Origin of the sequence: Pseudomaricurvus alkylphenolicus, from assembly GCF_011683955.1 — a bacterium.
GTDB lineage: Bacteria > Pseudomonadota > Gammaproteobacteria > Pseudomonadales > Cellvibrionaceae > Pseudomaricurvus > Pseudomaricurvus alkylphenolicus.
On the sequence record NZ_JAAQPI010000014.1, the window covers coordinates 1 to 115,343 of the forward strand.

Genomic DNA, 115,343 nt, shown 5'->3' on the forward strand with positions numbered 1-115,343 from the left:
CGACGAAAAAGTTGAACTGGAAGCTACTACAGAGGGAGTAGAGATTACTCTTTCTTTTCCGAACGACGGGGAGACCATTATTTTTATTTGAAGGCTAGTTCCTCGGTGCCACTGTAACCACGTTGTCGGCTCCAACTTGAAGGTTGAAATGTGTGCCTACTCGAAAGATAGACTGGCGATCTATCGTTATCCGCCCCCGTCACTACAACCACAATGTGGTGTAGTGACGGGGGCTGCAAGTCCAGAAATTCCGCGGCTTCCAGAGCAGATTTTGGGATGGATTTGGGATTCGGTCTAACTATACTGGACTCAGATACAACGAAAACGGTTCCAAACGCGGCCACAGCGATAATGTGGATGAGGGATTTCGCCCTTGCCATCGTAACTGGCAAAAAACGGAAACCGCGTCGCTTGACCCAGAGATTCAATAGCGCAAGCAACCTTCGGGTTGTGGGTCATTTCAACAACGCGGCAGCCACTAATGACTCGGAGTCCGTGTCATCTGATTCCAAGTAAAGCGGTGGCTTGCCATCTAAATTTACGTGGTCAATACGCCGCGTATTCCAAAAACGCTATGCGAGTTTTCGCTTGGTCAACCGTGGTCTCGCGAGCACGCCTTTCGATGGTACCGGTAATCCGGTGTCGTTCGTTCAACTCAATCGTCGTCCGACGGTTCCATAATTCTGGCGCGTATCCCCGTGGTGAAGCGTCAAGGAGGTTCATAACCACTTGATTCGGATTTTCTCGAATCATGGACAGAACAGCATCCAAAACTCTCCGATGCTGATCGTCCAGTGTCATGTCTATCAACTCGACAACCCTGCGGTTGTCCTTAAAACGCCATACGGAGCAATGGTGCCGTATTCGGGAGCTACTCACTCCACCATTACAGTTCGGGAAACAACTCGAACAACAGACAGTAAACCGTCTGTAAAACCGCGGCTCGGAACTTTCCGTGGCGTATACATCCACTCAGTCGTCTTCGGATGGCTCTAAAACTCAATGCGGACTGACTGTGTCAGACCAACGGTTCCGCATGTTTGAAGGAGGTGAACTATTCACCCGTTGGTGGGGCTCTACGAGCCTTGAGAAACTATCGCAGTGAATTCCTGAACAGAGGAGAAACTGTGTGCCTGAGACCAGGCGTGTCAGGTCGAGGGGAGTGGTGTCCCCAGGCATTTCCGCGTCAGCGGTACCATCTCGGATCCGATCCGGGAGGTAGCCACAAACACTAACCGAAGAGACTACACTATGCGCGATCTGGAATACCAACTCAAACAACTGTGCCTTCGTAATCGCGATGGCAGTCACAGCACTCAAGCCAACCGGGCAAAGATTCTAAGACTGGTGGCCGATCAGCTCCATGAGATGGGGTATCGGCGCATGGGTGTAAGATCATTGAAACCGAAACACGTAGACGCGTTGACAACGCGTTGGTTGTCAGAAGAACTGTCGCCGGGGACCATCAAGAATCGTATGAACTGTCTGCGATGGTGGGCCGACAAGGTAAATCGAGGCAATGTTATTGCGCGCTCGAACGATTACTACGGTATTCCCGACCGGCAACTAGTGAGCCAAAATTCAAAGGCTCAGCTGTTGACCGACGACGTATTACAACAGATTGCCGATCCCTATGTGCGGATTAGCCTGGAGCTGCAACAGGCATTTGGGCTGCGACGGGAAGAGGCCATCAAGTTCATCCCCGGCTATGCCGATAAAGGCGATCACATTCACCTAAAGGCCAGTTGGACTAAGGGTGGTAAGGAGAGACAAGTACCCATCCTGCACTCATCGCAGCGTGAAGTGCTGGATCGAGCGCACCGATTGGCCGGTAATCGATCCCTGATACCTGAAGAAAAAACCTACATACAGCAACTGCGGCTGTATGAACGGCAGACCGCCAAAGCAGGTTTGTCCAGACTTCACGGACTTCGCCACTTTTATATCCAACGACGCTACCAAGCACTCACAGGGTGGGTTCCGCCAGCGATGGGAGGTCCAACTCGCAATCAGTTGACCACGGAGCAAAGGCGTAGAGATTACGAAGTTCGGCTAATCCTCAGTGTCGAACTCGGTCACAACCGAGTAGAAATCCTCGGTGTGTATCTCGATCTGTAACGAGCACTCAAACAATTACTGTTCCCAACAGTAATCCATAATGCACTGCCACCTTTGATCCACATTAGCCACAGACAGATCCCTCAAGCCTGTAGTATAAACAACAATCCTCTCCGTCATCCACCGCTCAGTCACAACACCGGATTGCAAGCAGACAGGCCATTCATGGACCACAATTGAGGAATGCGATACTTAAAGTGAACTCACAAGGCTCAAGGCCTTCTCACTTGGGTTGACTGGCAATTTTCAATGAATATCAATCCGCCAATATGACGTTGATAAAACCACTTGTCTTGACGCTGTATTCTTTTCTTCATGACGCGCCGATCTCCCTCAAATTGGGTATCCTCTAGAGTTGCAATATCGCCCTTACGTTCGGATGCATACATCAAAATGCTGTTATGCACATTATTACAGGTTTCTATGGAACGTCTGGTTAACTGCCAGCGAATTTCAGTGCGCGTTCTCTGAGGGAGTTGGTTATACTCGAATGCATGACAGAGATAACACTGAACCAGCCTGTAAAGAGTGAACGGGGTACTGCCTCAAATCGATACATTAGTCAGTACTATCAATTGGCTGAGGAGAAAGGCCTGGATGCAGACGCCCTGTTGCATCAAGCAGGCCTGTCTCCAGATATTATTGATAAACCTGAAGAAAGGGTGGCGGCGGAAAAACTGGCGACTGTTCTGGTCAACATATGGGATGCCCTGCAGGACGAAACCGCAGCTTGCTCACCGGTACCCATTCCCCGTGGCAGTTTCTATATGATGGGTAAGCTGACGATTCACGAGCAGAATCTGGGTAAGTCGCTGGAGCAAGCCAGGCGCTTCTACACCATGGTGACAAGCGCATTTACCATGGATATCCGCGTGGACGCCGAGCAAGTGCTGTTCAGCTGCCAGATGCACTATCCGGATGAAGATCCAGACCATCTGTTTGCGGAAATCAACCTGATGAGTTGGCACCGTTACAGTTCCTGGTTGATAGCCGAAAACATCCCGTTAAGTGAAGTCTTTTTCTCCTACCCCGAACCCGCAGAGGTGAGCGAATACAGCTATCTGTTTCCCGGTAAACATGTTTTTAACGCCCCCTATATGGGGTTTGCCTTTCACAGGAAATACCTGGATCGTGAAACGGTTCAAAACGCGGCATCGTTGAAAACCTTTATGCGGGCATGTCCGGTTTTACTGTTTCTTCAACCCAAAACCGATTTCAGCCTGTCGGGCGAATTGCAGCAAATTCTCAAGAAAGGGGTACCCGATGGATTCCCGACCATTGAGGAAGCGGCGGACCAGCTGCATATGACCAAGCGCACGTTGACTAGAAAACTCAAGGACGAGGGTACATCGTTCCAGAAAATCAAGGATCTGATTCGCCGCGACAGGGCCATTTACTACCTTACCCGGCAGCCCCTGAGCGTGGGCAAGGTGGCTGAAAAGGTCGGATTCTCAGACCCGGCGGTTTTTGCCCGTGCCTTCAGGGTATGGACCGGTCTGTCTCCCCGCGATTACCGGGCAAAACACGCCCACAGCGAGCAATCTTAGGCTGTAGATGCCGGGCACGAGTCTGGTCGCCTGCTGCGGGCTGCTACGGGGAATATAGGCACTTAACCTCAACGCTATTCCGCTAAAGTCTATCAACACCCACTTTTATGCATAAAATACCTCGTGGCACTTTATGCATGATTTTTAGTCCCTTTTCGCAATTCTGCTCTTTGTCCACCTGACCTATCCTGAACTCAATCCTCGGGGTCATTGCAATATCACCACCGGGGAGGCCCCAAACAGGGCCTGTTCAAGACAAATAACGACAAATTGGAGAGGAACCCGCAACATGAAGGCTCAGATATTTGCCAGAAATACGATAGCATCCGCGCTGATGACGGTGGTCGGCGGCACAATGACCCCAGCTGTGTCTCAAGCGGCACAAATTGAAGAGGTGATAGTAACCGCGCAGAAGCGCCAGGAGAGCAGCCAGGATATCGGCCTGGCCATCACGGCCCTGGACAGCGATCGCCTGATCAACTCAGATGTGAACAACATCCAGGACCTACAGAACATGGCCCCCAGTGTGCAAATCGGGGAGTCGTTCGGTTTTGCCCAGGTGATGGTGCGCGGAATTGGTACCGACAATCCGTTTGCCGGCGGCGATCCTTCCGTGGGCATGCACTTTGACGGGGTGGTTACCGGGCAGTCGTCGGCGCAGTTCGGTTCACTGTTTGACATTGACCGCGTCGAGGTATTGCGCGGGCCCCAGGGGACCCTGTACGGTCGCAACACCACCGGCGGTTCCGTCAACGTTATTACCAACAAACCCACCGAGGAGCTGTCCGGCTACGCCCGTGCCTCTCTGGGTAATTATGACTTGGTAAAGTTTGAAGGAGCCATTGCCGGCCCGCTGTCTGACAATGTACAGGCTCGTCTGGCAATTCGTTCCGTCGATCGCGGTGGTTACGGCGAAAATATTGCCGACGGTGGCGATATCGATGACGCCGACCAGCAGTCCATCCGCGGGCAGTTGCACTGGGGTATCTCCGATACCATGGATCTGCGCCTGGCCATCGAAACTCATGAAGAGGACGATGCCAACTATATCCCCAAGTTTCGGGCTGCCTCCTACGACCCGGCACCGCTGCCGGCGCTGGAGCCGCAGCCAGCGTCCGGTGTGCGGGCATCTGACCCCCGCGACATCAATTCCAACGTCAATCTGCAGAACAGACGCGAGCAGAGTTCCTACACGCTGGAATACAACTGGGAAATCAACGAGTCTCTGTCGCTGGTATCGATCACCAACTACCAGGATTTCGACAAGGTTCCGCAGGCGGATTTCGACATGACCGCCGAGGACTTTTATATCTGGTCCGAGAGCTTTGAGACCGAGCAGATCAGCGAGGAACTGCGACTCAACTTCGAGGGTGACAAGGTACGCGGCCTGGCGGGTCTGTACTACTACAAAGAAGAGATCTCCTCGGATAACCGTCTCGACCTGGATCTGGTGCCCCAGTTTGTGATTGATGCCGATCCCGGTCTGAGCGGTTGCGGTTTTGATGACAATGTTTCCAACCAGATTGTGGGGGCGGCGGTTGAGGATCTATGCTTCCTGTTCCGCGGCACCAGTGACACCGAAGCCTACGCGGCCTTTGCTAACGTTGCCTACGACCTGGCCGAAGACTGGACGCTGAATCTGGGTGCCCGTTACAGCTACGAAAAGAAAGAGGGTAATACCGACCATTGGACAGCCCCCGGCGCCCCCGTTCTGTCGTTTGCGGATGAAAAGAGTTTTAACGAGTTTTCGCCCAGTGTCAGACTGGAATGGCACGCGGCTGAAGATGTCATGCTCTACGCCAGCTTTTCCGAGGGTTTCAAAAGCGGCATCTTTTTGTCCGGTCAGCGTTCACCGGTGTTGGAGCCGGAAATCGTTGACGCCTTCGAAATCGGCCTCAAGGGCGTGTTCCTGGAGCGACAGCTGCAGTTTAACGCCGCAGCCTTCTACTACGACTTTACCGATCTGCAGCAGGGGCGCAGCGTGCCGGCGGGTTCTTCCGGCTTTACCCTGGTCTATGAAAACGCTGCCTCCGCGGAAATCGAAGGTGTCGAAGCAGAGTTTACCTGGTTGCCCAACGATAACCTCACCATATTCGGCTCTGCCACCATACTGGACGCTGTTTTTGATGACTATGTCAGTACCGATCCCTTTGACACGGTCTATCAGCAATTGGGTCTGATCGATGCAAGTGTGGATCTGTCGCAGCAGTTGTCGGGTAACCGCATGGTGCAGTCTCCGGAATTGTCCTGGACCCTCGGAGCCACTCTGGACTTTATGGTGCCCGGTACCGAGTGGGCCGCTTCCGCCACCGTCTCCGCGTCCTTCAAAGACGACATCTACTTCTCACAATTTAATCACGAGGAGCTGGGTCAGGAAGACGTGACCACGGTCAATGCCAACTTTCTGCTGACCTCCCCGAATGAAAAATGGACATTGAATGCCTGGGGCAAAAACCTGACGGACGAAACCCTCTATATGGGTACCTTTATCCTCAACAGCTCCCGCACCAATGCAGGATTTATGGCACCGCCAAAAACCTACGGTGTAACCCTGGGGTACAGGTTCTGATGAAAGCGTTCCAGGCTCCACTCGACGATATGTTCTTTTGCCTGAAGGCGGTGGCTGACGTTGATCAGCTGCCCGACTGGGACCAAGACCTGGCAGTGGAAGTAGCGTGTGCCTATGCCAGGTTCGCGGAGCAGGAGCTGGCACCATTGAACTCGGTGGGTGATCGCGAGGGTTGCCGGCTGGAAGACGGTCAGGTGATCATGCCAGCCGGCTTCCGTACTGCTTATCTGCGCTATTGTCAGGATGGCTGGCAGGGCATGAGTCTGCCGGAAGCATTTGGCGGTATGGAGCTGTGCAGTGTTATCCAGGCGCTCTGTTTTGAAGTGTTCAGTGGTGCCAACCACAGTTTGGAAATGCTGCTGGCGTTAACGCCAGGTGCCGCTCGCTTGTTGCTTAAGTACGGCACCACCAAGCAGCAACGGGCCTGGATTGCGCCGCTGGCGAGCGGTGAAATTCTTGCCACCATGTGTCTGACCGAACCCGGCGCGGGTTCAGACCTGTCGCGCATTCGCTGTAAGGCGGTGCAGGCTGAAGCCGGTTGGCTTCTCGAAGGCGAGAAGATTTTTATCTCCGGTGGTGGACAGGATTTGAGCGAAGGCATTCTGCATCTGGTGCTGGCGCGTACCGGCGACGATGGCTTGCGCGGGCTGTCGCTGTTTGGCTGCCAGTCTTGGCTCACTGACGGCAGCCCCAATCGTATCAGCGTCGAGCGTCTGGAAGAGAAAATGGGGCTGCACGCCTCGCCAACCTGCCAGCTGCATTTTGATGGTGCGCAAGCCGAACTGATTGGCGAGGTCGGGCAAGGGCTGCAGGCCATGTTCTCGATGATGAATCATGCCCGCATCGATGTGGCTTTACAGGGCGTGGCACACGCGGCCCGGGCTCACGACATTGCCTCGTCTTACGCCGCCGAGCGCCAACAGGGGCGCGATGATTGCGGCAGTCTGATCCGTATCGACCAACACGCGGATGTTCAGCTAATGCTGGATGAAATGGCAGCACTGACGATGGGTGCCCGTGCCATGGCTTATAAGGTGCTGGTGTTGACTGAGTCGGGTGCACAGCCATCGCTGGTCAACTTCCTGACACCGGTGGTCAAGGTGTTTGGCTCCGAGGCGGGTATCCGTGCCGCCTTTCTGGGACAGCAGGTTCTGGGGGGGTATGGTTATCTGACGGAGTATCAGCTCGATCAGATCTACAGAGATGTCCGAATCACAGCGATCTACGAGGGCACCAATGGCATTCAGGCAAAAACGCTGATCGGTCGAGAGCTTGGCCGTGAAGGCGCAACGCAGTTTGAAGAACTGATTGCGCAACTCGCGGAAGAAACCAAAGACAATGCAGTTGCCACCTCACTTGAACAATGGAGACAGGCGAAAGCACTGCTGCTCAGCAAAGAATCGCCTCTCGTTGTTGCCACAGACATGATGGAAATGACGTCCAAGCTTTTGTATATGGCGTTGTGGTCGAAGTTGTTGCAACAGGTTGAGCACTCACCAAACCCTGAGCGGTACTCGCGGGCAGGCCAATCCGTGCTTAGGCGAGAACTCATCGCAGTGGAATCAATTGGCAAGAAGTTAGTCCGTGAGCTGGCTGTTTATACTGAATGTTAGTACAAACTCTTGGAACCAAATATTCGTAAAAAGTACGGATATCCTTGTATTGGCATAATCACTTTTCAATAACAATACGCAGATAACGATATGAACGCTGTAGCAGACCCCAAACAGATTCTTGACCACTCACCCATGAACAGCTTCCAGATTTGTGCGGTGGTGATTTGTATCCTGCTCAATGCGCTGGATGGTTTTGATGTACTGGCGATCAGCTTCGCGTCTCCGGGCATCGCCAGCGAGTGGGGCATCAACCGGGCGGCATTGGGTGTCGTCCTTGCCGCCGAACTGGTCGGCATGGCGATTGGCTCTATCACCCTCGGCAATATCGCCGACAGCATCGGACGCCGGCCAACCATCTTGTGGTGCCTGGTGTTGATGACGGCGGGAATGTATACCTCGTCTCTGGTCAATAGCGTTAACGTTTTGGTGATGACCCGTCTTGTTACCGGCGTGGGTATCGGCGGTATGCTCGCTTCCACCAATGCCATGACCGCCGAATTTTCCAATGCAAAGTATCGCAGTTTGGCGGTGATGGTGATGGCGACCGGATTTCCGCTTGGGGCGATTATAGGCGGTTCTATTTCCACGCAGTTGCTGGCGACATTTGACTGGCGCGCCATTTTTGAATTCGGCGCTTTGTGCACGGGCTTTTTTATTCTGGTTGTCTGGATCGGTCTGCCTGAGTCTGTGGAGTACCTTGCCACCAGGAGACCGCCACATGCCCTGCAGCGTATTAACAAAACCCTGGAGCGCATGGGGCACGAAGCTCTGGCGGCTTTGCCTGAGCCTGTTACGGTTGAGAAAAGGGCCAGCTACTCGGTGCTGTTTTCTCCCAAGTACCGCAGCCTGACCTTGCTTTTGATGGTCGCGTATTTCATGCACATCATGACGTTCTACTACATTCTGAAATGGATTCCCAAGATCGTCGTGGACATGGGTTATCAGGCCTCTCTGGCAGGTTCGGTGTTGGTGTGGGCCAACGTGGGGGGTGCCCTGGGTGCCTTGGTGATGGGTATCGTTTCCACCCGCGTACGCCTCAGAAAACTTTTAACGGTGATGCTCGTGATCTCTTTCTTTATGGTATCGGTGTTTGGCCTTGGCCATGAGGATCTTGCGGAACTGTCGTTGATTGCCGCCGTCACCGGATTTTTTACCAACGCCAGTGTGGTGGGTTTTTACGCGCTGATGGCGGCATCTTTCCCGGCCGATGTCAGGGCCAGTGGTACCGGTGTGGTGATTGGTGTCGGCAGGGGCGGGGCCGCCATGGGGCCGGTTATTGCCGGACTGTTGTTCGTCACCGGCATGGATTTACTGGTGGTATCCATCGTGATGGGGGCGGGTGCCGCCATTGCCGCCGGAGCAATTTTTTCGCTGCGTCCGGTGCTGAAGCGACACGATATCGCAGCGACTATCTAAATAACGAGGTTAATTGAAGATGGCCAATTTTGAACGAAAAAACCCACTGACGGGTGAAGTCGCCAGCAGTGCTGTGGCTATGCAGACTGCAGACATTGCCGGGATTTGTGAGAAAGCCCAGGCGGGTTTTGAGGCCTGGTCCAAGTTGGGACCCAACGCAAGACGCGCCGTTCTGATGGCGGCTGCGGAAGCTTTGGAATCAAGGCAGGCGGATTTTATCGAGGCGATGGCCAATGAAATCGGCGCGACCCAGGGTTGGGCGGGTTTCAACGTTATGCTGGCGACGTCAATGTTACGAGAAGCGGCCAGTATCACCACGCAAATTGGCGGTGAAGTAATTCCTTCGGACAAGCCCGGTTGTCTGGCTATGGCAGTGCGTGAGCCCGTGGGTGCCATTCTCGGCATTGCTCCCTGGAATGCGCCGGTGATTTTGGGTGTGCGTGCTGTGGCAACGGCACTGGCCTGTGGAAACTCTGTGATTCTGAAAGCCTCGGAACTCTGCCCGCGAACTCACGAAATCATCATTGAGGCGCTGGCGGATGCCGGTTTCCCCGAAGGGACAGTTAATGTTGTGACCAATGCCCCCGAAGATGCCGGCGAGGTCGTGGGTGCCCTGATTGATCATCCGGCCGTCAAGCGTATCAACTTTACCGGATCCACCGAAGTGGGACGGATTATTGCCAAACGCGCCGCTGAACACCTTAAGCCCTGTCTGCTTGAACTGGGTGGCAAGGCACCTTTGCTGGTCCTGGAAGACGCCGACCTGGACGAGGCGGTCAAGGCCGCATCCTTTGGTGCCTATATGAACCAGGGCCAGATCTGCATGTCCACCGAGCGTCTGGTGGTGGTTGATGCGGTAGCCGACGCCTTCGCCGCCAAGCTGGCGGAAAAAGTAATGTCTATGCCCTGTGGTGATCCCCGTGAAGGCAATACGCCGCTGGGTGCCGTTGTCGACATCAAAACCGTTAACAAGGTCAATATGCTGATCGATGACGCGGTGTCCAAAGGTGCCAGCTTGCTGGCGGGCGAGAAGTCGGACACGGTATTGATGCCGGCCACGCTGATCGACGCTGTAACCCCGGAGATGAATATTTACCGGGAAGAAAGCTTCGGGCCTGTGGTATCCATCATTCGTGCAAAAGACGAAGCTGATGCGATTCGCATTGCCAATGACAGTGAATATGGGCTCAGCGCCGCGGTCTTTACTGGCGACTGCGCTCGCGGCCTGAAGGTGGCAAAACAAATACATTCCGGTATCTGCCACGTTAACGGGCCCACCGTGCATGACGAAGCGCAGATGCCATTTGGTGGTGTGGGTGCGTCCGGCTACGGCCGCTTTGGCGGCAAGGCCGGCATCGACAGCTTTACGGAGTTGCGCTGGATCACCATCGAAACCGAGCCCGGTCACTTTCCAATATAGACTCAGGCCAATGAACTATTGGCCCCCTTTAAAAGACTTAAGTGTAAGAACAGTAGACGTGAGGAAAAAGATAATGTCCATACCAGAAGATGAACTGAATACCGTTGCTTTTGAAGTGATTGATGGAATCGCGTGGGTGAAATACAACCGCCCGGAAAAACGCAACTGCCAGAGCCCCAAGCTCAACCGCCAGATGCTGCGTGTACTCGATGAGCTGGAATTCAACGATGATGTCGACGTACTGGTGTTAACCGGAGAAGGTGATGCCTTCTGCGCGGGAATGGATTTAAAAGAATATTTCCGTGAAACCGAAGTGCTCGGAATGGGGGGGGTGCGCAAGTCCCAGCGCGAAGCCTATGGCTGGTGGGAGCGTCTGCGCTGGTACCAGAAGCCCACCATTGCTATGGTCAATGGCTGGTGTTTTGGCGGCGCCTATGGTCCCTTGTTCTCCTGCGACCTGGCTTTCGCAGCGGACGAGGCTCAGTTTGGCCTGAGCGAAATCAACTGGGGCATTTTGCCTGGCGGCGGCGCCACCAAGGTGGCCACCAATCTAATGAACTTCCGCAACGCCATGTACCACGCCCTGATGGGCGAAAACCTGTCCGGCAAGGAAGCAGCGGAACAAGGCCTGGTGAACGAGTCAGTGCCACTGGCGCAGTTGAAGGAACGGGTTATTGAAGTGGCCAAGAACCTGCAAAAGAAAAACCCTGTCGCACTCAAGGCCACCAAAGACGTGGTCCGCCGCGTCAGCGAAATGACCTTTGATAACGCCATGGACTACCTGATTCGCGCCCAGGAGGCGGCCAATTCTTTCGATCCGGTCGGACGCAAGGAAGGCATCAAGCAGTTTATTGATGACAAGACCTACAAACCCGGCCTGGGTGCGTACGACAAATCCAAACAAGCGAGCTGAGCAAAGCCATGGATTACATAGGTTTTCACGCCGGCCTGCACGCCGACCGCTTGGCGGTGACGGACCTGACCCATGGCCGACAGCTAAGCTACAAGGCGCTGGATCGTCTGGTGGCCGGCAGCGTCGGTATTTTGCTGGAGCAGGGCGTTACCGAAGGGGATCGGGTCGCCTGCCTGGCGAAAAACCGAGTGGAATTCATACTGCTGAACTTTGCCTGCGCACGCCTCGGGGCCATCTTTGTTCCTCTCAACTGGCGCCTGTCTCCAGCGGAGCTGAAGGTGGTGATCGACGACTGTGAACCCTCTGTGATCTATGCCGACGAACTGGCGCAATCGCTTGAGGTTGAGGCCCAGGATATTGGATCGCTTTACAACAGGGCGTTAAGCATCGATCCAGTGCGGCCGCAACCCAAGTGCGTCGACCTGACGTCGCTGATGCTCTACACGTCGGGAACCACAGGTAAACCCAAGGGTGTGATGCTCAGTGAACGTAACCTGACGGAAACGGGCATTAATTTTTCGCTGCTGGGCGAGGTGGATGCGGACAGTCATTTTCTCTGTGAGTCGCCCATGTTTCACATCATTGGCATGGTGACCTCCATCAGGCCGGCGTTCCTATTGGGCGCCCATGTGTCTATCTCTGACCGGTTTATTCCCGAGCGTACGTTTTCTCGATTGACCGATCCGGAGATGAGATTTACTCACTACTTCTGCGTTCCCCAGATGGCGCTCGCCCTGCGCGATGCAGACGGTTTTGATGCGTCGAAGTTGTCGCACATGAAGGCAATCTTTACCGGAGGCGCGCCGCACCCCGAGGCGCAGATCAGGGACTGGCTCAACGATGGCATCGCCATTGTCGACGGCTATGGCATGAGTGAAATGGGGACCGTCTTTGGTATGCCGATCGACAGGAATCTGATCGATAAAAAGGCCGGCTGCGTCGGCTTCGGTACCCCGCGTATTCAGGCAAGAATCGTAGACGACAACAATCAACCGGTCCCGCCAGGGGTGCCGGGTGAGCTGCATCTGAAAGGGGACAATGTCACCCGTGGATACTGGCGTCGGGAAGAGGACTATAAAGCGTCATTTACCGACGACGGCTGGTTCAAGACCGGAGACGTTCTTACCTGTGACGAAGACGGCTATTACGCTGTCACCGACCGCAAAAAGGATATGTTTATCTCCGGTGGTGAAAACGTCTACCCGGTGGAGGTGGAAGCCCAACTGGTGAAGTTCCCGGGTATTGTGGAGCTGGCGGTGATTGGTGTTCCCGACGATAAGTGGGGAGAAGTCGGTTGCCTGTTCTATGTGCCGGAAGACGATGACATCAGTCTGGAAGAGGTTGAGGCTTACCTGACGTCGCGTTTGGCGAAATACAAAATTCCCAAGCAGGTGCGCAGGCTGGCGAGTCTTCCCCGTAATGGTGTCGGCAAACTGATGCGGCACGAGTTGCGGAAACTTTACTCCGAATAATTTTGGGAGCATCGAGATGATCAATCCGGATACCGTCAAGGCCATAGACGTTCACGTTCACGCGGAGGTTTCCTGCACGGATCCGGAAGATCCGGTGATGGGGAAATTCTTTGATGCCTCCACCAGCTACTTCAAGACACCTCGTGAGCGGCCAACGATTCCGGAAACTATCGATTATTACCGCCAACAGAATATGGCATTTTGCCTGTTCACGGTCGACTGCGAAGCCGGCCTGGGCGCCAAGCGCATTCGCAATGAGGAAATCGCGGAACTGGCCAACGCCAATTCCGACGTGGTGATCCCCTTTGCCTCCATCGATCCCCACAAAGGTAAGTTCGGTGCCCGTGAGGCCAGGGATCTGGTCGAGAACTGGGGCGTCAAGGGCTTTAAGTTTCATCCACCCATGCAGGATTACGATCCGGCCGATCGCATCGCCTATCCCATTTACGAAGTCATCGCGGAATACAAACTGCCGGCCATCTTTCACACCGGTCACTCGGGCATGGGGACTGGATTGAAGGGCGGTGGTGGCATAAAACTGAAATACGGCCAGCCCATGCTGGTGGACGAAGTCGCGGCTGACTTTCCCGATATGAATTTTATTCTCGCGCATCCCAGTTGGCCATGGACTGACGAAAGCCTGTCCATGGCGCTGCACAAGGCCAATGTCTATATCGACTTGAGTGGCTGGTCCCCCAAGTATTTTCCCGAGCAGATTATTCGCTACGCCAATACCCAGCTCAGCCACAAGATGCTGTTTGGCTCTGATTTTCCGTTGATTCGGCCCGATGCCTGGATTGAGGTGGCAAGAAAAGTCGGCTTTAAGGAAGAGGTACTGAAGAAGATCACCAAGGACAACGCGGTAAAGCTGCTGGGATTGGACAACACATCACAATAATTTCAAGGTATAACATGTATCTGAAAAACTGCTGGTACGTAGCCTGTACCCCGGACGAATTCGCCGAAAAACCTCTGGGTCGCAAGATCTGCGGCGAGAACATTGTTTTTTACAGGGGCAAGGGCGGCGAAGTCGCCGCCGTTGAAGACTATTGCCCCCATCGTGGGGCACCATTTTCCCTGGGGTATATTGAAGACGGTCTGTTAGTGTGTGGCTATCACGGTCTCAAGATGGACAGCGATGGCAAGCCCGCTGCCATGCCCGGGCAGCGAACGGATCGATTCCCCTGTATTCGCAGTTACCCGGTGGTTGAGCGTTACGGTTTTGTTTGGGTCTGGACCGGCAAGGCCGATCAGGCCGACGCATCAAGCATACCAGTCCTGAAATGGGCGGACAGTCCGGACTGGGGCTATGGCGGAGGGCTCTATCATATTCAATGTGATTATCGTTTGATGATCGATAACCTGATGGACCTGACCCATGAGACTTACGTCCATTCCACCAGCATCGGCCAGAAGGAAATTGACGAAGCGCCGGTGTCCACCGTGGTTGACGGCGAAACGGTTATTACCAGCCGCCATATGGACAACGTCACTGCGCCGCCGTTCTGGCAAATGGCGCTGCGTGCCAACGATCTGGCCGATGATGTCGCCGTGGACCGATGGCAGATCTGCCGCTTTACGCCTCCCAGCCATGTTCTGATTGAGGTGGGTGTTGCCCATGCCGGCAGGGGCGGCATGAATGCCGCTCCGCAATATCGGGCCAACAGCATTGTGGTGGATTTTATTACCCCCGAGACCGAGACCTCCATGTGGTACTTCTGGGGCATGGCGCGGCAGTTCAAGCCCGCAGACGTTGAGCTGACGGACTCTATCCGAGAAGGACAGGGCAGGATTTTTGCGGAAGACCTGGACATGCTGGAATGCCAGCAGCGCAATCTCCTGCAGTACCCGGAACGCCGACTGATGAAGCTGAACATCGATGCCGGTGGTGTCCAGTCGCGGCGGATTCTGGATAGACTGATCAAAGCGGAAAACACCATCACCTGAATCAACGCTCAACCAAACTCGCTTATTGTTGCGCATCATCAACACGCAGCCTGTTATGACTGAAGGTACTTAGAAACCCGCGCTGTCGAGACATGACTTGACAGTGTGGCTCACTTGGGAGATTTTGGTCCTATGTGTTTCCGGAGGAGTCCCGAACGCCGGGGTTAACTATGTCGGTCGAGTTTCTGGGGCGGTTTCTGCCTGTCTTTTACAATACCGCTGCACAGCCGGATGCCTGGCAACATGCGCTTGATCAGATCTGCGAAGAAATGCAAGTTGGCAGTGCCGTGGTGCAAATGCTGGGGCGGGAGGGTGACCACCTGGTGCCGCACTGGAATGCCAGGGATTCAATCTCTACCGCCCGATCCAGCGCCCACGACAGCCTGGTCAATAACCAGGACAATCCCCGCCTCATCATCCAGGATCCCAACGCGGAGATTCCGGACAGCGGCGTGTATCGAGATGAGGAGAGCCTGGCGCCATCGGCATTGCGCTCGCTGCGCGAGAGGCTGCAAGCCATCGGCCTGGGGCGGGCCATCACCCTGGGGCTGCGCTATGATGAAGATCGCAGCCTGTGCCTGATTTTGCACCGACGCTGCGATGATGGCCGTGATTTCAATGCCGAGCAGGTGCAACTCCTGCAATTGCTGACGCCCCACCTGAAGCAGACTGTGTCCATGTCTGAGCAGCTGGGCAATACTCAGCGTAGCGTCGATCATTTGAGCCAGTGTGTGGATCAGCTCGGTACGGGGGTGATGCTGCTAGACGACAAGGGCCACATGCGCTGGGGCAATGCCATGGCGCGGCGAATGCTTGAGCGATCGTCAAACATCTCCGTTATCAATGGCCGGATTCGTTGTCAATCTACCGAGAATCAACAAAAACTCACCGATCTGCTGAGTCGGGCCAGCGCGTTCGACCGGGCCGGGCAGCAAGCGGTCACGGTGCTGGGGCAGCCCTGGGACGATCCACTGCACCTGCTGCTGCGGCGCCTTCCCGGCAGCCCTGCGGCTGGCGGCACCTTGGCGCTGTACCTGTCGGACTCGGTCAGCCAAACTCCGATAGCAGCGGACGATCTGATGCACCTGTTCAGCCTGACGCCCGCCGAGGCTCATCTGGCTGCCGCCTTGTGCCAGGGCAAGTCCATCAACGACTATGCCGAGGATAAAGGCGTATCCACCGGCACGGTGCGTATCCACCTCAAAAACCTGTTTGCCAAACTGGGCACCAATCGCCAGCCGGATCTGGTACGCCTGTTGAGCGCTTCCGTTGTGGCCAAAATGCACCCGACCCCTCTCTGATCGGACTTTTTTCACTCCCCCTATCCCATTTGGGATAGGACGCCTTCGCGCTTAGTCACTAGCATTAAGTTTCAGATTGATGACGGTGTTTACGGAGTGGTAACGAATGACAAAGCTGTTGATAACCAAGCTGCTTGCATCCAGGCGCATGAGCCTGGCCGGCGGTCTCACCCTGAGCGCTGTATCGGCGCTGGCCTCGGCGCAAATGCAGCTTAATCCGACGGTGGCCAAAGTGGGGGTCTCCTCCAGTGTGCCGGTGGCGGTACAGAATTTGCGTTGGCGAATGAACGACGCGGAGGTCAATGCGTTGACCTTCCGCAGCATGAACACGCTGTTTACCACCCGCAGGGTCAGCCGATCCGGGCCGGTTTCCTCCCTGCCGAGGGAAGATCGTGCGCTCGACTTCAGCTATCGCTTTGAAGGCCGTCGCTATACACCGGAACAGTTTCTGGACCGCACCTACACCAACGCTCTGCTGGTGATGAAAAATGGCCGTATTGTCTACGAAAACTATCGCAACAACAGCGGCCCCGATACCCAATTCATGGGCTGGTCCATGACCAAATCCCTGACCGGGCTGCTGGTGGGCATTGCCTTGTCAGAGGGACGCATTGGCTCCCTGGACGACGACATCACCGATTATCTTCCCGAACTCAAGCCCGGCGCTTACCGGGGTGTCAGCATCCGCCAGGTATTGCAAATGCGTTCCGGTGTTGACTATGAGGAAAGCTACGAATTCAGCAAGCCCGGAATCGCCGCGCGCAACCACATCACCTCATTGGTAAAGAATGTCACCCGTTTTGTTGACGCCGCCAGCAACATCAAGCGGGCACACCCGCCGGGCAAAGTGTTCCAATACAAAACCATTGACACGGCGGTGCTTGGACTGCTGATTGAACGCATCAGCGAAGGCGGCACCCTGGCATCGTACATGACAACCCGGTTGTGGGAGCCCCTGGGGGCCGAGGCCGATGGATTCTTCATCATGGATGGCGAACCCGGCGTTGGGCGCGAGTTCAGCGGTGCCGGCTTTAATGCGGTGCTGCGTGACTTCGCCAGGGTGGGGCAAATGATGCTGCAGCAAGGGCAGTTCAACGGTCGGCAAATTGTTCCCAGTGACTGGGTGAGCGCGTCCGTGCGTCCGGCTGGAGAGGAAAAGCAACCAATGGACTACGGCTACCAGTGGTGGACGTTGTCAAACACACCGGCCTACAGCGCGATTGGTTTGCAAGGACAGTTTATCTTCGTCGACCCGGATACCGATACCGTGGTTGTCAAACTCAGTCACTTCCCGCCGCAGGATAAAGAAGAGGCGGCATCTCGGGAATCGATTGCGTTCTTTCAGGCCGCGTCCAAATGGCGGGCACAATAAAATAAATCGCTGAACAGGCGGGAGGGTTTTGTGAAAACATCAATGATTATTCTGGGTGGGGTGTTCGGTTGCTGCAGCGCCGCGGCCCTGGGGCAAATAGCCGGATCTGCGGTGCTGGGCGGTACTGCTGCGGACACCGAACTGGGCGGTTTGCTAGAGGAAATTGTAGTTACGGCACAGCGGCGCGAAGAGAACCTTCTGGACCTGCCCATGTCGGCCACCGCCTTCAACAGCGAAATGCTGAAGAATCAGGGCGTGGCGAAAATCATGGATCTGCAAACCGCCACGCCTTCACTGTCGATTACTGATACAGGGCCAACCCTGAGCGTGAATATTCGTGGCATAGGAATCGCCACCAATACGCCCAACATCACCGCCGGTGTGGCTACCTACGTAGACGGTCTGTTCCAGCCACCGATAGTGCAATCGAGCAGCTTTTATGATATCGAGACTGTTGAGGTGCTGCGTGGTCCCCAGGGCACCTTTGTCGGCAATAATTCCACCGGTGGAGCAATCTTTATCAACACCCGCAATCCAAATCTGGATGGCTTCGGCGGCCACGCGGAAATGTCCGTTGGCAATTACAGCAATCTGGGTTTCGACGGTGCGGTGAATATACCCGTAAGCGATGATCTGGCGTTTCGCCTGGCCGGTTTCAGCCGCGATCGTGAAAGCTTCTACGACGATGTTGGTCCCTTCGACAACGAGGTTGGCAAGCTCGAAGAATACAGTGGACGGCTCGGTATTCTCTGGAGTCCCGGCGACGTCGAACTGCTGTTCAAGGCTCAGACCAATCACCGCGATACCGGCGGTTATCCGACCCGCCCGGTCCCCGGCACCGCGTACAGCGACTATCGCATCGACAAGGATTTTACCCTCGCCTTCGATGAAAAAGTGGCCTATGAAGACGAAGGCGATATGTACAGCCTTGAAGTCAACTACGAACTTGGCAACGGAGTGATACTGCGCTCCCTCAGCGGCTACCAGGATAAGGAAATCATCAACCTGTCGGACGTGGATGCCACCATGGCGCCGCTGATGGCCAACGGCGACATTGACGAAGACTACTTTGCCAATGAAACGCAATTGAGTCAGGAGATCAACATCATTTCGCCCACCGACGGCAAGTTTGATTGGGTGTTGGGCGGGTACTACCAGAAAACCGATATCGACATCGAGATCACCGATACCCAGGGCGGTTTTCCAACGGACATCATCGGCGGTAACCAACGCGAGGTCACCGGACTGTTTGCCCAGGGCAACTATGAATTCATGCCCTCCTGGGAGGTGCAACTGGGGGTGCGTCATTCCACCTATGAGGTTGAGGGTGAGGGGGGCATTTTGGTGGGGCGGGGTATTCCCGGGTTTCCCCCCGGTGGTTTGCAGGTGGCGGATCTCGCCGGGCAATACGACGATAAGCGCACCACCGGTAAACTGGCCTTAAACTGGCATGTTGATGGCGGCTTGGTGTACGCACAAGTCTCTACCGGCTACAAGCCCGGTGGCTTTAACTCCACCACCTCACAGTTCGACGCCGAAGATGTGACCAGCTATGAACTCGGCTGGAAATTCAGCGCGCTGGATGACCGTGTGCGCACCCAGTTAACGGCGTTCTACAACGATTATCGCGATTTCCAGTTCGCCGTGCTGGAGCCTTCAACCGGGGTCGAGGGCTCGGAGAATATCGCCGATATGACCATCAAGGGGCTGGAGGCCCAACTGCAGGCTCGGTTCGGTAACTGGTCTCTGAGTGCCAATGTCGGGTATACCCAGTCAGACCTGCCGTCGCAGACCTTTGTCAATGTGCGCCGCCTGCCCGGCACCACACTGGGGCCACAGTGTCCGGCGGGCGTACCTTCCATGCCGCCACTGTGCTTTGATTATGGTGATTTTGTGCAGAGTACATCCGGTGGCGATGCCCTGTTTGCGCCTGAATGGACCTACAACCTCTCGATCGGCTACGACCACGACCTCGGCAATGGTCTGCTGCTGACGCCGCGGTTTAACTACGCGCACGTCGATGAGCAATACACCTATCTGGCGTACTCCTCTGAATCGGACACCCTGCAGAGCCGCGACCTGATCAGCGCATCACTGACCCTGACCGATGAACGCTGGCGGCTGGAGCTCTACGGTACCAATCTGAGCAACGAGAAATACGTTTCCGGCCAGTTTTTGACCACCGAGTTTCAGGGCGCTCCCCGGGAATACGGAGTTCGTCTGGGCGTCAATTTCTAGAGCCTTCTGTTTCTATCCGCTTTCTCTCCTTTGCCGGTTCATGCAAGGTGCACCGGCTTTTTTTTCTGCGTTGAGATTTGGAGTCAGGTAATCACATGAGTTTATTTCCCTCCCGCGCCCTGTTGGTCGCAATAGGGTTGATGTTGTCGTTGACGGGCTGCATGGTCCCGGAGCGTAACTTTAACGCCGCTACCGTTTTTGTGGGCGGCAGGATCTATACCGCGGATGCCGAGGCCCGCGAAGCGCAAGCGGTGGCCGTGCGCGATGGCACCATCGTCTATGTGGGTTATGAGCAGGGAATAGCACCCTGGTTGCCACAGGCCAAAGAAATTGTGCCGTTGCAAGGGGCAACACTGCTGCCGGGTTTGATTGACGGTCATACCCATCCGGGCATTCTCTCATTGTTTGCCTCCACCGATTTAATCGCCGCGCCGGATCCGCAACCCGACAAGTTGCTGGCGTGGCTAAAGGACTATGCCGAGCACAACCCGGCCGTTCCCTTTATTATTGCCGGCTTCTGGCGCACCGGCGATTTTGGCATCGGCGGTCCCCACAAAGACATGATCGATCAGTATATATCCGACCGACCGGTAGCCCTGATGGACGACTCCGGCCACAGTATGTGGCTGAACAGCAAGGCGCTGGAGTTGATCGGCGTCGATGAGAGCACGCCCGACCCGGCGCCGGGACTGGCCTTCTTCGCCCGGGATGAGCACAATAATCCCACGGGCTGGGTCAAGGAGTTCGCCAGCGCGCCGGTTCAGGAGCACATTCTCAAACCCAGGAACCCGGCCTTGTTTGAACGCAATCTGGAGAAGTTTCTCGGTTATCTCTCCAGCCAGGGAGTAACCGCGCTCTACGATGGCGGCAATCTTTGGTTGCACGACAGTGTGTACCCTGTGTTGGCCAAGCTGGATCAGGAGGGCCGCCTGCCCCTGCACTACGAAGGTACGGTGCACGTTCATCTGCCCGAACAAATTGAGCTCGCCATCGAGGAACTCAAGCGCTTGCGGCGTTTGTACGGCAGCGAACGGTTGCGTTTCAATACCATCAAGATTCACTTTGACGGTGTGCATGAGATACGCACTTCGGCCGTACTGGAGGCGTTCGCGGGAGACCCGCACAACCGCGGTGGCACCCTGGTCAGTCAAGAGCGCCTGGCCCGCTTCATGCAAGAGCTTGAGCGAGAAAAAATGGACCTGCATCTCCACGTTGTCGGTGACCGGGCCACCCGTGTCGCTCTGGATGCCTACGAGTCCGTGCGTCAGCCCGACTGGCAATATCCGCGACTGACGCTGTGCCACCTGGAGCTGGTCAACGATGACGACATAGCCCGTTTTAAGGAGCTGGGGGTGGTTGCCAATTTCACGCCCCATTGGTTTGGCGACTTGTTTCAGGGCGGCGACGAGACGCTGGGGGTGCGTAATAATGAAAAAATGCGGGCAAAATCCTTTTTTGAGGCCGGTGCTCTGGTGAGTTTTTCCAGTGACGTCGTGGCGCCTACAGAAATGACGCGCGCCAATCCCTTTCTGGGCATGCAAGTCGGCATCAATCGGCAAGAACCCGAAGGCGGGCCCGACGCACGCATCATGTCGCCGGTGCAAGAGCGCCTGACCCTGGAGCAACTACTCCAGGGCTATACCGCAAACGCTGCCCACCAGCTGCGACTTGGCGACCGGATGGGTTCTATAGCGGTGGGTAAACAGGCAGATCTGGTCATTGTGGAGGGCGATCTGATAACCCGCGATGCCTATGACATCGCCAATACCCGGGTACTTAAAACCATGTCAAACGGTGTCTGGGTTTACCAAGACAATTCGGCAATCAACCAATAAAGGTGATGAGAATGAACACAAAGCTGTCAAGAAGAACCGCCCTGATGGGCATGGCCGGCGCGCTGGGAAGTGCAGGCTTGGCCAGAGCAACGCCCTCATCGTCAAACACGGGCAAGGGCAATTCGCATCGCATTGAGGCAGAGCAAGTATTGCAAATTCACGTGCAGCTGGGGGAGACGGAGGATATGGGCAGCGGCGCCGATGGCCACCGCATTAATTACCCGATTATCGGCGGGCACTTCCAGGGCCAGGGGCTGAAGGGCGTTGTTGTTCCCGGTGGCGCGGATATGTCCGTCGAGCGCAACGATGGCGTCACGCTGATTGAAGCCTTGTACCGGCTGAGGACCGACGACAATCAAGTCATCATCATTCACAACCCCGGTGTGTGGCGTCCCAACCAATCCGGCCTGCAGAAATTGAAGAACGGGCAAGCGTTGCTGGAAGAGGACTACTACTGCCTGACCACACCAAGCTTCAAAACACCGCCCGGGAAATACAACTGGCTCACCCAGAGTATTTTCGTGGGCACCATCGATGACATCAATGACTATGGTGTACTGATTGGTTGTTATCGTATGTCCATTCAGGGCTGAGCTTGTTCAGTCTGTCGTTGTGATGAAAGCCTTGCTCCCGGCCACTGAGTCACCGCCTGATCAAGCGCCGGGAGTTCACCCAGTCGGCGGTAATAGCGTTGCAGCCCTTCATCGTCATCGTTCTGCCACAGCGCACTCATATTCAGATCGTCAAGCCGCATAAGCTCCAATCCCCAGAAGTAGTCGGCCAGCGTGGGGCTGTCTGCAAACAGGAACTGATGGCGGGAACTGGACAATCGAGCATTCAATCCTGTCAATATCGCCGCTATTTTTTCCATGGTCTGCCCCATTGAGGCATCGTCGAACAACTCGTAGGCCGCCGATTTCTCTTTGTCGCGTTTGGCTCGATAGGCCGCCGACAAGAGTGGCTCATCGGCGTACTCCTGCATCAGGGTTTCGCAACGTTCGACTTTTTTCATGGAAAACACATTGTAACTGCTATCGCCTGCGCCCGAATCCCTGTCGATCTTGTGCGCAAGAATCGGGTAATTGGGAAAATCGTCGATGACATCCAACTCCAGGCTGATGGCCTCGGTGTGATCCGATGGCAAGAGTCTTTCCGCGTAAATCGGGGCCCGCTCGATCAATGCCATGCAAATGCGTCTGGAATCGATCAGCACCCTCTCCGAAGAGGCGTCCAATAGCGTCGGTACCACACAGGCATCACAGCCAGTGTTGAGCACGGAGGTTGATCCGGTATGTTGATCCGCAAGTCGATAACCAAGGGATTGGCATGCGTGGGCCCGCAAACGCACGTAGTGCGGATGGTAGGTGTCGCCGGCAAAGATATTCATCTGGTGTGAAATATAGGGTTGCTGCAGGGCGCAAAGCACGGTTCGTACCTTCTGCGAACAGATCGAGTTGGCCGCATGAAACAGGTGCAAGGGCGAGGGCTGATTCGTGGCAGCGGCCGAGCCTGTTCCCCTGGTCTTGCCAGGCAGGGACGTTCCGGGAAAGGCATGCGATAGCGCCGCCAGCATTTCTGTGAAGTTAACCGCAGTTGTCGTTTCCAAGTGAATACCTCGAGTTGGGGGCTGTTTCGGCTCGTCGCCCAGCGCGGCGGCGAGCAGCCAATATACTGGCATTGAACCCTCAGTGCCGATGTCAAAAATCCGGTTTTGATAGCAAACCGTTATCGCGGTGATTGACGGCACCACTGATGATCAACTGTTGATATCAACAGGTGCTTTGCAACATCTCCCCTTCAATAGCGCCGCTGGCATACTAAGACACATCAACACTTTCCCATCAATCCGGAGAACACATTATGTCAGCGATACCAAAATTCTCTCATGTGGTTTTTCAAACGCCTCAGGGCGAAGCAATGAGAAACTGGTACAGCACGGTGCTCGATGGCCGGGTGGTATTTTCCGATGACGTACTCAGCTTTGTCACCTATGACGAGGAGCATCATCGCATTGCGCTGATACACCCCCCCGTCGCCATGGACAGAAAAACAGAGACCACCGCCGCCGCCCACCACACGGCATTTACCTTTGCCAATATTGATGAACTCATCGAACGTTACGAGCTGCTGCGAGACAAGGACATTCTGCCCGCCGTTTGTATCTGCCATGGTATTACGACTTCCATGTACTACAAGGATCCGGACGGCAATTTTGTCGAGATGCAGATCGATACCTTCGAAAATCCAGACGACGCCACTGCCTATATGCAAGGGCCTTACTACGAAGAAGATTCGGTGGGCCCTGCGTTTGATCCCGAGGAGCTGGTCAAGCGCCGTCGCGAGGGTGCCTCGGAGAAGGAACTCGGCGACAGAGAAACCTGGAGACACTCGGGCCTTGGCAATCCTCTGGAAATCCTTATGGGCCCCCGATAACCCGAACCACCAGCACAGAAGGGAGAATTGAAGTTGCAACACTCAAGCATTCATGCGCCGGCACCTGAGCCTGTGAAGTTCGCGTGTCAGGCGTTGTCAATCGCCTTCGTCAATGCCGTCGATCAGCGTGACTACAAGAGAGCGCTCAGTGTATTCACTGAAGATGCGGTATTCGAGCGCTGGGATTCGGTCTTCCAGGGCAAGACGGAGATCGGAGCCATGCTCAACGCCCGGGATGTCAATGCCCAGACGCGCCACCTGTGTACCAACTTTGAGATCACGCAGTCACCCCAGGCAACAACGTCGGCCAGTGGTCTGAGCCTGTTCCTGTTTTACAAGCAATCCGGAAGCGTCAGCGAGCAGCCCTTGTCCACCGGGGGCGCGGCAATGGTCGGGGAGTTTCACGATCACTATCAACTGACGGACGGCGGCTGGCGCATTGTCCGGCGTAAGGTCGTGCCCGTTTTCACGGCTGATTAAGTCATCGGACTCATCTGCAGTCGGGGCAGTCCGCCCCTGCCACTGTTGACAACCTGTTACTCGAGCACAGAGGTCGAATAATGATCCAAATGAAAAGAACACTGCTGAAGGGCATCTTATACGGCACGACACTGGCCATCCGACAGGGGTTGAAGTCCAATCCGCCCGCTATCAAGCAAGCGGGTAATACGGATTGTATCGCCCAGATCATGCTTAAAGACACCAGCATTGGCCGTTACTATGTGTTCAAAGACGGGCGCATGGTCGAAACCAAATCCGGCCTCTACGCTGGTCAGCCTCAAGTCAGTCTCGTGTTCCAGGATGTTGATACCGCGCTTGGATTCCTGTCATTGAATGCCGACTATCATTCGATAGTTCACGACGCAAAGAACTTCAAGGCGGCTGTACTTGGTGACAGTAAACTGAGTGTGTGGTTTATGCAGTTGATGAACCTGATTGTCGCCGGTAACCCGCAAATGGGCACCCCTATGCCCGATGGCAGTACGCGTTTTACCACCAATACCAATGGTGGCCCGATGTTCGTCTACGTCAAGGATGACAAGATTCTGAGGATGACGCCGATTGACTTCGACGACGAAGACGCGCAGAGCTGGACAATCGAGGCCCGTGGTAAGAAATTCACACCTCTGAGACAGGGGGTTATCAATCCACATGCCCAGGGACTGAAGTCAACGGTCTACTCCGACAAGCGCATCCTTTACCCCATGAAGCGCGTTGATTTTGATCCCAACGGTGAGCGCAATCCTCAAAATCGTGGCAAGTCGGGCTACGAGCGTATCAGCTGGGAAGAGGCCACCGACATCGTCGCCAACGAAATAAAACGACAGAAGAAAGTGCATGGCCCGGGCGCCATCGCCATGGCGTTTGGATCGCATCACCAGTGGGGAAACGTGGGCTACTATCTGTCGGCGTTGCTACGGTTTGGCAATATGATTGGTTTTACCCGTGTAGTGCCCAACCCGGACAGCTGGGAAGGCTGGTACTGGGGGGCGACCCATCATTTCGGCAACAGCATGCGAGTAGGCATTCCCGGTCACTATGGTTTGGTGGAGGATTGCCTTAAAGAAGCGGAAATGATTGTGTTCTGGTCCAGTGACCCGGAATCCACCAACGGCTATGCCAGCGGACTCGAGGGAACACAGCGACGCTTCTGGGCCAAAGAGTTGGGCATCGATTTTGTACACATTGATCCCAACCTCAATGCAACCGCTCAACTCTACGGAGGGCGCTGGATTCCCGTCAAGCCTGGTACCGACCCTGCGCTGGCGATTGCGATTATGAATGTTTGGGTCAACGAGGGCCTCTACGACAAAGACTACGTCGACGGTCGTACGACCGGATTTGAGCAATGGAAGGCCTACTTGCTGGGCGAAGATGATGGCGTACCCAAAACACCGGAATGGCAAGAGCCCGAAACCGGCGTCAAAGCGCATGTGGTACGAGCGCTGGCACGGGCCTGGGGCAACAAAAAGACCTATCTGGCGGCCGGCGGGCTGGGTACCGGTTTTGGCGGAGCCTGCCGTAATGCCACGGGCAGTCAATGGGCCCGCAACATGATCTTGATGATGGCGATGCAGGGCTGGGGCAAGCCCGGTGTCAACTTCGGTAATCTGCAGGCCGGAACACCATTGGATCACTATTTCTACTTCCCCGGATACGCCGAAGGCGGCATCTCCGGAGAGCTGAATTTTACCGCGTGTGCCGTGAATAACTACCAGCGCATGCCCCACGTCCTGAGCATGAACCCGGTTAAGCAAATGATCCCGCGCCAGCGCCTTGCCGACGCCATTGTCGACGGCAAGGCGACCGGCTATCTCTGGGACGGTTCGTCGGCGGAGGCGCAGTTTGCGCCATTCCAATACCCGATGCCGGGCTACTCGCCGGTGCACATGATCTACCGCTATGGTTCCTCCAGTTTTGGCACGGTCGCCAACTCGGATCGATGGGTGGACATGTATCGTCACGATTCCCTTGAGTGTGTTGTCAACCAGTCCATCTGGATGGAAGGCGAAGCCCACTTTGCCGATATCATTCTGCCGGCCTGTACCTCGTTCGAACGCCATGATATCAGTGACTGGGGCAACTCCGGCGGTTACATTCATCACAATACCGATCAGCTTAACCATCGCACGGTGGTATTTCAGCACAAGTGCATCGAACCACTGGGGGAGTCCAAGTCCGACTACCAGATTTTTACGGAAATCCTCAACAAACTCGGTCTCGGGGCTATGTTTACCGAGGGATGTTCCGAGCTCGATTGGTGCAAGCGCGTATTCGAATCCTCGGATCTGCCAAAATACACCAGCTGGAAGAAGTTTCTCAAAAAAGGCTACCACGTGATTGCACCGCCGCCGGAAAACCTGCGCACACCGGCCTACTTCCGCTGGTTTGCGGAAGATCGTCATAAAGATGTTCCCGAGCCTTTGCCGCTGCCGTCGCAATGGGCCGACGAGGCCGGCAAGGGGCTGCAGACCCCGTCCGGAAAAATTGAGTTTGTCGCCACCACGATACAAAGGGGAGATCCCGACAATCCGGAGCGACCGGCCCTGAACCGCTATGTACCCTCTTGGGAGGGGATGCGCACGCAGGAACTGGTGGACAAATATCCGCTGCAGCTGATCACCTCACATTCACGCTATACCTTTCACACCTATGGTGACGCCAAGGACAGTACCATCAATGACATCGCTGACCACAGGGTATGCATAGACGGCTACTACTACTGGATTTTGCGTATCAACCCTGCTGATGCCAAGGCTCGTGGCTTGCGGCACCACGACCTGGTGCGGGTTCACAATGACCGGGGCAGCGTTATCTGTGCCATTGATGTATCGCCGCTGATGGCGCCAGGCACACTCAAAAGCTGGGAATCCTGCGCGGAAGTGGATCTCTTTGAAGATCCGCGATTTGGCAGAGTGGATCGCGGAGGATCGCTGAATCTTCTGACGCCGCAACGCCCGCAGGTGAAAAATACCGAGGGTATGGGTAGCAACTCTTGTCTGGTTGAGGTCGAAAAGTGGACCTACGCCAACGAAGAATTGATAAGAGCATAGGTGGCCAACATGCAAAAGTGGAATCTGATCATCGATGTGGCGAAGTGCGAGAATTGCCACAACTGTACCTTGTCAAGCAAGGACGAACACGAAGGCAATGACTTTCCCGGCTACGCCGCCGCGCAGCCGCGCCACGGCGCTGAGTGGATAAAAATCAAGCGCAGGGTTCGAGGTGAGGGCACCATGGTTGAGGCCAACTACCAACCCACCATGTGTAATCACTGCGACGACGCACCCTGCCTGGCCGCAGGTGTTGACGGCGCGGTGAGAAAGCGCGACGACGGCATTGTGATCATAGATCCGGACAAGGCCAAAGGCCGTAAGGATCTGGTGGAGACTTGCCCCTACAACGCCATTCACTGGAATGAAGAATTGCAACTGCCTCAAGTCTGGATCTTTGATGCTCACCTGCTGGATCAGGGTTGGAAGGCGCCTCGTTGCCAACAGTCCTGCCCGACCAAGGCGATAGAAGCCGTGAAGATCACCGATGGGCAAATGAATGCCCGGGTGGCAAGGGAAAAACTGCGAGTCTTGCGGCCGGAGTTCGAGGCAAAACCAAGAGTCTACTACAAAAATCTGCACCTGATGGACACGGAATTTCTGGGGGGCAGTGTGCAGTGCCGGATCAATGATCAGATCGAATGTATTGAGGGCGCTGAAGTCAAATTACTGCGTGATAATTGCGAACTGGCAAAGGTGATGACTGATGTATTCGGCGATTTCAAATTTGATGGACTGGAACCCGGCAGTAAAGATTACACTCTGAAAGTCAGTCATCCGAGCTATGGTTCGGCGTCGGTAACAGCAGATCTTCCCAACAGCCGTTACATTGACAACATCCTGCTCGAGCCCTGAGGAAAACAACATGTCAGTACAGTTTCTCAAACACGTGGCATTGACAATACCACATGAAGACAGTGATCGCGCGATCGACTTTTACGGCGCCTTCGGATTGCAGGTGCGACGCGGATCTGAACGGATTTCGTTTACCTGCAGCGGGCGTCGTTACGAATCCCTGCTGTTGCTTCCCGGTGACGGTGGCAAGAAACTCCATCATATTGCCATGGGAACCAATTCAGAAGGTCTGGCAGACATTCGGCGAAATATGGAGAACTTTGGCCTGTGCAACGAAACCGCGCCGCCGGGTTTCAGTTCGCAGGTTGACGATGTCTGGTGCCGGAGCCCACAAGGGTTCCTGTTTCACATCAGCGTTTGTGAGCGGGAGCGAGAAGTAACACCGGAGCAACCATTCCTGATCAATTCTCCCGGTCACTACAATCGCATCAATGGTGGAGCGCTGCCACCAAAATCCGAACTGCCGACAGTACGCCCACGAAAACTGGGGCACAGTTTGTTGTTTACACCAGACCTGAACAAGAGCATCGAATTTCTTATACAGGTGCTGGGCATGCGCCTGTCAGATCGCTCTCAGGACGTTGTGGCATTTCTGCACTGTCAGGGAGGAAGCGATCACCACGTCATCGCCTTGGCGCAGTCAACCGCCATTGGTTTTCATCACGCCAGTTTTATGGTGGCAACGCCGGATGAAGTGGGTCGCGGTGGGCAACAGATGGCGCAACAGGGTTATGAAAAAGGCTGGGGCTTTGGAAGACACGCCATCGGTTCGAATTTCTTTCACTATGTCCAGGACCCTTGGGGCAGTTTTATCGAGTATTATGCCGACATCGACTACATCGACAACAGTGACACCTGGGAAGCCAAAAACTGGCCGCTGGAAGATTCACTGTTTACCTGGGGACCAAACCCGCCAGAAGATTTTGTTCACAACTACGAGGCGTAGCGGATGCCTGCACAGGGTAACCGCAAAAGCCGAATGCAATCGCCAGGAGACTTATTATGAAATTGGTTCGATTTATCGCTGACAACGGCCCGCGTACGGGAGTGGTTGTAGCAGCCGGAGAAAATGCGAACGGCGGCATTGTCGATTTGCTTCAGGCAAAGGCCGAATACACCGATATTATGGAGATCATCAACGCCGGACAACCAGCGCTGGAATCCTTGAACAGCGCGGCTGCTGATTGCCCACCGCACTATCGTCTTGAAGACGTCACGTTGTTGGCGCCCATCGTCAAGCCCGGCAAGTTTCTTGCGATTGGCATGAACTATAAGAAGCATCAACAAGAGGCGGCCAGGCTGGGTGTGCAGGAGCAGACCAAACAAGTGTGGTTCAACAAGCAGACCAGCTGCATTACTGGCCCTTACGCCGACATCGATCCGGGGGTGACCGAAAAGCTGGACTATGAGGTGGAGCTCGGCGTGGTGATTGGCAAGCCAGCGAAGGGCGTCAGCAAGGAACATGCCCGCGAGCATATCTTCGGGTATTTTGTTGTCAATGATGTGTCTGCGCGCGATTGGCAGTTCCATACGCCGACCTTTACCATGGGCAAATCGTTTGATACCCATGGCCCCATGGGCCCCTGGATTGTCACGGCTGACGAAATCGATGATCCGCAAAACCTGGGTTTGCGCTGTATCGTCAACGGTGAGGTTCGCCAGTCCAACAACACCTCACAAATGGTGCATGACATTGATTCGCAGATAGAGTACCTGTCAACGGCTTTCACATTGGAGTCAGGCGACCTGATTGCTACCGGCACGCCTGAAGGCGTCGGTGTGGCAATGGAGCCGGCTGTCTTCCTTCAGCCGGGTGATGTCGTGCGCTGCGAAATCGACGCGATAGGTGCTATTGAAAACAAAGTTAAGATCTAAATCCACTAAGGATTCAGTCGAACATCTAAGGGCGTAGCCGCACGCCGAAGGGGTCTCATTGAATGAGGCCCCTTTTGCTTATGCTTATCAATAGGGCCACATCAAACCAATAGCAGGCCATGCTTCGAAAGCGGGAAGTCCCGATAACGTTTGCCGGTTGCTCGATATAACGCATTAAGTACGGCGGGTGCCGCGACGGCAATGGTCGGCTCTCCTACGCCTCCCCAGGTATCAGCACGGCTCTCCATGATAATGGTTTCGACCTCGGGCGTCTGGGCCATGCGCATGGACGGGTAGGTGTCAAAGTTGTGCTGTTCAATACGGCCGCCTTTGACGGTACATGCCTGCATGAACAAGGCTGACAGACCAAAGACGAATGAACCGGATACCTGACGTCGAATCTGCGCGGGATTGACAGCATAGCCACAGTCCGTGGCCGCAACGATGCGATGTATCTTGACCCGATTACCCTCGGACACTGAGAGTTCGCAGGCGGCCGCGACGTAACTGCCATAAGCATGTGCCTGGGCCAGGCCACGGTATCTGTCTTCTGGCGCCGATTGATCCCAGCCAATGCGATCAGCGACCGCATCCAGTACGGCTCGATGGTTGGGGTGCTCATGCATGTGCTCGCGACGAAAACGGTAAGGGTCCTTGCCGGCGGCCTCAGCCAGTTCATCCATAAAACACTCCAGAAACAGGGCATTTTGATTGATGTTGACACCTCGCCAGAAGCCGGGCGGCACATGGGAGTTGCGCATTACATAGTCGATCAGCAGCGAGGGAATGCCGTAGCCAATGCTGGCATCACCACCGCGGTTCAAGCCCTGAAAGACGAAGGGGTCTTTATGGTTGAAGCGGGCATAGAGCTGGGGTCTGGCACCGGCCAGAATCGACTGGCCGCACAGCCGCATTCGCAGCCCCTGCAATTGACCCTGGTTGCTTATAGCCGCTTGCAACTTGCAATGCATTACCGGGTGGTAGCGGCTGTGAGTCATGTCTTCTTCGCGTGACCAGAGCAGCTTGACGGGCCGACCGGGAACTTGTCTGGCAATCTGAACGGCCTGGCTGAGAAAGTCATCGTCATAATGCCCCCTGCGGCCGAACCCGCCACCGATAATCAGTTTATGGACTTCGCATTGAGCGGGCGGCAGTTCCGAGGCTCTGACGACCTCCTGAAATGCTTTCTCGCCATCTTGTGTGGGTACCCATGCCTCACAACGGTGACCATCGTAAAAGACGGTGGCGTTCATGGGTTCCATCGGCGCTTGCGTCTGGTGGGGATAGGCGTAAACCGCCTCCAGCATCTGCTCAGTATTGTCGAACATACGCTCGGGATCACCGTTGCGGTTGCCGACAACGGCGTCTTCCGACGACAACCCCTCCCTCAGCATAGCGTCGACGGCATCGCTGGTTTGCGTGGCATTGGGGCCTTCGTCCCATTGGATATCAAGGTTGTCGAGTGCCTTGTTGGCCCGCCACCAAGTGTCGGCTACCACGGCAATCGCATCATCACCAATCGTCACCACCTTTTCGATGCCACGTTGCTGTAATACATTTGCTGAACGGTAGCTCTTTAGCCGACCCCCAAAAACCGGACATCTCCGCACGGAGGCATTTAACATATCCGGCAACCGTACATCAGCTCCATAGACTTGTTTGCCATTGACTTTGTCGCCTGTGTCGAGTCGTTTCAGAGGCTTGCCAATAATCTTCCAGTCTGCTGGTGACTTGAGCACCAAGCTGTCAAAATTGAACTCCTTCGGTTGGATGTCTTGCGCAAGTCTTGCCGCTTCTTCCGCAACTTCACCGTAGCGAAACCGGCGTCCAGAGGGCGCGTGAATAATGACGCCGTTATTCGCGCGACAGTCTCCCCTGTGAACCCTTAATCGTTTTGCAGCGGCCAGTACAAGCAACTCACGAGCGATGGCTCCGCCTTTACGTACGTATTCGTGGGAGTCACGAATCCCGTGGCTTCCAAAGGTACCAAAAGCGCCCCAGGGGCGACCGCGTTTCGCACTTTCTCCTGGGGTGGGGAATTCGGTTACGATCTTCGACCAATCGCACTCAAGCTCTTCCGCCACCAGTTGCGCCAGTCCTGTGAGTGTGCCCTGGCCCATCTCCGAGCGAGCAATACGTATTAACACCGTGTCATCGGATCGAACCACCACCCAGGCATTGACTTCATCGCTCCGAATATTGCCGGTTTCCGTGGCGTTGGCTGCAGTGGGAATGGCAACGCCGATTGCCAACCCGCTGCAGGCGAGAGCCGATCGGGCAAGAAACACGCGTCGGCTGATTTTGACTTCCGCTTTCATGGTTGGCTCCTTAGTCTTGATCGGCGGCGGCAAGATGTATGGCTTGGCGAACTTCTTGAAAAGTACCACAGCGACAAATATTGGTAATCTGATCGTCAATGTCTGCGTCGGACGGAGAAGGGGTTGTCTCCAGCAACGCCACAGTGGCCATAATCATTCCTGACTGACAATAGCCGCATTGAGGGGCGTCGGCTTCGATCCATGCCCGTTGTATTTTGTGTAACTTGCCGCTCCTTTCCAGGCCTTCGATGGTGGTTATTTTTTTACCGGAGGCTGCGGCAATCGGGAAAACGCAGGATCGCAATGCAATTCCGTCCACCTGTACCGTACAGGCTCCGCATTGTGCTTTACCACAACCATACTTTGTGCCTGTCAGGCTAAGTTGTTCCCGTAATACCCACAGCAGTGGCGTGTCGGGTTCAACATCAAGGGAGTACTCTTTGTCGTTGACGGTCAGACGGATCATGGTTTCTCCTTGTGAAGGTGGGGAAAAAACAGCCGGAAATTCAGGGCGAGGATACTGGAAATTTGCTGCCGGAGGAAAGCAATTTCTGCGATAGAATTTTGGCATCAAAACGCCATGATCAATATCTTGTTTGCCTGCAGGCATTGGAGATAAAGTGTGGCACACACGGAAAAGAAAACCGTAAAAAAACGCTGCTTTAACTGCCTACAATTATAAGTACTGGTGTTGTTATATCGCGGCTATTCAATAACAAAACTTTCGGACGGAGAGAATGATGAAAACAAGCCGACGCTACCCAACGAAGCATTTTCCCTTATCGATGTTAACCCTGTCGCTAATGCTCGCCAATCACAGTCATGTCGTCGCCGAGGATGAGCTCTTTTCGCTTGAGGAAATAGTGGTTACCGCACAACGCAAGGAAGAAGGTCTGCAAGACGCCGCCATTGCCATCGATGTGGCAACGGGAGAAGACTTGGTGGAGGCAGGCATCACGGACATGGCTCGGCTCGAGGAATTATCTCCGGGACTGACTATCCAGCCGACCAGCAACGGTAATCTGATCTTTATCCGGGGCGTGGGCAATTTCACTGTGACAGCCAACAGCGATCCTGCTTCGGCCTTTAACTACGATGGCGTCTATGTTGCGCGACCCACTTCCTCCACTGGGGTCTTCTACGATCTTGACCGGGTGGAAATTCTGAAGGGCCCCCAGGGTACTCTTTACGGGAGGAATGCCACGGGTGGCGCGATTAACGTGATACCTACTCGCCCGCAACTGGGAGAGACCGGTGGCTATCTGACAGCCAGCGTGGGTACACTCGATGGCGTGGACGCTGATGCAGTAACCGTCGAGGGTGCGGTCAATGTCTCCCTCAATGACGCCAATGCGGTGCGATTGTCAGGCAGTTATGTTGACCAGGACCCGACCTTTGAGGACGGTACCAACGACAATGAGACACAAGCTCTGCGCATGCAGTGGTTGTCCGAAGTGTCCCCGGACTTGACGGTAAGGGTATCCGGTGACTATGCACGTAAAGATGATGTGGGTACCAGCGTGACTTACTTGGGGCGATACGCCTTTAACCCCTATCTTGATCAATATGCTTATATTCCCTCTGGTTTATCAGAGTCTGAAGGGCTTTATTCGGACCAGGCGCAAGCGTTCCGTCAGCAGCAACTCGCGGGACCTTCAGGGCGTTTGGGAGACACCCTTGATCACTTTCCTTTTCAGGACAATCAGTATTACGGTTTGCATGCTGAAATTGAATACGAAACCGATCTGGGTACAGTAACGCTGCAGCCCGCCTGGCGAAAGTCTGAGCTGGATTATCTGTCTTCGGCGGCGGCGTTCCTTTATCGCCAGAAACAAAGCGATGAACAATTCAGCTTCGAAGCCCGAATTGCCGGTACTCGCGGCATTGTAGATTATATTGTCGGTGCTTATTACTACGAAGACTCCACGGAACTGGATACTTCCTTGACGCTGTCAGCGGTAACTTCCTTTTTGGATACCGACTACAGCACAGAATCCTATGCGACTTTCGCGCGCCTGACGGCCAATATCACGGAGGACTTCCGCCTGGTAGCCGCCGTTCGATATACGGAAGACAACAAAGAAACCGACGACAATGTGGTAGGCGGATCAATCATCTGTACCACATTAACGCTTGGTATTCCGTGTTTCGATGCACCGTTGTTCCCGCTGGTGGACTCGCCTGATGATATACCCTTTCCGTTTCCGGCAACCGGCATGCCGCCGGTGCCAGTTGGTGAGAGAGCCATCGCCATACGCAATGAAACCCACATCGACGATGACCTCAGTAACGATAAGGTAACCTATCGCCTCGGTGTTGAATACAATCTGGCCGAACAGTCACTGTTGTACGCCAGTGTTGAAACCGGTTATCGCTCGGGTGGATTTAACAGCGGTGCCATCGGGTTTGAATCATTTGATCCGGAATACATCACGGCTTTTACCCTGGGCTCCAAGAACCGCTTGTACGATGATCGTCTGCAGTTGAATCTGGAGGCGTTCTACTGGGAATACGAGGACCAGCAGGTTTCCCACGTTGGTCTTGATGCCGCCGGTCGCACCACTAACATTACCGAGAATATTGGCAAGTCGGAGATTCGCGGGATAGAGATTGAAACCAAGTTTCTGCTCACGCCAGATACCCTGCTCAGCGCAGATGTTCACTACCTGGACGCGGAGAACACCGCCTTCGAATATCAGAACCCGGACGTCGGGCTGCCACCCAACGTAGGGTGTGATATGTCACTGGCAGAGGGCGGAGGCTTTTGGGACATCGACTGTACAGGAAAACCGGCTTTCAACTCACCCAAGTGGACGGTTAACCTGGGCGTTGAGCAAAGCTTTACCGTATTCAAGGATTTTGAACTCACAGCCAGCCTTGATTCTCAATACAAGAGCGGCAGCTATTCGGGCTTCAACTACTTGAAAGAGCAGTATCGGGAGTCATTCTGGTTAACCAATGCCAGTCTGAAACTGACCAACGCTGATGAAAGCTGGTCAGTCTCCGCCTATGTCCGCAATATTGAAGGGGACAGAACGCCTAACTACATCTCTGCCACTCCTGTGCTAAATTACTTGGTTAGTGGTGTGAGTTTACCCAGGAACTACGGCCTCAGATTTTTCTACCAGTTCTAGCCGAGGCGGAAAGCAGCCACACGGACGATGGCGGCGCTTGGCGCCGCCATCGTGGTTAAACCCGAAAAAGCGAGTGTTATGAAAAGCAGCCAAATTAAAGCCAATCTCTTTTCCTGTCTGTCGGGGCGCTGGGCAGTGGCGCAGGACCATGCCATCCCTGGCGCGCCTTTGATCGTCGCCATCCATGGCGGCTCCTATACATCGGAGTATTTTGATGTGCGGGGCTATTCCCTTTTTGATCGCGCCAGCGCACTGGGGTTGCCAATCATTGGTCCCGACCGCCCGGGCTACGGCATGAGCATCAAACTCGAAGACGCCAGGTCTGACATTCAAGGGCAGGCCGCCTATTTGCTCAAGGCGCTGGAGCAAGCCTGGCAGCTATACGGCAATGATTGCCCCGGCATGGTGATCATCGCGCATTCCATCGGCGCGGCGATAGCGCTCACCATTGCCGCCGACAACCGGACCCTGCCCCTGTTGGGCGTGGCCGTATCGGGTGTGGGGCTGAGAACACCGGCACACTTTGTTGAGGCCTGGGAAAATCTGCCCGGCACCTCGGTGGTGGAAATGTCGGCGGAACTCAAGGACGACGTGATGTTTGGTCCCTGCGGCAGCTTTACCAGTGATATGCCAATGGCCAGCCATCGTGCCGATTCGACCGCGCTGCGAGCGGAATTGCTGGACATCGTCGGCGGATGGTCAGGCAGGGCCAGAGAGGTGCTCGGCAAAATATCAGTGCCGGTGCACTATCGACAGGCGGACGCTGATAAGCTCTGGATCGTTGATCAGAATGAGGTAACGCAATTTGCCCAGGCACTGACCAGCGCCCCCCGGGTCGATGCGCAACTGGTCGACAATACCGGTCATTGCATGGACTTTCACCGTGTCGGTGCCGCGCTGCAGGTTCAGCAATTGGGCTTTGCGCTTCAGTGTGCCATTGCCTAAGCGCATCTGATTCTTCTCTTTAATCATTTTTCGGTTCCCCGTAGAGACTCGTGGAGTAGATAGCTATGTCTGGAATAAAGCGACGTGACTTCGTCGGCGGTGCCGCTGCCGCAGCATTGCTGGCAACGGGGTACGGCACGCGAGCAAATCAGGCAGCCGTAAAGGTACGCACCATTGCTACAGAAGAAGCCTATGCTCCCCAGGCCTATTTTGAAGAATTCCTGAAGAAGGCCAAACGCGACGACACTATGGTCACGCGCTATCTGAAGATGTATTACGAGAAGCCACAAGTCGTCAAGCAGCTCAGCAATATTGAGGTTCGCTTGGCCGATATGGATCAACACGGTATCGATATGCAACTGTTGGGCATGACGGCACCTGGCGTCCAGGTATTTGATGCTGATCTTGGCACAGATCTGGCCGCGCAGACCAACGACGAAATCTCCGCAATCATGCGTCGCTATCCGGGCCGGTTTGCCGGTCTGGCGGCCGTGGCACCGCAGTCTCCGCAAAGGGCGGCGCTGGAAATTGAACGGGCGATGGGTCAGCTTGGGTTCAGCGGGATTATTATCAATTCGCACACCAACGGAGAGTTTCTCGACCACCCCAAATTCGAGCCGATACTGCAGGCGGCCACCCAACACCAAGCGCCTGTCTATTTACATCCGACCTTCCCCCCCGACTCCATGATAAACGCTTACAGTGATTACGGAATGATGGGAGCACTGTGGGGCTTTCAGGCAGAGTGTTCCTTGCACGTCACTCGAATGATTCTCTCAGGTGTGTTTGACCGCTACCCGGGGCTTACCATGGTGTTGGGTCATATGGGAGAGGGATTGCCCTATTGGCTGGGTCGAATGGACAATCGTTACCAGAATATTCTGCGTCGCGGGGGGTTGGCACCGCTGGGAATGACCCGTCTGAAACGTTTGCCGAGTGACTATTTCCGCAGCAATTTTTACGTGACAACCAGTGGCATGAACTGGCTTCCGCCGCTGCAATACTGCCTCGACTTGCTTGGGCCGGATCGGGTGATGTTTGCTATTGATTACCCTTTTGAACGCACAGCTGATGCGACTGGCTTCTTGAAGGCCGCTCAAGAAAATATCTCAGCACAGGCGTTTGCCAAGATAGCCCACCGCAATGCCGAGTCGCTATTCAAGCTCGGTTAGAGCGGTGATTGCTGTAGAGGATTTCCGGATCACCTGTCGTATCAATACCAGAGTCAGAGTTTGTTATGTCCGTGATGAAAGCTGCAATTGTCAGTGAGTTTTGCCGTCCCCCTGCCCTGGGGGAGTTCGAGATTCCCGAGGCGCGGGAAGATGAAGTCATCGTCTCGGTGGAGGCCGCCGCGCTCAGCCAGTTGGTGCGTCTGCAAGCCTCTGGCAAGCATTACTCCAGCGGTCAGCCTCCTTTTGTACCGGGTGCCGATGGTGTCGGGCGACTGCAAAACGGGCAGCGGGTTTACTTCGCTTTTCCCCGGGCGCCAGTGGGTGCCATGGCAGAGCAGGTGGCTGTCAAACGGACGCACATTGTCGAACTGCCGCACAAACTCGACGGCGTGACCGCTGCCGCCATAGCCAATCCGGGTATGTCATCCTGGGCAGCGCTGGTCTCGCAGTGTCGATTTCGCGCCGATGAGACTGTGCTGATTAATGGCGCCACCGGAGCATCGGGCAAGCTGGCCATAAGTATTGCCCGCCACCTCGGAGCCGCACGAGTCATCGCTACCGGTCGTAATCCGGATCACCGGGAGGCCATGCTGGCATTGGGGGCCGATGATTATCTGCTAACCACCGACGGTGCACGCTTTGAACAGCAGCTGAAGGGAGAATTTGAACGCGGCGTGGACGTGGTGTTGGACTACTTGTGGGGAGCGCCGGCCGAAGCCATTCTGCAAGCGGCTACAGGCAAAGGGCCCGGCAATCCAGAACGTCGTATCCGCTTTGTCAATATCGGTGCCCTGGGCGGTTTGAATATTACTCTACCGGCGGCGGTGGTGCGCAGCAGTCGCCTGGAGATTATCGGCAGTGGTCTGGGCAGTGTACACATGGCAGATCTGATCCAGGCCATTGCCGGTGTAATGCAGGCTGTCGATAACGCAGGGCTGAGTATAGATACCCACGCGGTGAACATTGATCACGTGGAAGAGGCGTGGAGCACGTCGTTCCCTGGCCGGACGGTGTTTACCATTTGAGATCCGACAATCGCCAGCGCAACAATGGTGTTCCCTTTCAGTAAATTTCCGGAGAAAATCTGTGGCGAGCACATGCTCGTTCCTCCAGCACTGCACCATAGCTGTCAAAGTAGCAAAGCTGGCTGTATGTGCTGATAATACTCGCGATAGCGCCTTCGCTTTTCAACTGTAGTAAATGGCTGTTGAATTCCTCCGCCATGGCACTGGTTTTTGCCCCGAGGGAAACCCGGGAAAACACGGGCAGAATGGTAAACGCGGGCAGGCTCTTCAAAATACTGATGTGATGCGCCACAAAAAGCTCTGCTGCAGCCGGCAAGAGCATATCCGGATGGCCTGCGACAACGTCAATGCGGCGGCTCATTAGAGCCTTGATGGCGTACAGCATTTTATTGTATTGGTAAAGGCGGCTGAAATTGCGAAACAAGGGTGAAGTACGGACAGTGGGAGAGTGTCGCAGGATACCGATACGCTTGCTGTTGGGATGTTCGATTTCGGCCAGGGCCGTGGGCTCACTGCGCAGTGTTATCAGTATGTCGTTGCTGCGGTAGAAAGGGGTTTCGCCAATCAGTAAGTAAGCGGTATCCGACCGCTGCGGTTTGTCGACGGTTGACAGGTAAACCGACGCGTCGATCCGCCCTGCGGTGATGCCGTCATTGAGACGCTTTAACGGCATTGGTCGAAAGGAATAGCGGTGCCCCATGCGCTGCAACACCGCTTTGAAAATGTCCACATGAATGCCCCGATACTTCCCCCTTTCAAGGTAGGCCCAGGGGCGGCTTTCGTACACGCCAACAACCAGTGGCGTTTGAGCCGGGCTGGCGAAGGAGCCCTGGCAGGACAGTAGCAGCAATCCCGCCATAGCTCGCCGCATTCCCGATCGCAGTCTCATGGTTCGGGCCGGGCTGCCAGCGCCTAGTCCAGATTGTTGATCCAGTGGCGACATTGGGCATGTAATTGTGCTTCCTCCTCACTGTATGCGGTGATCAGTTGGGGATCGCACGTCACCCCTCTGACGGCGAACCACCAGTAGAGGTATTTCGCCTGCGGGGGAAAGTCTTTAACGACCTCGTCGTTCCAGGGCAGAGTCGCGCCAGGCGCAGGAGTGTTGGGGTTTATCACGTCTTTGTCATAAACAGCGGTTCTGTTGACGATTCTCCAGACATTATTGCGTTTTTCCACACGGTCGAAGAATCTGAAGTGCCCTTCAAAATCAAACCACACCCCTTCAAAATGGTCTCGAATCAGCAACACGGCGTTGCAACGGCTGAATCCCCGTGCGCCATTGGTTTCGATCCAGTTGTTGCAGATCAGGTGCTTCATGTGCATGCCCAGAGGACGATTTTCCGCCATTTCCTTCGAGCGTGATAAGAAAGTTTCGGCGGGAGCCTGAATCCAGGATATACGAATGTCGGCGCCGTCGTGGAAGCACTCTGACAGCGCCTCCCAGTCATCGCTGTCGCGGGCCAGCGCCCAGCGGAACACCAGCTCCTCGATAAGGCGCCTGTCTTGCAGTTGTTGGTCCGGGTAATCCATAGTGAGACTCCATTGATGGTCTGATAGTGAAATGATAGGAATCCGCGGCGTTGTTCAGCAGATGACAAAATGCCGTCATTGATAGTGGTTTGTTATCTGCGCAGTGGTGATCAATATTGGTTATCTCGGAGAACGTTTTCGGATCTATTGGAATCGATGGCTGTCGCATAGGATCTACAGGGTCACCTATTAAGATTTAGACAGAAACATTGAAGGGGAGTGCTGAAACACCAATGGTTACCGCTACTGCTGATATGAGGGTACAAAACGAGCTACAAACCCACTCCGTGCCGCTGTTTGCCACGTTTGTAGGTCTGCTTTTTTCGGTGGGAACCCTGGTGGTGTACTCATTCGGTGTCTTTTTTCAGCCTCTGCAGTCGGAATTCGGTTGGGCCAGAAGTGAAATTGCGGGTGCTCTGTCAATCTCCCAATTGGGATTGGTAGTGGCCGGCCCAATTCACGGTCTGCTTATCGATCGCTTTGGTGCGCGCCTGCTGTTGCCACTATCCATACTGGGTTTGGGGATAACCATGGCGTCTCTCTACTGGTTGAGCGGATCCATCTATCACCTCTATGGCTGTTTCCTGCTGATGACGATGCTGGGGGCAACGGCTTCGCCATTGGGCTATTCAAGAATTATCGTGGATCGCTTTGATCGCCATCGTGGCTTGGCGCTGGGGATTGCACTTTCGGCGGTGGGTGTTGGCGCAATGCTGTTTCCGCTCTCCGTCCAGTATCTGATCGACACTCTCGGCTGGCGCAGTGCGTATCTGGCGATTGGCATCGCAGGGCTGGTTCCGCTGTTGTTCTGCCCGCTTATGTTCCGACCCGCAAATGACGCGCACGACAGTTGCTCAACGTCCGTGCAAGCGAAGCCTGCAGGCCCGACTGTACCGGCAGGCAAGCGAACTTTCGCTCTGCTGGGTCTTATTTTCACGGCAATGGGTACGATCACCGTCGGTGTATACGCGCATTTTATTCCCATGTTAACCGATCGCGGGATGGGGGCGGAACAGGCGGCAATGTTCACCGGTCTGGTCGGTGTGGCGGTTATTGTCAGCCGCGGCTTTATCGGATGGGTGGTGGACAATGTACACGCACCTTTGGTTCTGGCAATTATCGCTGGAGGTATTGCACTCGCGTGTACGCTGATGAACATGCAGCTGGGTCCCCTGGCCATTGCTCTGGTGGCTGTACTGCTTGGCCTAGGCCTAGGGGCAGAGATGGACCTCTTGTCATTTCTGGTCAGTCGCTACTGGTCTCCACAGTTATTTGGAACCATCTACGGGCCTCTGTTCGGTATTTTTTCTATTGGCACGGCAGCAGGGCCCTTGTTTATTGGTATGGCTTATGACCATTGGGGCAACTACCAAGTGGCGTTGGTCGGCGCGATACTTATCGCCGCGCTGATTGTGATCTTGTGTAGATTACTGCCGCGTTACTCAACCGATGAATCTGCATAGGAGCGACATAGCGGCGAGGGTGTTGTCGGCGATGGCTTTTGCATTGACATAATAATCATTAAAGAATCAATAACAGAAGGAGGAATGTGAAATGAAACACATGTTCAGAAAACCGCTGGCAGCTGCACTGGCGGCTTTAATGTCACCGCTGGCCATAGTCTCTCTAGACGCGACAGCCGTCATGCTTGAGGAAATTACAGTAACGGCACAGAAACGAGACGAAACTCTGTCCGACGTGCCGATTTCCATTTCAGTGATGAGTCAGGATGGGTTGGACAACTATCAGGTGGATGACCTCTTCGATGTGGCAAACTTCGTTCCCGGAATGGTCTTCAGTCGGGCGCCTGATGACGGTTTGGTACTGAGTTTTCGAGGCGTGGCGAGTGTGTCGCGAAACCAGGCCTATGAACAAGCCGTCGGTGTTTTTCTCGATGGCGTTTTCTTCGGCAAGGGGCGCCTGTATTCCGCTGGCATCTATGATCTTGAGCGCACTGAAATGATCATGGGTACGCAAAGCACATTGCTGGGTAAGAACACCAGTGTCGGCGCCATCAGCTTGGTCACTAAGAAGCCCGGAGATGAATTTGGTGGTTACGCTCAGTTCTCGGCATCGGAACACGGTGGCTACTCAGTAAAGGGTGCAGTAGACATTCCTGCGTCGGAGCGCGTCAAATTCCGGCTGGCGGGCTACTACTCCGAACTGGAAGGCGCCACCAAGAACATCGAGACCGGCAATAACGTACCCATTGACGATAATTATTCGCTGCGCTTTTCTACTCGCTGGGACGTGAGTGATGATGTCGGCGTGGATTTTATGTTCCAGACCGGGCAAGACAATAAGACCGGAGATACCTTCCAGATTGATGCTGACCCCAATGGGCTGGCGGCGGCATTGGGCATAGGGGATCTGAAGCTGGATGACAAGGTCAGCAAGTCTACCGCCTTTGGTCCGGGTGGTGGTGACAGTTCTCACGATACCGACAGTCAGATTGCGAACCTGGTCGTCACCTGGGATCTGGCCAACCACCAGATCACCTCCCAGAGTACCTACGCCAGCTACGATCTCGCGTTCTTCGATGACGTTGATCTGCAACCGGGGGATTATCTTTCCTTTATTCGCGAGGAAGAATATTCGCAATTCAGTCAGGAGTTTCGTATCGCCTCCACCAATGGCGAAACGTTGGACTATATGGCGGGCATCTACTATTTCAGCAGTGACTGGGAGTCTGAGGAGGTATCTTTCTGGGGTTATCCAGGTAATCCACCGGTTGCCGTCGGACCGCTGGTGCCGGGTGATTTGTTCAATGGGCCGATCTTTAACACCATTGAACAAGATGTGGAGTATCTGGCCATGTTTGTCAGTGGCACCTGGCACATCAGTGAACAGTTGCGGTTGGCTGCTGGTCTGCGCTACGCCGAGGAAGAGAAAGACGCGGTGATGGCTCGTTCGCCCATTGAGCCGGCAACCCCGGCGCAGGGCAGCTTGTTTGCTCCCTACACCTTTTGGAATACGGTAGCCAACCCTCCGTTTGCGGCAACGCCCCTGCATTACTCGGAATATATGCTGAACGGCAACCTGAATCTGCAATATGATCTGACTCCGGATTCGATGCTGTATGCCTCTTATGGTAATGGCACCAAAACCGGTGGGTTTGCAGAGTCCAATACTATCGCGAGCGGGAATCCGGAGTTGGAGGCGAGACTGGACGCCGAGACCGTTGATAACTACGAAATCGGTCTCAAATCCACGCTGCTGGGCGGCGCGGCGCAGCTCAATGTTGCTCTTTTCTATATCGATATTGCCGACCTGCAGAAAACGCTGTTCACGGGCACTGAATTTGTAACCGGCAACGCCGATGCCGATTCATCAGGTGTGGATATTTCCGGAAACTGGCGGGTCAATGAACAGTGGTCAATAAATGCCGGTGCCGTATACGCCGATGCAAAGGAGAAAGAGTCCGGTCTCAAACTTGATATCGCACCGCAATGGACAGCCAACCTCGGCTTGCAACTGGATTACGCCATATCCAGCAATCTGTTGTTCGGACTGAGTGGCAACCTTCGCTACCGCAGCGGCCAGTACAGCCAGCCAAAGGAGGGCATACCGGAAGGTGACAGCCTGACAACCCTGGATGTAACCGCCTCCCTGTCCAGCGCCGACGAAACCTGGAAGTTGTCCCTGATCGGTCGCAATGTCAACAATGATATTGCACAGGAGTTTGGTTATCCCTTTACCCATCCCGCCGCATCGGGGGTAGTGAGTTCCGCGTCCAATGCTCTTCGAACCTACCTTGTGCAGTTTACCTACAATTTTTGAGTGTCGATATCGAAATCGACGCGATGACCGATTTCTCTCTGCGACTGATTGCCTCCTTCGGGAGGCATTTTTTTAGACACGACCTTTTTTATTTCAATCCAAAGGGGATTGCTATGTTTGTCAGAAATAGCTGGTATGTTATTGGTGGGTCAGATGAAGTGACAACAACTCCATTAGCCAGAAAAATCTTGGGAGATTCCGTGGTGATTTATCGGAACCTCAGCGGCCGCCCAGTGGCTTTGGAAGATCGTTGCCCTCACCGGCATCTTCCGCTCTCAATGGGAACTGTTCAGGGTGACGAAATTCGTTGTGGCTATCACGGGATGAAATTTGATGCCTCCGGAGAATGCGTTGAGGTACCGAATCAAGACAATATTCCCAACAAAGCCTGCGTTCGGGCTTATCCAGTGGAAGAGCGATTTGGCTGGATATGGATTTGGACGGGCGATAAAGACGAGGCGGACGTGTCGCTAATTCCAGATTTCTCCGTAATGTCTCGACCGGACCGAAAATCGGTAGGAAAGACTAACTATGTCAAGGCAAATTATCAGTTGGTGACTGATAATCTGATGGACCTTAGTCATGTGGCCTTTGTTCACACAACAACCATTGGCAACAATGAAATGGGCGAAAAAGGAAGCATGAGATTGACACCCACAGAAGCTGGTGTCCGAGTAGTACGTCATATCAACGACGTACCTCCTCCGCCAACATACCTTCGTACCAAACAACTGCCAATCGGAAAAAATATCGATCGCTGGAATGTTATCGAATTTATGGCGCCTTGTTTCATCATAATCCACGTAGGGGGAAAGGTGGCTGGCTGTGGTGCGTTGGATGGCGACTATGAGGGGGGATTGAATATGTGGGTGTGTAATGCCATGACTCCAGAAACTGAAACCAGTACACATTACTTCTGGGCATCCGTCAGAGAGTTCGCTTTGGATAGCACAGAAGTAGATGACCTGTTATTTTCCAATGTTAGTGAAGCATTCGAAGAAGACAGAGTCGTTCTCGAGACTCAACAGCGTGTTATTGCCGAGTGTGGTGATTCTTGGTCTTCAGCTCTTAAGGCGGATGCAGGATGCTTGCAGGCGCGTCGGGTAGTGGATCGGCTCCTGCGGGAAGAACGTCATAAAACGGAACAATAGTCAAAGCGGCATACTTATTGGTATGCCGCCCTGCCGTTAATCCAATGAAACTAGCTAAAACTTGTAGCCCAGGGTGGCACCATAGGTTGCTGGTTCCTGCAACGTCGCCGTGCGCATATGGCCCAGCGCAGCAGAGCCCACGTTGATATGTGAGATAATATCGTCATTGCCCAGATTTCTTCCCCATAGGTTGATTGACCAGCGGTCGTCGTGGGTTTTCAAGACGACATTGGCGTTGATCACAAAGGTTTCGTCCTGATGGGCGATATCCTCCTGGAACTCATTAAACCAGCGTTCTGTCGTATAGATACCCTGCAGCTTGAACTTGGCCGACCAGTTGGAGGAGATGTCCAGCTCGTATTGAAGCGACAGATCAGTATTCAGCTCTGGAGTGTTAGGCAAACTATTGCCCTTGAGATTGACATCGACTCCGGGTTCGAAAGTGGTGTTCTGCGTTTGGAAGTCATTGAACTGGGAATCGATGTAAGCAATATTGAGCTGTGCGGTCAGGCCCTGGGTCAGGCGCGCGATGGATTCAAACTCCAATCCCTGCGTCTCCGCCTCAGCGGCGTTAACCGTAACCAAAGTACCATTGATCGGCCGCTGGACCTGCAGATCTTCAATGGTGGCGTGGAAAACAGTCGCGTTAATCTGCAGGCGATCGTCCCACCACTGGCTCTTCATGCCAATTTCGTAACTCTGAATGTATTCCGGGTCAACGGGGGCACCGGCATTACCAACGTTCATGACACCGGTTTTATAGCCCCGGGATGCGGTTGCATAAAAGAAAAGGTCATTGGCGGGTGTGTATTCCACGGTGAACGTCGGTGTCCAGGCATCCCATGTTTGATGGCGGTCAATGGGAAGCACGACAGGTGGCAGTTGAAAGGGAGGTCCGGGTGGGATAGTAAAGCCGGTATCGGATTTCTCATCTTCGCTATAACGCAGCCCTGCATTGATGGACCATTGTTGATTGAGGTCCCAGGTAGAGTTGACAAATGCCGCCCAAGACTCGCTTTCTTGCGATCCCTCAAACTGGATCAGCGGTCGCCCTGCCGCGAGATGTCCGAGAGAGCCAGGTAGGTACTGGCCCGCGTCTATGTCTTCGGAAAAATAGTAAAGTCCAAACATTGTGGAGTGCCGTTCGCCGATCCAGGTCAGTTGCAACTCCTCGCTGTATTGGGTTGAACTCTCGTGATTGTCACTCTCGAGCAAAACAACGGGAGTGCCATTAAGGTCAATGGTCCCGGTGCGATCCATATCCAGATAGTTGGAGAGCGACTTCAGCGACAGGTTCTCACTCAAGTCCCAGATTAGCTCCAGTGTATAGCTGTCAATTTCCTTGGTTGCACGTATATCAACTTCGGAGTTCAAGTCTCGGGTGTCGTGGGCGATGCTGCCGCCCATGGCGATTTCGGGCACGGCCACCTCGGGATTGCCACCCCCGAGCATGTGGAACGCGCCGCTACCGTCGTCGGATTCGTAGTGGGTGGCAGAGAGAAAGGCAGAAAAGACGTCACTGCCGATGAAACTCAATCCCAGCCGGAAGCTTTCATCGTTGGTGTCATCAAGATCCTTCCCGGTTGGCAGGTTTTCGCCAAAGCCATCGCGGTCTTGAGTACGAAACGCAATTCGCCCGAGTAGAGCGTTGTCGATCAGAGTCCCGCTCAGAGCACCTTGTAATTCCATCAGGTTATAGTTGCCTGCAGTCACTTTGGCATACCCCTCAAACTCCTCGGTAGGCCGTTTGCTCATCACATTTAGTGACCCGCCGGTGGCATTGCGGCCATAGAGTGAGCCTTGCGGTCCACGCAGTACTTCGATGCGTTCGAGGTCGTAGAAGCTGCTGATTTGCGCCGCCGGGCGTGATACCACTGCACCATCGACGTGAAACGCGACACTCGGTTCTCCGCCGGAGGCGAAGTTGGTGAGGCCGATACCTCGGATATAAACTCGCGCTGTTCCGAGCGCCGTGGAGACCTGAAGGCTGGGCGCCTGCGATTGCAAGTCAAGTACCGAGGTTATACGTTCTTCAGCAAGTTCCTCTCCAGCCAGGGACGTGACTGAAACGGCTGCGTCCTGCAAGCTCTCTTCGCGTTTCTGTGCAGTAACGATTATCTCCTCTAGCCTCAGAGTGCTTTCGGCTGTCACAGTTGCTGGTATCGACAAAGCGATAGATAGAGGCAGTAGCGCCAGGGACCTTGAATGCGGCCAGGAGCATCGGAGTTTGTTCATTGTACTCTCCCATCGGAATTCCTTATTGTGTTTTGAGCGGCGATCAATTGACATCACCTGCTCTCTTGTACTACATCGGGCATTGAAATTAGTGCTCTGCGCTATTTGGGATTGCGCAAGGTTAATGTAGTAAGCGCTTCGGACTCCGTTAAGATGTCAATATCAGGATCACGATATCATTTTTCAATCGCAAGGCTATCGACACTCAGTAATATTTCAATAGCGCGGTAAATATGACCCGCCAGTCGCACCGAAAAATCAGAACGGGTTGCTATTTTCAATAGCATCGATATTAGAGTGTTGCCATGTGATAGAAATCGGCTACAATTTTTTGATATCGATAACAATCAGGAATCGCCATGAAACTCAATCAGGTACGCGACCTTATCGCTGTCGCCGAACGCGGTAGCCTGCGCTCAGCGGCTCGATACCTTGGTGTAGCACAGCCCGCCATTACTCGCAGCATCCGAGAATTGGAAAAAGAACTGGATGTCACTTTGTTTGAAAGGCTGCCAAAGGGCGTGGTTCTGACCCCCATGGGAGAGATTTTTCTGCAGCGAGCCAAGGCGGCACAATGTGAACTGGATCGTGCTAAAGAGGAATTGCATCAGTATAAGGGGGGCTCTGGAGGCAAGGTGTCGGTGTGTTTGTCCACTGCTTCACACATTGCTTTGTTGCACAACACATTGGAACCTTTTCGCTCCCGCTACCGTGAAGCCTTACTGGATATTACGGAAGGTTTGTTCGCGAGCGCGGAAGCCGGCCTGAAAGGGGGAGAACTGGATCTCTATGTTGGCCCGCTGTCGGAGGACAAAGTATCCAGCGAATTCATCGTCGAAAAATTGCTGGATAACGAGAGAGTCGTTTTCTGCCGCAAGGGACACGCATTGGCCGATTCCGATTCTCTGGGGGACTTGTGCGACGCTGATTGGATATCCACTGCAGTTACCCTTCGAGCAGATGCCGAGCTTTCGCCACTGTTCCAAAAATACGGTTTCAAAACTCCGAGAATTGCTCTCTATGCCCATTCAGCCTTGACAATGATGACGGCTGCGGCTGGTTCAGACCTGTTGACCATGCTGCCAAAACAGTGGGTGCAGTTTTCCTGGGCCCAAAGTCTGTTACATCGTATTAAGGTCAAAGAGCACCTTGAGGCACCGGCCATGTATATGGTCAGAAGGGCAAGCCTGCCACTGACACCTGCGGCGGAGTACTTCGGTGATATGATACGCCGAGCGAGTGTCGCCTTGGAGGCGAGTGCCGTATGATAACAAACGGCTATCAATAGCGGCAAAGTGCTGTCTTGTCGAGATCCGCAGTCGGGTTGTATTGTCTGTAGTCAAGCTGTTGCACGCGATGCGACCTACCGACTCATCAAGCGGGTTATTTTCTATGATATTCCGATTGTCTTCACTTTTCGGACGCCATACGACGTTCATTTTTGTTCTAGTGCTGCCGGTCCTGCATTTAGCGGGGTGTTCCAGGCCGACGCCAGACGCCAACACGGCTCAGATGTTTTCGAACGTCCAGAATTCGAACTCTACATCGCTGGTGCTGGAGCGGATTAACGTCGTCGACGTTAGAAATGGATCGGTGCTTGAAGAACAAACGGTGGTCATTGCTGGCGGTAGCATTCGCTCTATTCAACCAAGCCACACGGTCAGTGGCCTCAAGGGGCAGCGCATAGATGCTGACGGCAAATACCTGATTCCGGGCTTCAACGACATGCACGCGCACGTGTTATCCTCTGAAGATCCCGAACGCAGCCTGTCACTGATGTTAGCGCATGGCGTCACCGGTTTTCGACAGATGAGCGCGAGTGAGTCGCTGTTGCAACAGCGCTTGCGGAACGGGCGCTATCTGTCAAAAAACCAGGCACCGGATCTACTGGCAATGTCCGGTCCTATTGTCACCCGCCTGACAGTAAGAACAAAACAGCAGGCCCTGCAGGAGGTCGAGCGGCAGGAGGCATTGGGCGCGGACTTTATCAAGGTCGTGGACAGCAGCCCGGAGTCACTGGTTGCTTTACTGAAGGCTGCCAAGGCTCGCAGTATTCCCGTCGCGGGCCACCTGCCGGAATCCGTCAATGAGACCCTGGCGGCGAATATTGGCATGAAGTCGATTGAACATCTGGGGCCGAGGAGCAGCGTGGTGATGGGCTGCTCGAATCTCGAAGAGGCGCTGCGTGAGAAAATTGCCAACAATCCTCACAGCGGTCCGCCCGAGTTACCCGCCTGGTTGGCGTCATTGATCAAGCCCCTCACAGATCGCATGTTCCGAAAAATTGTGGTCAACCCCTACATCGTGTCTACGCCGACTGATTTCGACATCATGAACCGCATTCTTACATCATTCGATGAACAGAAATGTGTCCAATTTGCACAACAGCTGGCGTTGCAGGATACCTGGCAAGTACCGACTCTGGTTCGCATTCGTACCATGTCTTATGGCGGCGATGCCGATTACCGATCGAGTCCGGATCTGCGTTTTGTGTCGTCCGAAACCCTTGCGAGCTGGAACTCGGTTGCCGACGAGTTTACTTCAGAGCTGTCGAGTGAACAGAGAGCCACGCTGGAACAGTTTTTCGAATTGCAGGCAATCATCACGGCAATCCTCGCCGAGCAGGGTGTGAAAATGCTGGCCGGTAGCGACGTCGGCGGCGGCTGGCTGGTTCCAGGTATCAGCCTTCATGAAGAATTCGATCTTCTGGATGCGGCGGGTGTCCAGCCGCTACGGGTGTTGAAGATGGCCACAGCTGATGCAGCGGCTTTCCTGGAGCTGGGTGACGAGCTGGGGCTGGTGGAGGTTGGCAAGCGTGCAAACTTGGTGTTACTTGATCGCAATCCATTGCAACGTGTGAGCAACTTGCATGGTGTCCATGCAGTTATTCGAGCGGGTAACTATTATGATCGGGATGAACTCCAGCGTCTGAAAGTATCCGCACAATACCGCTAATCGCGTGCGACTGTTTGATGATGACAACAGGAACACAAGCGTGATTTCGGTTTGTGAAAAATACTACTTTGTGGTGCTTCAGGTTGTGATGATGTCCGCCATTATTTCACTGGTTCTGACTTTGACAGGCAACGGCGACAGTGGTCTGTTCTTCTCTGCGTGGATGCAGGCCTGGGGAACAGCTTTCTGGGTTGCTTTGCCCAGTATTTTTATCGCCACGCCGATAGCCCGTCGGGTTTCGTCACTTCTAATTTCAACCCGAGTCACCATCCAAAACAGATTGCGCGCAAGAAAGAGTTGATTGACTCTGCTCATACACAATTCAATCTATCGCTGACTTTAAGGCATTTACCATGACACATGCAGCTATTGAAAATCCCCACGACACCGATGACATCGCTCTGGAAAACGGTGAGTGGATAGACGCTATCGACTCCGTGCGGCGTGAACAGGGCGAGCATCGCAGCCGGGAGATTCTCAGGCTGTTACAAAACCACCTGCTGACCCAGGGCGTCAGTCTATCCGAGGCCACACTCAATACCCCATACCGCAACACCATTCCGCCGCACCAGCAGCCGGCCTATCCCGGTGACAGGGAGCTGGAGCAGAAAATTGAAAATATTATCCGCTGGAATGCCATGGCCATGGTGCTCGGTGCCAACGACAACGGTTCGGGCGTCGGCGGTCATATCGCCACCTATCAGTCCGTCGCCACTGCTCTGGAGGTGGGTTTTCATCACTGGTTTAGGGCGCGCAGCGACAACTACGGCGGAGATATCCTGATGGTTCAAGCGCACGCCGCGCCGGGCATCTATGCGCGTGCCTATCTGGAGGGCCGACTGACCGCAACACAGCTGCAACACTTCCGCCGTGAACTGCAGCAAGGCGGTGGTCTGCCCTCGTATCCGCATCCTCGCCGGTTGCCTGACTTCTGGCAGCTGCCGAGCGCTTCCATGGGGCTGTCAACCCCCTCGGCTATCTATCAGGCGCGTTTTATGAAATACCTCCAAAACCGCGGCCTGAAACCCGACAACGGCGGCAAGGTCTGGTGCTTTATCGGCGACGGCGAATCGGACGAGCCTGAGGTATTGGGAACCATTAACATGGCCGTGCGTGAAGATCTGGACAATCTGGTCATGGTGGTTAACTGTAACTTGCAGCGACTCGATGGTCCCGTGCGGGGCAATGGCAAGATCATTCAGGAACTCGAGCGCAGTTACCGTGGCTCCGGCTGGGATGTGATCAAAGTCATTTGGGGCGGGGAGTGGGATGAGTTGTTTGCCCGCGATCACGACGGTGTATTACAAGCTCGCATGGACCGCGCGGTGGATGGAGACTATCAATTCTATACCGTTTCCGACGGTACCACGGTGCGTGAACACTGGATTGACGGTGATCGACGACTGGCACAGCTGATGCAGACACTCAGCGACGATGAAATCCGGGTGATTCGGCGAGGGGGCCACGACCGTAAAAAGCTCTACGCGGCCTTTGAGCGGGCGGCGAAGAGTACGGGTCGCCCGACGGCGGTACTGATCAAAACAGTCAAGGGCGATGGCTTGGGCGCGGCGGCTGAGGGGCAGAATACTGCCCATCAGAAAAAGCAGCTCAGTGAAGAGGAGCGCATTGCCATTGGCAGGCGCTTCGGTATTCCCCTGAGCGATGAGCAAATGGCACGAGCCGAACTCTACAAACCTGAATCGGACAGCCCGGAGGCCCAGTATCTGCACCAGCAGCGACAACGCCTGGACGGCTATCTGCCCTCGCGTGTGGTCAGTGAACAGCGTCTGCAGGCACCCGCCTTGTCTCAGTTCAAGGCCGCCATAGAAGGCAGCAAGCGCGAACAATCCACCACCATGGCCTTTGTACGTATGCTGGCAACGCTGCTGAAGGACAAGGCCATCGGGCGTCACATGGTTCCCATTGTGCCCGATGAGGCGCGAACTTTTGGTATGGAGTCTCTCTTCAAGCAGTTTGGTATCTATTCCAGCGAAGGACAAAAATACAAACCCGTCGATGCCTCCACGTTGTTGCCGTACAGAGAAGCCAAAGACGGGCAACTGCTGCAAGAAGGCATTTGTGAAGCCGGTGCCATGGCCTCGTTCCTGGCGGCGGGCACGGCTTATGCCAACTTTGGTGTGCCGATGATCCCGTTTTACATTTTCTATTCGATTTTTGGCTTTCAGCGCGTCGGCGATATGATTTGGTCCTGCGCCGACGCCATGGCAAAGGGGTTCTTGATGGGAGCCACAGCCGGTCGTACCACGCTCAATGGCGAGGGTTTGCAGCATCAGGATGGGCACTCTCATGTGCTCGCCTCGACGATACCAAACCTGCGCAGCTACGACCCGGCTTTCGCCTATGAGCTGGCGGTGATCGTGCGGGACGGCATCGAGCGTATGTACTACAAGGATGAAAATATCTTCTACTACCTGACCCTGTATAACCAGAACTATGAGATGCCCGCGATGCCAAGTGGTGTGGAAGAGGGCATCATCAACGGCATGTATCGCTTTTCTGAGGACAGTGATGAGGGTTACAAGGTTCATCTGTTGGGCAGTGGCAGCCTGATGCAGGAGGTGCTGGCGGCAGTGCGGATTCTCAAACAATACCACTGTAGCGTGGATGTCTGGAGCGTGACCAGTTATACCGAATTGCAGCGTCAGGCCCAACAGGTCGAACGTCAGAATCTGTTGGCGCCTGATCGGCGTGAACGCAATTACATCGAGCGGGTGATGTCTGAGGAGGAGGGCATAGTGGTTGCCTGCAGTGACTACATGAAGTCTCTTGCCAACGGCATTTCCCGCTGGTTCACGCAGTCATTTACCGCGTTGGGGACTGATGGGTTTGGCCTCAGCGAATCTCGACCCGACCTGCGCCGTCACTTTGAGGTGGACGCCAATTATATCGCCTGGGCAGCTTTGACCAGTCTCTTTAACAAGGGCGAGTTGGCGCAGGAGGCGCTCGAGCGTGCGCGACAGGATCTCAATATTCCCAGACAAAAGCAGGATCCGAGTTCGTTATGAATGTGTTCAACGCATCCGCGCAGCGTTTCTTATTGTTCCCAGGTTTTTGATGAGGTGGAAACACACAATGACAACTCAAACGGTATGTATGCCCGAATTGGATGGTGGTGGAGAGGTCATAGAATTTTGCGCCGAGGTCGGTCAACTGGTGACGGAAGGCGACTCGCTAATGGTGCTGGAGTCGGACAAGGCCTCAATTGAAGTCCCCTCACCGGCTAACGGCACCGTTTCACAGTGGCTGGTTGAAATTGGTACGCAAATTGTATCCGGTGCGCCCCTGTTGGAGTTGCAGCCACTTGGCAGCGGTGCTGACGCATCGACGTGTGATCAGGACACACTACTACCTTTGGAGTCCAAACCGGCTCCCGAGCCAGAGACTGCCCCTTCCCCTGGCGACACGACTGACTCTGCAACCGCATTCCCGGTTGCCACCAGCGCGGTAGTAAGCGCCCATATCAACGCCGGCCCGGCGGTCCGAAAGCTGGCTCGGGAATTGGGTATACAGCTGGCGGACGTCGAGGCGCCCGGTTCGGGAGAGCGGCTGCGCAAGGAACACCTGAAGGCACATGTCAAGCAACGTTTGTCGCAACGGCCGGCCGCTCCGAATGAGGCTTGCGGGAGTGTGCCGCCAATGCCCCTGGAAGATTATGTGCGTTACGGCGATATTGAACACAAGGATCTGACCAATATCGCCAAGGCTACGGTGGTGCACATGACCCGCTGTTGGCTCAATATTCCACACGTTACTTTGTTTGATGAGGTGAACATTGACGCCGTTGAGAACTTCCGCAAGTCGGTCGATCCCCAGTCTTTGGGCTTACCCCGCCATCCCACATTATTGCCATTTATTATCGCAGTGGTAGCAAGGGCGCTGAGACATTTTCCGCAGTTTAACGTTGCCCTGGACGAAAAAAACGAACAGGTGATACAGAAATCCTATGTTAATATCGGTTTCGCGGTAGACTCGCCTGCGGGTCTGCTGGTGCCAGTCATTCGCGAGGCGGATAAAAAGAGCATTCGGGAACTGGCACTGGAGATCACGGCGCTGGGCGAAAAAGCCAGGGAGCGCAAACTCAGCCCCGCCGATATGCAAGGAGGCTGCTTTACCGTTTCCAGCATGGGACCGATGGGTGGGACCGGTTTTACTCCCATCATCAACGGCCCCGAAGTGGCCATACTCGGGATTGCCAAAGCCAGCGTCAAACCGGTTTGGGACGGTGAGCGGTTTGTTCCCGTCAAACAGCTGCCACTGTGCCTGTCGTTTGATCATCGTGCCATCAATGGTGGGGATGCGGGACGATTTATGGCATTTGTTAACGATGCCCTGTGTGATATACGACGGCTGTTGTTGTAATCGGTGCCTTTGAGATAGTTGACTTGTCGGTACAAGCCGATGTGTTCTTCTATTCCCGCGATCATTGCGGTGCACGTGATCAGCGTGAGACCTGCGCCATTGCTGAATGAGGCATTAAGGCAATGGTGAATCGCGGGGGAGTTAGCTCTCATAAGCAGGTCACTTCTTTCCTATCACAAATTGAGATACATCGTATCAAACAAATCCATTTCCCTCGTACCCCAGGGTTCCGTAGCCTAGTTCCCGTCAGCCTTCCGGCGGAAAGTGTCTACAACTAAGTCTGACCAGTGAACTGGTTCATATCAGAGGGAGTAACGGTGAAGATCTTTGCATACGTCCTGTTGGCTTTGACCGTAAGTCAGGTCGGGGCGACACAATTACGCCCCAATGTTCTGCTTGTGGTTGCTGATGACCTGGGATACACCGATCTGGGTAGTTTCGGGGGGGAGATCAGTACTCCTAACCTCGATAGCTTGGCAACCAACGGCATGCGTTTTAGCAGCTTTTATACAGCCCCGACTTGTTCGCCCACACGCGCCATGCTGCTTACGGGAGCCGATAATCATCTGGTCGGGCTGGGCACCATGCGCGAGGCCATGGCCGACAATCAGCGTGGGAAACCGGGGTATGAGGGGCATCTTAACGATCGTGCTGCTTCACTGCCCCGAGCATTCGCCGACGCAGGCTATCGAACATTAATGACGGGGAAGTGGCATTTGGGGCACAAAAAAGAACACAGTCCTGCGGCCCGTGGATTTACTCATAGTTTTGCGCTCCTGGATGGTGGTGCGGGCCACTTCAGTGATCTTGGGATCGACAAGCAACATGCAAGCTATCGAGAAAATGGAGAATTTGCCAAACTGCCGGATGATTTCTACTCTTCGCGTTTCTACACTGACAAGATGATCGACTATATTGAAACAGGTCGTGATTCGGGAAAACCATTCTTTGCTTATCTTGCGTATACCGCGCCCCACTGGCCCCTGCAGGCTAAGAAGAGCACCATTAAGAAATACTCGGGGGTATATCAACGTGGATACGACGACATCCGCAGTGAGCGTATGGCACGCGCCATAAATCTGGGTGTTATGCCTGTTGGCGGCTCTGCGTCTTTGCCCCTGAACGGCGAGAGAGATTGGCGACAGTTGAGTGAAGACCAAAAAAGGACTTCAGCCCGGAAAATGGAAATTTATGCCGCAATGGTTGACGACATGGATGCAAACTTTGGCAGACTGGTCGAATATCTAAAGTCTACAGACCAGTTTGATAATACCATCATATTCTTTATGTCAGATAACGGTGCGGAAGGTGCGACCATAGAAAGCGAATACCCTTTTCTTACCAAGCACGCTGAAACTTGCTGTGATAACAGCTATGCCAACCTCGGAAATTCTGATTCGTACATATTTTATGGCGCCGGCTGGGCGCGAGCTTCTGTCGGAAACTCGCGTGATTACAAAGGTCGTACCACAGAGGGAGGCATTAGATCACCAGCGTTTATTCACTACCGCGGAATAAATGGCGCGGGCTCTGTGTCAAACCGCTTTTTCACCGTGAAAGACGTACTGCCGACCCTCATGCAGCTATCAGACGTCAATATTCCCCAGGGCTTCGAGGTGCCCGTCGAGGGACGCTCTATATGGCGTCCGCAATTGAGTGCCGCTGAAATGGGTTGGGAGTTTGTCGGTGGACGTGCCTATCGTAAAGGAAACTGGAAGCTTGTGTCGACAACTGCGCGACACGGTGGTGACAACAGTTGGCGCTTGTACAATCTGCATAAAGATCCTGGAGAGCAAAAGAATCTTGCAAGTGAGCATCCGAGAATATTTCAGGAAATGGTGAAATTGTTCGAGGCTTATGAGGATAAAGCAGGCATCGTTTATCCCGATAACAAATAGTCAAGCAGGAAGGGGCTGCATGGTAACAATGTCAATGACTATACCAGTGACTATGCAGCAATAGCCTGCTAATAAAAAACAGGAGTACGGCCCATTGAGTTTACCCAAAATCCACCGCGTTGTGACAGGCCACGATGCCAACGGTAACGCCATAGTCGTTCACAATGGAGATCTGCCTCGTGTGAAGGAGATCGCGGCCATACCGGGCACCGTCTTTCACGAGGTGTGGAGTACCAAGGCCAATGCATCGGTCGACAACGGTGAAGATCCCACGCTGGGGCCGCTGGTACTGCCGCCGCCAGCAGCAGGCACTCGCATTCGCTTTGTGGATATTCCTCCGGATACCCGCGAGTTTCTCGAAAATGGTGCTGCCAAAATGAACGATGCTTTTGCCCAGATTGGTGATGTTTCTGCCTCGACGGTCAAACGGAATTCACCACACCCCCTGATGCATCGCACCGAGTCGATTGACTATGGTTTGGTAATTGAGGGCGAAGTCACCTTGATACTGGACACGGAAGAAGTACTGTTAACACCCGGAAGTGTCGTTGTTCAAAGGGGCACCAATCACGCCTGGGCCAATCGCACCGAGGCTGTTGCACGTATGGCGTTTGTGCTGATTGACGGAACCTATGATCCCGGTATCGCTCGTTCCCTGGCAGCGAAAGGCTGATCGGAATTCCGAGTGGTTTGTTCAACAGGCTGGGACTGGAATCTCGCGCGCTCCATGTGAATCAATGCGGCTATTTATCGGCAGCTTCGGCAATCAAGACCTGAATTCCATGCGAGCTAAACAGATCCAGCATGGCTTCGTCAGCATTGCTGTCCGTAATCAGAATGTCGACTTCGGACAACGGGCTGAAAATAAATTTGCTGCGTTTACCCAATTTGGAACTGTCCGCAAGAATAATGAGTTGATCGGCTTGCTTTCGCAGCTTTTGTTCCGCGCGAATCAATAGCGGGTCGGATTCCATTACGCCGTAATCTCCGATACCCGGTGTGCCCATGAACATCTTGCTGCCGTGGTAATACTGAATGGTGTCGCTTTCAAAGGCGCTCAGAATAATGCCCTGCTTGCGGTAGATTTCACCGCCGGGGAGTGTGATTTGATTGTTGCTGTTGTCAGACAGCTCTTGCGCCAACACAAACGAGTTGGTCAGAATATTCAGTTGCCTGTCGGCCAGGAACTCTCCCATCATAAAAGTGGAGCTGCCCCCGTTGATAATGATGGATTCACCGTCTTCGCACAGTTCTACCGCTTTTTGGGCGATCAGACGTTTAACGTCGGTTTGTACTTCCTTGTCGGCGAGAAATGCTGAGCCCGACAGATGTTGCCGCTTGGCCTTATGTTCTGTATTGGGCAGAGCCTCTGCGCCGCCTCGGATTTTTCGTAACTGCTTTGCTCGCGACATTTTGATCAAGTCGCGTCGAATCGTCGCTTCTGACGAGTTCAGTTGAGTTGACAGGCTGCGGACACTGGCGAATTGCTGCTCATCAAGGATATCCAGGATGAGTCGCTGCCTCTGTTTTTCCAGCATTGGCGTTTCCCGACTGTTGCTGTCTGTGATTGGTTTGCTGATGATGTTACCCATTTTTAAACAAATTTGCAGTAACTTGACGACATTTGACTGTTTTTCGATCAGCTCGAATCAGTTGTAAGCCAGAGGGCTGATGAACATCGCATTCAGGGGGGTGAGTATTGGTTGATCATTCCTTCAGTGTGATGCCCATACCCATTTCCTCCATTTCGTGAATCAAACGCTGACGCCACCTGGTGCGATATTCCGTCAAGCCGGGAATGGTCGTTGATGCCGCGGAAACCAACTTCAGATCCATGGCTTCTGGCATTGGCTGTGTCAACATATAAGCGCCAGACACCGTACCGGTCAGATCGTGAGAAGTGAGCAGAGGTTGTTGTGGTCGCAGACTGGCCAACAGCGTTGGCAGGTGAGGATTCCTTAAATACGCGCCTTCAAGAACGATGGTGTTGCTCGCGTGGACCAAATCCAACTGCAGGTCGATCATCAATGCCAAATACAAGGAAATCATCGCAGAAACCGGCAGGCTGCCAGGTGGCCAGCCTCCCACCCGCCCCCGATGTTGTGGGAAGGGGCCGGTCCCCGTCACCCACGAGGGGAAACAATAGCTGCCTTGCCGTATCAATCGAGTGATATGGGAAAGGTCATAGGGTTCATCAATACTGCCGTTCAAGTGTTGGCACAACAGCTCCGCTTCTCGCCCTGCCATAAACCGTGAACAAACGATGGGATCACCATCGGCGTCCACATTCATCAGCATATCCCGCTGTTCATCAAGCCTGTAAGGCTCCGCATCGCTGAGTTTTGCGCTATTCATGGCAATACACCAGGTGCCGGTCGACAGCACGGTGAAAGTATGTTGTTTCAGCGCGGCTTTGTAGCGATAGTAGCTGGCGTTACTGTCGTGAATACCCGTGAATACTTGGCAATTTGGCGGCAGTCCGGTCAATTTACTTACGCCGTCGCTGATAGGTCCTAAGGTATCAGAGGCCGCTTTCAGGGGCGGCAACAGCCGCCGCCATCCCTCGTTGTGTACCAACGAGGACCATTGACGATGATGGGGGTCCCAAAGATCCGTGTGGCAGCCCAGCGAGGTGACTTCCGAACAGCGATTGCCGCACAGACGCCAGGCCCAATATTGCGGGTAGGTGAGGATATCGGTTGCCCGTTGAAATTCGTCTTCAAAGTGGCACTGCATCCAGAACAATTGTTTGCCCAGATTCAAACCCGCCGGCAACCGTGGCGAAGCGGTCTCGGTAAATTGGGGGCGAGCCTGATCATATTCATCTTGCAGGTTGTCCACACCGTCAAATTCGTAGTCCATCACCGGTAATACCAGACCGTCACCCGTCGGCTGCTTACGGTTAATCAGTGCAGCGGTGGCCCCGTGAGTGGTGATCACGATGGCATCAATGGCGTACAACTTACTCCAGTTTCTCAGGCCCTCCAGCAACCACTCCCAGATCGCGCTGGTATCATAGTGAGGATAGGGGCCATCCGCTAACACATGATTGGCCCTGACCCGGGCATGCAAGGTATCAGTCAATGAACTCTTGAGGTGCAGTTTGATATGAGTCTTGCCGATGTCGAGTATGGCAACATGATTCATAGGGCGGAAACCACTTCAGATTCGTTGGCGCTGCCTGGTTCGCGTTTGATCATCCAGATGGCCGCACTGATAAAGTAAGATATCGTTGGCAGTAACAGCCAAAACTTAAAGCGCTCTAGATCTCCGTTATTGTAAACGTATGCAGTGGCGCCTGCGCAGGTTAATAGCGACAGCATTGCAGCCACGCCGGCGAGAGAATATGTGCCTTTCTCTGAGCTTATCTCTCCTTTCTTTTCATTCAAGTATCGTTTCTCGGCTTGTTGACGTTCATGCTCAGCGGCTTCCAGATTGGCCGCTGCCCGGCCATAGTACTTTCTGGCTCCGAAGGCGGCAGCCAAGGCGAGATAGAGTAGGGTTGTTGTCGCCCAGACGGGAAGCAACAGGAAAAACAGGTGCACATGCAGATGCTGATTCAGCAGCCAGGCGGTAGCCAGGCTTGCCAGCCATGACAGCAGGGCGGCCATATTCAGGGATTGACCACGATAGTGTGACCAGTAGCGGGTGAGCCCCAGCGGCCTGAATAGCCAATGTTCGGTCACGATCACGGCACCCACCGGGACGAGTATCAGTCCCATCAAGCCCACAAAATCCATCAGTTTCGAAAACACAAAGGGAAAGCAGGCAATGATGGTGGTCACAACACCTGCCAGCGCGGTTACTTTGGTGCGGCTCCAGTTGGGGTTCAACGACTGAAAGGCCAGTCCGGCGCGATAGATAGTGGGGTTGGACGTTGTCCACCCGGCGATAATCACTGCAATAATGCCGCTGGCGCCCAGTGCCTGGAAAGCGACCGCACCAGCGTCCAGCTGCGTAATGTTACTCTTTAGCATCAGTGCGGCGCCGGCTCCCATAACGCCGGCGCAGATCCAGGCCATATAGTGACCTATAAACATTCCCAAAACCGAGAAGTAACCGTAGCGTGCCTTGCAGGCAAAACGCAGAACCGTCATGTCCGACATGCCACCATGCATGGCCAGGTTACAGATCCAGGCAAAGGCCGCCACATGCCAGAAACCGATGCCAGTGTCGCCTTCGATCCAAATGTAGCGGTCGGCGATGGCGATAAAACCGGTGTCGTCACCGCTGACAGAGGCGACCTGGTATAACTGTGGGTACATGGCGAGCGCACCGGCGATAAACATCAAAATCATCCAAGGGGCGCAGACTTCGGCAAACTGCGCTACCCGGGCAAACCCCTGGGTGGCAATGGCGACCACCACCGCACCCACCGCCAGAGCCACCGCGACAAAACCGACGCTGGTGGGGTACCAGGTCACCTGTGCGGGGATGTCAAACAAAATGCGCACGGCGGAGGCCGATACGGTGATCATGGCGCCGGCCAAAATGCAAAACAGGACGCCGTTGGCGACGCTATAGAGCTTGACCAGATGGCCACCGCAAATGCGATAGAGGTAGGCGTACAGCGTCAGCCGGGTCTCAGTCGCAATGGGAGCACAGACAAGCCCCCAGGTCAGTACCGCCATCAGGTTACCCAGTAACAGCCCCCAGAGAATGTCTCCCGTCCCAACTCCCCAGGCCACAAACATGGCCCCTATGACGAATTCGGTGCCTGCGACATGTTCCCCGGCATAGCTGGCTGCGAAATAGCGTGCAGGTTGCAGTTGTTCGGGGGCCACAGGCGCCATTTCAAACTCATGGTGATCAGACATCTGGATTCCTCTGAGGCGCTCTCATGGGGAGGCCCGCTGTTGTGTTTATTGGCGAGTTTCGAGAAAGAAGGGTACTTCTCTATGACTGTATATGCAATAAATATATTGAAAATGATCATTAATGCCTGTATAAATAATCATATTCAATCATAACCAATCAAATAGTCTGGTGTTTAAACATGATTTCAATGCTTGAAAGTCTCTGGTGCGATGACACGGCCAGTTCGATGACGGCCCCGGAGCAATTGCAGTATCGCTCCAACTTGCTGGGTTCCGACCTGCGCATCACCAATTACGGTGGCGGCAATACCTCGGCCAAAATCGCCACCAACGACATACTCAACGGCGAATCCACTCGGGTACTCTGGGTAAAAGGTTCAGGGGGGGACCTGGGCTCCATTGACCTGTCGGGCTTTGCAACGCTGTATATGGACAAGCTGCAACAACTTAAGTCCCTCTACCGGGGGCTGGAGCACGAAGATGAAATGGTGGGCTACCTGCCCCATTGCACCTTCAACCTGAACGGCCGCGCCGCCAGCATTGATACCCCTCTGCACGCCTACATTCCTCACGATCATGTTGATCACATGCACCCGGATGCGGTCATTGCCCTTGCCTGCACCAAAGACAGCCGTGCCCTGACCGAAGAGATCTTTGGCGGTGAATTGGGGTGGTTGCCATGGCAGCGCCCCGGCTATGATCTCGGCCTGAAACTGGAGAGCTTGTGCCTCGAGCGCCCGGATATCAAAGGTATCGTCCTCGAAGGACACGGCCTGTTCACTTGGGGGGATACATCAAAATCCTGTTATCTGAACACTCTGAAGGTCATTCAAAAGGCGGCTGATTGGTTGGAAAACAACAACACCAGGGTGGCGTTTGGGGGGGCGGCGTATGACAACGCCTTGTCGGCGTCGGAACGCGAGGCCGTGGCCGTCAAACTTATGCCACTGATTCGAGGCAAGATATCCAGCGATCAACGTAAGATCGGTCATTTCAACCAGTCTGACGAAGTGTTAACGTTCGTTAACGCCAACGATTTGCATTCATTGGCGGCGCTGGGCACTTCCTGCCCGGATCATTTTCTGCGTACAAAAATACGTCCGCTGGTACTGGATTTTAATCCGGCAGTCGACGATTTGGCTCTGGAACTGGATCGTTGCGCTGAGGGGCTGGATCAGCAGCTGGAGGCTTATCGGGCCGACTACGCAGCCTACTATCATCGCTGTCGGCGCGACAACAGTCCCGCCATACGTGACGCGAACGCCGTAGTTTATCTGGTTCCGGGTGTGGGAATGATCACCTTCGCTAAAGACAAGGCCACAGCCCGTATTGCCGGCGAGTTTTATGTCAATGCGATCAATGTGATGCGGGAAGCCAATGGTGTAAGCGAGTACATCGGTCTGGACGAGCAAGAGGCCTTCGACATCGAATATTGGCTGCTGGAAGAAGCCAAGTTGCAGCGCATGCCCACGCCCAAGTCCCTGGCCGGCCAAGTGGCTTTTATCACCGGTGGGGCGGGTGGCATAGGCAAGGCCACTGCGCGTCGCTTCCTTGATGAGGGTGCTTGTGTTGTGTTGGCTGACATCGACACGGAAGCGTTGTCAAGCGCAGAACAGGAGCTCGCCGCCGAGTATAGTCCGGACGTGGTGACTACAGTGCGCTGTGACGTGACCTCTGAAACCAGTGTCAGTGCGGCCATGGCCTCCAGCGCCATCGCCTTTGGTGGCATTGATATCGTTGTTTCCAATGCCGGTATTGCCAGCTCCGCGGCATTGGAAGACACCAGTCTTGAACTCTGGAATCGAAATATCAATATTCTCACCACGGGATACTTTATCGTCAGTCGAGAAGCGTTCAAATTGCTGAAAGCGCAGAACATCGGCGGTTCCTATGTGTTTATCGCCAGTAAGAACGCCCTTGTGGCTTCACCCAATGCCTCCGCATATTGCACCGCCAAAGCGGCGGAGGTTCAGTTGGCTCGCTCCGTGGCGCTGGAAGGTGCACCGCTGGGCATACGCTGTAACGTGGTTAATCCCGACGCGGTGTTGCGAGGGTCCAAAATCTGGACGGGTAAATGGCGAGAGGAGCGCGCTGCTGCCTATAATATGGATCACCAAGAACTGGAGGAGCACTATCGCAATCGCAGCCTGCTTAAGCGCAACGTCTTCCCACAAGATATCGCCGAGGCAGTGTACTTCTTTGCTTCCGAGCAGTCTGCCAAATCGACTGGCAATATTATCAATGTTGATGCAGGCCACGCGCCGTCATTCACTCGCTGAGGGAGAAGTTATATGAACAACTCACGCATCAATCAAACTCTGATCGACGAGCATAACGAATCGTGTCTGGCACATCTGCGGGAGGACTACGAACATCTGGCCACCCAGCTGACTCGCTGCGATGTGGATATCGAGACCATTACCGAGAAGGCGCAGGCCTTCGAGATAGCGGTTCCTTCCTGGGGAGTCGGCACCGGCGGTACCCGCTTTGCCCGTTTCCCGGGGGAAGGCGAGCCACGCAATATCTTCGAAAAGCTGGAAGATTGCGCTGTAATCAACCAATTATCCCGCTGCACGGCCAGTGTTTCTCCTCACTTTCCCTGGGATACCGTGGATGATTTCACCGAGCTGAAAGCGTTCTCCGATCATTGCGGTTTACACTGGGATTCCATTAATTCCAATACCTTTCAGGACCAGCCAGGGCAGCCGCATTCCTACAAATTTGGCAGCCTGACTCATACCGATGCAGCGGTACGTGATCAAGCCATTGCGCACAATCTGCAGTGCATTCAGTGGGGGCAGCAGCTCGGTTCGAGACGCTTGACCGTGTGGGTGGGGGATGGTTCCAACCACCCCGGCCAACAGCATTTCCAGCGTGCCTTTGAACGTTATCTCGACAGCATGAAGCGCATCTATGCCACTCTGCCGGATGATTGGGAGATGCATATTGAACACAAAATGTTTGAGCCGGCATTCTATTCCACTGTTATACAGGATTGGGGCAGCAATATACTGGCGGCCTTGGAGCTTGGAGACAAAGCAAAGTCTCTGGTGGATCTGGGCCATCATGCTCCGAACGTCAATATTGAAATGATTATCTCACGTCTGATTCAGTTCAAAAAGCTGGGTGGATTCCATTTCAACGACAGCAAATACGGTGACGATGATCTTGATAGTGGCTCGCTGCATCCCTATCAGCAGTTCCTGATCTTCAATGAGCTGGTGGATGCCGAGGCCCGCAACCAGGAGGACTTCAATCCTTCCTATATGCTGGATCAGTCCCACAATGTCACCGACCCGATTGAGAGCTTGATCAATTCTGCCATTGAAGTTCAGCGCTCCTATGTCAAGGCACTGTTGGTCGATCGCGCCGCTCTCAATGGCTATCAGGACAGTAACGATGCGCTCTTGGCGAGCAACACACTCAAGGCGGCGTTTAATCTTGATGTGAATCCCATATTGGCGATGGCCCGTTATCGACAGAGCGGCGCCATTGATCCGCTGCAGGTTTACCGGCAATCGGGTTATCGTCAACAGGTTTCCAAGGTCCGGCCGGAGATCACTGGGTCCTCATCCGGCATCGTCTAATCTGGCTATAAGCAAATATATCCAGCGACGACACTAACTCATGTCACACCTCCAGAGGTTAGACTCGTATGTTGAGAAAACGACTGAATCGTAGTTTTTATCAAAGAATTCGATGGGTCCTGTTAGCTATCATCTGTCTTGTTTTCTGTGGTTGCCTCAGTCAAACCAAAAGCCCGGAAAGCCGACTATACGAAGGCTTTTCCGAGCCACCCAATGGAACCAGGCCTCTGGTCTGGTGGCACTGGATGAATGGCAATGTTACCAGGGAAGGTATCGAAGCGGACCTCCTGTGGATGCATCAAGTGGGCATTGGAGGTGTGCAAAATTTTGATGCCAGTCTGAATACGCCTCTGATTGTCGATGAGCGAGTCAGCTACATGACCCCTGCCTGGCAGGAATTGTTCAACTTTGCCCTTGATGAGGCAGGTAAATACAACTTTGAATTTGGTATTGCAGCGTCACCTGGCTGGAGTGAAACGGGCGGGCCCTGGGTTGAACCCCGAGACGGGATGAAAAAGCTTGTCTGGCGCGAAGTGACGGTCAGTGCCGAGTCACAGATGCCAATCGTGTTGCCAGACGTGCCAAATACCACGGGGCCGTTCCAGGACATGCCTGTTCAACCGGAACCTTTTAGCCCGCCTTTGGCCAGTAACAAGAAACATCCTCATTACTATGAAGACGTCGCGATTCTCGCATACCCCACTGCAATGCCGGCAGAGATTGAGGTAACAGCTGTCGTCGATTCCAATGGAGAAAAGATAGAAGCCGAGACTCTGTTTGATGGCAGCTATGCTGACAACTTGACATTACCCGTGACGGGCGCTCAGCCCTATTGGCTTGAGTTTAAGTTTGAACGGATTGAAGCGGTACGATCCGTATCGGTATCAATGCCACCAGTATCCATGTTTCTACCCTCACAACTACACCCGACGCTGGAAGCGAGTGAAGACGGTAAGAACTTTCATGCGGTGGCCAGCTTCGAGCTGGGTACCAGCCCACAGTATACGCTCTCATTCCCGCAGGTGCAGGCCAAGGCTTTTCGCCTTGTTTTCGAAGCGGTACAGGGTGGAGGTTTTGAGCTGCCGTCATCAGCTGCACCGGGTGCCGTTGATCCAATGGCGGGATTGGCGGCAATGATGGCCTCTCAGGGCACCAAGCTCGAGGTGACCGAGGTCAGCTTTAGTCGCGCGCCCCGCGTACATCGAGGCGAAGAGAAGGCGGGCTTCGCGATCCATGAAGACTACTTCAGTATCAACTCGCAGTCCAAAGAGCGGGGTGTAGAGAAGCACCAGGTGTTGAATTTGACCTCTCACTTTTCAGAAACGGGGAGATTGAACTGGCGACCACAGCAGGGGACCTGGCGCATCATTCGGCTCGGCTACTCTTTGACAGGAAAGGAAAACCATCCTGCGACTCCAGAAGCCACCGGTTTGGAAGTGGACAAATATGATGCCGACGCGGTCAGGCGGTATATCAATACCTACCTGGACAATTACCTTGACGCCGTTGGAGACGACAAGTTAGGGGCCGAAGGCATTCAAGCGGTGCTTAACGACAGTATAGAAGTGGGAGCTTCTAACTGGACACCATCCATGGCAACTGAGTTTCAACACCGTCGAGGCTATGAACTCACCCCATGGCTACCCGTCTTAACCGGTGTTATTGTGGAAAGTTCAGAAGCTTCGGATGCTTTCTTGTACGATTACAGGAAGACACTGTCGGAGTTACTGACCGAAAACCACTACGCAACGATCACCAAAGAACTGCATAAGCGGGGCCTGAAACACTATGCGGAAGCCTTGGAGAACGGGCGGCCGACTCTGGGAGATGGCATTGCCATGCGCAAGAGCGCTGACATCCCGATGGCTGCCATGTGGTCCTTTGATACCGAAAATAACATTGGACCGAAGCCTCAATACTGGTCGGACATTCGAGAGGCCGCATCGGTTGCCCATATCTACGGCCAAAATCTGGTTGCAGCAGAATCGCTGACTTCTGCCATGTCACCCTGGGCTTTTTCTCCCAGGGAATTGCAGCCCATGATTGATATGGAGTTTGCATTAGGCGTCAATCGACCCATTATCCATACATCTGTTCATCAGCCACTTAGTGAGAAAGCGCCGGGGTTGAGCCTTTTTGTGTTTGGCCAATATTTCAACCGTTTGAATACCTGGGCTTCCGTGGCCAAGCCCTGGGTAGACTATATTGCCCGTAATTCCTATATGTTACGGCAAGGTCGTCACGTTGCCGACGTTGCCTATTTCTATGGTGAAGAAGCCCCTCTTACAGCGCTCTTTAACGATGAGCCGCCAAAAGATGTTCCCTTGCAGAATGGATTTGACTATGTCAATGCCGACGTTATTGTCAATGAAATGACGTACGACGGTCAGCACCTGATCACAACTGGCGGTGCCCGTTACAAAACACTGTACCTGGGTGGCAGTTCCCGCTACATGACCTTACCCGTGCTGGAAAAACTGGCAAACATGGTTCGCAGTGGCGCCTGGATTATTGGTAATAAGCCGGTTGCCAGCCCTTCTTTGTCCGATGACCCACGTGCGTTCGATCAACTGGCCGAAGCGCTCTGGTCTGGCAGTATCGGCAAGGGACGTGTTGTTGCAACAGCAGATCTGCAGGCCGGATTGGATGCTCTGGGTATTGCTCCGGATTACACTTTCACCAACCCGAACTCAGATACCACCTTAATGTTTGTTCATCGGACGCTGCCTCAAGGTGAAATTTACTTCTATACAAACCGCAAGAATCGGCATGAAACAATCGAATTCAGTTTTCGGGTGGCTGGCAAGCGACCAATGCACTGGAATGCTGAGACCGGCAAGGTCATGCCGCTCTCTTACCGCACAGTCGGTGATCGCACAATCATTCCCCGTCGATTGCTTCCTTATGAATCCGGATACATCGTTTTCATCAACGATACAAATGTCAATGAGCTGAATATTGACGATGTAGCGCCGATAACCCTGGCAACCCTTTCAAACAAGTGGAGCGTGAGTTTTCAGTCCAATCGTGGTGCACCAGAAGGGGTTCGCAAGATGGCCCTGGGCAATTGGGCAGAGAGCGATCAGGGCGGGATCAAGTACTTTTCCGGCACCGCTACTTATCGCACTAAAATACATGTTGAGAGCGACTGGGTCCATCAACACGATTCCATCTCCCTGAATCTGGGCAGTGTTGGGGATATCGCCAGAGTCAGGGTTAACGGGCAGTCCGCAGGTGTCGCCTGGAAGCCACCTTACAAAATTGATATCGCGCCGCACCTGCGGGTTGGCGAAAATGACATTGTGGTCGAGGTGACCAACCTGTGGGTAAACCGCCTGATTGGCGACAAGCAACCGGGAGTCGAGAAAGCCTACACTTACACCACCATTGATACTTATCATCCGGATGCGCCCCTGCGGCCTTCAGGACTGATGGGGCCGGTCACGCTGGAGGCTAGTACGCCATCTTCGTGAGACCAGGCTTTCCGGGTTGACAATTGGGCATCAAACAACGGCTTACCGTTCAGTATCAATGGAGGTAGTGTCAGTGGTCCGCAAAGCTCGTTTAAAGTGTTGCCAGAAGTTGCTGGTGGCCATTGGGTTGTCGACCCTTACTCTGTGTCAGGCAACGGGCGATGAATTGCGAACACTGCCGCAGATGCATTGGCCCGCGTATATGGCGCAACCCTGGATTGGCACCACAAACGATGGTGGATTCAGTGGAATTCTCTATGATGCCATGAGTTGCCTTGTCGGCTCTTTGGGCTTTGATCTAAGAGTGGAAGATGTCCCTATCGGAAGATTGTTTTCAAATTTGGCCAATGGGTTCGGAGATGTATCGGTTGTACTCCTCACGCGAGACGCCAGGTTTACAGAGCTTGGAAAGGTTGCGGATATCTTGCCGGTTGATTTGTTTGAGGAGTCGTTGGTCATGGCAATGCGTAGCGAGGACGACTACTCTATCGGCCAATTGGCGCGCGTTCCTATCGGCGGTGCCAATTTGCCAGTGCCTGTCAGGCAAAGGCTCGGAATCAATAGTTCGAAGTTCAGGGCGTACAACAGTGAAGTGGCTATCGTAAAATCACTGTTGCGTCAACGAATAGATGTCGCTGTTGGATTACACCGGACCTTGAAATATCATGCAGACCGATTGGGGGTGTCCGGGTCCGTTACCATAAAGTGGTTGGTTCCTGAATCCATGGTTTTTCGGTTGGCGGTATCAAAAAAATTTCAAAGCAAACACCCTTCCGTGATTGATTCTATGAGTCGTCGGTTGCAGGAGTTAAAACAAAATGGAGAGTTCCTGGCCATTCAAAGAAGACACCTAAAGCCGGAACCACCAACTGGGGGATATCGATCAGGTATTTGTACGAAATCCTCTTCAATATGAATCTATCGAAGATAGTTCCCTAGTTTTTCGAAGAACGCCCAATGTACTACTGAGAGATGAGATATGTCAGAATTTGCATCCAGTGCCAACAAGGAAGCTGATTCCGTGAGTGGAAACGGTTTTGCCATGGGGATGTTAACGTTGCTGTTTTTTATGTGGGGTTTTATTACCTGCATGAATGATATACTGATTCCACACCTGAAATCGGTTTTTTCCCTGAGCTTCAGCCAGGCGATGTTGGTTCAATTCTGTTTTTTTGGTGCCTACTTTCTGGTATCTCTGCCAGCAGGACGGCTAGTGAAGGCGATTGGCTACCAACGAGGGATCGTTTCGGGTTTGTTGGTCGCCGCTCTTGGGTGCTTTTTGTTCGCCTCCGCAACAGAGTTCCCCGTATTCGCACTGTTCTTAATGGCGCTGTTCGTGCTGGCTTCTGGCATTACTATCCTTCAGGTCGCCGCCAACCCGTTCGTAACAGAGTTGGGGCATCCAGCCAAGGCATCCAGTCGTCTGAATCTCACTCAAGCGTTTAATTCTCTGGGTACAACACTCGCACCCATTTTTGGTGCTGTTTTGATCTTGTCAGTTGCTGCGCAGGAATCGGGTACGCAAATATCAGGAGTGTATGCGGTTCGTCTGCCTTATATTATTTTGGGTTCTGTACTGATTGGCCTGGCGTTGACGTTCTCCTGTATCAAACTGCCGGCTATCGATCTGTCAAGTCACGAACCCACACTCGGTAAGCGATGGTTATGGAAGGAGCCACGTCTGCTGCTGGGTGCATTTGCCATATTCACCTACGTGGGAGCTGAGGTCAGCATTGGCAGCGTGCTTGTAAACTATATTGCCGATGATTTGGGCATGGGGTTCAGCGAAAGTGAAGCGGCCTGGTACGTCAGCTTTTATTGGGGCGGAGCCATGGTAGGGCGATTTATCGGATCGTATCTCATGCGCTCTCTTGACCCCGCCCGCCTGCTGGCGATTAGCGGATTGGGGGCCATTGCGCTTCTGCTCTCAACCATGATGACTCACGGAGCGCTTGCGATGTGGTCGGTGCTATTGGTCGGGCTGTGCAATTCGATCATGTTTCCCACTATATTCAGTTTGGCTCTGGAGGGGCTGGGGTCGCGCAAAAGCCAAGGGTCCGGAGTTCTATGCCTGGCTATAGTCGGCGGCGCCGTGGTACCTTTGGCTCACGGAGGCCTTGCCGATATTGCTGGCTTGAGTCTGGCGTTCATTCTCCCTGTGATGTGTTATCTCTACATCGTCTTCTTTGGTTTTCAAAGCCGTGGAAGGTGAGTGTATGCACGGTCATTCATCGAGAAATGCAATACTCCACATGCCGTAGAACGATTGGTGAGTTGGGTATCGATTCTCTACACTCTGGTTCCAATGGGGTGTCCCGCTTGATTCGACTTTCAGGAGAAAATGTATGTCATTACCAGCACGGCGCGTCTTGATCATTGGAGGAGGCTTTTCCGGTATGTCCGCCGCCATCCAGTTGCGAAAACTGAGTGTCGAAGTGGACTTGGTGGAAATTGATGAAGACTGGCGTACGGATGGCGCCGGTATCACGGTCAGCGGACCGTCCCTGCGGGCCATCGAGGCCATTGGGGTGCTGCCTCAATTCCGCCAACAGGGCGTGGTCTTCAGCGGAGTCGAGCAATACACCGCCGATGGTGTGCTCATAAACGCTATCCCCACCCCCCCGGTACCCGGCTCAAGCATCGCTGGTGGTGGCGGCATCATGCGGCCGGTGTTGGCGAAAATCCTGGCTGATGAAACACGACAATCCGGCACAGCCGTGCGGCTTGGGGTTACTTTCGAAAAGATCGAGCAGACTCCTGATGCCGCACATGTGACTTTCAGCGACGGCACCAGTGATACCTACGACCTCGTCATAGGCGCCGATGGGGTATTTTCCTCCGTCCGCAGCGCCCTGTTTGCTGGGGCTCCTACACCCCGGTATACGGGGCAGGGCGTGTGGCGAGCCGTGGTTCCGCGCTTCGGTGTGGAGAGTGCGCAGATGTTTCTGGCTAAAGACGGCAAGGTCGGTTTTACGCCGGTTTCAGAGGAGGAGATGTACCTCTACTACACCGATCGACGCCCCACCAAAGAGCGCATCCCGCAGGAGCTGTTACTGCCTACACTCAAGAGTCTTCTCGCCGAGTTTGCGGCACCGGTGGTGACAAAGATACGCGAGCATTTAAGCGAAACCAGCCAAATCCTCTATCGGCCCCTGGAAGGCATGTTGATGCCTCTCCCCTGGTATGACAAGCGCGTGTTGCTGATCGGAGATTGCGTTCATGCTACCACGCCGCATCTGGCTTCAGGGGCTGGAATGGGCCACGAGGATGCGGTGGTTCTCGCCGAAGAGTTCAAGCGGGGCGGAAGTCTTGAGCAGGCGCTCGAGCGCTACCAGCACCGGCGTTGGGAACGCTGCCGCATGATTGTGGCGAATTCGGGGCGACTGGGCGAAATCGAAAGCACCGGCGGATCTAAAGAGGAGCACGCACAGATAATGAGCTTGTCAATGTCGGCTCTGTTGGCGCCGATCTGATACGGCGAAGTGAGCCAGGTACTCCATTTGTGCCTGACTCCGGGCGTCTCAGAGTTGCACAGCGGCGTCTTCGATTTTGTTCCGAACCCACCGATGCAGGGGGTCGTTCTCCAGTGCACGGTGCCACTGCAGATGCTCGTGCATGGTGGGCAGGTCTACGGGTGTGGGCAGAACACGAATAGGTAAATACCGTGCATAGTACTCGGCCAGCCGCTGATGCATGGTGGCAATACGGTTGGTACCGACCACCAGTTGCGGCAGCGTATTAAAGTCACTGCTGATCACCTCAATACGACGTTGTACGTCGTATTGTTTCATAAACCAATCTTCGATACTGAGTTGCCGGCTGCTGCCAAATCCCACCGAGACATGCCCCATGTCGATGTACTGATCAAAGCTGATCGTGTCTTTGATCAAGGCGTTTTCCTGCCATACCACACAGACGTGCTGCTCCGAAAACAACAGTTTCTGTGGGTGGCCGTCCACAGTGTAACGTTCTGGCACCAGCAAAAAATCCACGTCGCCGCGAGAGAGAACCGCTTCGGGTTCGTGGTACGGGGTATTCATCTCAAAGGTGATACCGGGCGCTTCTTTCTCAATATTCTGGATGACATTGCTGAGCAGGATCGTAATGGTAAAGTCTGCGCAGACAATGCGAAAATGTCGCTTGCTGCTGGAGGGCTCGAAGGTGCGGCGGGTGACGATGCTTGAGCGGATTTTCAGCATGACGTCGCGTACCGGCTCCTGCAGTTCGAGCGCATAGGGTGTGGGTTGCATTTTACGGCCAACCTGGACCAGCAGTTCGTCGTCAAAGTAGGCGCGCAGTCGCTTGAGTACACCGCTGGTGGCGGACTGGGTCATGTGCAAGCGCTCGGCGCTACGGGTAATGCTGCGTTCCTCCAGCAGGACATCCAGCGCTACTAGCAAATTGAGGTCGAGGTGCTCAAAACGCATTGGATTCTCCCTATCGGACCTGAGTGATATCACGAACCTGGATGCATTGCGTGAAAGGTATCACGACTGAAGAGGCTTTGTCCAAGTCAGGCGCTGAACGTCCGAATCAATGTATCGCGATCAGTGATACATTCCATTGAAATACGCGACTTCTGCAATTCATCACATCAACGTAGTCTGGTTTCCATAACGCTGCTGCCTTCGGTTGGCAGCCAAATTCAGCGACTGGAAGCCCGTTGATGAAGCTTGCTACCTTGAAGAGTCAATCGCCCCACGGGCATCTGGTTCTTGTTTCAACAGATTTGCATCGAGCCATCAGTGTTGAGCAGATTGCGCCCACAATGCAATTTGCTATTGAGCACTGGTGTGATCTGGAACCCGAATTTACTGAGTTGTATGGGGCGTTGAACGAGGACCAAGTCCGAGACGCTTTTGCCTTTGATTCCGCACAGGCCATGGCACCGCTGCCGAGAGCCTGGCAGTGGCTGGACGGATCTCTGTTTCTCAGCCACGGCGAACTCATGCAGAGAGCGTTCGAGTTGGATCCCATCGAGGCAGTTGACGCCATTCCCCTGGTCTATCAGGGCGCGGGAGACGACTTTTCAGGCCCCAGCGATCCAATGCGGTTGCCCAGCGAGCAGCATGGTATTGACTTCGAGGGAGAATTCGCGGTCGTGGTGGATGAGGTGCCGATGGGGACACCGGCCGAGGTGGCGCTGGACCATGTGCGGCTGATACTGCTGGCCAACGACGTCAGTCTTCGGGCTCTGGCACCTCGTGAAATGAAAACCGGATTCGGATTCGTGCAGGCCAAGCCGGCCACCAGCTTTGCCCCTGTGGCCATTACACCCGATGAGTTGGGTGAACACTGGCGTGACGGCCGTGTGCACTTGCCGCTCCATGTGCGATGGAATGGTCAGTGGTTCGGAAGCCCGCACGGTGGTGCCATGCACTTCGGCTTTCACGATTTGATAGCCCATGCGGCGCTTACCCGGCGTTTGAGCTCAGGCACCGTTCTGGGGTCCGGAACGGTATCAAATCATGATCGCAGCGTCGGCTCGGCCTGTATTTCCGAAAGGCGTGCTATCGAGATGATTGAACATGGTGAGATCCGTACCGGATTCATGAAATTCGGCGACCGAGTACAAATCGAAGCCCGCCTGCCCGGAGGGGAAACTATTTTCGGAGCCATCAATCAGCAAGTCGTTGCGTCCTCCGATGCTTGAGCCCAGTTTCCAAGTGGAGAGTTTTCCATGAATCTACGTCAACAAAAACTGATCGACCTTTCCGTTACCCTGGACAACAACCCTCACACGGATCCGCCTCCCTTGTTACCGAGGATTGACTATGTCGATCATCAGCAGGGGTGGCCCGAAATGGCGGCCATGTTTCCTGGTTTGCAAAAATCCGATCTGCCGGGAGATGAAGCCTGGGCAGCTGAGAGGCTTGATATCACCACCCACAGTGGAACCCACATGGACGCGCCTTGGCACTACGCCTCCACCACCGATGAGGCTGAAGGTGGTCGACCCGCATTCGGTATTGATGAGCTGCCTTTGCACTGGTGTTTGCAGCCAGGGGTCAAGTTGGACTTCCGCCAGTTGCCTGATGGTCATGTGGTGACGGCGATGGAAGTCGAAACTGAACTCGAGCGTATAGGTCACTCGCTGAAGCCTCTTGAGATTATTCTGATCAATACCCGCGCCGGGGCACTCTTTGGTCAACCCGGCTATCTCGATGCCGGCGTCGGTATGGGGCGGGAGGCCACCATGTACTTGCTTGAACGCGGAGTTAGGGTTGTGGGTACCGACGCCTGGAGTTGGGATGCACCCTTTTCCTACACCCGAGAGCGGTTCGCCCAATCAGGGGACCCCGGCATTATCTGGGAGGGCCATAAAGCCGGGCGCGACATTGGGTACGGCCAGATGGAGAAGCTAACCAACCTTGAGTGCCTGCCCGACCACGGTTTTTTGGTGTCATGCTTTCCCTACAAAATAAAGCGGGCCTCGGCAGGCTTCGTGCGTGCGGTTGCTATTGTCGAAGACCATTAACACAGCCTTAACGAATTCAAGGAGATCTGATGTTCAGATATTTTCCGACCAACTATGTATGGGATCTATCCATTAACCTGGCGATTGAAATGGGCGCCCGTATTGGCGAAATTCAGGAGATGTGTGCTCCGTTGAAAGAAGCCGCCAAACAACCGGATGCGGCGGGTACACAGGCTTTCCGTGATACCTGGCAAAAAATGGCGGACAAACTCAGCGGTCTGGCCGAAGAAGATGAAGCCCGCGGACGGATGTTGTCGGCTGGGGAGAAATACGCCAGGGCGGCTACCTACCTAATGACCTGCGAGCGTTTGCAGGCTCATGGTGCTTCGGGGCGTCTGGAACTGTACAAACGTTCGCTGGCGTTGTTCCACAAAGGTATCGAACTGTCCAAAGAGCGCTGTCAGCGGGTAGAAATTCCCTATGAGGGCAAGCATCTGTCGGCGTTGTTTGTACCGGCGGAAGGCGCACAGGGGCCACAGCCTGTATTGGTTCAGGTGAATGGTCTGGATTCGACCAAGGAGCTGAAGTACCGCGTCGGCCTGCCCGCATGGCTGGCCAAACGGGGAGTCGCGTCTTTGGTCGTTGATCAGCCCGGCACCGGTGAAGCCCTGCGCCTGCAGGAGCTCACGGCGCGTTACGACAGCGAGCATTGGGCCAGTCCTGTCGTGGATTACCTGGAAAGCCGCAGCGATGTTGATGCAAAACGCATCGGTATGGAAGGGGTTTCCCTCGGGGGGTATTACTGTCCGCGTGCGGTTGCCTTTGAACCGCGCTTCGCCTGCGGTGTGGTGTGGGGCGCTAACCACGATTGGCGCGATGTGCAGAAACGCCGGATGGAAAAAGAGGGAGATTTTCCGGTTCCTCACTACTGGAAACACGTCTGCTGGGTGTGGGGGGCGAAAGATACCGAGGAATTTATGCAGATATCCGAGAACGTTCACCTGGATGGCGTTGTTGAGAAAATCAAGGTGCCATTCCTGGTCACCCACGGTGAAAAAGACAGTCAGATACCTCTAAAGTGGGCGCATCGCACCTACGAACAACTGGTGAACAGCCCCAGTCGAGAGTTAAAGGTATTCACAGAACGTGAAGGTGGGGTTCAACATTCCAGCTTTGACAACAGCATCAATGCTGGCCAATACATTGCGGATTGGGTGGCGGAACAACTGGGTGGCCGTGTCGCCTGATTCCTGAAGGAAAATAGAACTATGAATATTATTGGTCCCGATACTCTGGTGTTCGGTGTCGAAGACATCGACAACTGTACGCAATTCCTGCTGGACTATGGCCTCGAGCCCGCCGGTAATGGTCGCTTTGAAGCTCTGGATGGTACCGGGGTGGTTATTGCCAGCAAGGACGATCCCTCGCTGCCGGCGCCTCTGCAAAGTGGCAGCATGTTGCGCAAGACCATCTATGGGGTGGCCGATCAGTCCACGTTGGCGGCCATTGCCGACGAACTGGGCAAAGACCGTGAAGTCACGGTATTGAATGACGGCACGTTGGAGACAACGGATGATTTCGGGTTTGCTCTCGGTTTTCAGGTGACGGTGCGCAAGCCGTTGTCATTGTCGGCTGAGCAAGTGAATGCGCCCGGTAACTCACCCAAAAGAGGGGTCAATGAGGTAGGCGTGCACAGCCATGCCGAACCAAAGCCTCGATCCCTGTCTCATGTGGTGTACTTTGTGCCTGACTCCGTCAAGGCCGAAGCTTTCTACGCCGATCGACTGGGCTTTGTCACCAGCGATCGCTTTACAGGTGTTGGCCCATTTATGCGTCCGGCCGGTACCGATGATCACCACACGCTTTTCCTGATACAAACGCCCCCTCACATGCAAGGTTGCGAACATTTTACTTTCCATATGGGCGGACCCACAGAGGTGATTCAGGCCGGCACCAACATGGTCAACAAGGGCTATGAAAGTTTCTGGGGTCCCGGCCGTCATATATTCGGTTCCAACTGGTTCTGGTACTTCAAAAGCCCTATGGGCTGCAATATGGAATACGACGCGGATATGGATCTGCACGATGACCAATGGGTTGCCCGAGAGGCTACATTGGGGGCAGACGCTTCACAGGCGTTTTTGCTTCAGTTTCGTGAAAAATGGGCGCCAATGGGACCACCACCCAAAACTAGCGGGCAATAGTCCGAGGTGTCTGAAACGATAAAAGTCTGCGCTTTGTCGGAGTTGCCTGAGGTCGGCGCCAAAGGAGTGGCATACGCCGGCCAGGAGCGATTGTTCGTGGTGCGCCGGGAGGGTTGTGTTTATGCCTATCATGATGCCTGCCCCCACTATGGCGATACAACGCTGCCGTGGAGGCAGGATGCTTATCTGGACCCATCCGGAGAACACATCATGTGCGCTGCTCACGGTGCCCTTTTCGAAATCAGCACCGGGCGGTGCGTTTCAGGACCCTGTGAAGGTCAGTACCTGACGTCTATGCCGGTGTACATTAACGATGCCGATGAAGTTGTAGTAACGCTAAACGGCACCGATTCACAAATACGGTCAGATTCGTCAAGTTGAGATCATCATGCTAAAACTCTATCACAATGACATGTCTGTCTGCGCGCAGAAGGTGCGTCTGGTACTGGCCTACAAGGAGTTGGACTGGACCAGCGAACATCTGAATTTGCGTTCGGGCGATCAATTCAAACCGGAATTTCAAGCGGTCAATCCGAAAGGTGTGGTACCTGTGTTGCAGCATAACCGCGCGATTGTAACGGAGTCCAACGCCATTATTGAGTACTTGGAAGAGGTGTTTCCCAGGTTGTCGTTGATGCCCGCGAATGCACTGTGCCGAGCACAGGTGCGCCAGTGGATGATTCGCCTGGATGCGGGTTTGCATGAAAGCATTGCCGTCATCAGTTTCTGCAGTGCATTTCGACACCAGCTACTGGAGCGCTACGATTCCACAGAGGAGCTCGAGACCTTTATTGCCAATATCAAAGATCCCGCACGCGCCGCCTTTATGCGGGATGTACTGCCCAATGGGATGAAGTCGCAGCGTCTCGCTTTGGCGGTGTATGCCTACGACTGCCTGCTGAAGGATATGGAGACGGCGCTTGAGGGCGGTGATTGGCTGGTGGGGCGGCAATTAACATTGGCTGACTACTGTATGTTGCCCTATGTGGAACGCTTGCAACAGTTGCACATGGAGGCGTGGTGGCAGGACAAACCCAACGTGGCGGCCTGGCTACAGCGAATTCAGAATACACCCGCTTACCGTAAAGGGATGCGGGAGTGGCACAACACAAACTACATTGAATTACTGGCCGATAAAGGTCGACAAAGCTGGCCCGGGATTAAAGCTGTCGTTGATCACGGCCGCTTCTGAGAATCGGACAATCATCCGGTCTTGCGGGGTTTATGATGGAAAGAGACTGCTAATTTGCGAGTACTTATCATTGGTGCCAACGGTTTCGTTGGCAAGGCGCTGGTGCACCGATTTCTGGACAGCCGCTCGCTGCTGAAGCGGGCAGTTTCCAAATTGCTACTCTTCGATCAGTCGCCATTGGACTATGAAATTCCGGACTGGGCGAAACACTATTGTGGCGATCTCGGTGAACCGGCCTTGTTGCGTCGGGTGCTGGCCGATGGCATAGACCTGGTATTTCATCTTGCCAGTGTTGCAGGAGGCTTGGCGGAACAGGATTACGAATTGGGGTATCGGGTAAACCTGCAAGGTACGCTGGAGCTTTTGCAACAGCTGCGGCAAAAGCCCAACCGTCCGACGTTCGTGTACACCAGCAGCATTGCCGTTTACGGTGGCAGTCTGCCAACTTCAATGGAAGAAGATTATCAGCCTCGCCCGGAGCTTTCCTATGCAACACACAAACTGATGATCGAGTTAATGCTTCGGGACCTGAGCCGGCGGGGCGAACTTGATGGCCGCTCGCTGCGGGTACCGGGGATTGTGGTCCGTCCGTCCCGTGGCAATGGCCTGAAGTCAGCGTTTATGAGTGATTTGATCAATGCCATGGCACAGGGAAAGACATACGAATGCCCGGTATCTTCGCAGGCCTCGATGTGGTGGATGTCCGCCAGGTGTTGCGTGGACAACCTGGTTCACGCCGCTGATGTCAGTGCCGTAACCAGCGCAGGGACCTGGCAGTTGCCGGCACTGCACTTGACTATTGGCGAGGTTATCAACGCGTTGGCGGAACGTTTTGGGGAGCAATCCCGATCCTTAATCCGCTTTGCTCCGGACGAATCACTGGAAGCTCTGTTTGGCTGTTATCCCCCCATGGAAACGCCACTGGCGCGAGCGGAGGGGTTTTATCATGACGGGGATGCAAAAAATTTGGTAGAAAATGTGCTAACACCCGAAAAGGAGCTCAATTATGTCTGAGATTGTCTTGTACATGGCGCCAGGAACCTGTGCCCGTGTCACCGCGATTGCCCTGGAAGAGCTGGGTCTGGAGTATGAAACACGTGTGGTTCGCTTTTTGAAGGGGGAGCACAAATCACCACACTTCAAGCAGTACAACCCCAAGGGCAAGGTCCCCTGCCTGGTCTACCAGGGTGAGGCGCTGACCGAAAACGTGGCCATTCTGTATTTTCTCAATCAACGCCACGGTGGTCTGCTGCCGGAAGTGGGCACAATGGAGCAAGCGAAGCAAATAGCCGATCTGTGTTTTTGTGGCACGACACTGCATCCCCTGGTGACCCGCATTCGAATGCCGCATTTCTTTGCCGGTGAGGAGGGGGCAGGAGCGGTGAGGGAGATTGGCAGCAACGCAATGGATGAATACTTCCAGTTAATCGAGTCTCGGCTGAATACACGGAGCTGGTGGTACGGCGATGACTGGTCCGCAATGGATGCTTATCTGTACTGGTGCTTTTGGCGAGTGGAAGGGGCCGGTTATGACGTCAGTCGATTCCCGGCGTTTGTTGGCCATGCCCGCCGGATGGAAGATCGCCCGGCCGTGCGTAGAGCCCTGGCCAGAGAGGCAGATGCCGAGGATGTCCTGAGGGAAGAGGGCTTGTTGTTTACGCCGCCACCCGTCGTTAGCACTCCGAGTTAATACAAGAAAGGCGCGTTACCTCTTGAATTGGTCCAAATGTATCGCCGCTCAATGGCAGCCATGAGTAATTTGATTTTTCAGGAGTTTGCAAAGGTAATACGAAATTGCCTGGGGCTACAGCCGATGTTACGTGAAAAGAAACGACTGAATTCAGCCGGATTGCTGTAGCCCACTTGATTGGCAACGTCCGCGATTGGCTCGACGGTTGTTGCTAACAACCGCTTGGCCAGCTGCAAGCGCAAGGAATTTCTGTATTGTTGCACGCCCATGTTCAGGTGCTGCTGAAACAGATGGGCGAGTCTCGACTCCGAGACGTTACACACGGCCGCAATCTCCGCAACTGAACGTCGCTCTGAGAGTGTTTCCTTCATAAAGCGGCTGGCTTCCAATATCCTCGGGTCGGTGTGGTTGGTGCTGGAAGATCCCATGCTTTGCCGGGCTCTGATCAGCAGTTGTTCCAGCAAATTGAAACGCAACTTATCGAGCAATTCTGCGCTGTTTCCACCGATTTTCAAGAACTGACTGAAAACATGCTCAAACTCAACGATCTCTGCATCTGAGGGTAAGGCAAGCTTATACAAGCCGTAAGCGGCCAGCTGCCACTGCATCAGTTCCTGCCAGCCGGGTTGTGGCTGGAAAATGGTCCAGTAGTGCAGCCACTCCCGCTGCGATGGATCGCGTTGGTAATTGACGCTGGCATCCGGCGTGATCAATACCAGGTCACCGCGTTGAGCCTCGATGGGAGTTCCTGCATTGTATACCACCCCACCCTGTAGCGTCAGATGCAGAGTCCAGCCACTGCGGTTGCTGTGATAAGAGACGGGAAAATCAGAAGCGGGATCTTCAACTCTGGCATGAGTTTTTCCGGCAACAATTGAATAATCAAATAGCTGGCTGTGGTCCAGATACGCGGTTGAATCCCCCAGAAATTGCTTGGCCTCGGAGCTGGAAATGCCCTGTTTTCGCTCAAACCTTGAGGACCACTTTTTTAGCAGCGCCTCGCGTTCCTGTGGAAATTGCTTACTATGAAAGCACCGTTTCAGAATCAGTGCAAAGGGGGCGCCGGCAACGTTGAACTGGGCCACTGCATCGGCGTCATTGACGACAGTTTTCAATACAGTGTCGTCCTCAGTGGGCTGCTGATACCACCGGAATAGTCCCCTCGCCATTCGAATGGGGCGATCGTTATCGTTTTCTTGGTCCATTGTGGCCTAAATACGATGGGTGCACAGTGAATATAGCAGAAAATGCAAAGTATTGGACAGCCCGACCCCTAACGGGCAAAGGCCTCCTTTTGCAATACTGGTTTTGCGATTGGGCAGACCATTCGGCTGCAATGGGAGAAAACAAATGATGTCAGATCGGAGTTTGCATCCTTTTCCTATGACCATGTTCGCTCGTTGCACGATATAAGAAACTATAATTGAACCAATGTGCGATGATCTCTGGCGCCGATGTTCTTGGGTCAGAGATCTAAGCAAGTGAGAGTATTCTATGAATAGCAAAAGATTTCTGGCCCTGTCAATTGGCCTTGCGAGCCTCCATCATGGCTTGACCAATGCTGAAAATGGCGCTTCTGGTGATGATCTTGGTTTCCTGATCGAGGAGATTGTAGTTACCGCCCAAAGACGTGAACAAAACCTGCAGGATATTCCTGTGAGCGTGCAGGCGCTATCAGAATCTGCTTTGGAAGACCGCAATCTGAATACGCTGCAACAGCTCTCACTGGCCTCGCCGGGACTGCAATTGGGACAAGATAATACCTTTGCGATGCGCGGAGTAGGGACGCTGGTATTTACCCAAACCGTTGACTCCAGTGTTGCCATTGCTATGGATGAGGTCAATCTGGGTCGCCCCATGCTGGCGGGATCGGTCTTTAACGACATTGAGCGCATCGAAGTGCTCTCGGGTCCCCAGGGGCTGTTGTTCGGTCGTAATGCGTCTGCCGGCTTGATGAATATTGTTACCACTCGACCCAAACTAGAGACCACAGAGGGGCATGTGGACGCTGAATATGGTATGCGCAGTAGCACGCCAGACGATGGCGCTGGCTGGATCACCAAGGGTTACTACAACCTGCCATTGTCCGAGCGTTCAGCGTTGCGTATCAATGCGCATATAGCCGACCAGGAGCCCGTGGCCAGGCACAACGGCCAAACGGGTAGTGCAGATCCACGTATTGATGAAGATGCAGAGCAATTTGGCCTGAAGGTCAAATACCTGCATGAATTTTCGGACGACTTGGAGCTGTACGTAATCGCAGACTATACCCAGGAAGAGGGGGTTGCCGGTATCTTTGATCGAAGCTATCGATCACTTGGTGAGGGCAGTATCAACGCAGAGCCGCTTTCACAGGATAGCATCGTCGCCGGGGATGAAAACCTTGAATACGCCGGCGACGGAGATTTCTTCCGTGATATTGATTCCGGCGGTTTGCAGGCTCAGGTCACCTACGCCCTTTCCAGCGGTATGGAACTGTCAAATATCACGGCCTGGAAGTTCTTTGACCAGGAGCAGGCGCTGGATATCGATTACACCAGCTCCCACGGTGCCAGCGTCAATACCAACAGCACAGAATACGATCAATATTCCAATGAGACACGCTTGCTGCTGAATGACGGGGGCGACCTAACCGGGCAAATGGGTGTCTATCTGTCCTACAGTAGAACCCAGAGTGAAGGGCAGGTAGCCGGCAATAACTATTTTCCGGATTTCCTGTTGCCGGAGTTTCCCTTCTGCGTCGGCGCTGAGGCGATACCGGGCTCCTTCCCGCCGGTGTGTTCCGCCAGCAACGACTATTTCCTGGGAACAGACAACGTGTTCGAAATGGAAAGCCAGAGTGCGGCCATCTTCGGACAGTTCGACTACGCGCTTAGCGAGCAGGATACGCTGATTGTCGGTGCACGCGTGACCTACGACAAGATTGAAATCGAAGGCGTACAGAACCAGGGCGCCTATTTCGCACCACTGGGTATTGCCACGCAATATGGCGATGAAGTGTCCAATACGGATTTCAGTTGGAAGCTGGGTTACCAGCGCCACTTGGATGAGTCGGCCATGGTTTATGCCACTTTGGCAAAGGGCTATAAGGGACCGGGCTTCAATGAAGGCCTGGCGAGTCCCATTGCGGAACTTGAGGTTGAGGAGGAAACCTCCACCAGCCTGGAACTGGGGCTCAAGAGCAGCTGGCTGGATCGACGGCTGGTGGTTAATGTCGCGGCATTCAGGCAAGAATTCAAAGATTATCAATCCCAGTCCTTTGATCCGATAGCGGCCAGCTTTGTGGTGCAAAATGCCGGCGAGCTGACCACTCAGGGCTTGGAACTGGCGATCACGGCGATGCCTGTTGAGCGGCTCAAAATTGACTTCTCGGGTGTGTTCCTGGATTCCGAATTCGACGACTTCCCTGGCGTTCAATGTTACGCCTCACAAAGTGGTTGTGATATTGATGAAAACGGCAACCGTACCTTCAACGCTAAAGGTCTGAATACACCGCTGGCCGCTGACTTTACTGGCACATTGCAGGCCTACTATGAGTTTAGTCTCGCACAGGGGCTGGACGGATTTGTGGAGGCCAACTGGTATCATCGGAGCCCCATCAATTTCAAAGTCAACGGTGCACCGGGCGCGGAGATTGGCACGGTAAATCAGTTCGGTGCCAGCTTTGGTGTTACCAGCGTTGACGGATGGAACCTGTCGGTGTTTTGTAAGAATTGCACCGACGAAATAGTGCCCGCGTTTATCGATCTTGATGGCGGAGATTCATTTAACGGGGTAGACACCTATGTGCAGGCTTGGGGTTTTAACTCCGTGCGCACTGTCGGCATCAATGTGGGGCTCGATTTTTAAGCAACTTCCTGGCGATACCTCCTATTCACCGGTGGCGCTGCCACCGGTCTCCTCGATTCAACAGCGTGATCCAATGCTCTCTCTTAGTGTTGGGTCTATGTGGTGCATCTCCCTATCCGGAAGACAAAGTTATGAAATTTGCTCGAAGGTTCCTCGCTTTTTTCGCTCCGCTATTCTTATGCGCTAATGCCTCCTTTGCGCAAGCAGTGTGCGTGACTGGCGAGAAGCAGGTCAGGCTGTCTACAGGTGATATTCCCATCATGGAGACTATGGGTTGTGAGTTTCGAGATCTAAACCGCAACCAGAAGCTGGATCCTTACGAAGACTGGCGCTTGCCTGCTCAGGCACGTGCCAAAGATTTGCTGGCTCGGCTGTCCCCGGCAGAGAAAGCTGGTCAAATGTTGCACGCCAATGCCTATGGCAACGCACCTTTTGGTGCCCCGGCTACGGGCTACAATCTGGACATGGTCCGAGCAGGCATACTGGATCAGAAAATCACCGCGTTTCTCAGCATGCTGGCGCTTTTACCCTATGAGATGGCGGCAGCCAACAATGCCATTCAATCCATTGCCGAACAGGGACGCCTGGGGATCCCCGTGGTGATCAGCACAGACCCGCGCAATCACTTCCAGGCCGTGGCCGGCGCAAGCGTTGAAGCGGCCGGGTTTTCGCAGTGGCCTGAGCCCCTGGGACTGGCAGCACTGGGTGACCCGGAATTGGTTGAGCGATTTGCGGATATCGCTCGGCAGGAGTACCGCGCAACGGGTTTTGCATTGGCATTGTCGCCACAGGCGGACCTGGCGACCGAACCCCGCTGGCCAAGAATCAACGGTACCTTTGGGGAAAACCCGCCGTTGGCGGCGAAGCTGGTGGGCGCTTACGTCCGGGGCTTCCAGAGGGGCGCGCAGGGACTGGGCCGGGACTCCGTGGCTACCGTGGTCAAACACTGGGTCGGCTACGGCGCCGCTCGGGATGGCTTTGACAGCCATAACTACTACGGGCGCTTTGGCGTCTTGACAACCGAAAACCTGCCATTGCATGAAATTCCTTTTGAGGCGGCCTTTGACGCAAAGGTGTCAGGGGTTATGCCGGCGTATTCGATTTTTCCTGAGCTGGAAGTCGGCGGCAAGCGCATCGAGCCAGTGGGAGCCGGTTACAGCTCGGCATTACTGCAGACACTGCTGCGCAACAAGCACCAATTTGGCGGCATTATCCTGTCGGACTGGGCGATCACCAATGATTGTGGTGAAATCTGTCGTCTGGGATTCCCGGACGGTAAGCGTCCGACCTTCGAGGGCGTGTCGACCGCGTGGGGAGTGGAAGGCTTGACTCGGGTAGAGCGATTTGCGAAAGCCGTCAACGCCGGAATCGATCAATTTGGTGGTGTTAACGACGCAACTGCATTGTTGAAGGCCATGGAGCGTGGTGATATCAGTAGCGGTCGTATTGACCAGTCCGTGTTACGAATATTACAGCAGACTTTTGAACTCGGCTTGTTTGAGCGCCCATTCGTCGACGAAGCAGAGGCGGCAAAGATCGTCGGTAACGCCCGTTTCAGGCAGGAAGCCAGACAGGCCCAGGGGCGTTCGGCGGTGGTGCTGGAAAACCGAGAGCACTTGTTGCCGATTGCTCCCACAACAACGGGCACTCTATATCTTGAAGGCATAACGGCTGCCCCGTTTATAGCGGCCGGCTTCGCGATTGCGAAAAGCCCGCAGGCCGCCGATCTGGCTATCATTCGCACGGCCGCGCCTTACGAGACCTTGCATCCCGAGTTCTTTTTCGGCTTGCGGCAGCACGAAGGCAGCCTGGCCTTTGATCCGGATGGACCCGAAATCACCAGGCTGAAAGCAATCAGCAAAACAGTGCCGACTATTGTCAATGTCTATCTAGATCGTCCGGCCGTACTGGGTGAATTGAAGGCCGTCTCAGATGCGTTATTGGTAAACTTCGGTATTTCCGATGAGGTTCTGGCAAAAGTGCTGACTGGAACTATCAGACCAGAGGGGCGCTTGCCGTTTGAATTGCCGTCGTCCATGAGGGCAGTTGAGCAGCAGCAGTCGGATGTGCCCAATGACAGTGAAAATCCGCTTTATCCCATATTTTATGGATTGAAGCTGTCAAAAAACAGGCTAAGTCACTGCAGAAGTTGTCAAGATTGAATTACCTCTGGGCGGGCAGGTATGTATCGTGTATTTCACTACTTGGTATCGGAAAAATCTCATTAATCTCACACTCAGCCGCCAGTAATATGTTAATACGCTCTCAGAGCGTGGTGAGACATACATCGGACCGCGTACCGAGGGAGCCCAACTCAAGCAGGGCGACTGAGAACACAGCGGGCACATAAAAAGAGATAAGAGAAAAAATACATGAGAAAAGGTCAATTTCTAAAGCAGTCGCTCTTGGCTGCCGCGATCGCATCGGCGGCCCAAATGAACGCGCACAGTGACAGCGGCGGTGGTTTGGTCCTCGAGGAGGTAGTGATTACCGCGCAGAGGAAAGTCGAGAGTATCCAGGATGCCGCCATTGCCGTAGATGCGGTTTCTCAGGAAGAGCTGGTGCGCAATGGCATCACTGATGCCACCGGGTTGAACAAGATATCGCCGGCGCTGACGGTGTTGTCCGGAGGCGGTTCCAACAACATATTCTTTGTGCGGGGTGTCGGCAACTTTGCGGTTAATGCCTACACCGATTCTGCCCTGGCGTTTAATGTCGATGGTGTTTATATCGGCAGACCCACCGCCACCACGGCATCGTTTCTGGACGTGGAGCGGGTCGAAGTGCTCAAGGGCCCACAGGGAACACTGTATGGACGCAACGCTACCGCCGGAGCCATCAACGTGTTGCCGACGAAGCCGGAACTGGGGGAAACCAGCGGCAATCTGTCATTGGGTGTCGGTAACTATGGCAGCCTGGAAGTCACCGGGGCCATGACACTCGAGCTGAGCGACAAATGGGCCGCCAGACTGGCATTGAGCAAGGTGGAAAACAACGGCTACAATGATGACGACACCGCCGCAACAGACGATATGGCGTTAAGAGCCCAGCTGTTCGGTGAGCTGTCAGACAGTGTCGATGTGCGTTTTTCGTTGGACTACTCCACCACAGAGGGGACGGGCAATGCCCCGGATTTTCTCGGCACCTACGGTTTCAACTTTATTCCCTCGAACAACCCCAACAACATCTCCGGGTACAATTTTAATCCGGCTCCTGCAAGCGTTGCCGAAGCGCACACGGGTCCTGGAACACCCGAAGCGCAGGCCTACTACGCGTCGCTGAATACCACCCCGGCTTTCACATCCACAGCCCCGCAGCTGGACCCATTCGTGGACAATCGCTACTTGGGTTTGACCGCTGAACTGAATTTCGATCTCGGATTTGGTGAGCTTGTGGTGATTCCGGCCTATCGCGAAGCGGAAATCGATGCGGTATTCATTGTGCCCGGTTTTCAAGCGGCATTCAATCAGGAAGATCACCAACAGGTGAGCCTGGAAGCCAGGCTCAATGCCTCAACCGGGCCCGTAGATTGGATACTGGGTGCGTACTATTTTGATGAAACCGTTGAGGGTTTGGCCGCCTTTAATCAGCAAAGCTTGCAGTCAACGCAAACCATTGATGAATCCACAACCGAATCCCAAGCCCTATTCGCCCGCGGCACCTGGAATTTGTCGGATGAACTGCGTTTGGTTGCCGCGGTGCGTTGGACGGAAGATCAAAAGGCGTTTGACGGCGTTGCCAATACCATCCTCAACTTGTGTATACGTGAGCTGCCTCTTTTCCCTGGAGGCCCTGAAATTCCCAATTGCGCTGGTGCACCCATCGTACCTGCCGGAGCCACAGTAGGCGAAACTCTTGCGCAGATCGATCCAGCGGATCTTCCCGCTGGTGCACCAGGAATTGGTACCGGTCCTGTGCCCTATGGTGCCGTACCCCTGGTTCCAGGCATGCCAGAGCTTGGTTCTGCAAATTTATTGATGATTAATCCGACAGCCGTCGATCGATCTTTGAAAACCGACGAAGTGACCTATCGAGTGGCGCTGGAGTACGATATCACTCCTGATAACCTTGTGTATACGAGCTTCGAAACCGGCTATCGTTCCGGAGGATTCAGTTTGGCGCTTGGTCACGAATCCTTCGCGCCTGAATTTCTCGATGCCTTCACTATTGGATCAAAAAACCGATTTTGGGAGGACCGATTGCAGCTGAACGCGGAGTTGTTTGTCTGGGACTACACCGATCAGCAGGCCAGTCACTTTGGTGTGGACAGTAGCGGGAACAACGCTTTTTTCACCGAAAATATCGGCAAGTCCACGATCAAGGGGCTTGAGGTGGATGTTTTGTTTGCGGCGACGGAGTCAACCCGGGTCAGGGCGAACCTTCAGTATCTTGACAATGAAATCAAGGAGTTTGCATATACGCAGTTGACACCGGATATTGGCGTGCAGGTAGTAACGGGTTGTGACACCGTGCTTAACCAGGAGGTCGCCAATGGCGCAACATGGAACGTGGACTGCTCTGGCAAGGAGGGTCGAAACTCACCGCAACTTTCGGTAAATGTCGGTATTGATCAGGCCTTTCAGTTCGGAGACCTTGATGCGCTGCTGAGCCTGGATATGCGTTACCGGGATGAACGCTGGGTAGGATTCGATTATACGCCGATGCAGCGCGAAGACGCGGTAACCACCCTTGATGCTTCGTTTGAGCTGGGGGCGGGCGATGGCAGTTGGTCCGTCCTGGCGTATGTCCGCAACCTTACTGACGAAGAAGTGAAGTCTATGACCCAAGTGCTCGGAACGGTTAGCAACCTGGTTTCGACGGTATACGAACCCCCCCGCACCTATGGGCTTAGACTGAACTATACGTTTTAATTTGCAAATGAGAAGCCGTCGAATGCCGTATACCCATGACCGATCTATTCAATAGTGACCACATTGATACGGCTCTGACGGCTTCGACCACTTCTTTTCGGCTTATGCACGAAGCCCTGTGGGATTTCCAGATAAATCCTTACGATGTCTATCAGGACGCCGGTCTAGGGTCTGATTTTCTTGATGATCCGGAGCGGCGCGTGTCCATCGAAGCATTCAGGGCTTATTGGGCCGCTATCGAGAGTCGATCTCAAAACCCCAATATTGGCCTGTTGTTGGCCGAACATGCGCACATCAGTCCCATCAATGCTCCGATGATGCTGTTGCAGGCCAGCAATACCTTTGGTGAAGGGCTGCAGCGCTTTATACGCTTTCGTCAGATCATGGACCCACTCTATGAATCGACTCTGGTGCAGGAGGGCGACACGGCAATCTTCTGTTTCGACCTTCAGCACACCATGTTTCGCCAACGTATGGAATGCCTGTGTGTGTTTTTCTGCCGTTTTTTCCAAATGGCAACGGACGATCTGTGGCAGCCCAGGCGTATTTGTTTTCAACACCCCGCGCCAGACTCGCTGCAGGAGCACGAACGCATTCTGCGTTGTCCCATTGAATTCAACAGGGATCACTACAGCATTTACTTTGATGCCGGGCTGCTGCAGCACACACTCTTCACCCGCAGCCCGGGTTTTTGTGCATACAATGAAAAGTTTGCTGCCACGCTATTGGAAAACGTGGCAACGACTGGCCTGGTGGCCAGTGTCAGACGTACGTTGGCGTCGATCCTGGAGTTTGGCGACATATCCCTGGATAAAGTGGCGGAGGTACTGAATCAGGAGCCCAATGTACTGCAGGCGCGTTTACGAGACATAGGTTGCCCTTTTAACGAAGTGCTTGATAGCGTTCGTAAAGAGATCGCCACGCGCATGGTGATCGACACCAATGATTCTTTTCAAGACATCGCCTATGTGACGGGCTACTCTGCACTGCCGAATTTTTACCGGGCTTTTAAACGCTGGCATGGCATGACGCCCGTGGCTTACCGGCAAGAGGCTAGCGGCCAGCATTGCTGATTGACAGATTGTATCTGGTCCTGGGGGCTGGAGCCCCGCACTTCCACACCACCACGGCCGCCAGCAAGAAGGCACTGGAGAAACTGGCGTACAGCAGGGCCGCCGACACGGACAAGTCCAGCATCAATCCGGCCAGTATCGGCGAGCAAATGGCACCGATTCTGCCAATGCCGATTGCCCATCCCAGTCCGGTCGCACGTATGGCCGGGCTGTAGATTGATGTGCCCAGGGCATACATACCCGCGATGCAGCCATTGGCCACAATTCCGATCAACGTCGCGACGCCGAGCGCCAGCATCAGATTTGATGCCGTAAATCCGAATATGACCAGCAGAGATGATGTCAGAACCATGAAGGCTGACAGCAAATAGTGCAATTGATAACGCGAAGACAGGGTCCCCACCAGCGCAGTACCCAGGATGCCGCCAAGGCTCAGCAGCGCGCCCCCAGTAACGCCCAGTTCTGTGGAGAGGCCGAACTCTACCAGCAGCCTGGGAGTCCAGCTCATAATAAAGTAAAAGCCAAACATAACCAGGAAAAAACTTGCCCACAGGCGTAGTGTCTGCCACATTAATCCGGGTGCTAAAAGTTGGCCAATTGAGTGGTGCAAGGCTTGTTTTCCGCTCTGTTGCTGCGCCGGTAGCGCCTCTATCGGTTGTTGGCCGATAGAATCTGCGAGCTTGTTTATCCGTCGCAGGGCATTTCTCGGTTGGCGGGCCAACAGGAAATCGATCGATTCCGGCAAGCGCCACAGGATCAGCGGCAGCGTTGCCAGCGTGGCGACTCCCCCGGACAGGAACACCCAGCGCCAGCCGAGATGCGCGAGTATCTGTGCGGCTGCCAAACCTCCGATCGTTGCGCCGAGGGCGTATCCTGTGGATTGCAGGCTGACGGCGAGGCCTCGCCATCGCTTGTTGGCGTATTCGGCTGCAATCACATTGCTGCTGGCCAGAATGCCGCCAATGCCAAGACCGGTAATGATCCTGAGCGCGCCTAGTTGCAACGGTCCCTGCGCATAGGCGGAAAGTAACATGCCCAGTCCGGCAGTTGACACGCAGGTCAGTATCAAGGGACGGCGACCAAACTGGTCGGCCCAAGGGGCAACAAATAGCGCTCCTGCAGCCATGCCGAAGAGACCGGCACTTAATAACAGGCCGGTTTCAGCGCCACTCAGATTCCATTCCTCTGCAACTGATGTTGCAGTAAATGCCATCACCAAAACATCAAAACCATCCAGCATATTTAGGATGACACAGATTCCAATGGCGATTTTTTGAAACCGGCTTAGCCTGCCATTATCAATGGCAGCACGGATATCATTATTCATTGTCGTGTTATTTCGATCCAGGGTTAAATGATGAAGTGGGCAACCGCAGAAGGACCGAATCCCGATAAAGTTCGGACCTTCTGTGATTACACGCTATGAGAGGGGGGGTCAGAAGGAATAATTCAGGGTCAGTCCTGAGGTTCTTGGAGGCAGCAGTGTGCGTGTGGTCACGCGCCCGCTAGCCAGAGCGTAGTTTCCGCCCTCTACCAGTTCGTCTCCCAGATTGCGACCCCATGCCAACAGACTCCAGCTTTCATCGGCGGAGGTGTACTTCAGCGTCAGGTCGTAAAGTGTATAGTGGTCCTGGTTAAGGAGTAGGTTGTTGAATTCGCTGAAATAGTGTTTGTCTTTGAACGAGACATCCAATCCAAGTGTGAATTGTCCGCCGCCGTTTAGTGGGATGTCATATTCTGCGTGCAGATTCCAGGCCAAATCCGGCGATTGACGAGCGGAGTTGCCCTTGATATCCACCAGCACCTCTCCGCCAACGTTCTCTACGTTGGTGGGGTCTACCGTCAAGAAACTGCCGAACTCCGTGTCCATGATCGAAACAGAGGCGTTCATGCGAAGGCGCTCCGTGGCGGCCCAGAACGCCTCCAGTTCAAGGCCTTGTGCTTTCTGTGTAGTGGCGTTTTCGAATACGGTGGTAAAACCGGTGGGACCACCAACCAATGTACGGTCAAGCTGAATATCGTCCACTTCATAGCGGTAGAGGGCGGCGTTGATGACAAGACTGCCATCGGCCAGTGTTGTTTTGAGCCCGAGTTCATGGTTGATGATGCTCTCCGGCTCGATAATGTTGGCGGCGTTTGCACCCAGTTGTCCAGTACCGGCCTTGAAACCTTCCGAATACGTGTAGTAGACCAGTGTATCGGCGTTTGCATGCCACTCCAGACCCGCCTCATTCGTGTAATCGCTGAAGCGGCCCTTGTCCTGGAATAGCGGCAGGTTCGCGTCCATAACCGATAGACGCGTAGGTCCAGCCCAGATGACGTTGTCGTTTAGTATTTGTCGTTCGTCGTGCGTATAGCGCCCGCCCAACTTCAAGCTGAGTTGTTCACTGAGATCATAGGAGGCATTCCAGAAAACGGCCCAGGACTCTACCTCGCCTTCCCCCGTAAGATTGACCCGCTTTTCGGCTTGCCCATTGTAGGGGTTCACATAGAGACCGCCCTCAGCAACGCCACCCACGTTATTTTCGTGGTAGAGTTCTTCCTTAAAGTAATACAAACCAGCAATTGCTCTGAGACTTTCGCCAGAGAACGAAAGTTGCAGTTCCTCACTGATTTGCTCAGACTCGAAGACAAATTCCTGGATGGTACTGTTGATCACCGCGGAAGCATCGAGGTCCTGAATGTTGAGCATGTCCGTGTGGCGGGCATTCAATATGTTTTTCAGGTCCCAATTCTCAGCGAGTGCCCAATCCAGGGTGAGGCTCAGTGACGCTGTGGTGCGGTCATTCACCGGGTCAACATCAGAGGCGTAGTTTCGGGCGCCGCCGGCAAAACCGCCAATACCGTTGGCAACAGCGTTGGTTGGTAAATCGTCTCCGAGGAAGGTCTCGCGTTTGTACAGGAAGGCGTTGGAGGCATCATTCTCCCGTCCATATTCCGCTGCGACATAAAGATCAACGTCCTCTGATACTTGAATGGCCAACTGCGCGCGTAGTGCTTGTCTGTCACTGTCTGATATATCACTTCCTGTGACTTCGTTTTTCCCATAGCCTCCGCGTTGAGTGCTGTGCAGCGATATCCGGCCTTGCACCTGGTCGGTTATCGCGCCCCCAACCGCAGCTTCTGTCTGCACCAGGTCATAGTTGCCTAGAGTAAGTTTCAAATCGCCCGTCAACTCTTCCGTGGGTTTTTTGGCAATCAGGTTGATGGTGCCGCCGGTGGCGTTGCGACCATAAAGGGAGCCCTGGGGGCCACGCAGAACTTCCGCGCGCTCCAGATCAAAAAAGGAAAAAAGTTGCGCTCCGGGCTGGGAGATCACTGCTCCATCCACATACATGGTAACGGACGGGTCAACGTTGGCGAACACGGTGTTCAGGCCCAATCCCCTCATGAACAAATTGGCATAGCCAAAGGTGGTACCAATGGTAACGCTGGGGGCGAAGTTTTGCAGAGCTTTAATGTCACTGACACCGGCATCGCTGAGTCGGTCAGAGGTTAGTGCAGTAACGGCTGTGGATACGTCTTGCAAGCTTTGTTCCCGTTTTTGGGCAGTTACGGTAATTTCTTCAATGGCAACTGCGCTGGCTTGCTGCATGCCCAGTGCGGTGATAAACATGGCCGACAGTGTAGTGATGGGGGTGTATCTCATGGAATTGTCCTTGTGATGGTGTGACTGGCAATGATTATCGCTTTTTGTACCAGTCGTTATTGTTATTCACCGGCGATCCTTTGGCTTCTTTCGGAGCGGCGGTGGATCAACGATACCTTGTTCGCTCGCACGATGAGTTATCACTGGGGAAGGGCCTGATGATAAAAAGTGTATGGTGAACGAAATTCAGGAGTTATCCGCATAGATTTTTTGACGGATAACATCTACTGGTTGCGAATGCGTTAACCTGTATTCAGGGATTATCGATGACAGATCCCTCAACAGTGAATAATCAATAAATACAGCGAGAACCATTATGCCAATCGTAACCTTCCTGAATAGCGACGGGAGTGCCCACAACGTAGATGCCCCGGCGGGTAGCAGCCTGATGGAGGCAGCCGTCGACAATCTGATACCGGGGATTCTGGCCGAATGTGGCGGGGCTTGTGCATGCGCAACCTGTCATTGTTACGTCGATGAGCAGTGGCTTGGCAAAGTGGCCGTGGCCGGGGAAGAGGAGAATCAACTGCTGTCGGCCGTACTGGATCAGCGCAGCAATAGTCGACTCAGCTGCCAGATCAACCTCTCTGAGGAGTTGGACGGCCTGGTCGTCCACCTGCCCGAGTCTCAATACTGAATTCCAACAAAAGGATAATACCCATGCAAACTGAGGCCCATTATCAAGGAGCGCCAATACTGGACGTGGACCCGTTCTCCACAGAGTTCCTGACCGATCCATACCCATTCCATGAGCAACTGCGTGAGGCAGGTCCTGTGGTCTGGATTCCAAAGTACAAAGTGTGGGCAATGGCCCGCTATGAGGAAGTACGCCATGTGCTCGACGACTGGGAAACCTTTTGTTCCAGTGCTGGAGGTGGGCTGAGCAATTTCAATCAGGAGAAGCCCTGGCGCCCACCAAGCATCATTCTGGAGGCGGATCCTCCCATGCACAACAGAACCAGGGGCGTATTGGCTCCATTGTTGAATCGGGCGGCACTGAACAAGTTGCGTGAGGGTTTTGATGAAAAGGCGAAGCTTCTGGTCGACAGCGCCCTTGCCCGGCAAGAGGTTGATGGGGTCAAAGATATTGCCGAAGTATTTCCCCTACAGGTATTTCCCGATGCGGTAGGGCTGCAGAAAGAGGGGCGTGAGAATCTATTGCCCTATGCCAACATGGCGTTCAATGCCTTTGGGCCTCGAAACGAACTGTTTGAAGAGGCGTTCAAAGAGGCCGAAAAGGTGACTGACTGGATCATGAACCAATGCCGCCGCGAAGCGCTCAGTGAGGATGGGTTTGGGGCGCAAATCTATGCCGCCGCCGATGCCGGCGAGATCAGCGAACAGGAGGCCGGAATGTTGGTACGCTCACTGTTGACCGCTGGTCTGGATACGACCATGTACGGTATTACCAGTGCCTTGTACAGTTTTGCGAGTTTTCCCGAACAGTGGTCCCTAATTCGTGAGAATCCTGCACTGCTGCGCCCCGCATTTGAAGAGGTTGTACGGTTCCAGTCTCCGGTGCAGACTTTCTTTCGCACCACTACCTGCAAAACCCAAGTGGCGGGTGTGCCGATCGATGCCGATCAAAAAGTGCTACTGTTTCTCGGTGCCGCTAATCGTGATCCGCGTCGCTGGGAGGCACCGGATACGTTCGATGTGCGCAGGCGTGCGGTCGGCCACGTTGGGTTTGGTCATGGCATTCACGTCTGTGTCGGGCAGATGGTGGCGAGACTGGAGGCGGAGTCTGTGTTGACAGAGCTGGTAAAGCGTGTGGAACGGATTGAACTCAATGGTGAACCGGTCCGGCGCTTGAACAATACCTTGCGCGGTCTTTCAAGTCTGCCTCTGAAACTGTATGCAGCCGATTAGCCCGATTTTATCGTCTTGAGTACGCACGATAGATGCCATTGCCTTTCAGGATGACGGTCAATGGCATCCATTGAAAATAGACTCACTGATTGGAATCAAGTAGCCACCATGTCACAGCCGTTGTTGAAGAAGAAACAAAAAAGGGTTCTTTCGGCTTTTTACATGTCAATAGTGATGCCTTGCATTATGTCCCTCGTTATCAGTATCTATAACGTTGGTTTGACCGAAGATATCGTCGGTATTTGGGCCAATGCATGGATAATCGCCTCTTGCGTTGCTTTTCCTGCGACCTACCTTGTGACACCGTTCGTTCACAAGCTGGTTATGGCTACATTGAAGCTACATCAACGGCTGAAACCAGAATCCGACGTTCGAACTTAACGTCATCGGCTCCGCTGAGAGATTACCCGCTTACCAATTTTCAACGAGCTGACAAAAACAGATGTAGTTCTATGGGAATTTCATGATTTTGTGGGGGATGGTGAATTGCCTGACCAAAAACAGCGACTGACACAACAAGAGTCAATGTTGCTTTTGTCAGCGGCGTGTTGCATTGAAGAAACTTCCCTTCTCGATTTCACGATGTCCAGTGTTGCCAGAAAATCCGAAATGTCGATGGGGACAGTGTACAAGCATTTTTATAGTAAAGAGGACCTTATTGTTGCCTTGTGCACCTTGTCAATTGAGCACCGCGTTCAAGTGCTCGAGAAACTGTTCTCTATGTTTATGAACACACCGCAAAAGCTGGCAGCTTGCTGCCTTCTGAATACAGATAAAATGAAACGGTATCCTTTTTCTGGAGAGTTGGAAGTGCTGTCCGCCAGCGAGTCTCTACTGGCTCGTGTGTCGGAATTAAGACGTGACAGGCTAGAGAAAGCGAATGCTTGTCATGATGATTTGGTTGTCCACCTGCTGGAAGCCGCAATCAATAATGGAGAGCTGATTCTGGACGACGGCATTGAACGTCGTTTGAATCACTTGTTCTTTTTGATCCTTGGATATCTGAAAGTTGGCAACGAATCGAAAAAGATAGTTGAATGTAGATTAAATGATAGAGGCCATTTGGCAATACCTGAACGGTCGAACTCGAGCTCTTGTCTTGATACATTCTATCACATGCAAATTAATGCCTGCCACTGGAGAAGTCCTCTGGACGAAGAAGGGGTTGTTATCGTAACGGACATTCTCAGAGAGCTAAACTTGGACTAAACGCGAGCATCATTTAACCTCAGCATTTTTGACACCCTGTACAGTAGTAGTCGTCAAACGCTGTTAATCTTCAATTGATCAGTCTCCCCAATATATTATATTCCGGTTTTCCCTTGTTGCCATTGAGCCTTCACTTGAACATCCCTCCGTTAGTAGAAGCATAGTGGTCGGGTTTGTGATGTTTTCCTGCTCAATACTGAAGTCGACAAAAAAGGCCTCCCTAAGGAGGCCAGGCAAAGTGCCTTACTGAGAGTTGATTCAATAGTTGTAGGTAAATTCCACTCCGTAGATGCGCCCCTTGCTCAAGGGTGAAAAGGTTCCGCCGAGAGGGAAGGGGCCAATGGCTTTGGGCAGTTGAGTATCGCCACCGTGTTTGACTTCATCGAGCAGGTTCTTTCCATAGAGACCAATCACCCAGGATTCATCGTGAGTGTGAAAATCAATTCCGAGGTCGAGTATCTTCTGCTCCCCTATCCAGCCCAGGTTGTTGTCGGTGTAGGCCGATTCATCGCGATAAGCGTAGTTGATACGGGAACTTACGTAACCCCAATCACCCAGCTGTTGATCGTGATTCAAACCCAGGCTCCAGGTAAGCTCGGCCGCGCGGGGAATATCCAGGGCTTCGTCCTGCGAATTGACCAGACTGTCACCATTGAGGTCGTATTTGACCGCTGTGTATTCAGAATCCGTCCACCCCAGAGAGGCGGTAAGCAACAGGTTGTCTGTCAGCGCGTAGGTGGTGTCCACCTCAATGCCCATCAGCTCGGCATCGGCGGTATTGCGAATGATCTGTACCACCCCGGAGGCGGCGTCAGCCTCGTTGACCTCCCGCTGCATATCGCCTATGTCGGTGTAAAAAATCGCGGCGTTGACACGGCCGCGCTCACCCAATGACCATTTCAGGCCCAGTTCAAAGCTGTCCACGGTTTCTTCGTCGAAGGGGCCCGGGCCATTGGCGGGATCACCGGCGGTATTGCGCAGATTGTAGCCACCGGAACGGAATCCGCGAGTCCAGTGTCCATACACGCGCGCGTCATGGTCCACCAGCTCGTAGTTGAACCCGAGTTTGGGTGACAGGCTGCTCCAGTCTTCGCTGTCGCTGAAGTCGACCGGACAACTGTTCTGGTCGATACGGCAGGGGGCATTGACGTTGGCGGACAGGGAAGCGATGCGGGCCGATTTTCGCTCACGGGTATAACGCAAGCCGGCGGAGAGACTCAATTGTTCACTCATATCGTAGTCCACGGCAACAAACACGCCCCGAGACTTTACGTCGTAATCACCGCCTCCGTCCTGGGTAATGGCCGGCGAGCCGTCCGGTGTCACAGCGCCCAGCAGCAGCCGACGCTCGTGATAGGCCATGTCATTGTTGAAGTAGTAGAGCCCGGTGGTCAGCGTGATACGTTCGTCAAAGATGCCGGTATAGCGCAACTCATTGCTGAACTGCGATGCCTGCAGCCAGGCCTCAGAGTGAAAGATGGAGCGAGGCGTAGCATCGATGTCGCCCTGGGAGCGAGAGTCGTAATCACGCCAGCCGGCAATGTTGGTGATGGTTCCGTCGCCGAAGCCAACGTCCCAGTCAAGACGGGCGCTGAACAGGTTGGTCTGGGTATCGAGCAGGCCCTCCTCATTGATGGTCAGATCATGGCTGTCGCGATCCTGATTGCCCCACAGGGTGCTGACGCCGCTGCCGTTGGTGTGATTTTGAGCCGCCGGGCCATCACTCTCGCTTTCCTGATACTCGTAGCGCAGGGTCAACTGGGCGTCATCGCTGATGTCCCACTGGATCACCGGGCGCACCATCATGGTATCCACCTTGCCAAAGGCGTCGCCATTGAAGCCGTTTTCGAACCAGCCATCGTCCTGATTGGTGTAGACCGAGAGCTTGGCCCCCAGGCGTTCGCTTAGGGGACCGCTGACGCTGGCCATCAGGTACTTGTTCAGAGCCTCGCCGCCACCTTCCACGGTAGCACGCACACTGGCCTCAAATTCGTCTCCCGGCAGCTTGGTGTTGAGCAGTACCGCCCCACCGGTGACATTCCGGCCAAACAGGATCCCCTGTGGACCGCGTAACACCTCGATGCTGTCGAGGTCGAACATGTCAAAAATAATGCCGTTGTTGAGCCCCATATAGACGCCGTCCACAAACACACCAACGGTGGGGTCGATGGAGGGAATGGAGCTGTTGACCCCGAGACCACGGATGGAGAAGTTGGCGGTACCCCGGGTGGTACCCACATCGTCCAGAGCGACATTGGGCATGCCAACAGAGAGGCTGGTCAGATCTCTGACTTTCAGGGCCTGTAACTGATCGGCATTGAAAGCGTTGATCGCGAGCGGGGTTTCCTGGGCGCCTTCCAGACGCTTGCGGGCGGTGACGATGACCTCCTCGAGCAAGGAGGAGGCACCCTGCCCAAAGCGGGTGTCTTGTTCAGGGGTATCAGCGTGTGCCGAGACCTGGGCGGTACCCAGGCTCAGGCCCAATAGCAGATTACCGAGCGGGTGCTTGGGGAATCGGTGGAATGCGCTGGCGCGATGGCAGATGTTTTTCATGGATACTCTCTTTGTGCTCGTTATTGGTGTTGTTAACGGTATTTGCCATTCATTGGCAGGATCTATGGTAGGTAGATGACCTCGTTGGTCGTTATTCCGTAAAGGCCATAGTTTTTACCCCAAACGGCCGAAACCCTCTCTGCCCTTGGTTTTGGCTATAAGGAATAGGGGTTTAATTAATAAGGGTAATTACCTATACTGTGTAAGGTGTCTGCATTGACAAAAAAACGGATAAACAATCGGTGTAAACGACTATGTCCGAGCCCACGGTAATTGGCAGTTGGTTGACGCTGTTTTCCTCCGCAATGGAAAGCTATGGCGTGGACAGTAAGACATTTCTGGCCGACCGAGGCATCAATTTTGAACGCTCGTCGGATCCTTCCCAGCGGATCTCGATCATTACCATGGGGCATCTTTGGGAGGACGCGGTGGCAATTACCGGCGATTCCACCTTTGGTCTCAAGGCGGGAACCTTTGTAACTCCGAATACCCTGAGTGCGCTGGGCATGGCCATGTGGAGTGCCTGTAGCATTCGTGAGCAGCTGCAGTGCTTTGTTCGCTATCTTCGGGTGATGGCAAAAGCCAGTCATATGGAGCTGCAGCAGGAGGGCGATTGCCTGGTTTCCATTACCCGGCTATTCCCGGGTGACAACGGCAAGAGCCTGTTGTCGGAATATTCGCAGGACGCGATCTGTTCGGTGATGCACACTCTCAGGCGCCAGGTTTACCGGCAAGACTTTTGTCCGCAGCGCATGGAGCTGTCACGCAGCAGGCCGGAAAAACCCGAGGTCTACGAGCAGTTCTTTGGCTGCCCGGTGAGTTATGGTCACCCCGAAATCCGCATTTATATTCCCCTGCAGGACGCCGATGCGACGATTCCCGGCAGCAGTCCGCAGTTGGCTCGTTCCCTGGAGCGTCTGCTCAATGAACAGGCGCAACGGGTGGGAGGCGACGACGACCTGCTCGGGCAGCTGCGCCAGACCATTGCCATGTTGCTCCCCCAGGGAACGGCATCGCTGGAAGAGGTGGCCCAACAGATGCATGTCAGCAAACGCACCCTGTACCGGAAACTCGAAGAGCGCGGCACCAGTTTTCGGCAGTTGGTGGAGGACTATCGGCGAGAGCAGGCGTTTTGCCACATGGCCGAAGAAGACCTTACCCTCGGCGACATCAGTTTCCTGCTGGGCTTTTCCAGCAGCAGCAATTTTACCCGTGCCTTCAAGCGTTGGACCGGTAAGTCACCCCTGCAGTATCGTCAGGAACGCGAGTTGGCAGAGATAGCCAAAAAAGCTGGCCATTGAGGAATAACGTTTTCAGTTTTATCGATCTCCAAAACCTCGCCATTCTGCAAGAACTTGTCAAACTGGATCTTGGCTTGACCGATCTCCGCTGGGGCTGATCAGCGTCTTGAAGTCAACACCCTCCGCCCCCTCTACCTTGAACTTGGGCAAGTCAAATCCAGTTTGCGTCTCTCCGCAAAGTCGAAAAAATCATGATAGCGCTTTTCTGAACAATACTTCACCGCCAATCGGATCGCGATTCTTATGGAATATTTATCTTCAGCACCCAACAGCTTTTCCGATAGCTCCAGCATCTGATTCAGAACCGATTCCTCCCGGTCATATTGCGCCGTCACATGGTAAAGCGCGTATAACTGAATCAGTCTGTCCAATATCTTGAACTGGTCGTTATTCTTCGACCGTTCCACCTCAATGTATTCAATCACCAATGGAATAACAGCTTCATATTGCTCGCCATCCATCAGCATTTGATGGTAAATATCCCGTGTTCTTTCGGTACTGAAGTGATCGATGCCGAGCACGGATTGGCTCAAGTGGTAAGTCTGCGCAATATCTGCAATGTGTTCAGCGGCATTGCCGCTGCGATAGTAGGCAATCGCCTGCCTGACCCTGATGGAAATACATCCAGGATCTCTTTTTGATCTTAGCGCTTCACAAGTCATTTGCGCTGATTGGCCCAATGAAATCACCCGCTGCCAACGTCCCTTTTGGGCTGCCTTCTCCATCTTGAGTGACAGCCTGTGAAGCTTCTTATCTTGGCTGTTATCAGCCATGGTCGAGGTGGAAAGCCCGTAAATAAGCATGGCAACAAGGCATATGGGTGTTTTAGGTAGCACCGTGATTCCAAAACAACACTGCGATGATAAAAGCATAAGCTAAGGGCTCGTACAGTCCAACCGGCGGTACGGGTCATAAATGGCCATCATTGAGGCCTGTTTCAGAAATTTAATGATAGATTGTAGGGTTTTCGCCTTGGAAAGGGTCAATGCTGGATCGCCGAGAAGCCGGCGACAAGACAATTGCTCCAAGTGTGGTCATGTGGTGGAGCTACAATTACAAGTGGACATAAAACCAGGATCTCGACCGAATGTCGACCCGAAGTGCAAGCGGTGTAAAGGTGCCTAGTCTTAAAGATGTAGAACCAAAGTGTTCGTCCAGTTCCAAGCAGGGATTGGCTGATCTGGGGCGTCTCTATTTTGAGCTCCGTTCATCCCTGCTGCGGTATGCCTCGCGTTATTTCAAGCGATCCCAGGAGGCGGAAGATGTCGTGCAGGATGTATTCGTCAATGTCATCGAAGCCCAGCGCGAGCGTGAAATCCATGCCCCCAAGGCCTATCTCTATCGAGCAACCAGAAATCTGTCGCTGAAGAAGTTGGGTAAACAGTCCTACAAACTCACCGATTTAATGACGGAGATCCTTCCGGATGCAGAAATTACGGAAACACGAACCCTGGAGGAGGAGTTTCAATCACACCAGAATTTCGAGCTCTTCTGTCGAGCGGTTGGCGACTTGCCGCCAAAATGTCAGCGTGCGTTTGTGCTATGTCGAATCTACGGTTACAGCTACAGGGAAATCGCCGAAGAGATGAACATTGGTCTAAAGGCGGTTGAGGGACATTTGGCTCGCGCAACACGGCGGTGCATGGATTTTATGGATGAGCAAGATGGACGTGGAAGTTCGCAGAAACGGGGAAAGAGACATGGTTAAAGTGGCGGAATTCCCAAATGTCGACCAAATAAAGGACGAAGCGGCTCTGTGGGTCGTCAGGATACGAGGAAGCGTCGAAAACTCGACATTGAAAATGTCAACCGAGGAGTCCCTCCGTCTGAAAGAGTGGTTGTCGCAGAGTGAGCTGCATCGACAATACTTTCGTAGAGCACTGGCCCTGTGGGATTCCATGGGGGTGTTGGAACAGATCGCGGATCTCCTGCCGTTGGAAGATTCTAATGGGGCTGGCCAGGAAACTGATGAGGTGGCGCCTGTCCGCCATCACTGGTTTCCCAGTTGGACCGGTCCTGATTGGCGTCAACTGTTTGGTCCCGGGAGTTTTTCCCGGGCTCATATTGTAGGTTTGACCGGGGCGTCGTCATCGGTATGCGCCTTGATCTGGCTGGTGATAGCCCTCTGGCTGCCCCAAACGGTATACCGAACCGGTATTGGTGAGCAGGAAGTTGTCACCCTGTCCGATGGCACTTCGGTAGCAATGAATACCAATAGCCAGTTGGTGGTTGAATACTCGGATAGCCAGCGATTGATCAGTCTGGTTAAGGGAGAAGCAACGTTTGATGTTGCCAGCAACAGCGAAAGACCATTCCTTGTGCATGCAGGGCAGGGTGTGGTCTGGGCGGTCGGCACATCCTTTAACGTAAAGTATGACCAGAGTTTTGTCGATGTGATCGTTACTGAGGGTACCGTAAAGGTGTTCTCAGGAATCAGTGCCGCTGGGCGCTCACTGGAATTTGACCCAGGTAATGCCGGGCCATCGAACTTAATCTCGAATGATCCCGCTGCAGACACCGTTATCGAGCCAACGACAACGACATTGGAGGCTGGCGAGCAAGCGAAGTATGCTGATGTCATTCTTTCCAAAGACTCTATTGAGGACGATGGCCTCAGTCGAAGACTGTCGTGGCACCAGGGGGCGCTGATTTTTGAAGGTGAGACCTTGCGCGAAGTCATTGATGAAGTATCTAGATATACGGATCGTCGACTTATCATCGTTGGATCCAATGTGGGTGATATCCGAGTTGGCGGAAGGTTTCAAATAAACGATATTGACGCACTTGTAAATTCCCTGTCCAAGAGTTTGAATGTCAGAGCGGTTTATTCTGAAAACGGAAGCATTCTGATTTCCGAAAAAAACAACAAAGCAAAGTAGGGTTTTTGATGTGTGACGGGTCTTACTGCTATGCGCTCGCAAAACTCCAATTGAAGATCCTGGGATGTGCTAGCGCATGCTGTTTCGATGGAAGCTTTTTCCGTGTGAATTCATTGCAGTTGATGATGTTGATGTGTATTGCGTTATCGGCATCAAAAAATGTTTACGCCACTGATGAAGTAATTTCTTTCGAAATACCGCAGCAACGTGCAGATGGTGCGTTAACAACTCTTGCAAATCAGGCCGACATAACTGTTGTTTTTGATTTTGAAGCGATAAGCCTACACCAAACTAGTGCGGTTATTGGCAAGTACAGTGTTTCTGAAGCTGTCTCATTGCTTCTGAGTGAAACGAATTTAGTCCATGAATTCGATGTTAACGGCCACCTGATAATTACAATCAAAAATGATTCAGGTAGAGAAATAGACATGAAAATAAAATCAAGAAAACAACTGCTTGCCGCCATGATATCGTTCCTTGGTGGCAGCAATGGATCACTTGAAGCCGTCGCCGAAACCCATTCCGCGGGATTCGAGATTGAGGAAATTGTGGTTACCGCGCAGAAAAGAGCTCAGAGTCTTCAGGAAGTGCCGATATCAGAAACCGTTCTGGATTCGGATGATCTCAAGAACTCCAGGATAGAGAGCGGAACCGAAATCGCCCGTCAGGCTCCGAATCTTCAGGTGTCATTGCTGGGCAACGAGATGCAGCCGAAATTCTCCATGCGGGGTGTTTCGACCAAAGAGTTCAATCTCAATGGAATTTCACCAACCGGGGTTTTTGTTGACGAGGTATACATAGGCGCATCCTACCTCGGGGGAGCTCAGATCTATGATATCGAACGCGTGGAGGTGTTGCGTGGTCCGCAAGGTACACTGTTTGGAAAAAACACAACCGCTGGAGCAATCAATTTTATTTCAAAGAAGCCGATCTATGAAAAAGATGGATATATCACTGGAGGCTTTGGTTCCAACGACTTCTGGGAACTAAAAGGGGCGGGAGAGCTGCCCATCATTGAAGATACGCTTAGCGCCAGACTGGCGTTCAATATGGGATCTTCAGACGGCTATATTGAAAACCAGAATCCGGATGGCCGGGATTTATCCAATATCGACCGGGAATCGTTCCGTCTGACGTTGGGTTATCAAAACGGCGATGGCGTGGAGGCCAATTTGAGGCTGTTTCGAACCGAAAGCAATCCTCGAGCAATCGGCGCCATCAATGATGGGTTGTTGCCCGGCGGTGTCAACTCCGTTGGTGTCAACCCCCGTGTCAATCCCTATACCGGTGAGAGACTTGCCAGTGATGAAACCGCCACAGATCGCTCCGGTGACATAGAAGTGGTTGGGTCCGGGGGCTATCTTACCGCCGACATCGACTTGGGCTTCGCCACCTTGACTTCCATCAGCTCTTACATAGAAGGTGAGTTTTCCAATTTGGTTGATGCCGATGGCACCATTAACAATATACTGCATCTGGATTTCGGCGCCGAACACCGGGAAATCAGCCAGGATATCAGGCTCAGTTCAAATACAGACGGAAATGTTACCTGGATCGCCGGGCTGTATTATTTCAGAGACAGCGTTGATATTGATACCACATTCCATGTCATGGAGGAGTTTGGCGGCCCGGTACTCGGCCAGAGCTATAGGCAAACACGAACGTCCTATGCGATCTACCTGGATGGAACCTATGAATTGACAGAATCCATTACCTTCTATGGCGGAATACGATACACCGAGGACGAAGGCGTATTGGAGGATTTCCAGGTTACGCCAATTGTTCCACGTCAGAGTGATAAGGTCAGATACGATGATGGAGAGCCAACCGGCCGCATCGGAATACGAAAGCACTTTGGCAATGATTCCATGGTGTACGCCCAGTTTGCTTACGGTTATCGCAGCAGTGCTATCAATGGAGGAGCTCTGAGTCCGTCGGAAGTTACAGTGGCTGATCCGGAAAAAATTGAAGCGTTTGAAATCGGATACAAGTCTCAGTGGTTTGACCGAAGGCTGACATTGAATTCTTCGGTATTTCACTATGACTTTACAGATCAACAATTCCTTAATTTGGTTAATATTGGAAATCAGCAGCTATTGAACGCCGGCAGTTCGACGATAACTGGTCTCGAAGTAGAGTTAACGGCACACGTCAGTGAAAACCTGAGTTTCAATGCGGGGTTTGGGTTGCTCGACAGCGAATACGACAAGCTTGAATTGAATGGCGTTGATCTGTCGGGAAATGAACTGATTGAAGCGCCAAGAAGATCAGCCAATATTGCAGGAAACTATACTATTGTGACTGACAACAACGGCGAATTTATTTTTCATATGGATGCCAACTACATCGGAAGTCAGTACTTTCACGCAACCAACAGCCCGGAATTTACCGGAGATTCCTCCTGGGATGTGGGTGCAAGAATCGCGTATCGCAGCTCCTCCAACAAGTTCGAGGTGTCATTATACGGCAAGAACCTGACCGACAACGATGAAATTGTGGGGGTGGAAACTGAAGTTACGACACAAACCCGATTTGCGACAGTGCCGTTTCCGCGACGCTTTGGCATTGACGTTACGGTGAATTTCTAATGAATGTGATAGATATAGAGGAATCGTGTTTTATTCTGGAACGGCCCGATGGTATGGAGGCCGTAGCCTATCATTGGCGGGTAGAGGCACCCAAAGCCGTGCTGGTGGTTGCTCATGGTATGGGTGAGCACGCCAGGCGTTATCCGGTTGCGCTGGAATTGATGCTGCATAGTGGTTTTCATATCTATGGGATTGATCATCGAGGGCATGGTCAAACCATGCTCCAGTCCGGCGGTGCCCCAGGTAGTTTCGGGGATGGCGGCTTTGAGACGGTCGTCTATGATCTGGGGGCACTGATAACCCAATGCCAAAAGAACCATCCTGGGCTTCCGTTGATTCTACTCGGGCACAGCATGGGGTCATTTGTTTCCCAGGCTTTTGTTCTTGAGCGATCCGATCAAATTGATGCACTGGTACTGGTGGGGACTTCGGCGCTTGACATAGTGGCGGAATCGGTTCGAAGCGAGGAGAATGTGCTCCAGGCTCTGAACAGAAGTTTTGAACCCGGAAGAACTTCATACGATTGGCTAAGCTGTGATGAGCAGGAGGTGGACAAATATATCGAAGATCCGCTTTGTGGTTTTGCACTGGATGATTCTTCCATGGAGTCCTTGCTTTCACAGGGCGACAGGCTGGCCGACAGTACGGGGATCTCTCATATCAGGGCGGGGTTGCCAGTCTACGTCGCTGTTGGTGATCGAGACCCCATGGTTGCCGGTTTTGGCATGGTTGAGCCGTTGATTGACAGATACCGGGCTGCAGGTTTATCGGTAACGCTAGCCCGGTACGAACACTGCCGCCACGAACTGCTGAACGAGATCATTCGCAAGGAAGTCGTTCAGGATTTGATCCGGTGGTTGGAGATCAATGTGTCTGGTCTAAAGGCGAGGAACCGAATGATCGAGCTAGGACAAAGCTGCTAATAAGTCGTGGTGTCGACGGACCTGGCGTATGCACTTCGGGGCTGTATTTGTTGATACAGAGTCGCGGATTGTTGAGCTTCTGGAGGCCTGACGCAGAAGTCTGGGTGACGATTGAATCCGTCCAAATTCAATAGGACTACGGCTAGATACGAATTGCTGCATTCTTAACTATTTATCTGTGTCGTTGTTCCTGCGAACAATGCCTCCCGATTGGGCAACCCGGTTAGAGGGTTTGTATAGGCCTCTTGTTTTAGCCATTGAATCAGAGTCTCTCTTTCGAGCGCATAGAGAATCGCCCGAGCTAGCAAAGAGGATGTGGCTTCGGATTTGGGAATGAAATCTGAAGCACCCAGTCAGATGGATCCTTCCCAGCGCATCTCGACCATTACCATGGGGCATCTTTGGGAGGACGCGATCTGTTCGGTGATGCACACCCTCAGGCGCCAGGTTTACCGGCAGGACTGTTGTCCGCAGCGCATGGAGCTGTCGCGCAGCAGGCCGGAAAATCCCAAGGTCTACGAGCAGTTCTTTGGCTGCCCGGTGAGTTATGGTCACCCCGAAATCCGCATTTATATCCCCCTGCAGGACGCCGATGCGACGATTCCCGGCAGCAGTCCGCAGTTGGCTCGTTCCCTGGAGCGTCTGCTCAATGAACAGGCGCACGGGTGGGAGGCGACGACGACCTGCTCGGGCAGCTGCGCCAGACCATTGCCATGTTGCTCCCCCAGGGAACGGCATCGCTGGAAGAGGTGGCCCAGCAGATGCATGTCAGCAAGCGCACCCTGTACCGGAAACTCGAAGAGCGCGGCACCAGCTTTCGGCAGTTGGTGGAGGACTATCGGCGAGAGCAGGCGTTCTGTCACATGGCCGAAGAAGATCTTTCCCTGGGTGACATCAGTTTCCTGCTGGGCTTTTCCAGCAGCAGCAATTTTACCCGTGCCTTATAAGCGTTGGACCGGTAAGTCGCCCCAGCAGTATCGTCAGGAACGTGAGTTGGCAGAGATAGCCAAAAAAGCTGGCCATTGAGGAATAACGTTTTCAGTCGGCAGTCACTACAGTGACAGATTGAACTGGGAACGGGTAACCTTCATGGACTACAGCAACGATAATTATCGCTACTATGTATTAACGCTACTGACTCTCGGTTACGTCTTCAGTTTTATCGACCGCCAGATCCTTGCCATTCTGCAAGAACCCATCAAACTGGATCTGGGCCTGTCTGATCTTCAGTTGGGGCTGATCAGCGGCCTGTCCTTCGCTCTGTTCTATGTGCTGATGGGGCTGCCAATAGCTCGCTGGGCCGACCGTGGCTGTCGGCGCAACATTGTCGCGCTGGCCGTTGGCGTCTGGAGCTTGATGACCGTGTTCTGTGGCATGGCACAGAATTTCTGGCAGATGCTGCTGGCCCGTATCGGCGTGGCAGTGGGAGAGGCCGGGGGCAGCCCGCCATCCCATTCTCTGATTTCTGACATTTTTGCACCGCACCAGCGTGCTACCGCGATAGGGGTCTATTCCATTGGTGTCAATGTGGGCATACTGTTCGGTTTTCTGTTTGGCGGCTGGCTCAATTACCTTTACGGCTGGCGCATGACGTTCCTGATCGTCGGCGTTCCTGGGCTGCTGTTGGCGTTGCTGATGCGCTACACCATCCGTGAACCCTTGCGTGGATTTTCAGAAACCTCCTCTGGGCAATCGGCTTCTGGGATCGGCGCGGCGCCACCAATGAAAGAGGTGATACGCCACCTGATCGGCCTGCGTTCATTTCGACACCTGGCGCTGGCCAGCGGTCTGTCAGCCTTTGCCGGCTACGCAACGGCGAACTGGATGCCCTCGTTTCTGAGGCGTTCCTACCAGCTGGATTCGGCGGACATCGGCACCTGGCTGGCGCTGTTTGCCGGGGTGGGTGGCGCCATTGGCACCTTCAGCGGCAGTTGGCTGGCCGACCGCCTGTCGCATCGCGACCTGCGCTGGTACGCCTGGACACCGGCGCTGGCACTGGCGTTATCGACACCGCTGGTGTTTATAACGTTCTGGGCGGAGTCCTTTCAAGGCACCATGCTGGCCCATTTCTATCCGACCTGCGTCAGCACCCTGTACCTGGCGCCGGTGATTGCGGTGACCCATCGGTTAGTGGAAAACCGCATGCGCGCGTTGGCGTCGGCCATCTTATTTCTGGTGATCAATATCATTGGGCTTGGACTCGGACCGCTGTCGGTGGGCTTTCTCAGTGATCTGCTGGGGGCGACTCACGGCAGGGAGTCCCTGCGCTTGGCCATGATGATGCTCTGTACATTGGCTACCGGTTGGGCCGTGGTGCATTTCATTGCGGGGGCACGTCATCTGCGAGCCGATTTTGTTGCCGCTTCCTCGGCGGTAACAAGTGCGGTCGATACAAGCTCGAAATCTGAGGGTGAGGGGCAGCGCTGTTCGGTTGGATGTTAGCCGGACAGGAAGCGACAATATGGCCCTAGCCCCCCCCCCGATCTGTCAGCACGCCGAAGAGTGGCAGTGCCACCGATATTTGCCGCCTCTGCAATCAGGCCTCGGTGATTCGCTCAATATCACCACGGGGCTGATTCAGTCATTTTGTCTAGGTTTCCCGTATGCTGTTTAATAGGGCTCTGTCGCAACTATTTCTAACGGAAATAAGAAGGCGGGGTGGCCTCTACTTCTTCCCTGTAGGGCCGGTATGTGAAATGGCAAGTTTGTCGCCGTCATTATTTCTCCAGCAGATATTACCCCTTTCCCCATCGAAGGCTGTGTGGTCGGCAATAGATAGAAATGATAATCAATATTATTAACGCACCATGAAACTATAACAAACCTCACATTTATAACAAACCTCACATTTATAACAAATCGATCATTCCTAACAAACCTAACAAAACGTACAATCCTATCCGGTTAAATATCACAGACCGCGAATCTAAGGGGAAGAAGTTGGCTGATACGACACAGCTGGGGCCATCGGAGGTCGCCAAAATCCTAGGTGTTACGGCGATGACAGTTCGGAGGTTAACGGACAAGGGTGAGCTGAATTATCAAGTTACTCCTGGAGGCCATCGGCGTTACCAAAAGAAAGACGTTGTCGCCTATTGTCAGGAGCGAGGCATAAGGTATGAGGACGAAGGGACTGCTGTTCGCGTACTGATTGTCGACGATGATGAACAAGTTGCTGAAATGCTGAAGAGCTTTCTCGAATCAGGAGACTCCAATCTTGATGTTGACGTCGCCTTTGGGGGCTTCGAGGCCGGCATAAAGGTCAAGAGCTTTGTCCCACAGGTGATCGTTTCGGATATCGTCATGCCCGATCTCAATGGTATCGATATGTGCAGAATGCTGAAGAGTGATCCGGCCACCCAGGGTATTCGCATTATTGGTATTACAGGGACAACCAATGATGATGACATCCGCGCTTTCTTAGACGCAGGTGCGGAAACCTGCTTGTCCAAACCAGTTCGCAGGAAAGAGCTTTTGGCGGCATTGCAGTTAACCTGAATGACTATGGTGCGATTTATGAATTGCTTTCAATCCCGACCCAGAGTGGTCATCCTTGATGACGACGAACAGTACTTGAGCCTGTTGGAATCTGTCGGCGAAGGCCAAGGGTATACGGTAGATACTTATAGCGATGCTTTTATCTTCCTTCAACACCAATTCCAGGCGAATGACCTGGTGGTCTTGGACCTGTCTTTGCCTGGGATTGATGGTATAGAGGTGATTCGCCATCTATCGGAACGCTACAACAACATCAAAATCCTCTTGATCAGTGGGATGGACCGCGCAGTGCTAAAAGCGGCAGAAGATTTGGTCATCGCCCAAAAACTTACCCATGTCGCCACGTTAAGCAAGCCCATAAAGATATCGCAACTTAAGAAACTTCTCCGCGAGGAGCTGGGTCATCAACTCGATGTATTGATTGGAGAGGGCACTGACGCCTGGCGGCCTGAATACAAAGATTTGGAGATGGCAATCTACAACGAAGAAATCCTACCCTATTTTCAGCCACAGGTGACTCTATCGGACAATAGTGTCTACGGTTTCGAGGCGTTAGCTCGTTGGGAGCATCCAGAGGAAGGACTTATCTCTCCCGGAAAATTTATACCCTTGGCTGAGGCTTCTGGTCTTATAGGACCTCTGACTGACATGATGATCAAGAAAAGTATGTCGGCAGCCAGTGTTGTAGAAAAACTCTGCAAAAAGAAAGTGCATATGTCGGTAAACGTATGTGCGTCCAATATCAATAACTACGATTTTCCGAGTTTACTGGAAAACAGGGTACAAAAGAATCATATTGATACGAACTATTTTACTCTGGAGGTTACCGAAACCGGGCTGATGACTGAACTGGTGAAATCCTTGGATATTTTGGCACGACTGAGAATGAAGGGTTTCAATCTATCAATTGATGACTTTGGTACGGGCTACTCATCGCTCCATTTGCTGCACAAAATACCGTTTAATGAACTCAAAATAGACCAGGCATTTGTTAAGTCCATTTGTCATGATACAGACAGTCAATCGATCGTCGAAACCTGCATTTTCCTGGCAAATAAGCTTCAAATGAACACCGTCGCAGAGGGCATTGAGGACCATAAGACATATTGCAAGCTAAGAAGCATGGGATGCACCTACGGCCAGGGTTACTACATAGCCAGGCCAATGCCTTTGGAGGATGTTCAAAGTTGGATTGAGTATTGGGCTCATACACGCAACAAAAAAGGGGTTTCCGGAGGGGTTCATGAATATTGCTAGTGCAGAAGAGCAAGAAAAAAATGATGCTCCGTTGATTTGGTACTTTGAAGACGACTGCCAGACCGCGGAATTGATACGGCACTATGTCGGCAGTATTGGCTACCAGGTAATACATTTTTCAGAATTTGACCAAAATATGATGGCGGATCTTCAGGAGAAGGGCCTGTCAGTCCCTGAGCTTGTTCTGATTGACATCAATCTGCCAGGATTGGATGGTTATCAGGTGTGCGAAATGTTGAAGCAGGAAGTCCTAGGGCCATCTGTACCATTTATTTTCGTCTCCGGCCTTATGGAGCGGGACGATATTTTGAAAGCGTATGAAGTAGGCGCTTGCGATTATCTCACCAAACCCATAAAACTTTCAGAATTATCTGCCAAAATTGAAAAATGCATCAATAGCGGAAAGGAAATCAGTGATCTGAAGGGGCAGCTTGATGCCGCCCGGAATATGGCGTTCCAAGCAATGACAACCAGTTCAGAGTTGGGCTCGATTCTTCAGTTTCATGAATTGTGCATGGGAGTCTCAGACAAAGAGACGCTCGCCCGACATCTGTTAGAGTTCTGCGAGACGTTTTCTCTGAGTTGCAGTGTCCTTTTCACTGGTGGAAAGACGCTGTATTTTCCTGTCTCCGGTGTAAAGAATGAATTGGAGCGTCAGGCATTGGAATTGCTTAGGGCTGAATCTCGAATTTTTTGCTGGGGGAAAAGAGTTGTTTTCAATTACCAGAATTTATCTCTTCTTGTCAAGAACATGCCGATTGAGGATCAAGTCCGATTCGGAGAGCTAAAAGATCTATTGTGCCTGGTGCTAAATGGTGTTCAGGCACGTTTGAAATCCATGGAAACCGAAGGAAAAGAGGAAGAACAGAGGGAACGAATCAATAGCGCCGCTGCTAACCTTGGGCAGCTAGTGGTTAATATGGAAGAAAGGAAGGTTGATCTGTCGAGTCTTTTTAACCGAGTTATTTCCAATATGGAAAATAAAGTGGCGGGAGACATATTGCAGTTCTCTCTACTGGAAAGGGAAGAGCATATCATCATGAATCACATCCAGTCGGCCTTAAGAGAAGCTACTGATATCTTCGACTGCAGTTCTCAGCACGAACAGCAATACAAACTTCAATTAACCGAGTTACTTCAGGAGCTTAGGTAGGCTTTCTACCTCTAATTGGTTGTCGATAGTAATTCGTACCTGTTTCTTCACATAAAATAATGATGGATTAACAATGCCAAAAGTGTACCATCGCCTTGTACAGCAATTGTTGTTCTCGCTGATCTATGTCAGTTTGGCCTACATTGGGATGCTGGCTGCTCCGGCGCATACGACGGGATCAACCATTTACCCAGCGGCTGGCTTTGCCTTGGGGCTATTGATTGCGAAGGGTGCACGCTATTTGCCCGCACTGATTTTCGGCGTTTCTTTTACGATTTTCTATCTTCACAAAGGGACATTTCCGTCAGTAACTGGCGCAACGCTAACAAGTAGCGCCATTGTGACTCAGGCCGTAGTAGGTTACTGTTTACTCAAACACTCCTTCACCGATGATGCTCTTAAGTCGATTCTTGAACCCAAAAACACGCTCTATGTTCTCTCAGCGATTGTACTTTCTTCTTTGATTGCCAGTTCATCTTCAGTGCTGCTGCTGATTTTGACAGGCGTCCAAGAGTTCAACGGCGCCTATTCCATTTGGGTGAGGTGGTGGTTGGGTGACGTTGTGGGTACAGTCTTAATGGCACCAGTAACCATCGCAGTTCTCAAAAGTGGTAAGAGAGTTGATAATCGCATCCAAAAGACCTTCATCCTGCCAATGACCGTAACTCTGATCGGCATGGTTTTTCTCAACTATTTCATCCACAGCAATCAGGAAAAACAAATCCGCGCCAGAATTCAGCTGATTACTAACGATCTTGAGCGCTATGCGCAGGGCATTGTCACGCGCGTTGAAGAAAAGGTGCTAGGTTTAGGCCGGTTCTACCAGAACAGTCAAGAGGTCACGCAAGAAGAATTCTTGGAGTTCTCCAGTGTCGATCACCGCTACGGTCAGTTTCCGATTGGTTTAAGCTGGAATAGACTGGCTACAACCGATGTTAGGGATAGTGTTGAGAAAGAGATCCAGGCTGATCTAGGCAGGCCTTCCTTCAAAATCAGAGAAATCCAGAGCAATTGGGGCAATGTCAAAAAACCAGAGTTTTCGGTGATAGTGACCAATATCTATCCCCCGTCGCAAGAAGAAGATGTGCTGGGGTTGGATATCGCCACAGACGTCACACGGGGTAAAGCTATCCTAAAAGCAATAGAGACAGGCGAGATGGTGGCTACGCCACCCATAGGGCTTGTTCAAGCAAAGGACGATGAAAAGGGCATACTGATTCTCAACCCAGTTAGTCTCAACATGGCATCAACCAGGACATCGGAGGGATGGCTGCCGGATGGTTTTGCCGTAGGTGTGATCAATATAACCAAATTAATGGCCCAGAAACAGGTTCTTGATTTGGAACCAGGCATTGGTTTCAAGCTACAGGACGTTACAGGGGATAGCGACATCACCGTGTATTCCCATCAACCGGAACATTCCTTGCCGCTCCATTCTCTGACAACCAACACGAAGATAAGTGTTGCCGGAAGGGTATGGACCTTATCGGTTACACCTTCAGAGGTTTATGCCAATGGAATTGGGGAGAGCTACGATCTGTGGTTTGCTGTTGTCTGCTTTCTGATGGGGATCATATTGAGCCGCTCTTTCTATGAAAATTATCTTCGACACGAAAGGGTGGAAAAGGAAGTTCAAAACAAAACAGAATTGCTTGATCTCATCAAATTGATTCAGTCGTGTTACATCGAAGACTTGGACTTTGGTAACACCCTGATGGAGGTCACTAAGAGTCTAATAAAGTATGCCGAAGCTGAAGTCGGTGGTGTCGTCGGAAGAGAAAACGCGATGACGCGCGCAGCCGGCATCGAGTTGATTTTTCCGCCAGAGGGTTCACGTAGAATTAACGAACCCAGAATACGTTTTTTTCACCACAGATTGGTGGAATCACTATCGCAAGAGAAAACTCATACATCCGAGCGAGTTTTTACCAGTCGGTTATTTTCCTATTCATCACACGTTTTGGTATTTATTCCCTGGAAGGTTAAAGAAAAACCATATTGTATTGTACTTCTCCTTGGTATCAGTGGACTTAATGACCGGTTTTTGAATCAGCTGGATCGAGTTCGAGAGTCGCTAGAGAGTACAGCCAATGCCATCTATGAGAGAATCAGCCGCAGAAAGGCCATCTCAGCGCTTAGAGAGAGCGAGGAACAACTGTCTCTGCTGATAGAGCACGCGCCAGCGGCCTTGGCCATGCTGGATAAAGAGATGAACTATATCGTTTGCAGCAAGCGCTGGTTAGACGATTACAACATGGGCGGAGGAGAAATCTCTGGAAGATC

The 115,343-nt window shown here is 53.5% G+C and carries 83 protein-coding genes and 1 pseudogene (1 of these 84 running past the window's edge); 69 read left to right on the plus strand and 15 right to left on the minus strand.

The genetic code is table 11. From position 1 onward, the window contains the following. Positions 1 to 1,251: 1,251 nt before the first annotated feature. The 15 genes from HBA55_RS27440 to HBA55_RS27510 all read left to right on the plus strand — a co-directional run bounded on the left by HBA55_RS27440 (position 1,252) and on the right by HBA55_RS27510 (position 22,357). Entirely contained in the window at positions 1,252 to 2,118 is an 867-nt protein-coding gene (locus HBA55_RS27440) for a phage integrase N-terminal domain-containing protein (protein ID WP_166998100.1), read from the plus strand. A 494-nt stretch (positions 2,119 to 2,612) separates the two neighbouring features. Further along, a complete protein-coding gene (locus tag HBA55_RS27445) occupies positions 2,613 to 3,665 on the plus strand; it encodes an AraC family transcriptional regulator (protein ID WP_166998102.1) in 1,053 nt (350 codons plus the stop codon). A 289-nt stretch (positions 3,666 to 3,954) separates the two neighbouring features. Then, entirely contained in the window at positions 3,955 to 6,234 is a 2,280-nt protein-coding gene (locus tag HBA55_RS27450; RefSeq protein ID WP_166998104.1) for a TonB-dependent receptor, read from the plus strand. Continuing rightward, entirely contained in the window at positions 6,234 to 7,847 is a 1,614-nt protein-coding gene (locus HBA55_RS27455; RefSeq protein ID WP_166998107.1) for an acyl-CoA dehydrogenase family protein, read from the plus strand. The genes HBA55_RS27450 and HBA55_RS27455 overlap by 1 nt, the downstream gene beginning before the upstream one ends. Before the next feature lie 90 nt (positions 7,848 to 7,937). Beyond that, positions 7,938 to 9,266: an MFS transporter gene (locus tag HBA55_RS27460; RefSeq protein WP_206020003.1), complete on the plus strand. Its 1,329-nt coding sequence runs from the start codon at positions 7,938 to 7,940 to the stop codon at positions 9,264 to 9,266. 19 nt (positions 9,267 to 9,285) lie between these two features. After that, positions 9,286 to 10,686, plus strand: a complete 1,401-nt coding sequence (locus HBA55_RS27465; protein WP_166998108.1) for an aldehyde dehydrogenase — start codon at positions 9,286 to 9,288, stop codon at positions 10,684 to 10,686. A 73-nt stretch (positions 10,687 to 10,759) separates the two neighbouring features. Next, positions 10,760 to 11,599, plus strand: a complete 840-nt coding sequence (locus HBA55_RS27470; protein WP_166998109.1) for a p-hydroxycinnamoyl CoA hydratase/lyase — start codon at positions 10,760 to 10,762, stop codon at positions 11,597 to 11,599. A gap of 8 nt (positions 11,600 to 11,607) precedes the next feature. Then, positions 11,608 to 13,071 carry an AMP-binding protein gene (locus HBA55_RS27475; RefSeq protein ID WP_166998110.1) on the plus strand — a complete coding sequence of 488 codons (1,464 nt, stop codon included), beginning with the start codon at positions 11,608 to 11,610 and terminating at the stop codon, positions 13,069 to 13,071. Between the two features lie 16 nt (positions 13,072 to 13,087). Next, positions 13,088 to 13,969 carry an amidohydrolase family protein gene (locus tag HBA55_RS27480; RefSeq protein ID WP_206020004.1) on the plus strand — a complete coding sequence of 294 codons (882 nt, stop codon included), beginning with the start codon at positions 13,088 to 13,090 and terminating at the stop codon, positions 13,967 to 13,969. 14 nt (positions 13,970 to 13,983) lie between these two features. Further along, positions 13,984 to 15,018, plus strand: coding sequence for an aromatic ring-hydroxylating dioxygenase subunit alpha (locus HBA55_RS27485; protein WP_166998111.1), 1,035 nt, complete (start codon positions 13,984 to 13,986; stop codon positions 15,016 to 15,018). 170 nt (positions 15,019 to 15,188) lie between these two features. Then, the gene (locus tag HBA55_RS27490) at positions 15,189 to 16,319 is read left to right on the plus strand and encodes a helix-turn-helix transcriptional regulator (RefSeq protein ID WP_166998112.1); all 1,131 of its coding nucleotides are present in this window, start codon (positions 15,189 to 15,191) and stop codon (positions 16,317 to 16,319) included. 106 nt (positions 16,320 to 16,425) lie between these two features. Further along, on the plus strand, positions 16,426 to 17,691 hold the full coding sequence (locus tag HBA55_RS27495) for a serine hydrolase domain-containing protein (protein ID WP_206020005.1): 1,266 nt from the start codon (positions 16,426 to 16,428) through the stop codon (positions 17,689 to 17,691). 30 nt (positions 17,692 to 17,721) lie between these two features. Next, positions 17,722 to 19,929, plus strand: a complete 2,208-nt coding sequence (locus tag HBA55_RS27500; RefSeq protein ID WP_166998113.1) for a TonB-dependent receptor domain-containing protein — start codon at positions 17,722 to 17,724, stop codon at positions 19,927 to 19,929. Between the two features lie 95 nt (positions 19,930 to 20,024). After that, positions 20,025 to 21,764 carry an amidohydrolase gene (locus HBA55_RS27505; RefSeq protein WP_166998115.1) on the plus strand — a complete coding sequence of 580 codons (1,740 nt, stop codon included), beginning with the start codon at positions 20,025 to 20,027 and terminating at the stop codon, positions 21,762 to 21,764. A gap of 11 nt (positions 21,765 to 21,775) precedes the next feature. Next, the gene (locus HBA55_RS27510; RefSeq protein WP_166998117.1) at positions 21,776 to 22,357 is read left to right on the plus strand and encodes a DUF3237 domain-containing protein; all 582 of its coding nucleotides are present in this window, start codon (positions 21,776 to 21,778) and stop codon (positions 22,355 to 22,357) included. Here the strand turns inward: HBA55_RS27510 and HBA55_RS27515 are convergent. Then, positions 22,348 to 23,442 (minus strand): glutathione S-transferase family protein, encoded by a 1,095-nt coding sequence (locus HBA55_RS27515; protein ID WP_166998119.1) that lies wholly within the window; start codon positions 23,440 to 23,442, stop codon positions 22,348 to 22,350. The two genes, HBA55_RS27510 and HBA55_RS27515, sit on opposite strands and share 10 nt — an antisense overlap. Before the next feature lie 182 nt (positions 23,443 to 23,624). Here HBA55_RS27515 and HBA55_RS27520 point away from each other — a divergent pair, with 182 nt between their 5' ends. From HBA55_RS27520 to HBA55_RS27545, 6 genes are all read left to right on the plus strand, one after another. Next, positions 23,625 to 24,197, plus strand: a complete 573-nt coding sequence (locus HBA55_RS27520) for a VOC family protein (RefSeq protein WP_166998121.1) — start codon at positions 23,625 to 23,627, stop codon at positions 24,195 to 24,197. 33 nt (positions 24,198 to 24,230) lie between these two features. Beyond that, on the plus strand, positions 24,231 to 24,677 hold the full coding sequence (locus tag HBA55_RS27525; protein WP_166998123.1) for a nuclear transport factor 2 family protein: 447 nt from the start codon (positions 24,231 to 24,233) through the stop codon (positions 24,675 to 24,677). Between the two features lie 80 nt (positions 24,678 to 24,757). Beyond that, a complete protein-coding gene (locus HBA55_RS27530) occupies positions 24,758 to 27,751 on the plus strand; it encodes a molybdopterin-dependent oxidoreductase (RefSeq protein WP_206020006.1) in 2,994 nt (997 codons plus the stop codon). A gap of 9 nt (positions 27,752 to 27,760) precedes the next feature. Continuing rightward, positions 27,761 to 28,606 (plus strand): 4Fe-4S dicluster domain-containing protein, encoded by an 846-nt coding sequence (locus HBA55_RS27535; RefSeq protein ID WP_166998125.1) that lies wholly within the window; start codon positions 27,761 to 27,763, stop codon positions 28,604 to 28,606. Positions 28,607 to 28,616: 10 nt separating this feature from the next. Beyond that, positions 28,617 to 29,552 (plus strand): VOC family protein, encoded by a 936-nt coding sequence (locus tag HBA55_RS27540; RefSeq protein ID WP_166998126.1) that lies wholly within the window; start codon positions 28,617 to 28,619, stop codon positions 29,550 to 29,552. 56 nt (positions 29,553 to 29,608) lie between these two features. Beyond that, positions 29,609 to 30,481 carry a fumarylacetoacetate hydrolase family protein gene (locus HBA55_RS27545; protein ID WP_166998128.1) on the plus strand — a complete coding sequence of 291 codons (873 nt, stop codon included), beginning with the start codon at positions 29,609 to 29,611 and terminating at the stop codon, positions 30,479 to 30,481. 101 nt (positions 30,482 to 30,582) lie between these two features. On the opposite strand, the gene HBA55_RS27550 is transcribed toward HBA55_RS27545, so the two are convergent. Both HBA55_RS27550 and HBA55_RS27555 read right to left on the minus strand, forming a co-directional pair. Beyond that, complete coding sequence (locus HBA55_RS27550) at positions 30,583 to 32,799, minus strand: xanthine dehydrogenase family protein molybdopterin-binding subunit (protein WP_166998132.1); 2,217 nt, start codon at positions 32,797 to 32,799, stop codon at positions 30,583 to 30,585. Positions 32,800 to 32,809: 10 nt separating this feature from the next. Continuing rightward, positions 32,810 to 33,265, minus strand: coding sequence for a (2Fe-2S)-binding protein (locus HBA55_RS27555; RefSeq protein WP_166998135.1), 456 nt, complete (start codon positions 33,263 to 33,265; stop codon positions 32,810 to 32,812). Positions 33,266 to 33,536: 271 nt separating this feature from the next. Here HBA55_RS27555 and HBA55_RS27560 point away from each other — a divergent pair, with 271 nt between their 5' ends. The 4 genes from HBA55_RS27560 to HBA55_RS27575 all read left to right on the plus strand — a co-directional run bounded on the left by HBA55_RS27560 (position 33,537) and on the right by HBA55_RS27575 (position 39,075). Then, positions 33,537 to 35,933 carry a TonB-dependent receptor gene (locus HBA55_RS27560; protein WP_166998137.1) on the plus strand — a complete coding sequence of 799 codons (2,397 nt, stop codon included), beginning with the start codon at positions 33,537 to 33,539 and terminating at the stop codon, positions 35,931 to 35,933. Positions 35,934 to 36,011: 78 nt separating this feature from the next. After that, on the plus strand, positions 36,012 to 36,878 hold the full coding sequence (locus HBA55_RS27565; protein WP_166998140.1) for an alpha/beta hydrolase: 867 nt from the start codon (positions 36,012 to 36,014) through the stop codon (positions 36,876 to 36,878). Positions 36,879 to 36,943: 65 nt separating this feature from the next. Next, a complete protein-coding gene (locus tag HBA55_RS27570) occupies positions 36,944 to 38,050 on the plus strand; it encodes an amidohydrolase family protein (protein WP_166998143.1) in 1,107 nt (368 codons plus the stop codon). Positions 38,051 to 38,115: 65 nt separating this feature from the next. Next, the gene (locus HBA55_RS27575) at positions 38,116 to 39,075 is read left to right on the plus strand and encodes a quinone oxidoreductase family protein (RefSeq protein ID WP_206020007.1); all 960 of its coding nucleotides are present in this window, start codon (positions 38,116 to 38,118) and stop codon (positions 39,073 to 39,075) included. 37 nt (positions 39,076 to 39,112) lie between these two features. Here HBA55_RS27575 and HBA55_RS27580 read toward each other — a convergent pair whose 3' ends face one another. Together HBA55_RS27580 and HBA55_RS27585 are read right to left on the minus strand one after the other, a co-directional pair. Next, on the minus strand, positions 39,113 to 39,964 hold the full coding sequence (locus tag HBA55_RS27580) for a substrate-binding periplasmic protein (protein ID WP_166998146.1): 852 nt from the start codon (positions 39,962 to 39,964) through the stop codon (positions 39,113 to 39,115). Positions 39,965 to 39,987: 23 nt separating this feature from the next. Then, entirely contained in the window at positions 39,988 to 40,608 is a 621-nt protein-coding gene (locus HBA55_RS27585) for a nuclear transport factor 2 family protein (protein WP_166998149.1), read from the minus strand. A 233-nt stretch (positions 40,609 to 40,841) separates the two neighbouring features. Here HBA55_RS27585 and HBA55_RS27590 point away from each other — a divergent pair, with 233 nt between their 5' ends. The 3 genes from HBA55_RS27590 (at position 40,842) to HBA55_RS27600 (ending at position 45,539) form a co-directional block, all read left to right on the plus strand. Next, positions 40,842 to 42,071: an MFS transporter gene (locus tag HBA55_RS27590; RefSeq protein WP_166998152.1), complete on the plus strand. Its 1,230-nt coding sequence runs from the start codon at positions 40,842 to 40,844 to the stop codon at positions 42,069 to 42,071. Positions 42,072 to 42,162: 91 nt separating this feature from the next. Further along, on the plus strand, positions 42,163 to 44,388 hold the full coding sequence (locus HBA55_RS27595) for a TonB-dependent receptor (RefSeq protein ID WP_166998154.1): 2,226 nt from the start codon (positions 42,163 to 42,165) through the stop codon (positions 44,386 to 44,388). Then, positions 44,385 to 45,539 (plus strand): aromatic ring-hydroxylating dioxygenase subunit alpha, encoded by a 1,155-nt coding sequence (locus HBA55_RS27600; protein WP_166998157.1) that lies wholly within the window; start codon positions 44,385 to 44,387, stop codon positions 45,537 to 45,539. The genes HBA55_RS27595 and HBA55_RS27600 overlap by 4 nt, the downstream gene beginning before the upstream one ends. Positions 45,540 to 45,593: 54 nt before the next feature. On the opposite strand, the gene HBA55_RS27605 is transcribed toward HBA55_RS27600, so the two are convergent. After that, positions 45,594 to 47,774, minus strand: coding sequence for a TonB-dependent receptor (locus HBA55_RS27605; RefSeq protein ID WP_166998159.1), 2,181 nt, complete (start codon positions 47,772 to 47,774; stop codon positions 45,594 to 45,596). A 359-nt stretch (positions 47,775 to 48,133) separates the two neighbouring features. Between HBA55_RS27605 and HBA55_RS27610 the strand changes: the two genes are divergently transcribed. The 7 genes from HBA55_RS27610 to HBA55_RS27640 all read left to right on the plus strand — a co-directional run bounded on the left by HBA55_RS27610 (position 48,134) and on the right by HBA55_RS27640 (position 57,680). Beyond that, on the plus strand, positions 48,134 to 49,042 hold the full coding sequence (locus tag HBA55_RS27610; RefSeq protein ID WP_166998161.1) for a LysR family transcriptional regulator: 909 nt from the start codon (positions 48,134 to 48,136) through the stop codon (positions 49,040 to 49,042). Positions 49,043 to 49,286: 244 nt separating this feature from the next. Further along, positions 49,287 to 50,729: an amidohydrolase family protein gene (locus HBA55_RS27615; protein ID WP_166998165.1), complete on the plus strand. Its 1,443-nt coding sequence runs from the start codon at positions 49,287 to 49,289 to the stop codon at positions 50,727 to 50,729. A 91-nt stretch (positions 50,730 to 50,820) separates the two neighbouring features. After that, positions 50,821 to 51,030, plus strand: coding sequence for a DUF2798 domain-containing protein (locus HBA55_RS38235; protein ID WP_420821515.1), 210 nt, complete (start codon positions 50,821 to 50,823; stop codon positions 51,028 to 51,030). A gap of 52 nt (positions 51,031 to 51,082) precedes the next feature. Next, positions 51,083 to 53,755, plus strand: a complete 2,673-nt coding sequence (gene aceE / locus HBA55_RS27625; protein WP_166998169.1) for a pyruvate dehydrogenase (acetyl-transferring), homodimeric type — start codon at positions 51,083 to 51,085, stop codon at positions 53,753 to 53,755. A gap of 67 nt (positions 53,756 to 53,822) precedes the next feature. Continuing rightward, the gene (locus HBA55_RS27630) at positions 53,823 to 55,109 is read left to right on the plus strand and encodes a 2-oxo acid dehydrogenase subunit E2 (RefSeq protein WP_166998171.1); all 1,287 of its coding nucleotides are present in this window, start codon (positions 53,823 to 53,825) and stop codon (positions 55,107 to 55,109) included. A 317-nt stretch (positions 55,110 to 55,426) separates the two neighbouring features. Beyond that, on the plus strand, positions 55,427 to 57,007 hold the full coding sequence (locus tag HBA55_RS27635; protein ID WP_166998173.1) for a sulfatase-like hydrolase/transferase: 1,581 nt from the start codon (positions 55,427 to 55,429) through the stop codon (positions 57,005 to 57,007). A gap of 94 nt (positions 57,008 to 57,101) precedes the next feature. Next, the gene (locus HBA55_RS27640; RefSeq protein WP_166998175.1) at positions 57,102 to 57,680 is read left to right on the plus strand and encodes a cupin domain-containing protein; all 579 of its coding nucleotides are present in this window, start codon (positions 57,102 to 57,104) and stop codon (positions 57,678 to 57,680) included. A 70-nt stretch (positions 57,681 to 57,750) separates the two neighbouring features. Here HBA55_RS27640 and HBA55_RS27645 read toward each other — a convergent pair whose 3' ends face one another. The 3 genes from HBA55_RS27645 to HBA55_RS27655 all read right to left on the minus strand — a co-directional run bounded on the left by HBA55_RS27645 (position 57,751) and on the right by HBA55_RS27655 (position 61,824). Then, positions 57,751 to 58,545 carry a DeoR/GlpR family DNA-binding transcription regulator gene (locus HBA55_RS27645; protein ID WP_166998178.1) on the minus strand — a complete coding sequence of 265 codons (795 nt, stop codon included), beginning with the start codon at positions 58,543 to 58,545 and terminating at the stop codon, positions 57,751 to 57,753. A 169-nt stretch (positions 58,546 to 58,714) separates the two neighbouring features. After that, positions 58,715 to 60,154 (minus strand): FGGY-family carbohydrate kinase, encoded by a 1,440-nt coding sequence (locus HBA55_RS27650; protein WP_166998180.1) that lies wholly within the window; start codon positions 60,152 to 60,154, stop codon positions 58,715 to 58,717. Next, complete coding sequence (locus tag HBA55_RS27655; RefSeq protein ID WP_166998182.1) at positions 60,151 to 61,824, minus strand: purine-cytosine permease family protein; 1,674 nt, start codon at positions 61,822 to 61,824, stop codon at positions 60,151 to 60,153. The genes HBA55_RS27650 and HBA55_RS27655 overlap by 4 nt, the downstream gene beginning before the upstream one ends. Before the next feature lie 179 nt (positions 61,825 to 62,003). On the opposite strand from HBA55_RS27655, the gene HBA55_RS27660 reads away from it, so the two are divergent. From HBA55_RS27660 to HBA55_RS27685, 6 genes are all read left to right on the plus strand, one after another. Beyond that, a complete protein-coding gene (locus HBA55_RS27660; RefSeq protein ID WP_166998184.1) occupies positions 62,004 to 64,103 on the plus strand; it encodes a bifunctional rhamnulose-1-phosphate aldolase/short-chain dehydrogenase in 2,100 nt (699 codons plus the stop codon). Positions 64,104 to 64,115: 12 nt separating this feature from the next. After that, positions 64,116 to 65,411, plus strand: coding sequence for an L-rhamnose catabolism isomerase (gene rhaI / locus HBA55_RS27665; RefSeq protein ID WP_166998186.1), 1,296 nt, complete (start codon positions 64,116 to 64,118; stop codon positions 65,409 to 65,411). Between the two features lie 68 nt (positions 65,412 to 65,479). Further along, positions 65,480 to 68,884 carry a glycosyl hydrolase gene (locus HBA55_RS27670; protein ID WP_166998188.1) on the plus strand — a complete coding sequence of 1,135 codons (3,405 nt, stop codon included), beginning with the start codon at positions 65,480 to 65,482 and terminating at the stop codon, positions 68,882 to 68,884. Between the two features lie 202 nt (positions 68,885 to 69,086). Then, positions 69,087 to 69,800: an ABC transporter substrate-binding protein gene (locus HBA55_RS27675; protein WP_166998190.1), complete on the plus strand. Its 714-nt coding sequence runs from the start codon at positions 69,087 to 69,089 to the stop codon at positions 69,798 to 69,800. Positions 69,801 to 69,863: 63 nt separating this feature from the next. Beyond that, positions 69,864 to 71,096 (plus strand): sugar MFS transporter, encoded by a 1,233-nt coding sequence (locus HBA55_RS27680; RefSeq protein WP_166998192.1) that lies wholly within the window; start codon positions 69,864 to 69,866, stop codon positions 71,094 to 71,096. 133 nt (positions 71,097 to 71,229) lie between these two features. After that, positions 71,230 to 72,357, plus strand: a complete 1,128-nt coding sequence (locus HBA55_RS27685) for an FAD-dependent oxidoreductase (protein WP_166998194.1) — start codon at positions 71,230 to 71,232, stop codon at positions 72,355 to 72,357. A gap of 48 nt (positions 72,358 to 72,405) precedes the next feature. On the opposite strand, the gene HBA55_RS27690 is transcribed toward HBA55_RS27685, so the two are convergent. Then, positions 72,406 to 73,311 carry a LysR family transcriptional regulator gene (locus HBA55_RS27690; protein ID WP_166998196.1) on the minus strand — a complete coding sequence of 302 codons (906 nt, stop codon included), beginning with the start codon at positions 73,309 to 73,311 and terminating at the stop codon, positions 72,406 to 72,408. Positions 73,312 to 73,550: 239 nt separating this feature from the next. Between HBA55_RS27690 and HBA55_RS27695 the strand changes: the two genes are divergently transcribed. The 8 genes from HBA55_RS27695 to HBA55_RS27730 are packed head-to-tail and all read left to right on the plus strand — an operon-like array spanning position 73,551 to position 80,388. Further along, positions 73,551 to 74,537: a fumarylacetoacetate hydrolase family protein gene (locus HBA55_RS27695; protein WP_166998198.1), complete on the plus strand. Its 987-nt coding sequence runs from the start codon at positions 73,551 to 73,553 to the stop codon at positions 74,535 to 74,537. A 27-nt stretch (positions 74,538 to 74,564) separates the two neighbouring features. Further along, positions 74,565 to 75,362, plus strand: a complete 798-nt coding sequence (locus HBA55_RS27700; protein WP_166998200.1) for a cyclase family protein — start codon at positions 74,565 to 74,567, stop codon at positions 75,360 to 75,362. Positions 75,363 to 75,391: 29 nt separating this feature from the next. Beyond that, complete coding sequence (locus HBA55_RS27705; protein WP_166998202.1) at positions 75,392 to 76,549, plus strand: alpha/beta hydrolase family protein; 1,158 nt, start codon at positions 75,392 to 75,394, stop codon at positions 76,547 to 76,549. Positions 76,550 to 76,570: 21 nt separating this feature from the next. After that, positions 76,571 to 77,506, plus strand: a complete 936-nt coding sequence (locus tag HBA55_RS27710; RefSeq protein ID WP_166998204.1) for a VOC family protein — start codon at positions 76,571 to 76,573, stop codon at positions 77,504 to 77,506. A 6-nt stretch (positions 77,507 to 77,512) separates the two neighbouring features. Then, a complete protein-coding gene (locus HBA55_RS27715) occupies positions 77,513 to 77,887 on the plus strand; it encodes a Rieske (2Fe-2S) protein (protein WP_338109473.1) in 375 nt (124 codons plus the stop codon). A 7-nt stretch (positions 77,888 to 77,894) separates the two neighbouring features. After that, the gene (locus HBA55_RS27720; RefSeq protein ID WP_166998206.1) at positions 77,895 to 78,698 is read left to right on the plus strand and encodes a glutathione S-transferase family protein; all 804 of its coding nucleotides are present in this window, start codon (positions 77,895 to 77,897) and stop codon (positions 78,696 to 78,698) included. A gap of 54 nt (positions 78,699 to 78,752) precedes the next feature. Next, a complete protein-coding gene (locus tag HBA55_RS27725) occupies positions 78,753 to 79,712 on the plus strand; it encodes an NAD-dependent epimerase/dehydratase family protein (RefSeq protein WP_166998208.1) in 960 nt (319 codons plus the stop codon). Continuing rightward, positions 79,705 to 80,388 (plus strand): glutathione S-transferase family protein, encoded by a 684-nt coding sequence (locus tag HBA55_RS27730; RefSeq protein WP_166998210.1) that lies wholly within the window; start codon positions 79,705 to 79,707, stop codon positions 80,386 to 80,388. The genes HBA55_RS27725 and HBA55_RS27730 overlap by 8 nt, the downstream gene beginning before the upstream one ends. A 77-nt stretch (positions 80,389 to 80,465) precedes the next feature. On the opposite strand, the gene HBA55_RS27735 is transcribed toward HBA55_RS27730, so the two are convergent. Continuing rightward, complete coding sequence (locus HBA55_RS27735; RefSeq protein WP_166998212.1) at positions 80,466 to 81,503, minus strand: helix-turn-helix domain-containing protein; 1,038 nt, start codon at positions 81,501 to 81,503, stop codon at positions 80,466 to 80,468. 379 nt (positions 81,504 to 81,882) lie between these two features. Between HBA55_RS27735 and HBA55_RS27740 the strand changes: the two genes are divergently transcribed. The 4 genes from HBA55_RS27740 (at position 81,883) to HBA55_RS27755 (ending at position 90,181) form a co-directional block, all read left to right on the plus strand. Then, a complete protein-coding gene (locus tag HBA55_RS27740; protein WP_166998214.1) occupies positions 81,883 to 84,237 on the plus strand; it encodes a TonB-dependent receptor in 2,355 nt (784 codons plus the stop codon). Between the two features lie 212 nt (positions 84,238 to 84,449). After that, positions 84,450 to 86,399 (plus strand): glycoside hydrolase family 3 protein, encoded by a 1,950-nt coding sequence (locus HBA55_RS27745; RefSeq protein ID WP_206020008.1) that lies wholly within the window; start codon positions 84,450 to 84,452, stop codon positions 86,397 to 86,399. Between the two features lie 210 nt (positions 86,400 to 86,609). Continuing rightward, complete coding sequence (locus HBA55_RS27750) at positions 86,610 to 89,108, plus strand: TonB-dependent receptor (protein ID WP_166998218.1); 2,499 nt, start codon at positions 86,610 to 86,612, stop codon at positions 89,106 to 89,108. A 35-nt stretch (positions 89,109 to 89,143) separates the two neighbouring features. Further along, a complete protein-coding gene (locus tag HBA55_RS27755) occupies positions 89,144 to 90,181 on the plus strand; it encodes an AraC family transcriptional regulator (protein ID WP_166998220.1) in 1,038 nt (345 codons plus the stop codon). Here the strand turns inward: HBA55_RS27755 and HBA55_RS27760 are convergent. Together HBA55_RS27760 and HBA55_RS27765 are read right to left on the minus strand one after the other, a co-directional pair. Further along, positions 90,162 to 91,508: an MFS transporter gene (locus HBA55_RS27760; RefSeq protein WP_166998222.1), complete on the minus strand. Its 1,347-nt coding sequence runs from the start codon at positions 91,506 to 91,508 to the stop codon at positions 90,162 to 90,164. The genes HBA55_RS27755 and HBA55_RS27760 overlap by 20 nt on opposite strands. Before the next feature lie 108 nt (positions 91,509 to 91,616). After that, positions 91,617 to 93,830, minus strand: coding sequence for a TonB-dependent receptor (locus HBA55_RS27765; RefSeq protein ID WP_166998227.1), 2,214 nt, complete (start codon positions 93,828 to 93,830; stop codon positions 91,617 to 91,619). Between the two features lie 316 nt (positions 93,831 to 94,146). On the opposite strand from HBA55_RS27765, the gene HBA55_RS27770 reads away from it, so the two are divergent. The 4 genes from HBA55_RS27770 (at position 94,147) to HBA55_RS27785 (ending at position 96,908) form a co-directional block, all read left to right on the plus strand. Continuing rightward, the gene (locus HBA55_RS27770; protein WP_166998229.1) at positions 94,147 to 94,467 is read left to right on the plus strand and encodes a 2Fe-2S iron-sulfur cluster-binding protein; all 321 of its coding nucleotides are present in this window, start codon (positions 94,147 to 94,149) and stop codon (positions 94,465 to 94,467) included. 23 nt (positions 94,468 to 94,490) lie between these two features. Continuing rightward, positions 94,491 to 95,699 (plus strand): cytochrome P450, encoded by a 1,209-nt coding sequence (locus HBA55_RS27775; RefSeq protein WP_166998230.1) that lies wholly within the window; start codon positions 94,491 to 94,493, stop codon positions 95,697 to 95,699. A gap of 60 nt (positions 95,700 to 95,759) precedes the next feature. After that, entirely contained in the window at positions 95,760 to 96,080 is a 321-nt protein-coding gene (locus HBA55_RS27780) for a DUF2798 domain-containing protein (protein WP_206020009.1), read from the plus strand. Positions 96,081 to 96,170: 90 nt separating this feature from the next. After that, entirely contained in the window at positions 96,171 to 96,908 is a 738-nt protein-coding gene (locus HBA55_RS27785; RefSeq protein ID WP_166998231.1) for a TetR family transcriptional regulator, read from the plus strand. Positions 96,909 to 97,166: 258 nt separating this feature from the next. On the opposite strand, the gene HBA55_RS27790 is transcribed toward HBA55_RS27785, so the two are convergent. Then, positions 97,167 to 99,461 (minus strand): TonB-dependent receptor, encoded by a 2,295-nt coding sequence (locus tag HBA55_RS27790; protein WP_166998232.1) that lies wholly within the window; start codon positions 99,459 to 99,461, stop codon positions 97,167 to 97,169. 254 nt (positions 99,462 to 99,715) lie between these two features. Here HBA55_RS27790 and HBA55_RS27795 point away from each other — a divergent pair, with 254 nt between their 5' ends. Continuing rightward, positions 99,716 to 100,762: an AraC family transcriptional regulator gene (locus HBA55_RS27795; protein WP_166998233.1), complete on the plus strand. Its 1,047-nt coding sequence runs from the start codon at positions 99,716 to 99,718 to the stop codon at positions 100,760 to 100,762. Between the two features lie 131 nt (positions 100,763 to 100,893). On the opposite strand, the gene HBA55_RS27800 is transcribed toward HBA55_RS27795, so the two are convergent. Beyond that, positions 100,894 to 101,634 (minus strand): hypothetical protein, encoded by a 741-nt coding sequence (locus HBA55_RS27800; RefSeq protein ID WP_166998234.1) that lies wholly within the window; start codon positions 101,632 to 101,634, stop codon positions 100,894 to 100,896. A gap of 215 nt (positions 101,635 to 101,849) precedes the next feature. Here HBA55_RS27800 and HBA55_RS27805 point away from each other — a divergent pair, with 215 nt between their 5' ends. From HBA55_RS27805 to HBA55_RS27855, 11 genes and pseudogenes are all read left to right on the plus strand, one after another. Further along, positions 101,850 to 102,470: an RNA polymerase sigma factor gene (locus HBA55_RS27805; RefSeq protein ID WP_166998235.1), complete on the plus strand. Its 621-nt coding sequence runs from the start codon at positions 101,850 to 101,852 to the stop codon at positions 102,468 to 102,470. Continuing rightward, positions 102,418 to 103,641, plus strand: coding sequence for a FecR family protein (locus HBA55_RS27810; RefSeq protein WP_166998236.1), 1,224 nt, complete (start codon positions 102,418 to 102,420; stop codon positions 103,639 to 103,641). Before HBA55_RS27805 ends, HBA55_RS27810 begins: the two co-directional genes overlap by 53 nt. Before the next feature lie 428 nt (positions 103,642 to 104,069). Then, entirely contained in the window at positions 104,070 to 106,229 is a 2,160-nt protein-coding gene (locus HBA55_RS27815; RefSeq protein WP_166998237.1) for a TonB-dependent receptor, read from the plus strand. Beyond that, positions 106,229 to 107,152, plus strand: a complete 924-nt coding sequence (locus tag HBA55_RS27820; protein ID WP_166998238.1) for an alpha/beta fold hydrolase — start codon at positions 106,229 to 106,231, stop codon at positions 107,150 to 107,152. The genes HBA55_RS27815 and HBA55_RS27820 overlap by 1 nt, the downstream gene beginning before the upstream one ends. A 390-nt stretch (positions 107,153 to 107,542) precedes the next feature. Next, positions 107,543 to 107,737 (plus strand): annotated as a pseudogene (locus HBA55_RS38240) (AraC family transcriptional regulator ligand-binding domain-containing protein); the annotation flags it as partial. Positions 107,738 to 107,817: 80 nt separating this feature from the next. Further along, positions 107,818 to 108,099, plus strand: a complete 282-nt coding sequence (locus HBA55_RS27830) for a helix-turn-helix domain-containing protein (protein WP_166998239.1) — start codon at positions 107,818 to 107,820, stop codon at positions 108,097 to 108,099. Positions 108,100 to 108,241: 142 nt separating this feature from the next. Beyond that, complete coding sequence (locus HBA55_RS27835) at positions 108,242 to 109,594, plus strand: spinster family MFS transporter (RefSeq protein WP_166998240.1); 1,353 nt, start codon at positions 108,242 to 108,244, stop codon at positions 109,592 to 109,594. 498 nt (positions 109,595 to 110,092) lie between these two features. Beyond that, a complete protein-coding gene (locus HBA55_RS27840; RefSeq protein WP_166998242.1) occupies positions 110,093 to 110,650 on the plus strand; it encodes a response regulator in 558 nt (185 codons plus the stop codon). Between the two features lie 18 nt (positions 110,651 to 110,668). Further along, entirely contained in the window at positions 110,669 to 111,907 is a 1,239-nt protein-coding gene (locus HBA55_RS27845; RefSeq protein ID WP_166998244.1) for a two-component system response regulator, read from the plus strand. Further along, the gene (locus HBA55_RS27850; RefSeq protein WP_166998246.1) at positions 111,894 to 113,060 is read left to right on the plus strand and encodes a response regulator; all 1,167 of its coding nucleotides are present in this window, start codon (positions 111,894 to 111,896) and stop codon (positions 113,058 to 113,060) included. The genes HBA55_RS27845 and HBA55_RS27850 overlap by 14 nt, the downstream gene beginning before the upstream one ends. Before the next feature lie 73 nt (positions 113,061 to 113,133). Further along, on the plus strand, positions 113,134 to 115,343 hold the start of the coding sequence (locus HBA55_RS27855) for a PAS domain S-box protein (RefSeq protein WP_166998248.1). 2,704 nt of this gene lie beyond the right edge of the window; 2,210 of the gene's 4,914 nt are visible here — the first part of the coding sequence; its start codon is at positions 113,134 to 113,136; the stop codon falls past the right edge of the window.

What these genes read in the sequence shown, in the direction of transcription:
- HBA55_RS27440 (WP_166998100.1), top strand. Translation starts at nt 1,252, where the DNA reads ATGCGCGATCTGGAATACCAACTCAAACAACTGTGCCTTCGTAATCGC.
- HBA55_RS27445 (WP_166998102.1), top strand. Translation starts at nt 2,613, where the DNA reads ATGACAGAGATAACACTGAACCAGCCTGTAAAGAGTGAACGGGGTACT.
- HBA55_RS27450 (WP_166998104.1), top strand. Translation starts at nt 3,955, where the DNA reads ATGAAGGCTCAGATATTTGCCAGAAATACGATAGCATCCGCGCTGATG.
- HBA55_RS27455 (WP_166998107.1), top strand. Translation starts at nt 6,234, where the DNA reads ATGAAAGCGTTCCAGGCTCCACTCGACGATATGTTCTTTTGCCTGAAG.
- HBA55_RS27460 (WP_206020003.1), top strand. Translation starts at nt 7,938, where the DNA reads ATGAACGCTGTAGCAGACCCCAAACAGATTCTTGACCACTCACCCATG.
- HBA55_RS27465 (WP_166998108.1), top strand. Translation starts at nt 9,286, where the DNA reads ATGGCCAATTTTGAACGAAAAAACCCACTGACGGGTGAAGTCGCCAGC.
- HBA55_RS27470 (WP_166998109.1), top strand. Translation starts at nt 10,760, where the DNA reads ATGTCCATACCAGAAGATGAACTGAATACCGTTGCTTTTGAAGTGATT.
- HBA55_RS27475 (WP_166998110.1), top strand. Translation starts at nt 11,608, where the DNA reads ATGGATTACATAGGTTTTCACGCCGGCCTGCACGCCGACCGCTTGGCG.
- HBA55_RS27480 (WP_206020004.1), top strand. Translation starts at nt 13,088, where the DNA reads ATGATCAATCCGGATACCGTCAAGGCCATAGACGTTCACGTTCACGCG.
- HBA55_RS27485 (WP_166998111.1), top strand. Translation starts at nt 13,984, where the DNA reads ATGTATCTGAAAAACTGCTGGTACGTAGCCTGTACCCCGGACGAATTC.
- HBA55_RS27490 (WP_166998112.1), top strand. Translation starts at nt 15,189, where the DNA reads ATGTCGGTCGAGTTTCTGGGGCGGTTTCTGCCTGTCTTTTACAATACC.
- HBA55_RS27495 (WP_206020005.1), top strand. Translation starts at nt 16,426, where the DNA reads ATGACAAAGCTGTTGATAACCAAGCTGCTTGCATCCAGGCGCATGAGC.
- HBA55_RS27505 (WP_166998115.1), top strand. Translation starts at nt 20,025, where the DNA reads ATGAGTTTATTTCCCTCCCGCGCCCTGTTGGTCGCAATAGGGTTGATG.
- HBA55_RS27510 (WP_166998117.1), top strand. Translation starts at nt 21,776, where the DNA reads ATGAACACAAAGCTGTCAAGAAGAACCGCCCTGATGGGCATGGCCGGC.
- HBA55_RS27515 (WP_166998119.1), bottom strand. Translation starts at nt 23,442, where the DNA reads ATGCCAGTATATTGGCTGCTCGCCGCCGCGCTGGGCGACGAGCCGAAA.
- HBA55_RS27520 (WP_166998121.1), top strand. Translation starts at nt 23,625, where the DNA reads ATGTCAGCGATACCAAAATTCTCTCATGTGGTTTTTCAAACGCCTCAG.
- HBA55_RS27530 (WP_206020006.1), top strand. Translation starts at nt 24,758, where the DNA reads ATGATCCAAATGAAAAGAACACTGCTGAAGGGCATCTTATACGGCACG.
- HBA55_RS27535 (WP_166998125.1), top strand. Translation starts at nt 27,761, where the DNA reads ATGCAAAAGTGGAATCTGATCATCGATGTGGCGAAGTGCGAGAATTGC.
- HBA55_RS27540 (WP_166998126.1), top strand. Translation starts at nt 28,617, where the DNA reads ATGTCAGTACAGTTTCTCAAACACGTGGCATTGACAATACCACATGAA.
- HBA55_RS27545 (WP_166998128.1), top strand. Translation starts at nt 29,609, where the DNA reads ATGAAATTGGTTCGATTTATCGCTGACAACGGCCCGCGTACGGGAGTG.
- HBA55_RS27550 (WP_166998132.1), bottom strand. Translation starts at nt 32,799, where the DNA reads ATGAAAGCGGAAGTCAAAATCAGCCGACGCGTGTTTCTTGCCCGATCG.
- HBA55_RS27555 (WP_166998135.1), bottom strand. Translation starts at nt 33,265, where the DNA reads ATGATCCGTCTGACCGTCAACGACAAAGAGTACTCCCTTGATGTTGAA.
- HBA55_RS27560 (WP_166998137.1), top strand. Translation starts at nt 33,537, where the DNA reads ATGATGAAAACAAGCCGACGCTACCCAACGAAGCATTTTCCCTTATCG.
- HBA55_RS27565 (WP_166998140.1), top strand. Translation starts at nt 36,012, where the DNA reads ATGAAAAGCAGCCAAATTAAAGCCAATCTCTTTTCCTGTCTGTCGGGG.
- HBA55_RS27570 (WP_166998143.1), top strand. Translation starts at nt 36,944, where the DNA reads ATGTCTGGAATAAAGCGACGTGACTTCGTCGGCGGTGCCGCTGCCGCA.
- HBA55_RS27575 (WP_206020007.1), top strand. Translation starts at nt 38,116, where the DNA reads ATGTCCGTGATGAAAGCTGCAATTGTCAGTGAGTTTTGCCGTCCCCCT.
- HBA55_RS27580 (WP_166998146.1), bottom strand. Translation starts at nt 39,964, where the DNA reads ATGAGACTGCGATCGGGAATGCGGCGAGCTATGGCGGGATTGCTGCTA.
- HBA55_RS27585 (WP_166998149.1), bottom strand. Translation starts at nt 40,608, where the DNA reads ATGGATTACCCGGACCAACAACTGCAAGACAGGCGCCTTATCGAGGAG.
- HBA55_RS27590 (WP_166998152.1), top strand. Translation starts at nt 40,842, where the DNA reads ATGGTTACCGCTACTGCTGATATGAGGGTACAAAACGAGCTACAAACC.
- HBA55_RS27595 (WP_166998154.1), top strand. Translation starts at nt 42,163, where the DNA reads ATGAAACACATGTTCAGAAAACCGCTGGCAGCTGCACTGGCGGCTTTA.
- HBA55_RS27605 (WP_166998159.1), bottom strand. Translation starts at nt 47,774, where the DNA reads ATGAACAAACTCCGATGCTCCTGGCCGCATTCAAGGTCCCTGGCGCTA.
- HBA55_RS27610 (WP_166998161.1), top strand. Translation starts at nt 48,134, where the DNA reads ATGAAACTCAATCAGGTACGCGACCTTATCGCTGTCGCCGAACGCGGT.
- HBA55_RS27615 (WP_166998165.1), top strand. Translation starts at nt 49,287, where the DNA reads ATGTTTTCGAACGTCCAGAATTCGAACTCTACATCGCTGGTGCTGGAG.
- HBA55_RS38235 (WP_420821515.1), top strand. Translation starts at nt 50,821, where the DNA reads ATGTCCGCCATTATTTCACTGGTTCTGACTTTGACAGGCAACGGCGAC.
- aceE (WP_166998169.1), top strand. Translation starts at nt 51,083, where the DNA reads ATGACACATGCAGCTATTGAAAATCCCCACGACACCGATGACATCGCT.
- HBA55_RS27630 (WP_166998171.1), top strand. Translation starts at nt 53,823, where the DNA reads ATGACAACTCAAACGGTATGTATGCCCGAATTGGATGGTGGTGGAGAG.
- HBA55_RS27645 (WP_166998178.1), bottom strand. Translation starts at nt 58,545, where the DNA reads ATGCTGGAAAAACAGAGGCAGCGACTCATCCTGGATATCCTTGATGAG.
- HBA55_RS27650 (WP_166998180.1), bottom strand. Translation starts at nt 60,154, where the DNA reads ATGAATCATGTTGCCATACTCGACATCGGCAAGACTCATATCAAACTG.
- HBA55_RS27655 (WP_166998182.1), bottom strand. Translation starts at nt 61,824, where the DNA reads ATGTCTGATCACCATGAGTTTGAAATGGCGCCTGTGGCCCCCGAACAA.
- HBA55_RS27660 (WP_166998184.1), top strand. Translation starts at nt 62,004, where the DNA reads ATGATTTCAATGCTTGAAAGTCTCTGGTGCGATGACACGGCCAGTTCG.
- rhaI (WP_166998186.1), top strand. Translation starts at nt 64,116, where the DNA reads ATGAACAACTCACGCATCAATCAAACTCTGATCGACGAGCATAACGAA.
- HBA55_RS27670 (WP_166998188.1), top strand. Translation starts at nt 65,480, where the DNA reads ATGTTGAGAAAACGACTGAATCGTAGTTTTTATCAAAGAATTCGATGG.
- HBA55_RS27675 (WP_166998190.1), top strand. Translation starts at nt 69,087, where the DNA reads ATGGCGCAACCCTGGATTGGCACCACAAACGATGGTGGATTCAGTGGA.
- HBA55_RS27680 (WP_166998192.1), top strand. Translation starts at nt 69,864, where the DNA reads ATGTCAGAATTTGCATCCAGTGCCAACAAGGAAGCTGATTCCGTGAGT.
- HBA55_RS27685 (WP_166998194.1), top strand. Translation starts at nt 71,230, where the DNA reads ATGTCATTACCAGCACGGCGCGTCTTGATCATTGGAGGAGGCTTTTCC.
- HBA55_RS27690 (WP_166998196.1), bottom strand. Translation starts at nt 73,311, where the DNA reads ATGCGTTTTGAGCACCTCGACCTCAATTTGCTAGTAGCGCTGGATGTC.
- HBA55_RS27695 (WP_166998198.1), top strand. Translation starts at nt 73,551, where the DNA reads ATGAAGCTTGCTACCTTGAAGAGTCAATCGCCCCACGGGCATCTGGTT.
- HBA55_RS27700 (WP_166998200.1), top strand. Translation starts at nt 74,565, where the DNA reads ATGAATCTACGTCAACAAAAACTGATCGACCTTTCCGTTACCCTGGAC.
- HBA55_RS27705 (WP_166998202.1), top strand. Translation starts at nt 75,392, where the DNA reads ATGTTCAGATATTTTCCGACCAACTATGTATGGGATCTATCCATTAAC.
- HBA55_RS27710 (WP_166998204.1), top strand. Translation starts at nt 76,571, where the DNA reads ATGAATATTATTGGTCCCGATACTCTGGTGTTCGGTGTCGAAGACATC.
- HBA55_RS27720 (WP_166998206.1), top strand. Translation starts at nt 77,895, where the DNA reads ATGCTAAAACTCTATCACAATGACATGTCTGTCTGCGCGCAGAAGGTG.
- HBA55_RS27730 (WP_166998210.1), top strand. Translation starts at nt 79,705, where the DNA reads ATGTCTGAGATTGTCTTGTACATGGCGCCAGGAACCTGTGCCCGTGTC.
- HBA55_RS27740 (WP_166998214.1), top strand. Translation starts at nt 81,883, where the DNA reads ATGAATAGCAAAAGATTTCTGGCCCTGTCAATTGGCCTTGCGAGCCTC.
- HBA55_RS27750 (WP_166998218.1), top strand. Translation starts at nt 86,610, where the DNA reads ATGAGAAAAGGTCAATTTCTAAAGCAGTCGCTCTTGGCTGCCGCGATC.
- HBA55_RS27755 (WP_166998220.1), top strand. Translation starts at nt 89,144, where the DNA reads ATGACCGATCTATTCAATAGTGACCACATTGATACGGCTCTGACGGCT.
- HBA55_RS27760 (WP_166998222.1), bottom strand. Translation starts at nt 91,508, where the DNA reads ATGAATAATGATATCCGTGCTGCCATTGATAATGGCAGGCTAAGCCGG.
- HBA55_RS27765 (WP_166998227.1), bottom strand. Translation starts at nt 93,830, where the DNA reads ATGAGATACACCCCCATCACTACACTGTCGGCCATGTTTATCACCGCA.
- HBA55_RS27770 (WP_166998229.1), top strand. Translation starts at nt 94,147, where the DNA reads ATGCCAATCGTAACCTTCCTGAATAGCGACGGGAGTGCCCACAACGTA.
- HBA55_RS27775 (WP_166998230.1), top strand. Translation starts at nt 94,491, where the DNA reads ATGCAAACTGAGGCCCATTATCAAGGAGCGCCAATACTGGACGTGGAC.
- HBA55_RS27780 (WP_206020009.1), top strand. Translation starts at nt 95,760, where the DNA reads ATGGCATCCATTGAAAATAGACTCACTGATTGGAATCAAGTAGCCACC.
- HBA55_RS27790 (WP_166998232.1), bottom strand. Translation starts at nt 99,461, where the DNA reads ATGAAAAACATCTGCCATCGCGCCAGCGCATTCCACCGATTCCCCAAG.
- HBA55_RS27795 (WP_166998233.1), top strand. Translation starts at nt 99,716, where the DNA reads ATGTCCGAGCCCACGGTAATTGGCAGTTGGTTGACGCTGTTTTCCTCC.
- HBA55_RS27800 (WP_166998234.1), bottom strand. Translation starts at nt 101,634, where the DNA reads ATGCTTTTATCATCGCAGTGTTGTTTTGGAATCACGGTGCTACCTAAA.
- HBA55_RS27805 (WP_166998235.1), top strand. Translation starts at nt 101,850, where the DNA reads ATGTCGACCCGAAGTGCAAGCGGTGTAAAGGTGCCTAGTCTTAAAGAT.
- HBA55_RS27810 (WP_166998236.1), top strand. Translation starts at nt 102,418, where the DNA reads ATGAGCAAGATGGACGTGGAAGTTCGCAGAAACGGGGAAAGAGACATG.
- HBA55_RS27815 (WP_166998237.1), top strand. Translation starts at nt 104,070, where the DNA reads ATGAAAATAAAATCAAGAAAACAACTGCTTGCCGCCATGATATCGTTC.
- HBA55_RS27820 (WP_166998238.1), top strand. Translation starts at nt 106,229, where the DNA reads ATGAATGTGATAGATATAGAGGAATCGTGTTTTATTCTGGAACGGCCC.
- HBA55_RS27835 (WP_166998240.1), top strand. Translation starts at nt 108,242, where the DNA reads ATGGACTACAGCAACGATAATTATCGCTACTATGTATTAACGCTACTG.
- HBA55_RS27845 (WP_166998244.1), top strand. Translation starts at nt 110,669, where the DNA reads ATGAATTGCTTTCAATCCCGACCCAGAGTGGTCATCCTTGATGACGAC.
- HBA55_RS27850 (WP_166998246.1), top strand. Translation starts at nt 111,894, where the DNA reads ATGAATATTGCTAGTGCAGAAGAGCAAGAAAAAAATGATGCTCCGTTG.